Source organism: Streptomyces sp. NPDC048353, from assembly GCF_055587165.1.
Genome location: NZ_JBVJGU010000005.1, coordinates 564,685 through 676,376, shown reverse-complemented (window position 1 = coordinate 676,376; position 111,692 = coordinate 564,685). Strand labels below are relative to the sequence as shown.

Annotated in this window: 112 protein-coding genes (2 of these 112 only partly in view); 59 read left to right on the top strand and 53 right to left on the bottom strand. The window is 71.9% G+C overall.

Annotated features, from left to right (window positions below; genetic code table 11):
* Positions 1 to 683, top strand: partial view of a threonine aldolase family protein gene (locus ACZ6RC_RS21765; protein WP_469585626.1) — the 3' portion only. It extends 457 nt beyond the left edge of the window; 683 of the gene's 1,140 nt are visible here — the last part of the coding sequence; its start codon lies beyond the left edge, outside the window; it ends in the stop codon at positions 681 to 683.
* A gap of 71 nt (positions 684 to 754) precedes the next feature.
* Here the strand turns inward: ACZ6RC_RS21765 and ACZ6RC_RS21760 are convergent, their stop codons facing one another.
* Entirely contained in the window at positions 755 to 1,429 is a 675-nt protein-coding gene (locus ACZ6RC_RS21760; RefSeq protein WP_391140402.1) for a response regulator, read from the bottom strand.
* Positions 1,430 to 1,509: 80 nt separating this feature from the next.
* Complete coding sequence (locus ACZ6RC_RS21755; RefSeq protein ID WP_453618451.1) at positions 1,510 to 2,712, bottom strand: sensor histidine kinase; 1,203 nt, start codon at positions 2,710 to 2,712, stop codon at positions 1,510 to 1,512.
* 97 nt (positions 2,713 to 2,809) lie between these two features.
* On the opposite strand from ACZ6RC_RS21755, the gene ACZ6RC_RS21750 reads away from it, so the two are divergent.
* Complete coding sequence (locus ACZ6RC_RS21750; protein ID WP_469585622.1) at positions 2,810 to 3,982, top strand: SAM-dependent methyltransferase; 1,173 nt, start codon at positions 2,810 to 2,812, stop codon at positions 3,980 to 3,982.
* Positions 3,979 to 5,121: an NADH-quinone oxidoreductase subunit D gene (locus tag ACZ6RC_RS21745; RefSeq protein WP_391140399.1), complete on the top strand. Its 1,143-nt coding sequence runs from the start codon at positions 3,979 to 3,981 to the stop codon at positions 5,119 to 5,121. The genes ACZ6RC_RS21750 and ACZ6RC_RS21745 overlap by 4 nt, the downstream gene beginning before the upstream one ends.
* A 52-nt stretch (positions 5,122 to 5,173) precedes the next feature.
* Here ACZ6RC_RS21745 and ACZ6RC_RS21740 read toward each other — a convergent pair whose 3' ends face one another.
* From ACZ6RC_RS21740 to ACZ6RC_RS21720, 5 genes are all read right to left on the bottom strand, one after another.
* Complete coding sequence (locus tag ACZ6RC_RS21740; RefSeq protein WP_469585618.1) at positions 5,174 to 5,674, bottom strand: GNAT family N-acetyltransferase; 501 nt, start codon at positions 5,672 to 5,674, stop codon at positions 5,174 to 5,176.
* A 50-nt stretch (positions 5,675 to 5,724) separates the two neighbouring features.
* Complete coding sequence (locus tag ACZ6RC_RS21735) at positions 5,725 to 6,747, bottom strand: hypothetical protein (protein ID WP_469585615.1); 1,023 nt, start codon at positions 6,745 to 6,747, stop codon at positions 5,725 to 5,727.
* Between the two features lie 130 nt (positions 6,748 to 6,877).
* Positions 6,878 to 7,867, bottom strand: coding sequence for an ABC transporter substrate-binding protein (locus ACZ6RC_RS21730; RefSeq protein WP_391140396.1), 990 nt, complete (start codon positions 7,865 to 7,867; stop codon positions 6,878 to 6,880).
* Positions 7,868 to 7,887: 20 nt separating this feature from the next.
* Positions 7,888 to 8,547, bottom strand: coding sequence for an ABC transporter permease (locus ACZ6RC_RS21725; RefSeq protein WP_469585611.1), 660 nt, complete (start codon positions 8,545 to 8,547; stop codon positions 7,888 to 7,890).
* Position 8,548: 1 nt separating this feature from the next.
* Positions 8,549 to 9,235, bottom strand: coding sequence for an ABC transporter permease (locus ACZ6RC_RS21720; RefSeq protein WP_469585607.1), 687 nt, complete (start codon positions 9,233 to 9,235; stop codon positions 8,549 to 8,551).
* 144 nt (positions 9,236 to 9,379) lie between these two features.
* Between ACZ6RC_RS21720 and ACZ6RC_RS21715 the strand changes: the two genes are divergently transcribed.
* Positions 9,380 to 10,489, top strand: coding sequence for an ABC transporter ATP-binding protein (locus tag ACZ6RC_RS21715; protein WP_469585605.1), 1,110 nt, complete (start codon positions 9,380 to 9,382; stop codon positions 10,487 to 10,489).
* 121 nt (positions 10,490 to 10,610) lie between these two features.
* Here the strand turns inward: ACZ6RC_RS21715 and ACZ6RC_RS21710 are convergent, their stop codons facing one another.
* Positions 10,611 to 11,723 carry an alpha/beta hydrolase gene (locus tag ACZ6RC_RS21710; protein ID WP_469585603.1) on the bottom strand — a complete coding sequence of 371 codons (1,113 nt, stop codon included), beginning with the start codon at positions 11,721 to 11,723 and terminating at the stop codon, positions 10,611 to 10,613.
* A gap of 166 nt (positions 11,724 to 11,889) precedes the next feature.
* On the opposite strand from ACZ6RC_RS21710, the gene ACZ6RC_RS21705 reads away from it, so the two are divergent.
* The 6 genes from ACZ6RC_RS21705 to ACZ6RC_RS21680 all read left to right on the top strand — a co-directional run bounded on the left by ACZ6RC_RS21705 (position 11,890) and on the right by ACZ6RC_RS21680 (position 16,805).
* On the top strand, positions 11,890 to 13,731 hold the full coding sequence (locus tag ACZ6RC_RS21705) for a phosphatidylglycerol lysyltransferase domain-containing protein (protein ID WP_469585599.1): 1,842 nt from the start codon (positions 11,890 to 11,892) through the stop codon (positions 13,729 to 13,731).
* 60 nt (positions 13,732 to 13,791) lie between these two features.
* Positions 13,792 to 14,652 (top strand): dihydropteroate synthase, encoded by an 861-nt coding sequence (folP, locus tag ACZ6RC_RS21700; protein WP_391140390.1) that lies wholly within the window; start codon positions 13,792 to 13,794, stop codon positions 14,650 to 14,652.
* Entirely contained in the window at positions 14,649 to 15,107 is a 459-nt protein-coding gene (locus ACZ6RC_RS21695; protein WP_469585595.1) for a nuclear transport factor 2 family protein, read from the top strand. Before folP ends, ACZ6RC_RS21695 begins: the two co-directional genes overlap by 4 nt.
* 201 nt (positions 15,108 to 15,308) lie before the next feature.
* On the top strand, positions 15,309 to 15,668 hold the full coding sequence (folB, locus tag ACZ6RC_RS21690; RefSeq protein ID WP_365712680.1) for a dihydroneopterin aldolase: 360 nt from the start codon (positions 15,309 to 15,311) through the stop codon (positions 15,666 to 15,668).
* Positions 15,665 to 16,264: a 2-amino-4-hydroxy-6-hydroxymethyldihydropteridine diphosphokinase gene (folK, locus tag ACZ6RC_RS21685; RefSeq protein ID WP_391140388.1), complete on the top strand. Its 600-nt coding sequence runs from the start codon at positions 15,665 to 15,667 to the stop codon at positions 16,262 to 16,264. The genes folB and folK overlap by 4 nt, the downstream gene beginning before the upstream one ends.
* 58 nt (positions 16,265 to 16,322) lie before the next feature.
* A complete protein-coding gene (locus ACZ6RC_RS21680; RefSeq protein ID WP_469585590.1) occupies positions 16,323 to 16,805 on the top strand; it encodes a DUF3180 domain-containing protein in 483 nt (160 codons plus the stop codon).
* Between the two features lie 57 nt (positions 16,806 to 16,862).
* On the opposite strand, the gene folE is transcribed toward ACZ6RC_RS21680, so the two are convergent.
* The 6 genes from folE to dacB all read right to left on the bottom strand — a co-directional run bounded on the left by folE (position 16,863) and on the right by dacB (position 24,297).
* The gene (folE, locus tag ACZ6RC_RS21675) at positions 16,863 to 17,468 is read right to left on the bottom strand and encodes a GTP cyclohydrolase I FolE (protein WP_391140386.1); all 606 of its coding nucleotides are present in this window, start codon (positions 17,466 to 17,468) and stop codon (positions 16,863 to 16,865) included.
* A gap of 99 nt (positions 17,469 to 17,567) precedes the next feature.
* Positions 17,568 to 19,601: an ATP-dependent zinc metalloprotease FtsH gene (ftsH, locus tag ACZ6RC_RS21670; protein WP_391140385.1), complete on the bottom strand. Its 2,034-nt coding sequence runs from the start codon at positions 19,599 to 19,601 to the stop codon at positions 17,568 to 17,570.
* Positions 19,602 to 19,750: 149 nt separating this feature from the next.
* Positions 19,751 to 20,290 carry a hypoxanthine phosphoribosyltransferase gene (gene hpt, locus ACZ6RC_RS21665; RefSeq protein ID WP_362015860.1) on the bottom strand — a complete coding sequence of 180 codons (540 nt, stop codon included), beginning with the start codon at positions 20,288 to 20,290 and terminating at the stop codon, positions 19,751 to 19,753.
* A 41-nt stretch (positions 20,291 to 20,331) separates the two neighbouring features.
* The gene (tilS, locus tag ACZ6RC_RS21660; protein ID WP_469585586.1) at positions 20,332 to 21,396 is read right to left on the bottom strand and encodes a tRNA lysidine(34) synthetase TilS; all 1,065 of its coding nucleotides are present in this window, start codon (positions 21,394 to 21,396) and stop codon (positions 20,332 to 20,334) included.
* Positions 21,397 to 21,592: 196 nt separating this feature from the next.
* Positions 21,593 to 22,723 carry a zinc-dependent metalloprotease gene (locus ACZ6RC_RS21655; protein ID WP_391140383.1) on the bottom strand — a complete coding sequence of 377 codons (1,131 nt, stop codon included), beginning with the start codon at positions 22,721 to 22,723 and terminating at the stop codon, positions 21,593 to 21,595.
* A 74-nt stretch (positions 22,724 to 22,797) separates the two neighbouring features.
* Positions 22,798 to 24,297 carry a D-alanyl-D-alanine carboxypeptidase/D-alanyl-D-alanine endopeptidase gene (gene dacB, locus ACZ6RC_RS21650; RefSeq protein ID WP_469585581.1) on the bottom strand — a complete coding sequence of 500 codons (1,500 nt, stop codon included), beginning with the start codon at positions 24,295 to 24,297 and terminating at the stop codon, positions 22,798 to 22,800.
* Between the two features lie 102 nt (positions 24,298 to 24,399).
* Between dacB and ACZ6RC_RS21645 the strand changes: the two genes are divergently transcribed.
* Both ACZ6RC_RS21645 and ACZ6RC_RS21640 read left to right on the top strand, forming a co-directional pair.
* Entirely contained in the window at positions 24,400 to 24,894 is a 495-nt protein-coding gene (locus ACZ6RC_RS21645) for an inorganic diphosphatase (protein ID WP_003968257.1), read from the top strand.
* Positions 24,895 to 25,016: 122 nt separating this feature from the next.
* Complete coding sequence (locus ACZ6RC_RS21640) at positions 25,017 to 26,663, top strand: threonine/serine exporter family protein (RefSeq protein WP_391140467.1); 1,647 nt, start codon at positions 25,017 to 25,019, stop codon at positions 26,661 to 26,663.
* Positions 26,664 to 26,778: 115 nt separating this feature from the next.
* Here ACZ6RC_RS21640 and ACZ6RC_RS21635 read toward each other — a convergent pair whose 3' ends face one another.
* Positions 26,779 to 27,477: a DedA family protein gene (locus ACZ6RC_RS21635; protein WP_391140382.1), complete on the bottom strand. Its 699-nt coding sequence runs from the start codon at positions 27,475 to 27,477 to the stop codon at positions 26,779 to 26,781.
* Positions 27,478 to 27,694: 217 nt separating this feature from the next.
* Between ACZ6RC_RS21635 and ACZ6RC_RS21630 the strand changes: the two genes are divergently transcribed.
* From ACZ6RC_RS21630 to ACZ6RC_RS21620, 3 genes are all read left to right on the top strand, one after another.
* A complete protein-coding gene (locus ACZ6RC_RS21630) occupies positions 27,695 to 28,063 on the top strand; it encodes a YbjQ family protein (protein ID WP_391140381.1) in 369 nt (122 codons plus the stop codon).
* 152 nt (positions 28,064 to 28,215) lie between these two features.
* Entirely contained in the window at positions 28,216 to 29,508 is a 1,293-nt protein-coding gene (locus ACZ6RC_RS21625; protein WP_453618427.1) for an ion channel protein, read from the top strand.
* A gap of 25 nt (positions 29,509 to 29,533) precedes the next feature.
* Positions 29,534 to 30,946 (top strand): glutamate decarboxylase, encoded by a 1,413-nt coding sequence (locus ACZ6RC_RS21620; RefSeq protein WP_469585577.1) that lies wholly within the window; start codon positions 29,534 to 29,536, stop codon positions 30,944 to 30,946.
* 82 nt (positions 30,947 to 31,028) lie between these two features.
* Here ACZ6RC_RS21620 and ACZ6RC_RS21615 read toward each other — a convergent pair whose 3' ends face one another.
* The 6 genes from ACZ6RC_RS21615 to ACZ6RC_RS21590 form a co-directional block, all read right to left on the bottom strand.
* Complete coding sequence (locus ACZ6RC_RS21615) at positions 31,029 to 31,793, bottom strand: ABC transporter permease (protein ID WP_469585575.1); 765 nt, start codon at positions 31,791 to 31,793, stop codon at positions 31,029 to 31,031.
* Positions 31,790 to 32,749, bottom strand: a complete 960-nt coding sequence (locus ACZ6RC_RS21610; RefSeq protein WP_469585572.1) for an ATP-binding cassette domain-containing protein — start codon at positions 32,747 to 32,749, stop codon at positions 31,790 to 31,792. Before ACZ6RC_RS21610 ends, ACZ6RC_RS21615 begins: the two co-directional genes overlap by 4 nt.
* Positions 32,750 to 32,875: 126 nt before the next feature.
* Positions 32,876 to 33,514 (bottom strand): PadR family transcriptional regulator, encoded by a 639-nt coding sequence (locus ACZ6RC_RS21605; RefSeq protein ID WP_469585564.1) that lies wholly within the window; start codon positions 33,512 to 33,514, stop codon positions 32,876 to 32,878.
* 87 nt (positions 33,515 to 33,601) lie between these two features.
* Positions 33,602 to 34,141 (bottom strand): DinB family protein, encoded by a 540-nt coding sequence (locus tag ACZ6RC_RS21600; protein ID WP_469585561.1) that lies wholly within the window; start codon positions 34,139 to 34,141, stop codon positions 33,602 to 33,604.
* Positions 34,142 to 34,316: 175 nt separating this feature from the next.
* Positions 34,317 to 35,774 carry an aldehyde dehydrogenase family protein gene (locus ACZ6RC_RS21595; protein WP_391140374.1) on the bottom strand — a complete coding sequence of 486 codons (1,458 nt, stop codon included), beginning with the start codon at positions 35,772 to 35,774 and terminating at the stop codon, positions 34,317 to 34,319.
* A 76-nt stretch (positions 35,775 to 35,850) separates the two neighbouring features.
* Positions 35,851 to 36,723, bottom strand: coding sequence for a helix-turn-helix domain-containing protein (locus ACZ6RC_RS21590; RefSeq protein ID WP_391140373.1), 873 nt, complete (start codon positions 36,721 to 36,723; stop codon positions 35,851 to 35,853).
* 323 nt (positions 36,724 to 37,046) lie between these two features.
* Between ACZ6RC_RS21590 and ACZ6RC_RS21585 the strand changes: the two genes are divergently transcribed.
* The gene (locus ACZ6RC_RS21585; RefSeq protein ID WP_469585555.1) at positions 37,047 to 37,544 is read left to right on the top strand and encodes an ATP-binding protein; all 498 of its coding nucleotides are present in this window, start codon (positions 37,047 to 37,049) and stop codon (positions 37,542 to 37,544) included.
* Positions 37,545 to 37,670: 126 nt separating this feature from the next.
* On the opposite strand, the gene ACZ6RC_RS21580 is transcribed toward ACZ6RC_RS21585, so the two are convergent.
* From ACZ6RC_RS21580 to ACZ6RC_RS21550, 7 genes are all read right to left on the bottom strand, one after another.
* Positions 37,671 to 37,883 (bottom strand): DUF397 domain-containing protein, encoded by a 213-nt coding sequence (locus ACZ6RC_RS21580; RefSeq protein ID WP_352018518.1) that lies wholly within the window; start codon positions 37,881 to 37,883, stop codon positions 37,671 to 37,673.
* Between the two features lie 253 nt (positions 37,884 to 38,136).
* A complete protein-coding gene (locus ACZ6RC_RS21575) occupies positions 38,137 to 38,919 on the bottom strand; it encodes a hypothetical protein (protein WP_469585552.1) in 783 nt (260 codons plus the stop codon).
* Positions 38,916 to 39,497 (bottom strand): SigE family RNA polymerase sigma factor, encoded by a 582-nt coding sequence (locus ACZ6RC_RS21570; RefSeq protein ID WP_391140369.1) that lies wholly within the window; start codon positions 39,495 to 39,497, stop codon positions 38,916 to 38,918. The genes ACZ6RC_RS21575 and ACZ6RC_RS21570 overlap by 4 nt, the downstream gene beginning before the upstream one ends.
* 164 nt (positions 39,498 to 39,661) lie before the next feature.
* The gene (locus tag ACZ6RC_RS21565) at positions 39,662 to 40,228 is read right to left on the bottom strand and encodes a hypothetical protein (RefSeq protein WP_469585549.1); all 567 of its coding nucleotides are present in this window, start codon (positions 40,226 to 40,228) and stop codon (positions 39,662 to 39,664) included.
* A gap of 150 nt (positions 40,229 to 40,378) precedes the next feature.
* The gene (locus tag ACZ6RC_RS21560; RefSeq protein ID WP_469585546.1) at positions 40,379 to 42,448 is read right to left on the bottom strand and encodes an FUSC family protein; all 2,070 of its coding nucleotides are present in this window, start codon (positions 42,446 to 42,448) and stop codon (positions 40,379 to 40,381) included.
* 289 nt (positions 42,449 to 42,737) lie between these two features.
* Entirely contained in the window at positions 42,738 to 43,892 is a 1,155-nt protein-coding gene (locus ACZ6RC_RS21555; RefSeq protein WP_469585542.1) for a DUF2786 domain-containing protein, read from the bottom strand.
* A gap of 490 nt (positions 43,893 to 44,382) precedes the next feature.
* A complete protein-coding gene (locus tag ACZ6RC_RS21550) occupies positions 44,383 to 45,300 on the bottom strand; it encodes an NADP-dependent oxidoreductase (RefSeq protein WP_391140365.1) in 918 nt (305 codons plus the stop codon).
* 141 nt (positions 45,301 to 45,441) lie between these two features.
* Here ACZ6RC_RS21550 and ACZ6RC_RS21545 point away from each other — a divergent pair, with 141 nt between their 5' ends.
* Together ACZ6RC_RS21545 and ACZ6RC_RS21540 are read left to right on the top strand one after the other, a co-directional pair.
* Entirely contained in the window at positions 45,442 to 46,686 is a 1,245-nt protein-coding gene (locus ACZ6RC_RS21545) for a LuxR C-terminal-related transcriptional regulator (RefSeq protein WP_469585540.1), read from the top strand.
* 181 nt (positions 46,687 to 46,867) lie between these two features.
* Complete coding sequence (locus ACZ6RC_RS21540) at positions 46,868 to 48,577, top strand: bifunctional 3'-5' exonuclease/DNA polymerase (protein ID WP_469585533.1); 1,710 nt, start codon at positions 46,868 to 46,870, stop codon at positions 48,575 to 48,577.
* 256 nt (positions 48,578 to 48,833) lie between these two features.
* Here ACZ6RC_RS21540 and ACZ6RC_RS21535 read toward each other — a convergent pair whose 3' ends face one another.
* Entirely contained in the window at positions 48,834 to 50,246 is a 1,413-nt protein-coding gene (locus ACZ6RC_RS21535) for a hypothetical protein (RefSeq protein ID WP_469585530.1), read from the bottom strand.
* 81 nt (positions 50,247 to 50,327) lie between these two features.
* Positions 50,328 to 50,837, bottom strand: a complete 510-nt coding sequence (locus tag ACZ6RC_RS21530; RefSeq protein WP_453618405.1) for a SigE family RNA polymerase sigma factor — start codon at positions 50,835 to 50,837, stop codon at positions 50,328 to 50,330.
* A gap of 143 nt (positions 50,838 to 50,980) precedes the next feature.
* Between ACZ6RC_RS21530 and ACZ6RC_RS21525 the strand changes: the two genes are divergently transcribed.
* A complete protein-coding gene (locus ACZ6RC_RS21525; protein ID WP_391140360.1) occupies positions 50,981 to 51,358 on the top strand; it encodes a DUF6479 family protein in 378 nt (125 codons plus the stop codon).
* A gap of 172 nt (positions 51,359 to 51,530) precedes the next feature.
* Here ACZ6RC_RS21525 and ACZ6RC_RS21520 read toward each other — a convergent pair whose 3' ends face one another.
* The 19 genes from ACZ6RC_RS21520 to ACZ6RC_RS21430 all read right to left on the bottom strand — a co-directional run bounded on the left by ACZ6RC_RS21520 (position 51,531) and on the right by ACZ6RC_RS21430 (position 77,788).
* Positions 51,531 to 51,737 (bottom strand): hypothetical protein, encoded by a 207-nt coding sequence (locus ACZ6RC_RS21520; protein WP_469585526.1) that lies wholly within the window; start codon positions 51,735 to 51,737, stop codon positions 51,531 to 51,533.
* The gene (locus ACZ6RC_RS21515; protein WP_469585523.1) at positions 51,737 to 53,041 is read right to left on the bottom strand and encodes a cation:proton antiporter; all 1,305 of its coding nucleotides are present in this window, start codon (positions 53,039 to 53,041) and stop codon (positions 51,737 to 51,739) included. Before ACZ6RC_RS21515 ends, ACZ6RC_RS21520 begins: the two co-directional genes overlap by 1 nt.
* Before the next feature lie 169 nt (positions 53,042 to 53,210).
* On the bottom strand, positions 53,211 to 54,233 hold the full coding sequence (gntD, locus tag ACZ6RC_RS21510) for a guanitoxin biosynthesis L-enduracididine beta-hydroxylase GntD (protein WP_391140357.1): 1,023 nt from the start codon (positions 54,231 to 54,233) through the stop codon (positions 53,211 to 53,213).
* A 69-nt stretch (positions 54,234 to 54,302) separates the two neighbouring features.
* A complete protein-coding gene (locus ACZ6RC_RS21505; protein WP_391140356.1) occupies positions 54,303 to 54,482 on the bottom strand; it encodes a hypothetical protein in 180 nt (59 codons plus the stop codon).
* A gap of 211 nt (positions 54,483 to 54,693) precedes the next feature.
* Positions 54,694 to 55,920: a ribosome small subunit-dependent GTPase A gene (rsgA, locus tag ACZ6RC_RS21500; RefSeq protein ID WP_469585519.1), complete on the bottom strand. Its 1,227-nt coding sequence runs from the start codon at positions 55,918 to 55,920 to the stop codon at positions 54,694 to 54,696.
* Positions 55,917 to 56,642, bottom strand: a complete 726-nt coding sequence (locus ACZ6RC_RS21495) for a 4'-phosphopantetheinyl transferase family protein (protein WP_391140354.1) — start codon at positions 56,640 to 56,642, stop codon at positions 55,917 to 55,919. Before ACZ6RC_RS21495 ends, rsgA begins: the two co-directional genes overlap by 4 nt.
* An 8-nt stretch (positions 56,643 to 56,650) precedes the next feature.
* Complete coding sequence (locus ACZ6RC_RS21490) at positions 56,651 to 57,379, bottom strand: YqcI/YcgG family protein (protein ID WP_469585515.1); 729 nt, start codon at positions 57,377 to 57,379, stop codon at positions 56,651 to 56,653.
* Positions 57,380 to 57,386: 7 nt separating this feature from the next.
* Positions 57,387 to 58,727: an MFS transporter gene (locus ACZ6RC_RS21485; protein WP_469585512.1), complete on the bottom strand. Its 1,341-nt coding sequence runs from the start codon at positions 58,725 to 58,727 to the stop codon at positions 57,387 to 57,389.
* On the bottom strand, positions 58,724 to 67,168 hold the full coding sequence (locus ACZ6RC_RS21480) for an amino acid adenylation domain-containing protein (protein WP_469585510.1): 8,445 nt from the start codon (positions 67,166 to 67,168) through the stop codon (positions 58,724 to 58,726). The genes ACZ6RC_RS21485 and ACZ6RC_RS21480 overlap by 4 nt, the downstream gene beginning before the upstream one ends.
* Positions 67,165 to 67,389, bottom strand: a complete 225-nt coding sequence (locus ACZ6RC_RS21475) for an MbtH family protein (RefSeq protein WP_391140350.1) — start codon at positions 67,387 to 67,389, stop codon at positions 67,165 to 67,167. The genes ACZ6RC_RS21480 and ACZ6RC_RS21475 overlap by 4 nt, the downstream gene beginning before the upstream one ends.
* A gap of 6 nt (positions 67,390 to 67,395) precedes the next feature.
* Positions 67,396 to 68,475 (bottom strand): thioesterase domain-containing protein, encoded by a 1,080-nt coding sequence (locus tag ACZ6RC_RS21470; RefSeq protein ID WP_469585507.1) that lies wholly within the window; start codon positions 68,473 to 68,475, stop codon positions 67,396 to 67,398.
* A gap of 107 nt (positions 68,476 to 68,582) precedes the next feature.
* Positions 68,583 to 69,383, bottom strand: a complete 801-nt coding sequence (locus ACZ6RC_RS21465; protein WP_469585504.1) for an SDR family oxidoreductase — start codon at positions 69,381 to 69,383, stop codon at positions 68,583 to 68,585.
* A 50-nt stretch (positions 69,384 to 69,433) separates the two neighbouring features.
* On the bottom strand, positions 69,434 to 70,606 hold the full coding sequence (locus ACZ6RC_RS21460) for an alpha/beta fold hydrolase (protein WP_469585501.1): 1,173 nt from the start codon (positions 70,604 to 70,606) through the stop codon (positions 69,434 to 69,436).
* 1 nt (position 70,607) lies between these two features.
* Positions 70,608 to 71,549, bottom strand: coding sequence for a chlorinating enzyme (locus ACZ6RC_RS21455; protein ID WP_391140346.1), 942 nt, complete (start codon positions 71,547 to 71,549; stop codon positions 70,608 to 70,610).
* Positions 71,550 to 71,560: 11 nt separating this feature from the next.
* On the bottom strand, positions 71,561 to 73,450 hold the full coding sequence (locus ACZ6RC_RS21450; RefSeq protein ID WP_469585497.1) for an amino acid adenylation domain-containing protein: 1,890 nt from the start codon (positions 73,448 to 73,450) through the stop codon (positions 71,561 to 71,563).
* 240 nt (positions 73,451 to 73,690) lie between these two features.
* The gene (locus ACZ6RC_RS21445) at positions 73,691 to 74,020 is read right to left on the bottom strand and encodes a Rossmann-fold NAD(P)-binding domain-containing protein (RefSeq protein ID WP_391140344.1); all 330 of its coding nucleotides are present in this window, start codon (positions 74,018 to 74,020) and stop codon (positions 73,691 to 73,693) included.
* Between the two features lie 314 nt (positions 74,021 to 74,334).
* Entirely contained in the window at positions 74,335 to 75,372 is a 1,038-nt protein-coding gene (locus ACZ6RC_RS21440; protein WP_391140343.1) for a helix-turn-helix transcriptional regulator, read from the bottom strand.
* A gap of 376 nt (positions 75,373 to 75,748) precedes the next feature.
* Positions 75,749 to 76,456 carry a pyridoxamine 5'-phosphate oxidase family protein gene (locus ACZ6RC_RS21435; protein WP_469585491.1) on the bottom strand — a complete coding sequence of 236 codons (708 nt, stop codon included), beginning with the start codon at positions 76,454 to 76,456 and terminating at the stop codon, positions 75,749 to 75,751.
* 852 nt (positions 76,457 to 77,308) lie between these two features.
* Positions 77,309 to 77,788 (bottom strand): hypothetical protein, encoded by a 480-nt coding sequence (locus ACZ6RC_RS21430; protein ID WP_469585488.1) that lies wholly within the window; start codon positions 77,786 to 77,788, stop codon positions 77,309 to 77,311.
* 211 nt (positions 77,789 to 77,999) lie between these two features.
* Here ACZ6RC_RS21430 and ACZ6RC_RS21425 point away from each other — a divergent pair, with 211 nt between their 5' ends.
* From ACZ6RC_RS21425 to ACZ6RC_RS21370, 12 genes are all read left to right on the top strand, one after another.
* Positions 78,000 to 78,287 carry a hypothetical protein gene (locus ACZ6RC_RS21425; protein WP_393889027.1) on the top strand — a complete coding sequence of 96 codons (288 nt, stop codon included), beginning with the start codon at positions 78,000 to 78,002 and terminating at the stop codon, positions 78,285 to 78,287.
* Positions 78,288 to 78,443: 156 nt separating this feature from the next.
* Positions 78,444 to 79,220 carry a hypothetical protein gene (locus ACZ6RC_RS21420; RefSeq protein WP_469585484.1) on the top strand — a complete coding sequence of 259 codons (777 nt, stop codon included), beginning with the start codon at positions 78,444 to 78,446 and terminating at the stop codon, positions 79,218 to 79,220.
* Positions 79,217 to 80,035: a zinc finger domain-containing protein gene (locus tag ACZ6RC_RS21415; RefSeq protein WP_469585481.1), complete on the top strand. Its 819-nt coding sequence runs from the start codon at positions 79,217 to 79,219 to the stop codon at positions 80,033 to 80,035. Before ACZ6RC_RS21420 ends, ACZ6RC_RS21415 begins: the two co-directional genes overlap by 4 nt.
* Positions 80,032 to 80,322 carry a hypothetical protein gene (locus ACZ6RC_RS21410; protein ID WP_469585477.1) on the top strand — a complete coding sequence of 97 codons (291 nt, stop codon included), beginning with the start codon at positions 80,032 to 80,034 and terminating at the stop codon, positions 80,320 to 80,322. The genes ACZ6RC_RS21415 and ACZ6RC_RS21410 overlap by 4 nt, the downstream gene beginning before the upstream one ends.
* Positions 80,319 to 80,510 carry a hypothetical protein gene (locus ACZ6RC_RS21405; RefSeq protein WP_469585474.1) on the top strand — a complete coding sequence of 64 codons (192 nt, stop codon included), beginning with the start codon at positions 80,319 to 80,321 and terminating at the stop codon, positions 80,508 to 80,510. The genes ACZ6RC_RS21410 and ACZ6RC_RS21405 overlap by 4 nt, the downstream gene beginning before the upstream one ends.
* Positions 80,507 to 80,851 carry a hypothetical protein gene (locus ACZ6RC_RS21400; RefSeq protein ID WP_469585471.1) on the top strand — a complete coding sequence of 115 codons (345 nt, stop codon included), beginning with the start codon at positions 80,507 to 80,509 and terminating at the stop codon, positions 80,849 to 80,851. The genes ACZ6RC_RS21405 and ACZ6RC_RS21400 overlap by 4 nt, the downstream gene beginning before the upstream one ends.
* 14 nt (positions 80,852 to 80,865) lie before the next feature.
* Positions 80,866 to 81,627, top strand: coding sequence for a hypothetical protein (locus ACZ6RC_RS21395; protein ID WP_469585468.1), 762 nt, complete (start codon positions 80,866 to 80,868; stop codon positions 81,625 to 81,627).
* Entirely contained in the window at positions 81,611 to 81,781 is a 171-nt protein-coding gene (locus ACZ6RC_RS21390; RefSeq protein ID WP_469585465.1) for a hypothetical protein, read from the top strand. Before ACZ6RC_RS21395 ends, ACZ6RC_RS21390 begins: the two co-directional genes overlap by 17 nt.
* A gap of 154 nt (positions 81,782 to 81,935) precedes the next feature.
* Entirely contained in the window at positions 81,936 to 82,379 is a 444-nt protein-coding gene (locus ACZ6RC_RS21385; RefSeq protein ID WP_393889033.1) for a helix-turn-helix domain-containing protein, read from the top strand.
* On the top strand, positions 82,376 to 83,611 hold the full coding sequence (locus ACZ6RC_RS21380) for a PBSX family phage terminase large subunit (protein ID WP_469585461.1): 1,236 nt from the start codon (positions 82,376 to 82,378) through the stop codon (positions 83,609 to 83,611). The genes ACZ6RC_RS21385 and ACZ6RC_RS21380 overlap by 4 nt, the downstream gene beginning before the upstream one ends.
* A gap of 67 nt (positions 83,612 to 83,678) precedes the next feature.
* A complete protein-coding gene (locus ACZ6RC_RS21375; protein ID WP_393889035.1) occupies positions 83,679 to 84,107 on the top strand; it encodes an HNH endonuclease signature motif containing protein in 429 nt (142 codons plus the stop codon).
* Positions 84,094 to 85,575 carry a phage portal protein gene (locus ACZ6RC_RS21370; RefSeq protein ID WP_469585457.1) on the top strand — a complete coding sequence of 494 codons (1,482 nt, stop codon included), beginning with the start codon at positions 84,094 to 84,096 and terminating at the stop codon, positions 85,573 to 85,575. The genes ACZ6RC_RS21375 and ACZ6RC_RS21370 overlap by 14 nt, the downstream gene beginning before the upstream one ends.
* 93 nt (positions 85,576 to 85,668) lie before the next feature.
* Here the strand turns inward: ACZ6RC_RS21370 and ACZ6RC_RS21365 are convergent, their stop codons facing one another.
* Together ACZ6RC_RS21365 and ACZ6RC_RS21360 are read right to left on the bottom strand one after the other, a co-directional pair.
* Complete coding sequence (locus ACZ6RC_RS21365; RefSeq protein WP_393889037.1) at positions 85,669 to 86,085, bottom strand: hypothetical protein; 417 nt, start codon at positions 86,083 to 86,085, stop codon at positions 85,669 to 85,671.
* Between the two features lie 64 nt (positions 86,086 to 86,149).
* A complete protein-coding gene (locus ACZ6RC_RS21360; protein ID WP_469585453.1) occupies positions 86,150 to 87,172 on the bottom strand; it encodes an SRA domain-containing endonuclease in 1,023 nt (340 codons plus the stop codon).
* Positions 87,173 to 87,229: 57 nt separating this feature from the next.
* Here ACZ6RC_RS21360 and ACZ6RC_RS21355 point away from each other — a divergent pair, with 57 nt between their 5' ends.
* From ACZ6RC_RS21355 to ACZ6RC_RS21260, 20 genes are all read left to right on the top strand, one after another.
* Positions 87,230 to 89,512 carry a phage minor capsid protein gene (locus tag ACZ6RC_RS21355; protein ID WP_469585450.1) on the top strand — a complete coding sequence of 761 codons (2,283 nt, stop codon included), beginning with the start codon at positions 87,230 to 87,232 and terminating at the stop codon, positions 89,510 to 89,512.
* 12 nt (positions 89,513 to 89,524) lie between these two features.
* A complete protein-coding gene (locus ACZ6RC_RS21350) occupies positions 89,525 to 89,680 on the top strand; it encodes a hypothetical protein (protein ID WP_380850386.1) in 156 nt (51 codons plus the stop codon).
* A gap of 75 nt (positions 89,681 to 89,755) precedes the next feature.
* Positions 89,756 to 90,457, top strand: coding sequence for a hypothetical protein (locus ACZ6RC_RS21345; protein ID WP_469585447.1), 702 nt, complete (start codon positions 89,756 to 89,758; stop codon positions 90,455 to 90,457).
* A gap of 18 nt (positions 90,458 to 90,475) precedes the next feature.
* Positions 90,476 to 91,486 (top strand): major capsid protein, encoded by a 1,011-nt coding sequence (locus ACZ6RC_RS21340; RefSeq protein ID WP_423647293.1) that lies wholly within the window; start codon positions 90,476 to 90,478, stop codon positions 91,484 to 91,486.
* 14 nt (positions 91,487 to 91,500) lie between these two features.
* Positions 91,501 to 91,749: a hypothetical protein gene (locus ACZ6RC_RS21335; protein WP_469585442.1), complete on the top strand. Its 249-nt coding sequence runs from the start codon at positions 91,501 to 91,503 to the stop codon at positions 91,747 to 91,749.
* 4 nt (positions 91,750 to 91,753) lie between these two features.
* On the top strand, positions 91,754 to 92,152 hold the full coding sequence (locus tag ACZ6RC_RS21330; protein ID WP_469585440.1) for a hypothetical protein: 399 nt from the start codon (positions 91,754 to 91,756) through the stop codon (positions 92,150 to 92,152).
* On the top strand, positions 92,149 to 92,466 hold the full coding sequence (locus ACZ6RC_RS21325; protein ID WP_469585435.1) for a hypothetical protein: 318 nt from the start codon (positions 92,149 to 92,151) through the stop codon (positions 92,464 to 92,466). The genes ACZ6RC_RS21330 and ACZ6RC_RS21325 overlap by 4 nt, the downstream gene beginning before the upstream one ends.
* Positions 92,463 to 92,816, top strand: a complete 354-nt coding sequence (locus tag ACZ6RC_RS21320) for a hypothetical protein (RefSeq protein WP_446590496.1) — start codon at positions 92,463 to 92,465, stop codon at positions 92,814 to 92,816. Before ACZ6RC_RS21325 ends, ACZ6RC_RS21320 begins: the two co-directional genes overlap by 4 nt.
* Positions 92,813 to 93,244: a minor capsid protein gene (locus ACZ6RC_RS21315; RefSeq protein WP_446590498.1), complete on the top strand. Its 432-nt coding sequence runs from the start codon at positions 92,813 to 92,815 to the stop codon at positions 93,242 to 93,244. The genes ACZ6RC_RS21320 and ACZ6RC_RS21315 overlap by 4 nt, the downstream gene beginning before the upstream one ends.
* A 9-nt stretch (positions 93,245 to 93,253) precedes the next feature.
* Positions 93,254 to 93,796, top strand: coding sequence for a phage tail tube protein (locus tag ACZ6RC_RS21310; RefSeq protein WP_469585431.1), 543 nt, complete (start codon positions 93,254 to 93,256; stop codon positions 93,794 to 93,796).
* Positions 93,796 to 94,284, top strand: coding sequence for a DUF7426 family protein (locus ACZ6RC_RS21305; protein WP_469585427.1), 489 nt, complete (start codon positions 93,796 to 93,798; stop codon positions 94,282 to 94,284). Before ACZ6RC_RS21310 ends, ACZ6RC_RS21305 begins: the two co-directional genes overlap by 1 nt.
* Positions 94,285 to 94,517: 233 nt before the next feature.
* Entirely contained in the window at positions 94,518 to 96,929 is a 2,412-nt protein-coding gene (locus ACZ6RC_RS21300; RefSeq protein ID WP_469585769.1) for a phage tail tape measure protein, read from the top strand.
* Between the two features lie 3 nt (positions 96,930 to 96,932).
* Entirely contained in the window at positions 96,933 to 97,841 is a 909-nt protein-coding gene (locus ACZ6RC_RS21295) for a phage distal tail protein (RefSeq protein ID WP_469585424.1), read from the top strand.
* Between the two features lie 13 nt (positions 97,842 to 97,854).
* The gene (locus ACZ6RC_RS21290) at positions 97,855 to 98,838 is read left to right on the top strand and encodes a hypothetical protein (protein ID WP_469585421.1); all 984 of its coding nucleotides are present in this window, start codon (positions 97,855 to 97,857) and stop codon (positions 98,836 to 98,838) included.
* An 11-nt stretch (positions 98,839 to 98,849) separates the two neighbouring features.
* The gene (locus ACZ6RC_RS21285) at positions 98,850 to 99,956 is read left to right on the top strand and encodes a hypothetical protein (RefSeq protein WP_469585419.1); all 1,107 of its coding nucleotides are present in this window, start codon (positions 98,850 to 98,852) and stop codon (positions 99,954 to 99,956) included.
* Positions 99,956 to 100,954: a chaperone modulator CbpM gene (locus ACZ6RC_RS21280; protein WP_393889053.1), complete on the top strand. Its 999-nt coding sequence runs from the start codon at positions 99,956 to 99,958 to the stop codon at positions 100,952 to 100,954. Before ACZ6RC_RS21285 ends, ACZ6RC_RS21280 begins: the two co-directional genes overlap by 1 nt.
* 37 nt (positions 100,955 to 100,991) lie before the next feature.
* Positions 100,992 to 102,764: a hypothetical protein gene (locus ACZ6RC_RS21275; protein WP_469585414.1), complete on the top strand. Its 1,773-nt coding sequence runs from the start codon at positions 100,992 to 100,994 to the stop codon at positions 102,762 to 102,764.
* Between the two features lie 73 nt (positions 102,765 to 102,837).
* Positions 102,838 to 103,632 carry a peptidoglycan-binding protein gene (locus ACZ6RC_RS21270; protein WP_469585412.1) on the top strand — a complete coding sequence of 265 codons (795 nt, stop codon included), beginning with the start codon at positions 102,838 to 102,840 and terminating at the stop codon, positions 103,630 to 103,632.
* A 70-nt stretch (positions 103,633 to 103,702) separates the two neighbouring features.
* Positions 103,703 to 103,966, top strand: coding sequence for a hypothetical protein (locus ACZ6RC_RS21265; protein WP_469585407.1), 264 nt, complete (start codon positions 103,703 to 103,705; stop codon positions 103,964 to 103,966).
* Positions 103,963 to 104,217, top strand: a complete 255-nt coding sequence (locus ACZ6RC_RS21260) for a hypothetical protein (protein ID WP_453835142.1) — start codon at positions 103,963 to 103,965, stop codon at positions 104,215 to 104,217. The genes ACZ6RC_RS21265 and ACZ6RC_RS21260 overlap by 4 nt, the downstream gene beginning before the upstream one ends.
* Positions 104,218 to 104,713: 496 nt before the next feature.
* Here ACZ6RC_RS21260 and ACZ6RC_RS21255 read toward each other — a convergent pair whose 3' ends face one another.
* Entirely contained in the window at positions 104,714 to 105,172 is a 459-nt protein-coding gene (locus ACZ6RC_RS21255) for an ATP-binding protein (protein WP_469585404.1), read from the bottom strand.
* 241 nt (positions 105,173 to 105,413) lie between these two features.
* On the opposite strand from ACZ6RC_RS21255, the gene ACZ6RC_RS21250 reads away from it, so the two are divergent.
* The 7 genes from ACZ6RC_RS21250 to ACZ6RC_RS21220 all read left to right on the top strand — a co-directional run bounded on the left by ACZ6RC_RS21250 (position 105,414) and on the right by ACZ6RC_RS21220 (position 110,626).
* Positions 105,414 to 106,271: a helix-turn-helix domain-containing protein gene (locus ACZ6RC_RS21250; RefSeq protein ID WP_469585401.1), complete on the top strand. Its 858-nt coding sequence runs from the start codon at positions 105,414 to 105,416 to the stop codon at positions 106,269 to 106,271.
* Positions 106,272 to 106,281: 10 nt separating this feature from the next.
* Positions 106,282 to 106,488: a DUF397 domain-containing protein gene (locus ACZ6RC_RS21245; protein ID WP_469585398.1), complete on the top strand. Its 207-nt coding sequence runs from the start codon at positions 106,282 to 106,284 to the stop codon at positions 106,486 to 106,488.
* A gap of 276 nt (positions 106,489 to 106,764) precedes the next feature.
* Entirely contained in the window at positions 106,765 to 107,241 is a 477-nt protein-coding gene (locus tag ACZ6RC_RS21240; protein ID WP_469585395.1) for a hypothetical protein, read from the top strand.
* Positions 107,238 to 108,077 (top strand): DNA glycosylase family protein, encoded by an 840-nt coding sequence (locus ACZ6RC_RS21235; protein WP_469585392.1) that lies wholly within the window; start codon positions 107,238 to 107,240, stop codon positions 108,075 to 108,077. Before ACZ6RC_RS21240 ends, ACZ6RC_RS21235 begins: the two co-directional genes overlap by 4 nt.
* Positions 108,037 to 109,533: a B12-binding domain-containing radical SAM protein gene (locus ACZ6RC_RS21230; RefSeq protein ID WP_469585390.1), complete on the top strand. Its 1,497-nt coding sequence runs from the start codon at positions 108,037 to 108,039 to the stop codon at positions 109,531 to 109,533. Before ACZ6RC_RS21235 ends, ACZ6RC_RS21230 begins: the two co-directional genes overlap by 41 nt.
* Positions 109,530 to 110,186 (top strand): dTMP kinase, encoded by a 657-nt coding sequence (gene tmk, locus ACZ6RC_RS21225; RefSeq protein WP_469585386.1) that lies wholly within the window; start codon positions 109,530 to 109,532, stop codon positions 110,184 to 110,186. The genes ACZ6RC_RS21230 and tmk overlap by 4 nt, the downstream gene beginning before the upstream one ends.
* A complete protein-coding gene (locus ACZ6RC_RS21220) occupies positions 110,183 to 110,626 on the top strand; it encodes an NUDIX hydrolase (protein WP_469585383.1) in 444 nt (147 codons plus the stop codon). Before tmk ends, ACZ6RC_RS21220 begins: the two co-directional genes overlap by 4 nt.
* A gap of 72 nt (positions 110,627 to 110,698) precedes the next feature.
* Here ACZ6RC_RS21220 and ACZ6RC_RS21215 read toward each other — a convergent pair whose 3' ends face one another.
* Positions 110,699 to 110,938 (bottom strand): integrase, encoded by a 240-nt coding sequence (locus tag ACZ6RC_RS21215; RefSeq protein ID WP_469585380.1) that lies wholly within the window; start codon positions 110,936 to 110,938, stop codon positions 110,699 to 110,701.
* A 116-nt stretch (positions 110,939 to 111,054) separates the two neighbouring features.
* Here ACZ6RC_RS21215 and ACZ6RC_RS21210 point away from each other — a divergent pair, with 116 nt between their 5' ends.
* Positions 111,055 to 111,692: the 5' portion of a helix-turn-helix domain-containing protein gene (locus ACZ6RC_RS21210; RefSeq protein ID WP_469585377.1), read on the top strand. Its footprint extends 73 nt past the window's final position; only the first 638 of its 711 coding nucleotides appear in the window; its start codon is at positions 111,055 to 111,057; its stop codon lies off the right edge, out of view.

The following is a 111,692-nucleotide window of genomic DNA, read 5'->3' as shown; positions in this document are numbered from 1 at the left end:
AGCTGCCGCTGCGGGACGCGGGGTTCGTGCTGCCGACCTGGGACGAGCTCGTGGACGTGGTGGAGGCGGCCCGCGAGCGGGACGCAGTGGTGCACGTCGACGGCGCGCGCCTGTGGGAGTGCGCCCCTCACTTCGGGCGCGAGCTGCCGGAGATCGCCGGCCTCGCCGACAGCGTGTACGTGTCCTTCTACAAGTCCCTCGGCGGGATCTCGGGGGCCGCGCTGGCCGGCCCGGAGGAGGTGATGGACGAGGCCCGGGTCTGGCGCCACCGCTACGGCGGGCTGCCCTTCCAGCAGTTCCCGGCGGCGGTGGCCGCGCTGCGCGGGCTCGCCCTTGAGTTGCCGCGGCTGCCGTCGTACGTGGCCCACGCGCGCGTGGTGGCGGACGGCCTGCGGGCCGGCCTCACGGAGGCGGGGGTCCCCTGGTTCCGGGTGCACCCCGGGACCCCGCACACCCACCAGTTCCAGGTGTGGCTCCCGTACGCCCCGGAGGCTCTGACGGCGGCGTCCCTGGCCCTGACGGAGGAGACGGGCACGGTGCTCTTCCGCCGCTGGTCCCCACCGGGCCCGGGCGGCCCGCCGGGCGTGGCGGTGACCGAGGTGACGGTCGGCGAGCCGGGCCTCGCCTGGACGGAGCGGGACGTCCGGGAGGCGGTGGCCGCCTTCCTGGCCCACCTGGCCTAGGGGGTGTCCGGAAAGTAGCGCTGTCTGCCGACGCCGAAGGGGCCGTCGGACCGCAGCGGCACGGCCGGTCCTCAGCCCGCCCCGCCGCCCGCCCGGACCAGGCCCGTCTCGTACGCGAGGACGACGACCTGCACCCGGTCGCGCAGCTCCAGCTTGGTCAGGATGCGGCCGACGTGCGTCTTGACCGTCGCCTCGGAGAGCACGAGCCGCGCGGCGATCTCGCCGTTCGACAGGCCCTGCGCCACCAGCAGCATCACCTCGCGCTCCCGGTCGGTGAGCCGGTCGATCTGCTTGTGCTGCGGCTCCTTCCCCGACGACGGCAGCATCGGGGAGAAGCGGTCCAGGAGCCGGCGCGTGGTCGACGGGGCCACCACCGCGTCCCCGCTGTGCACCGAGCGGATCGCGCCCAGCAGTTCGGCCGGCGGCACGTCCTTCAGCATGAAGCCGCTCGCGCCCGCCTTCAGCCCGGAGAAGGCGTACTCGTCGAGGTCGAACGTGGTAAGGATCAGCACCCGGGGCGCGCCGGGCTGCGCGCAGATCCGGCGGGTCGCCTCGACCCCGTCCAGCTTCGGCATGCGCACGTCCATCAGCACCACGTCCACGGCCGTGGACCGCAGCACCTCCAGCGCCTCCACGCCGTCGCCCGCCTCGGCCACGACCTCCATGTCCGGCTGGGCGGCGAGCACCATGCGGAAGCCGGTGCGCAGCAGCACCTGGTCGTCGACGAGCATCACGCGGATGGACATGTGTTTCCTCAGGTCCTCTAGGGGGTGGCGGACGGGCTCATGGTCGGCGGGGCGGCGGGCGGGCCCGGGGCGCGGGCCGGTCAGTGCGCGGGTTTCAGCGGGAGCAGGGCGCTGATGCGGAAGCCGCCCCCGGGGCGCGGTCCCGCGTCCAGGGTGCCGCCCACCATGCCGACCCGCTCCCGCATGCCGATCAGGCCGTGGCCCCGCCCGTCGGCGCCGCCGTCCTCGTACATCTCCGTGGTCGCGCCCCGCCCGTCATCCTCGACGAGCAGGCCGAGGCCGTCGTCGAAGTAGACCAGCCGGACGCTGGCCCCGGCGTCGGGACCGCCGTGCTTGCGGGTGTTGGTGAGGGCTTCCTGGACGATCCGGTACGCGGTCAGCTCGACGCCGCTCGGCAGCGGGCGGGGCGTGCCCTCGACCCGGAAGTCGACGGTCAGTCCGGCCCTGCGGACCTGGTCCACCAGGTCCTCGATCTGCTCGACGTCGGGCTGGGGTACGTACTCCCCCGCCTCCTGGTGCTCGCCGGTGCGCAGGATGCCGAGGAGGCGGCGCATCTCGGCGAGCGCCTGGCGGCCGGTGGAGGAGATGGTCTCCAGCGCCTGCTTGGCGGTGTCGGGGGAGGCGTCCAGGACGTAGGCGGCGCCGTCGGCCTGCACCACCATCACCGAGACGTTGTGGGCGACGACGTCGTGCAGCTCGCGGGCGATCCGGGCGCGTTCGGCGGCGACGGCGACCTTGGCCTGCGCCTCGCGCTCCTGTTCCAGGCGGGTGGCGCGCTCCTCCAGCTGCGCGAAGTAGGCGCGGCGGGTGCGCAGGGAGTCGCCGAGGACCCAGGCGAGGGCGAACGGCACGGTCATCATCACCGTGAAGAAGACGACGGCGATCGCGGAGTCCGGGGCGTCCGACGGCCACCTGAGCATGGAGAGCGTGGCCGCGCTCAGACCGCCGGCCAGGGCCAGGCGGGAGGCCCAGCGCGGGCCGTCATGGGCGGCGACGGTGTAGATGATCAGCAGGGTCGCGAAGTCCGCGAAGAACGGCATCACGTCGAACGCGAGCTGGGCCACCGACACCGTGAACGCGAGGAGCAGCATCTTCGTGGGCTCGCGGCGGCGCAGCGCGACGACGACGCCGAACAGCAGGGCGACGACGCCGTACGCGACGGGATGGTCGACCGCCGGATAGGTCGACCCGACCCACAGCAGCGAGAACCCGAGGAGGACGAACGCCCAGAAGGTGTCGACGCCCGTCGGGTGTCTGCGGATGAAGTCGTAGAGGCGCTGCACGTGACCCAGCGTAGGGAAGGCGGATAGGTGCAGGGGTCAACCGTGGGGTCGATCCTTGACGCGAGGCCCGTACTCCCCAAGGTGGAGACTGGAGCCCGTGACGGATGAGACGTGTCAATGGCAGGGGTGGCGGGGCTGGCGGGAGGCCACCGAGGGGGCGCTGTACGGGCCGGGCGGCTTCTATCTGCGCCCCGAGGGCCCGGCCGGGCACTTCCGTACCTCGGTGCACGCCTCCCGGCTTTTCGCCGGCGCGGTCGCCGCTCTGCTGACGCGGACGGCGCGTGCTCTCGGCACGGACGAGATCGCGCTGGTGGACGTGGGCGCGGGGCGCGGGGAGCTGTTGACGGGGGTGTTGGCGGCCGTCGCTCCGACGGGGCTCTCGGTCCGCGCGTACGGGGTGGAGCGCGCCGCCCGGCCGGAGGGGCTCGACCCGCGGATCGTGTGGACGGACCGGGTGCCGCAGGGGGTGCGCGGGCTGCTCTTCGCCAACGAATGGCTCGACAACGTGCCCGTGGACCTCGCCCAGGCGGACGAGTCGGGCGCGGCCCGGTACGTCGAGGTGCGGGCCGACGGTACGGAACGCCTCGGCGGGGCGGTGGAGGGCCCGGACGCGCGGTGGCTGGAGCGGTGGTGGCCGCTGCGCGAGCCGGGCGGGCGGGCGGAGATCGGGCGGACGCGGGACGAGGCGTGGGCGGGGGCGGTGGGCGCCCTGGAGGCCGGTCTCGCGGTCGCGGTGGACTACGCGCATCTACGGGAGGCCCGGCCGCCCTTCGGGACGCTGACCGGCTTCCGGGCGGGGCGCGAGGTGGAGCCCGTGCCGGACGGCTCGTGCGACCTGACCGCGCACGTGGCGATGGACGCGGTGGCCGCGGCGGGCGAACGGGCCCTCGCGGCGCGGGGCGGCGGCCCCGGCGGCGGGGAGGCGGGCGGGGGCGGCGGGGGCGCCGGGCAGGGGGCCAGCTCCGGGTCGGGGGAGGTCGTCGGCGCGGGCGGTCTCGCGCGGTCCGGGGAGGTCGTCGGCGCGGGCGGTCTCGCGCGGTCCGGGGAGCCGGTCACGCAGCGGGAGGCCCTGCACCGGCTCGGGGTGCGGGCCGACCGGCCGCCGCTGGCGCTGGCGTCCACCGACCCGGCCGGGTACGTCCGGGCGCTCGCCTCGGCGGGCGAGGCGGCGGAGCTGACCGCGCGCGGCGGGCTCGGCGACTTCCTGTGGCTGATCCACGAGGTGCGGCCTCCCGAGGCCGGGAGCGGGGCAGGGATACTGTCCCCATGACGGAGACGACGGTCGGAATCGGCGGGGCGGCGGAGAGCACCGACATGGTGCTGAACATCGGGCCGCAGCACCCCTCGACCCACGGTGTGCTCCGTCTCCGGCTGGTCCTGGACGGCGAGGTCATCCGGCACGCCGAGCCGGTCATCGGGTACATGCACCGCGGCGCCGAGAAGCTCTTCGAGGCGCGCGACTACCGCCAGATCATCATGCTCGCCAACCGCCACGACTGGCTCTCCGCCTTCTCCAACGAACTCGGCGTCGTCATGGCCGTGGAGCGGATGCTCGGCATGGAGGTCCCGCAGCGCGCCGTCTGGCTGCGGACCCTGCTCGCCGAGCTGAACCGGGTGCTCAACCACCTGATGTTCCTCGGCTCGTACCCGCTCGAACTGGGCGGGATCACGCCGGTGTTCTACGCCTTCCGGGAGCGCGAGGAGCTCCAGGCGGTGATGGAGGAGGTCTCCGGCGGCCGGATGCACTACATGTTCAACCGGGTCGGCGGCCTGAAGGAGGACCTTCCGGCCGGCTGGCAGGACCGGGCCCGGGCCGCCGTCGCCGACGTACGGTCGCGGATGGACGTGTACGACAAGCTGGTCCTCGGCAACGAGATCTTCCGGGGCCGTACGCGGAACGTCGGCGTCCTGACCCCCGAGGCCGCCCACGCGTACGGGGTGAGCGGGCCCATCGCCCGCGCTTCCGGCGTCGACTTCGACCTGCGCCGCGACGAACCGTACCTGGCCTACGGCGAGCTGGCGGACACGCTGAAGGTCGTCACCCGCGAGGAGGGCGACTGCCTGGCCCGGTTCGAGTGCCTCCTGGACCAGACGCACAACTCCCTGGACCTCGCCGACGCCTGTCTCGACCGGCTCGCCGACCTCCCGCCGGGGCCCGTCAACCAGCGGCTGCCGAAGGTCCTCAAGGCCCCCGAGGGCCACACGTACGCGTGGACCGAGAACCCGCTCGGCATCAACGGCTACTACCTCGTGTCCAAGGGCGAGAAGACGCCGTACCGGCTCAAGCTCCGCTCGGCGTCGTTCAACAACATCCAGGCGCTGACCGAGCTGCTGCCCGGCACCCTCGTCGCCGACATGGTCGCGATCCTGGGCTCGCTGTTCTTCGTCGTCGGCGACATCGACAAGTAGCCGGGCGGGGCGCCGACGCGAGGGGAAGGCGGCGCGCCCGGGGCGGTCCCCGTCAGGGGTGGCGCATCACGACGAAGTCCCTCGGGTCCTTCTCCGGACGCCGTCGTTCCGCCACGCTCCAGCCCCAGCGTTCGTAACGGCCGCGCAGCTCGGGGACGTCGAGCGTCATCAGCAGGCGGGGCGCGGGGGCGGTGGCCAGGAGCGCGTCGTGCAGGGCCCGGCCGAGACCGCGGCCCTGGTGGGCGGGGGCGACGACGAGTTCGGCGAGTTCGAAGGCCTCCTCGGCGCCGGAGAGGGCGTCGTCCGGCCAGCCGGCCGCGAACCCGGCCAGGGCGCCGTCCGGTGCGAAGGCCGCGACGCAGCGGAATCCGGGCTGTCCGTCCGCCCGGGTGGTCAGCCGCCGTACGGTCCGCAGCGCCCCGCGCGGCGAGTCGTGCCACGGCGGTCCGCAGAAGGCCTGCGCGCACAGGGCGATCAGCTCGTCCCGCAGCGCGGCCGTCTCCTCGCCCGACAGCGCGACGACCGGCCCCGGCTCCTGCGTCCGGCCGGCCACGGCCCCGTCGGCCGCCGGCGCGTGGGGCCCGGTCGGGGGCCCCGGCGCGGTCACGAGTTGACGGCGCCGCGCAGCTCCGCCACGTCGAGCTGCTCGGTCTCGTCGTGCGCGGTGAGGTCGATGACCTGGCCGATCGCCCGCCGCTCGGGGGCGTGCCGCGCCACGGTGGCCAGGACCTCCTCGCCCACCACGTCCGCGAGGTCCGTGTCCTGCACCGCCTCGATCGCGTCCTCCGCCTTCGTACCGAAGAAGTCGAAGCCGCCTTCGGGGCGCGGGACGGGGCGGCGGGCGGCGTACGGCACGATCGCGGCGGCGATCGGGACGGCGCGGACGGCCGGGGCGGCGGAGGCGGTCGGGGCTGCGGAGGCGGTCGGGGCTGCGGAGGCGGTCGACGGGTGAGCGTGCTGCTCGGTCCCGGCGGCCGCCGCGTGCTTCCCCTGCGGCTCCTCCGTCTCCCGGGCGCGCTCGGCGAGGTCGCGGCTGCGGGCGGCCGCGACGGTCCGGCGGGCCTGCTGGGCCGCCGCGTTGCGCGTGAGGTCGCGCAGCGCCGTCGCGGCCTGGCGGTAGGCCTCCGGCGTCGGCGTGGATCCGGCCGCCGTAAGGGCCTTCGCGGGCGAGCCGGCCTCCAGGGCGAGCTGCCTGCGGCCCTCCAGCGCGCTGGCCCGCTCGGTCTCGGCGGTCGCGTACCGGCGCAGCAGCTCGGCGTGCTCCCCGCGCAGTCCGGCGAGCTCGACCCGCTTGGCGCGGAGCTTCGCGTCGAGCTTGGCGCGCAGCTCGCGGGACTCCTCGATGTCGGATTCGAGCTCGGCTATCCGCTCCTCGGTCTTCCACTGGTCCGCGGCCCGCGCCCGGGTCAGCTCGGCGACCTGGCGGCCGGCGCTCCGGTCCCAACTGCGCATGAGGACGGCGCCGGTCACGGCGGTCGCGGCCGCCGCCGCGACGAGGACGCGCAGCACCACGGGATCCGCCAGCAACCAGGCGCCCGCGGCACAGACGACCGACGCTCCGGCGACCGCGGAGGGCGGCAGGAGCTTGTGCAGGGGAGGGGAATGGCGGTGGCGTCCACGTGGCATGGCCTGAAATTTACCGTGTGTAAGCGCTCTATGGGGGGTCGGCCCCGCAATCTCTTGGCCACTTCTCGCCATCGCCACCACCCCTCCCCGGCGCCCCCGTGGCGCCGGGCCGACTCCCCTTACCCGAGGCTTACTTCTTGACCAGCCCCTTCGACTCCAGATAGGCCTTCGCCACGTCCTCCGGCTTCGCCCGCTCGGCGTCCACCTTGCGGTTCAGTTCGGCGAGATCGGCCGTCGTCAGGACCTTTGTGATCTTGTCGAGCGCCGCGGCTATCTCGGGCGATCCGGCGTCCTTGGCATTGACCACCGGCAGCACATTGTCGGCGTTCTGCAGCTTCTTGTCGTCGGTCAGGAAGACCAGGCCGAAGCTGTCGACCGTGGCGTCCGTGGTGGTGGTCAGGACCAGCTGGTCCACCCCGTCCTTCACCGCCTGCTTGGACTGCGGGGTGCCGACGCCCTTGGGGTCGACGCCGGTGACGTCGATCCCGTACGTCTTCTTCAGGCCGGGGGCGCAGAACGGCCGTACGGTGCATTCGTCACCGGCCGCGATCTTCACCTTCAGCTTGGCGCGACCGAGATCGGAAAGACTGGTGAGCTTGTTCTTCTCGGCGAATTCCTTCGACACCGCGAAGGCGTTCTGGTCGACGGCCTCGCCGAACGCGAGCACCTTCAGTCCGCGCGGCTCGGCGAGCTTCTTCAGCGCCTCCACCGTCGCCGCCGCGTCACCGGAGGCGACCGGCTTCTCCTCGGGCGCCTTGGGCCCGTTCGCCTTCGCGTTGAGGAATTCGGCGATCGTCGCGGCGTATTCCGGGACGATGTCGATCTCGCCCTTCTCCAGCGAGGGTTCGTACAGCTCGCGGTTCTTCACGGTGGTGACGGACGCGGAGTATCCGGCGTCCGCCAGCACCTGGGCATAGAGCTCGGCGAGCACCTTGGACTCGGTGAACGCGGCGGCACCGACGACCAGGGAGCCCTTCGCCGATCCGGAGGAACCGCTTCCGCCGCCTGCCTTCTCCTTCTCCAGGCTGTCGCCGCCGCACGCGGCGAGCCCGGCGGTCAGCGCCGCCACGCCCAGCACCGCACCCGCGATACGCGAGGTCCTGCTCACGAGATCACCCATCCCAGTCGTTCTCCGTCGTCTCACGCGCGCCGGCCCAGCAGCCGGTCCGCTCCCACCAGCACGGCCTCCACGAGGAGGGCGAGCGCAGCGACGAGCAGGGCGCCCGCCACCACCTGCGGGGTGTTGTACGTGTTGAACCCGGCGGTGATGATCCGGCCGAGGCCCCCCTGGCCGACCATCGCCGCGATGGTCGCGGTGGCCACCACCTGCACGGCGGCGGACCGCAGCCCCGTCATGACGAGCGGCCGGGCGAGGGGCAGTTCCACCTTCGCGAAGAGCTGGCCGCCGGACATCCCCATCCCCCGCGCGGCCTCCACCACCGCCCGGTCCACCTCCCGCATACCCACATACGCGTTGGTCAGCAGCGGCGGTATCGCGAACAGCACCAGGGCGATCACGGTCGGGACGTAACCGGCGGTCCGCAGCGGCGACACCATGAACAGGGCGAGGACGGCGAAGACCGGGACCGCCCGTCCCACATTGGAGACGTTGACCGCGAGCGCGCCGCCCCGGCCGAGGTGCCCCAGCCACAGGCCGAGCGGCAGCGCGATCGCGCACGCAATAAGCAGCGCGAGCCCGCTCACGTACACGTGCTCGGAGAGCCGGTGCCCTATCCCGCCGTCCCCCGCCCAGTTCGCGCCGGTGGCGAGCCAGGCCCAAGCGTCCGTCACGACCCCCACCTCACTCCCCTCCCGGCGCGGTCCGTTTGCGCGTCCACGGCGTGAGCAGCCGCTGGATCCCCAGGAGCAGCAGATCCGCGACGACCGCGAGCAGGACGCAGAGGACCGAGGCCGCGAGCACCTGCGCCTTGAAGAAGGTCGGCAGCGCGTCCTCGATGAGATTGCCGAGCCCGCCCCGGCCGACGATCGACCCGACCGTCGTCAACGCGATCGTGGACACCGTCGCCATGCGTATCCCCGCCATCAAGGCGGGCAACGACAGCGGCAGTTCGACTTCCCACAGCATCCTGCCCGGGCCGTACCCCATGCCCCGCGCGGCCTCCCGGGCCTCGGCCGGCACCGCCGCCAGACCCGCCAGGATGTTCCGCACCAGGATCGTCAGCGAATACAGCACCAGCCCGGTCACCACCAGCGCGGAGGACAGGCCGAGCAACGGCAGCAGCAGCGAGAACAGGGCCAGCGACGGAATGGTGTAGAGCAGGGTCGTCAGCCCCAGGACCGGCCCGGCGAACCGCGGCCGCGCCCGGACGAGCAGGGCGAGCGGGAAGGCGACGGCGACCCCGATCAGCACGGCCACAGCCGTCATGCCGACGTGCTGGAGCGTCGCTTCCGTCAACTCCTGGGACCGGGTGCGCAGATACTCGCCGCAGATCCAGTCATTCGTCACCAGACAGTTCGACGTGCTCATATCCCTCCCCCTCGACCCTCCGCTTGCCCGAACGTACGTATGGATCGACCCTAGCCTCCGCCACCGACAATCGCCGAGGACCGCCACGTTCCGGCAACACGCCCTTCACACGCGGCCGGCCGCGAGGGGTCAGAATGGGGAACCATGATCCGGTTCGAGCACGTGACCAAGCGCTACGCCGACGGCACCACCGCCGTCGAGAACCTCTCCTTCGAGGTCGCCGAGGGTGAACTGGTCACGCTCGTCGGCCCGTCCGGCTGCGGCAAGACCACGACGATGAAGATGGTGAACCGGCTCATCGAGCCGACGGAGGGGCGCATACTCCTCGACGGCACGGACATAGCCACCGTCGACCCCGTCGGGCTGCGCCGCCGCATCGGCTACGTCATCCAGCAGGTCGGCCTCTTCCCGCACCGGACGGTCCTCGACAACACCGCGACCGTCCCCCACCTCCTCGGCGCCCCCCGCGCCCGGGCCCGCGCCCGGGCCGCCGAACTCCTCGACCTCGTCGGCCTCGACCCGAAGACGTACGGCGACCGCTACCCCGAGCAGCTCTCCGGCGGCCAGCGCCAACGCGTCGGCGTGGCCCGCGCGCTGGCGGCCGACCCGCCCGTCCTCCTCATGGACGAACCCTTCGGCGCGGTCGACCCGGTGGTCCGCGAGCACCTGCAAAGCGAGTTCCTGCGCCTGCAGTCGCAGGTCCGCAAGACGGTGCTGCTGGTCACCCACGACCTGGAGGAGGCCGTCCGCCTCGGCGACCGGATCGCCGTCTACGGCCACGGCACGATCGAGCAGTTCGACACCCCGGCCACGGTGCTCGGCGCCCCCGCCACCCCGTACGTCGCCGACTTCGTCGGCGCGGACCGCGGCCTCAAGCGGCTCTCCGTCACCCCCGTCGAGGAGAGCCGGCTGGAACACCCGCCGGTCCTGGGCCGCCCGGGCGACGGCTTCGACGCTCCCTGGGCGGTCGTCGTCGACGCCGACGGACGCCTGGACGGCTGGGTTCCGTCCCCCGGCTCCCCCGCGCGCCCCGCCCCGCGCGCGGTCCCGCTCGGGGCATCCCTCCGGGAGGCACTGGCCGCGCTCCTCCAGGACGACACCGGCTGGCTCCCCGTCACCGACCCGGCCCACGGCGACCGGTACGCGGGCGTCCTGACCCCGGCCGCGATCCACCGCGCCCTGCGCGGCGCCACTCCGGAACCGGAGCCGACGATGAAGCCGGAAGCGGACCGCACCGCGACTCCGACTCCATGACGCGCCCCCGGGCCGACCCGGAGACCGGCGCGGAAGCGGCCCCTGGGACGGACCCGGAGGCCGGTCCCGAAGCGCCTCCTGGGAAGGTCCCGGTTCCCGGCCCGGGATGCTTCCCCGGGGTTCAGCTCGCGCTGAGCCGCCCGCTCATCCACGCCAGGCCCGGCGGGATCTCCCTGTTCCAGGTGTTGAAGTTGTGCCCGCCGCTGTCCAGCGTGATCGAGGAGACCCGCGCCGGGGCCTTCACCTTCTTGACGAAGTCGAGGGTCCCCTTCAGGTTCCCCTCGCCCTGCCGGGAGGTCGTCACCAGGAACGACGACTTCCCGCGCGGTGTGTGGTCCAGGCTCCACAGCAGGTCGGCCCGCTTGCGCGCCTTGTCGTCGCCGTGGAAGAGGTCGCCGGTCGTCACGTCCTCGGCCGCCTTGTAGTACGCCGAGAAGCCCGCGCCCGCCGCGAACCGGTCCGGATGGTGCAGAGCGATCTTCAGCGCGCAATAGCCCCCGGTCGAGTTCCCCATGAAGCCCCAGTTCCGCGCCTCGGTCCCCACCCGGTACGTCTCCGAGACCGCCTTCGGCAGATCCTCGGCGAAGAAGGTCTCCGTCTTCGGCCCGCCGGGGATGTCCACGCACTCGGTGTCCCGCGGCGGCGCCACCGTCGGCCGCAGCATCACCAGGATCATCGGCCGCATCTTCCCCGCCTTGACCTGCTGGAACGCCGTCTTCGGGTACTTCAGGCCCTTGATCAGGTTCTCCGCCGTACCGGGGTAGCCGGTGAGCACCACCGAGGCCGGGAAGGTGCTCTTCGCGTACGCCGGCTGGAAGTACTCCGGCGGCAGATAGACGTACGCCGGGGAGTCGATCCGCGACTTCTCGCCCGCGATCACGATCTTCTGGATCTGCCCGCCCACCGAGGGACGCCCGCCGCCGGGCACGTCCACCGCCTGCGTGCCCACCACCTTGATGTCCTTGGAACCGGCCGAGTGGTCCACGACGACCCCGAGGTCCTGCTCCTGCCCGAAGAGGTCCGCCCAGGAGCCGTAGAACAGGAAGGACTTGTTCGCCGCCAGCCCGACCGAGGCGAAGAGCGCGAGCTGCGTCGCGAGCAGCAGCCCGACCCGCCCCAGCACGGCCCGCCAGCCCCCACGGGCCAGCCGGGGCCACAGCCAGACCGTGGCGGCGAACAGCACCACAGCCAGCGCGACGGCGAGCGCCAGAACATTGTTGCCGGTGAGACCCATGAGTCGATCGAGCTTTCTTCCGTGAGAATTTCCCGTGCGCGAATGAACCCGCTCCCCCGCGGAGCCGTCCTAGAGGGCGCAAAACCTCCGGCTCGGCCCGCTTCTGACCACCGCGCGGCCGCTGGACCAAAAAATCTTTCGCGGATCACGGGAAGCACGGGAAGCGATGTCTGTCACGGTAGATGGGGACAAATCACGATCGGTTCCGGATCGGGTACGCCGGATTATGCGCGGACCTCGACCGGAGAAGGTCCCCTCGCTCGTCGGCACGGCCTGCACGCTCATCGGCCTGATCGACATCGCCGCGGGCGTCTTCCCCCGATTCCGCACCAGCCGCATGCACGCCGTGGCCGAAGTCCTGCCCGGCACGCTCGGACCGCTCTCCGCCGCGCTCTCCCTCAGCGCCGGCGTCCTGCTCCTGCTGCTCGCCCACGGCCTCAAGCGCCACAAGCGCCGCGCCTGGCGAGCCGCCGTCGTCCTCCTGCCGCTCGGCGCCCTCGCCCAGTTCGTCTGGCGCCACTCCCTCGTCGGCGCCCTGCTCTCCCTCGGCCTGCTCGCCCTCCTGCTGCGCCACCGCGGCGAGTTCGCCGCCCTGCCCGACCCGCGCAGCCGCTGGAAGGCCCTCGCCAACTTCGTCCTCATGGGCGCCGGCTCGCTCGCCCTCGGCCTCGTCATCGTCAGCGCCCACCCCCGGCGCGTCGTCGGCAGCCCCAGCCTCACCGACCGCCTCGAACACGTCCTGTACGGACTCTTCGGCTTCGAAGGCCCCGTCGCCTACACCGGCGACGTCGACTGGACCGTCGGCTACTCCCTCGGCGCGCTCGGCATGCTCACCGCCCTCACCACCATCTACCTCGCCTTCCGCCCCGAGCACCCCGCCGCCCGGCTCACCGAGGACGACGAGACCAGGCTCCGCGCCCTGCTCGACAAGCACGGCGCCCGCGACTCCCTCGGCCACTTCGCCCTCCGCCGCGACAAGGGCGTCGTCTTCTCCCCCAGCGGCAAGGCCGCCGTCTGCTACCGCGTCGTCTCCGGCGTCATGCTCGCCAGCGGCGACCCCATCGGCGACGTCGAGGCCTGGCCCGGCGCCATCGAACGCTTCATGGACGAAGCCAAGGCCCACTCCTGGACCCCCGCCGTCATGGGCTGCTCCGAGACCGGCGGCCACGTCTGGACCCGCGAAACCGGCCTCGACGCCCTCGAACTCGGCGACGAGGCGGTGGTGGACGTCGCGGATTTCTCCCTCTCCGGACGCGCCATGCGCAATGTGCGGCAGATGGTGAAGCGCATCGAACGCAACGGCTACACCACCAAAGTCCGGCGCGTCCGTGACCTCTCCGACGGCGAACTCGAACGCGTCCGCCGCGCCGCCGCCGACTGGCGCGGCACCACCACCGAACGCGGCTTCTCCATGGCCCTCGGCCGCATCGGCGACCCCGGCGACGGCGACGCCGTCATAGCCACCGCCCACAAGAACGACGACGACGGCACCCCCTGCCCCTACGGCGACCTGAAGGCGATCATCCACTTCGTCCCCTGGGGCACGGACGGCATGTCCCTCGAACTCATGCGCCGCGACCGCTCCGCCGACCCCGGCATGAACGAGCTGCTCATCGTCGCCGCCCTCCAGGAATCCCCCCGCCTCGGCATCGCCCGGGTCTCCCTCAACTTCGCCATGTTCCGCGCGGCCCTCGCCCGCGGCGAGAAGATCGGCGCCGGCCCCGTCCTGCGCCTCTGGCGCGGACTCCTCGTCTTCCTCTCCCGCTGGTTCCAAATCGAATCGCTCTACAAGTTCAACGCCAAGTTCCAGCCCCGCTGGGAACCCCGCTTCGTCGTCTACCGCAAGAGCCGCGACCTCCCCCGCATCGGCTTCGCCGCCATGCAGGCCGAAGGCTTCGTCGACCTCGGCCTCCCCCGCCCCTTCGCCCGCCGCCGCACCCCCGCCACACCCCGCCCCTGCGCCCACATCATCGCCCCGCAGACCGACCACGAGGTCCGCGCCGCCTGATCGGCCCCCGGCGCGATCCGACGGGGTACCCCCCGACGAGACACCCCCTAGGCTGGTCGTATGAGTACGTTGAGCGGACGGGGCACGGCCCGGGGCCTGCCGGAGTGGGATCGCTGCGCGGTCATGGGGGTCGTCAACGTGACACCCGACTCTTTCTCCGACGGCGGCCGCTGGTTCGACACCACGGCCGCCGTCAAACACGGGCTCCACCTCGTCGCCGAAGGCGCCGACCTCGTCGACGTCGGCGGCGAGTCCACCCGGCCCGGCGCCAGCCGCGTCGACGAGGACGAGGAACTGCGCCGCGTCGTCCCCGTCGTCCGCGGCCTCGCCTCCGAGGGCGTCACCGTCTCCGTCGACACCATGCGCGCCTCCGTCGCCCACGCCGCCGTCGCCGCGGGCGCCGCCCTCGTCAACGACGTCAGCGGCGGACTCGCCGACCCCCGGATGGTCCCCACCGTCGCCGACGCCGACGTCCCCTTCGTCGTCATGCACTGGCGCGGCTTCAGCCAGGACATGAACCGCCTCGCCGTCTACGAGGACGTGGTCACCGAGGTCGTCACCGAACTGCGCCGGCGCATGGAAGCCGTCGTCGACGGCGGCATCGACCCCGAACGGATCGTCATCGACCCCGGCCTCGGCTTCGCCAAGCACGCCCCGCACGACCTCGCCCTCGTCGCCCACCTCGGCGAACTGCGCGCACTCGGCCGCCCGCTTCTGGTCGCCGCCTCCCGCAAACGCTTCCTCGGCCACGTCCTGGCCCACGAGGGCGCCGCCCCGCCCCCCGCCCGCGAACGCGACGCGGCCACCGCCGCCGTCTCCGCCCTCGCCGCCCACGCGGGCGCCTGGGCCGTCCGCGTCCACGAGGTCCGCGCCACCGCCGACGCCGTGCGGGTCGCCAGAGCCGTCGAGGGAGCCGCGTGACCCCCCGGACCGACACCGAAGCGGTCGAGGCCGCCAACACCGCCTTCTACGAGGCGATGGAGCGCGGCGACTTCGAGGAGGTCTCCTCCCTCTGGCTCGACGACGGAGCCACCCCGATCTCCTGCGTCCACCCCGGCTGGCCGGTCCTCTCCGGCCGCGGGGAGGTCCTCCGGTCGTACGCCCTGATCATGGCGAACACCGAGTACATCCAGTTCTTCCTGACCGACGTCCAGATCTCCCTCGGCGGCGACGTGGCCGTCGTCACCTGCACCGAGAACATCCTCAGCGGCGGACCGGCCGAGGACGGCGCCGAGCTGGGCCCCCTCGTGGGCCAGCTGGTGGTCGCCACCAATGTGTTCCGCCGCACATCAGAGGGCTGGCGGATCTGGTCCCACCACGGCTCCCCGGTCCTCACCGAATCCGACGACGAGGAGGACGAGGAGCCAGGCGCCTGACGGAATCCTGCGCCTTTCGGGTGGCCCCGCGGATTGGAACCCCCTGCCTTGGGTAGGGGCCGCACCCAGCCCCTGCGGCCCGCCCTCCCTGCCCCCGTGGGCACGCGCTGTCGGTGCCCGCAGGTAGATTCGACGATGGACACCCGGCCGTCCGCACCCGGCTGCGTGGCCACAAGAACTACGACAGCAGGAGTGATTCGCGTGGATCGTGTCGCGCTGCGCGGCCTCAAGGCCCGAGGACACCACGGCGTCTTCCCCAAGGAACGCGAGGAAGGCCAGACCTTCATCGTGGACCTCGTCCTCGGCCTGGACACCCGCCCCGCGGCCGCCGACGACGACCTGACGAAGACCGTGCACTACGGCGTCGTCGCGGAGGAAGTCGTCGACGTGGTGCAGGGGGAACCGGTCGACCTCATCGAGACGCTCGCCGAGCGGATCGCCGAGCAGTGCCTCAAGCACACCGGCGTCCAGGAGGTCGAGGTGTGCGTCCACAAGCCGGACGCGCCCATCACGGTCCCCTTCGATGACGTGACCATCACCATCACCCGGAGCCGAGTATGAACGTCACGCACAGCGACCCCACCGTGCAGCCCGTACCGGCCTCCGTCGTCCAGGCGGTCGACGCCGCCGACGTGACGCTCTCCAACCCGAAATGGGCCGTCATCGCCCTCGGCGCCAACCTCGGCAACCGCCTGGAGACCCTCCAGGGCGCCGTCGACGCCCTCGAGGACACCCCCGGCCTCCGGGTCAAGGCCGTCTCCGGCGTCTACGAGACGGAGCCCTGGGGCGTCGAGCCCGGCACCCAGCCCGCGTACCTCAACGCCGTCGCCCTGGTGAAGACCACCCTTCCGCCCTCCTCCCTCCTGGAGCGGGCGCACGCCGTCGAGGAGGCCTTCCACCGCATCCGCGAGGAGCGCTGGGGCGCCCGCACCATCGACGTCGACATCGTGGCCTACGCCGACGTGGTCTCCGACGACCCCGTCCTCACCCTGCCGCACCCCCGCGCCCACGAGCGGGCCTTCGTCCTCGCCCCCTGGCACGACGTGGACCCCGAGGCGCAGCTGCCCGGCCACGGCACGGTCGCCGCGCTGCTCGCGACGGTCGGCCGTGAAGGAGTCGTGCCGCGCGCCGACCTGGAACTCCGTCTGCCCGAGTAGTCGTTAGTCTCGTCAGAGATCGATCCGACCACCCGGACGTAGAGACGAAGGACACCCGGTGAAACAACTGCGGCTCAAGGTGCTCGCCGGACTGTTCGTCGTGGCCGGCATCCTGTCCTGGGGCGGCGCGCGGCTCTGGGACGCGGTGGGCACCCTGCCGAGCGTGCCGCTGGCCGCCCCGATCGTCCTCGCCGCGATCGCCGTCGTCCTGACCGCGACGGCGCTCTCGCTCCGCTCCCGCCTCAAGGCCCAGCGCGAACGGCGCCCCGGCGCGAAGGGCGTCGAGCCGCTGATGGCGGCCCGCGCGGTCGTCTTCGGCCAGGCCAGCGCCCTGGTCGCGGCGCTGGTCTCGGGCATGTACGGCGGTACGGGCGTCTTCCTGCTCGGCTCCCTGGACATCCCGGCCCGCCGCGACCAGGCGATCTACGCCGGCTTCGCGGTCCTCGCGGGCATCGGCGTGATCGCGGCCGCCCTCTTCCTGGAGCGCGTCTGCAAACTCCCGGAGGACGAGGACACCCCGGGCGCCTCCCCGGCGTCCTGACCGCTCCCTGAGGCCCCTGAAGGCGCGGGTGGGGCGGAAGCCGGCGCCAGGAGGAAGCTAGCGGGCCATGATGAGGCTCATCGCCTCGTTCCGGGTCGCGGGGTCGCGCAGCTGACCGCGGACGGCCGACGTGATGGTCTTGGCGCCCGGCTTGCGGATGCCGCGCATCGACATGCACATGTGCTCGCACTCGAAGACGACGATGACGCCGCGGGGCTCCAGCATCTCCATGAGCGAGTCCGCGACCTGTGTCGTCAGCCGCTCCTGGACCTGCGGGCGCCGGGCGAAGACGTCGACCAGGCGGGCCAGCTTCGACAGACCGGTGATCTTGCCGGAGGTCGACGGGATGTAGCCGACGTGCGCCACGCCCCTGAACGGGACGAGGTGGTGTTCACAGGTCGAATACACCTCGATGTCCTTGACCAGCACCATTTCGTCGTGACCGATGTCGAACGTGGTGGTCAGGACGTCCTCGGGCTGCTGGCGCAGACCGGCGAATATCTCCTGGTACGCCCGCGCCACCCGCGCCGGCGTCTCCCGCAGCCCCTCGCGGTCCGGGTCCTCACCGACCGCGATGAGGAGCTCTCGTACGGCGTTCTGGGCGCGCTTCTCGTCGAACTCGCCGATCGTGCCCTCGCCGTCCAGCGTCACCGGGTCGGTCATCTGTGCCTCGTTCCGTAGGGCTGCGATGCGCGGAAATGAGCCGCGCCCCCACAGGCTAAAACCTGTGGGGGCGCGGCTTCCATTCCGGGTGGGCCGAGGTCAGGGCTCCGGGGTCTCCTCCGGGGCGACCTCGATGCCGGGCGTCGGCGTCTTCGCGGTGTCCACCGGGGTCACGCCGTTCGCGCCGTTCGTCAGGGCCAGCTCCTTGGGGGAGAGGACCGGCGGACGGGTCGAGGGCGTGCGCCGCGAGGAGCCGGTCCACGCGGGGCGGGACGGGCGCTTCACGATCGGCTCGAAGATCTCGGCGATCTGCTCCTTGTTCAGCGTCTCCTTCTCCAGGAGGGCCAGAACCAGGTTGTCGAGGACGTCGCGGTTCTCGACCAGGATCTCCCACGCCTCGTTGTGCGCGGTCTCGATGAGCTTCTTGACCTCTTCGTCGACCAGCGCGGCGACCTCTTCGGAGTAGTCGCGCTGGTGCGCCATCTCGCGGCCGAGGAACGGTTCGGTGTTGTCGCCGCCGAACTTGATCGCGCCGAGCCGCTCGGTCATGCCGTACTGCGTGACCATCGCGCGCGCGGTGGCCGTGGCCTTCTCGATGTCGTTCGCCGCGCCCGTGGTCGGGTCGTGGAAGACGAGCTCCTCCGCCGCGCGCCCGCCCAGCATGTACGCCAGCTGGTCGAGCATTTCGTTGCGGGTGGTGGAGTACTTGTCCTCGTCCGGGAGCACCATGGTGTAGCCCAGGGCCCGGCCGCGGGACAGGATGGTGATCTTGTGGACCGGGTCGGAGTTCGGTGAGGCCGCCGCGACCAGGGCGTGTCCGCCCTCGTGGTACGCGGTGATCTTCTTCTCCTTGTCCGACATGATCCGGGTCCGCTTCTGCGGGCCCGCGACCACACGGTCGATCGCCTCGTCCAGCGAGTGGTTGTCGATCAGCTTCTTGTCCGAGCGGGCGGTGAGGAGCGCCGCCTCGTTCAGGACGTTGGAGAGATCGGCACCGGTGAAGCCGGGGGTCCGGCGGGCCACCGCGCCCAGGTCGACGTCCGGGGCGACCGGCTTGCCCTTCTGGTGGACCTTGAGGATCTCCAGACGGCCCTGCATGTCCGGGCGGTCGACGGCGATCTGCCGGTCGAAACGGCCGGGGCGCAGCAGCGCCGGGTCGAGGATGTCGGGCCGGTTCGTGGCGGCGATCAGGATGACGCCGCCCTTCACGTCGAAGCCGTCCATCTCGACGAGGAGCTGGTTGAGGGTCTGCTCGCGCTCGTCGTGGCCGCCGCCGAGGCCGGCGCCGCGGTGTCGGCCGACGGCGTCGATCTCGTCGACGAAGACGATCGCCGGGGCGTTCGCCTTGGCCTGCTCGAAGAGGTCGCGGACCCGGGAGGCGCCGACGCCGACGAACATCTCGACGAAGTCGGAGCCGGAGATCGAGTAGAACGGCACGCCGGCTTCGCCGGCGACGGCGCGCGCGAGGAGCGTCTTGCCGGTTCCGGGCGGGCCGTAGAGCAGCACGCCCTTGGGGATCTTGGCGCCGACGGCCTGGAACTTCGCCGGCTCCTGGAGGAACTCCTTGATCTCGTGGAGTTCCTCGACGGCTTCGTCGGACCCCGCCACGTCGGCGAAGGTCGTCTTCGGGGTGTCCTTGGTGATCAGCTTGGCCTTGGACTTCCCGAAGTTCATGACTCGGGAGCCGCCGCCCTGCATCTGGTTCATCAGGAACAGGAAGACGACGACGATGAGAACGAAGGGGAGCAGCGAGAGCAGCACCGACAGGAAGGGGCTCTGGCGCTCCGGGGAGACGGTGTAGCCCTTGTCCAGGGCGCCGGAGGCGGCCTGGTCCTGGAGGGTGGTGGTCAGGTTGGAGCCCTGGTCACCGATGTAGCTGGCCTGGATCTTGGTGCTGCCGCCGTACTTGTCCTTGTCGGCGCCCTTCTTGAGCTCGACCTTGATGACCTGCTCGTCACCGGTCGTCAGCTTGACCTGATCGGCCTGCTTGTCATTGATCGCCTGGACGACCTTGCTGGTGTCCACCGTCTTGTAGCCCTCGGACGAGCCGACGACCTGCATCAGCACGACCACGGCGAGGACGGCCAGCACGATCCACATGACCGGCCCACGGAAGTATCGCTTCACGTCCATCCATACGGAGCGAGAACGCTCCGTCCCTCCTGCCCGTAGGTAAATGCTGCTATGAGAAAAAGCTGTTCTTCGGACGGTACCCCAGCATTGTCACCCGCGGCCGCCTTCCCTTGCTTCAACGGCGGGAGGGCGGCGCGGGTTCCCCTGCGTCAGCCTCCGTACACGTGCGGCGCGAGGGTGCCGACGAACGGGAGGTTGCGGTACTTCTCGGCGTAGTCGAGGCCGTAGCCGACGACGAACTCGTTGGGGATGTCGAATCCGATCCACTTCACGTCGATCGCGACCTTGGCGGCGTCGGGCTTGCGCAGCAGGGTGCAGACCTCGAGGGAGGCCGGCTCGCGCGAGCCGAGGTTCGAGAGCAGCCAGGACAGCGTGAGCCCGGAGTCGATGATGTCCTCGACGATCAGGACGTGCTTGCCCTTGATGTCGGTGTCGAGGTCCTTGAGGATCCGGACGACGCCGGAGGACTGGGTGCCGGCGCCGTAGGAGGAGACGGCCATCCAGTCCATGGTGACGGGGGTGGACAGCGCGCGCGCCAGGTCCGCCATCACCATCACGGCGCCCTTGAGGACACCGACGAGGAGCAGGTCCTTGCCCGCGTACTCCGCGTCGATCTTCGCGGCCAGCTCGGCCAGCTTCGCGTCGATCTCTTCCTTGGTGATGAGCACCGACTGGAGGTCGGTGCCCATGTCCTTCTCGTTCACCCGGGTCACTTTCGTTGCAGCTTGCGTCAGCCTTGCCGAATGACCAGTCTGCCACCCTGGCGTCGCGCCTCGACGCGGCCGGGCAGATTGATGGCGCCCTGGCCGCGCCAGCCGGTGATCAGCCGGTCGACTTCCTCGATGTGGCGGGCGAAGAGGGAGCCGGCGGGCGCGCCCTCGGCGATGACGGCGCGGCGGAGGATGCGGCGGCGGACGGCGGGGGGCAGCCCGAAGAGCTTGGCGCACTCGAGCCGGCCGGTCTCGTCGCGTACGGAGGCTTCGGCGTCGGCGGCCCAGGAGTCCAGGGCGTCGGCGTCGTCCCGGGAGAGCTGGGCCGTCCGGGCGAGGGCTTCGACGACGCCCTTGCCGAGGGCCTTCTCCAGGGCGGGGAGCCCTTCGTGGCGCAGCCGGGAGCGGGTGTAGGCGGGGTCGGTGTTGTGCGGGTCGTCCCAGACGGCGAGTTCCTGGGCGACGCAGGCCTTGCGGACGGTCTGGCGGTCGAGTTGCAGGAAGGGCCGGCGGTAGCGCCGGGCGGCGCCGGAGACGGCGGCCATGCCGGACAGGGAGCGGATGCCGGAGCCCCGGGCGAGCCCGAGGAGGACGGTCTCCGCCTGGTCGTCGCGGGTGTGGCCGAGGAGGACGGCGTCGGCGCCGTGGCGTTCGGCGGCATCGTCGAGGGCGGCGTAGCGGGCGTCGCGGGCGGCGGCCTCGGGGCCGACGCGGCGTTCGCCGCCGGCGTAGGAGGCGCCGTGCGCTCCGACCATGGAGGCGCTGCCGACGGTGACGGCGACGGCTTCGACGGGGTCGAGTCCGAGCGCGGCCATGCGGCCGGCGACCTCGGTGGCGCGGAGGTCGGAGCCGTCCTGCAGGCCGTGGTCGACGGTGATGCCGCCGGCGCGGACGGCGAGTTTGCGGGACTCGAAGGCGAGCGCGGAGGCGAGCGCCATGGAGTCGGCGCCGCCGGAGCAGGCGACGAGGACCAGGGGGTGCTCGTCGGTGCGTCCGGTGGTGCGGATGCGGTGTTCGGTGAGGACGTCGTGGAGTACGCGGCGGACCGCCAGGCGTATCGCCGCGACCGCAGGATGGGGACCCATGTCCGGTGCCCTTCGTGAAGGAGTGGGGTGCCTCGGTCGGAGTCTTAACGGTCGGAAGAGGGGGTTCGGTCACTCAGAGTGCGTCGATGGTGACAGAACCTGGCCGTTACCCGAGCATTGCACGCCCCACCCCTTGGCTAGGGTCCCTCGGATGGGTGATTGGTGTCGTGTTTGTCCGTCATGCGTCGCACCTGTCTCACGAGTCTGCCTTACGGTGCACCCTCGCCACCCAGTCGGCGGGTGCGGCGATCTCCGCCTTGGTCGGGAGGGTGTTGGGGGAGGTCCAGACGCGGTTGAAGCCGTCCATGCCGACCTCGTCGACGACGGCCCGTACGAAGCGTTCGCCGTCGCGGTACTGGCGGAGCTTGGCGTCGAGGCCGAGGAGCTTGCGCAGGGCGAGGTCGAGGCGGGAGGCGCCGCGGGCGCGGCGTTGCTGGAACTTCTCGCGGATTTCGGCGACCGAGGGCACGACCTGCGGTCCGACGCCGTCCATGACGTAGTCGGCGTGGCCTTCGAGGAGGGACATGACGGCGGTGAGGCGGCCGAGGATCTCGCGCTGTTCGGGGGTCTGGACGAGTTCGACGAGGGAGGGGCCGGGTTCGCCCTCCTCGCCTTCGGGGCGGCCGCCGGCGAGGGCCTGGGCGGCTTCGCGCAGTCGTTCGACGACGGTGGAGGGGTCGACCTCGGTGGCGCCGAGAAATGACTGGATCTCGCCCTGCAGGTGGTCGCGGAGCCAGGGCACGGCGGTGAACTGGGTGCGGTGGGTCTCTTCGTGGAGGCAGACCCAGAGGCGGAAGTCGTGGGGGTCGACGCCGAGTTCGCGTTCGACGTGGACGATGTTGGGGGCGACGAGGAGGAGCCGTCCGCCGCCGTCCTCGCCCGCGGGGAGTTCGCGGGTGGCGGGGGCGAAGGTCTCGTACTGGCCGAGGATGCGGGAGGCGAGGAAGGAGAGGAGCATCCCGAGCTCGACGCCGGTGACCTTGCCGCCGACCGCGCCGAGGACGGCGCCGCCGGGGGTGGAGGAGCGGCGTTCCTTCATCTTGTCGAGGAGCGGGGCGAGCAGTTCGCGGAAGCCGGCGACATTGGCCCTGATCCATCCGGCGCGGTCCACCACGAGGACGGGGGTGTCCCGTGGTTCGTGGCCTTCGGGGATCATCCGGGTGAAGGCCCGTACGTGTTCCTCGGACGCCTTGGCGTGCCGGCGTAGCTCGGCGACGACGTCGCGGGCCTCCTCGCGGCTCACCTCGGGGCCCGGTTTCACCAGGCGGGTCGCGGTCGCCACCGCGAGATTCCAGTCGACCATCTCGGCACCACCGATGCTCGTCATGCGTCAACCGTACGTTCTCGGCGGCTGATCGGGGTGGGTTCGGTACGCGATCGGCGGGACGCCCTCGACACCTCCTACGGGGCGAGGGCGGCGGAGAGGCGGTCGAGGGCGGACTGGGCGTCGGTCGGGGAGGTGGTGCGGCCGGCCAGGAACGCGAAGGCGAGGAGGCGGCCGTCGGCGGTGACGACGGTGCCGGCGAGGGCGTTGATACCGGTCAGGGTGCCGGTCTTGGCGCGGACGAGGCCGGCGCCCGGGGCGGCGGGTCCGGTGCCGAAGCGGCTTTCGAGGGTGCCGCTGAAGCCGCCGACGGGCAGTCCGGTGAGGACGGGGCGCAGGGTGGGGCGGGCGGGGTCGGCCGCGCGGGTGAGGAGGCCGGTGAGGAGGGCGGCGGAGACCCGGTCGGCGCGGGAGAGGCCGCTGCCGTCGGCGAAGTGCGTGCCGGCGACGGGCAGCTTGAGGGCGGCGAGTTCGGCGCGTACGGCCCGGCCGGCGCCGGCGAAGTCGGCGGGCTGTTCGCGGGCGAGGGCGGTCTGGCGGGCGAGCGCCTCGGCGAGGTCGTTGTCGCTGTGGGTCAGGGTCCGCTCGACGAGGTCGGCGAGGGGTGCGGAGCGGGTGACGGCGAGGACGGCGGCCCGAGGGGCGTCGGCGCGTGGCCCGGCGGCGGGCGGGGCGCCCGTCCGGGGGGTCGGCGCCGGAGGGGCCGTGGTGGGGGGAGCCGCCGGGGGGCCCGCGGTCTTGGGGGCGCGGCCGGGGGCGGGGGCGCCGCGGACGGTGATCCCGGCGCGGGTCAGGAGGTCGCCGAAGGCGCGGGCCGCGTCCTTAGCCGGGTCGTCGCCGCGCGGGGCCGGTCCGGTCGTGGAGGCGTCCAGGCGCCCGGCGTGGAGCATGAGGGGGCTGACGGGGGCGAGGTTCTCGTTGCGGCCGATCGGGTGCCGGGCGGGGCCGCGATAGAGGCTCGTGTCGTACGCCAGCCGTACGGAGGTGATCTTCCGGGCCTTGAGCGCGCGGGCGGTGCCGTCGGCCAGGGCCTTCAGGCGGGCGCGGTCGAGGGTGGGGTCGCCGCCGCCGGTCAGGGTGACGGTCCGGGCGTCGGCGGAGGCGACGACGGTGGTGGGGATGCGGTGGTCGGGGCCGAGCGCGGAGAGCGCGGCGACGGTCGTGGCGATCTTGACGGTGGACGCCGGGGTCATCGGGGTGGTGGCGCCCTCGCCGTACAGCTGCCTGCCGGTGGCGGTGTCGACGACCGACGCGGTCCGCAGCGGGCCGAGGCCGGGGTCGGCGAGGAGGGGGACCAGGGTCGCCGCCAGGTCACCCGGACGGGTGGCGACGGGGGCGCCGAGCGCGCGGAGGACTCCGGCCGCGCTGGGGGCGGGAGCCGGGCGCCGCGGGCCCGGGGCGGGGTGCGGCGGCGCGTGATGTGCGCCACCTGTGCCGGAGGTGGCGGCCGCCCGGGTCCGCTCGGCCTTACGCTGACCGTTGTCCCACGGGCCGGCGGCGGCCACCGCTCCGGCGGCCAGCGCCAGACCGAGTACCGCAGAGCACGCCGTGAGCTGCCACGTCCTCGGCTCCGGCATTGCTGACCAGCCCCTTTCGCGATCACACACAGGCGTGAGGGACACTTAATCACTGCGCGTTGCCGCAGGCATTCACATGTGTTGATTCAGGAGGAGCCACCCGTGGAGTTCGACGTCACCATCGAGATCCCGAAGGGGTCGCGGAACAAGTACGAGGTCGACCACGAAACCGGTCGCATCCGCCTGGACCGTCGCCTCTTCACCTCGACCAGCTACCCGGCCGACTACGGCTTCGTCGAGAACACCCTCGGCGAGGACGGTGACCCGCTGGACGCGCTGGTCATCCTGGACGAGCCGACCTTCCCCGGCTGTCTGATCAAGTGCCGTGCCATCGGCATGTTCCGCATGACGGACGAGGCCGGCGGCGACGACAAGCTGCTGTGCGTCCCCGCGTCGGACCCGCGCGTCGAGCACCTCCGCGACATCCACCACGTGTCGGAGTTCGACCGCCTGGAGATCCAGCACTTCTTCGAGGTCTACAAGGACCTGGAGCCGGGCAAGTCGGTCGAGGGCGCCGACTGGGTCGGCCGCGCCGAGGCCGAGGCCGAGATCGAGGCCTCCTACAAGCGCCTGGAGGCGCAGGGCGGCGCCCACTGAGTGGGTTCGCGATCACGTCGTGACGGGCGGTGCACCTTCGGGTGCGCCGCCCGTCGCGCGTCACGTCGTATGCCCATGCTCATACTGGGCACACGGGGCGAATGGGAATGAGGACGAGCAGAGTGGTGGCGCAGCCGGACGGGCCGGAGGACCGCAAGCCGCAGTCGGACGAGGCACGGAGCGCCTTCACGCCGCCGACGGGTTTCGACCAGCCTCCGGTGCCGGAGGAGGAGCATCCCACCTCCGAGTTCGCCCTTCCCGACGGCCTGGCGCCGGAGGCGCCCGCCGAGCACGAGGGCTCGGCGTTCGCCCCGCCCTCCACCTACTCCACGAAGCACTCGCCGCCCGCCTTCACCCCCGCGCACGGCATCCCTCTGGTGCGATTGTCGAAGGACGCGCCCTGGCAGGACCGGATGCGGACGATGCTGCGGCTGCCGGTCGGCGAGCGGCCGATGCCGGAGTCGGCGCGCAAGGAGGACGAGGCCGGGCCTTCGGTGGGCCGTGTGCTCGACCTGACCCTGCGTATCGGGGAGCTGTTGCTCGCGGGCGGCGAGGGCGCGGAGGACGTCGAGGCGGCGATGTTCGCGATCTGCCGCTCGTACGGCCTGGACCGGTGCGAGCCGACCGTCACGTTCACGCTGCTGTCGATCACGTACCAGCCGTCGCTGGTGGACGACCCGATCACGGCGAACCGTACGGTCCGCCGGCGGGGCACGGACTACACCCGGCTGGCGGCGGTCTACCAGCTGCTCGCGGACATCAACGCGGAGGCGCACGAGGTCACGCCGGAGGAGGCGTACCGGCGGCTTGCGGAGATACGGCGTAACCGGCACCCGTACCCCGGCTGGGTGCTGACGGCGGCGGCCGGTGTGCTGGCGGGCGCGGCGTCGCTGCTGCTGGGTGGCGGGTTGACGGTCTTCTTCGTGGCCGCGCTCGGCGCGGTGCTCGGCGACCGGCTGGCGTGGCTGTGCGCCGGGCGCGGGCTGCCGGAGTTCTACCAGTTCCTGGTGGCGGCGATGCCGCCGGCCGCGATGGGGGTGCTGCTGACCCTGTTGCACGCGGATCTGCTGCCGTCGGCGGTGATCACGGGTGGGCTGTTCGCGCTGATCCCGGGGCGGGCGCTGGTCGCGGCGGTCCAGGACGGTCTGACCGGCTTCTACATCACGGCCTCGGCCCGGCTCCTGGAGGTCGGGTACTTCTTCGTGGCGATCGTGGTGGGCGTGCTGTCGGTGCTGTACCTGGCCGTGCAGTTCGACGCGCAGCTGAATCCGGAGGGGGTGCTGGACCCGGTCGAGCGGCCGGTCGTGCAGATCCTGGCGTCGATGGTGCTGTGCGCGACCTTCGCGATCCTCTTGCAGCAGTCGCGGGACACGGTGCTGTTCGCGACGCTGAACGGCGGGGTGGCGTGGGTGATCTACGCCTCGATCGCGGTGACGGCGGACGGGTCGACGGTGATGGCGACGGCGGTGGCGGCGGGCCTGGTGGGTCTGTTCGGGCAGCTGATCGCGCGGTACCACCACACGTCGTCCCTGCCGTACGTGACGGCGGCGATCGGGCCGCTGCTGCCCGGTTCGGCGACCTACTTCGGGGTGCTCGCGATCGCCCAGAACAATCTGGACCAGGGTTTCGCCTCGCTGGCGAAGGCGGCGGCCCTGTCCCTGGCGATCGCGATCGGCGTGAACCTGGGTGGCGAGCTGGCCCGTCTCTTCATGCAGGCCCCGGGTGCGGCGGCGGCCCGCCGCGCGGCGAAGCGGACCCGAGGCTTCTAGGGCGTGCCCTCAAGCGTGTGCCGTTCCGAGCCGCGCACCGGTGGCACGAAGCCCCGGGCCGGCGGACCGGTCCGGGGCTTCGTGGGGGGTGCCGGAGCGTGCGGCGAGAGCCGCCTCAGCGCTTGGCGTGTCGGCCGCGCTCGGTGGGGGTGTCCGGGGTGTCGCCGGAGGCGGCCTCGGCGGCGCGGGCCTTCTTGGACTGGGAGCGGGCGCGGAGGTACTCGATCACGATCGGGACCACGGAGATCGCGACGATCAGGATCAGGATCGCCTCGATGTTCTCGTGCACGAACTCGACCTTGCCGAGGGAGGCGCCGAGCAGCGTCACGCCGGCACCCCACAGGACGCCGCCGATGATGTTGAAGGTGATGAACGAGCGGTAGTTCATCCGGCTCACGCCGGCGATGATCGGCGTGAACGTCCGGACGATCGGCACGAAGCGGGCGAGGATCAGCGACTTCGGCCCGTGCTTCTCGAAGAACTCGTGCGCCTTCTCGACGTTCTCCTGCTTGAAGAGCTTGGAGTCGGGGCGCTTGAAGAGGGCCGGGCCGACCTTGCGGCCGAAGAGATAGCCGACCTGGTCGCCGATGATCGCGGCGGCGACGATCAGCGTGCAGACGAGCCACAGCGGCTGGTCGAGCTTGCCGGTGGTGACCAGCAGGCCGGTGGTGAAGAGCAGCGAGTCACCGGGCAGGAAGAACCCGATGAGCAGGCCGGACTCGGCGAAGACGATGACCAGGACACCGATCAGACCGAAGGTCTGGATCAGATAGTCCGGGTCCAGCCAGCTCGGTCCGAGGGCAAGCGTATTCACGGGTTCCGGGCTCCTGCGGTCGGTGGGGAGAGGGGGGACGGCTGCCCCAAAGTATCAACGCTTTCTTACGACCCCGGGTTCCAAGGGCCCTCTCCCGGCCTTCCCCGGCCCTGCCCCGCCTCCCCGGGGCCCTTCCGGGCGCTTCCGGGATGCGGCTCCGGGCCGCCGGGCCGAGGCTGGTGGGGACGCACCGGTACGGACCAGGAGGTGGATGCGGATGGGCATCGAGGACTACGGCGGCGGCCAGGGGACCCAGTCGGACGTGCTGGTCGTCACGACCAACGACGTCCCCGGCTACGAGATCCGGCAGGTGATCGGCGAGGTCTTCGGGCTGACCGTGCGCTCCCGGCACCTGGGCAGCCAGATCGGCGCGGGCCTGAAGTCGATGATCGGCGGGGAGCTGAAGGGGCTGACGAAGACCCTGGTGGAGACCCGCAACCAGGCCATGGAGCGGCTGGTCGAGCAGGCCAAGGCGCGGGGCGCGAACGCCGTGCTGATGTTCCGCTTCGACGTCTCGGAGGCGGCCGACGTGGGCACGGAGGTCTGCGCGTACGGCACGGCGGCGGTGATCGCCCCCCGCGTCTGACCCGGAAGCGGTCTCGGCGGCGGTGATCGCCCGCGCGTCCGACGGCGGGCATCGGTCGGGGGATGCGAGCGGGTGAGGTCCGGGCCGGGTCATGCGTACGTGCGAGGCCGCCACGCGTGAACGGCGTCCCAAAGTGCGGCTTTTGTCCACCTATGGTGGGGCGCGTGGTCACTGACACACCTTCCGCTGCGCCCGCGCCCCCCACCCCGGTCCACGTCCTGCTCCCCCAGGTCCTGCCCGCCCTCGTGGTCGGTGTGGGGGCCAGCCTGCTCTACGTCGGGGTCAGCGAGGCCGCCGAGCAGTTCCGGGGGGTGCTGTGGGGCACCCTGCCGGACGCGCTCGGCATCGGCGCGTACTCCTCGCTGTGGATGATCGTGACGCTCACCGCGACCGGCGTCGCGGTCGGGCTCGTGGTGTGGAAGGTGTACGGGCACGCCGGTCCGGATCCGGCCTCCATGGGGCTCGGCGGCTCGCCGCTCCCGCCCGGGGTGGTGCCCGGACTGCTGGTGGCGAGCATGCTCGCGCTGGCCGGCGGGGTCAGCCTCGGCCCGGAGAACCCGATCATCGCCTGCAACATCGCGCTGGCCTACTGGCTCGGGCGGAAGGTCGCCCCGGACTCGCCTGCGGCGGCCTGGGTGGCGCTCGCCTCCTCCGCCACCATCGGGGCCCTGTTCGGCACGCCGGTGGCCGCCGCCCTGGTCATCTCCGAGGCGCTGGTCCAGCGCCCGGGGCGGGGCTCGCTGTGGGACCGGCTGTTCGCTCCGCTGACGGCCGCCGGGGCCGGGGCGCTGACCACCACGCTGCTCGACCACCCGACCTTCGAGACGACCCTGCCGCCGGTGACCCACCCGGGGTGGGGCGACCTCCTCGCCGCGCTGGTGATCGCCACCCTCGCGGCGCTCTTCGGCCTCCTCGGCTGCTACGCCTTCCCCCATGTCCACCGCGCCTTCGGCCGGCTGCGCCACCCGATGGTGATGCTGCCGCTGGGGGGCCTCGTCCTCGGGCTGCTCGGCGCCCTCGGCGGGCAGCTCACCCTCTTCAAGGGCCTGGAGGAGGTCAAGCAGCTTACCTCGAACGTCGGCGGCTGGTCCTCCGGCGACCTGGCGAAGATGGCCGCGGTCAAGCTGGTCGCCCTGGTGGTCGCCGCCTCCTGCGGTTTCCGGGGCGGCCGGATCTTCCCCGCCGTCTTCATCGGGGTCGCGTTCGGGCTGATGGCCCAGGCCCTCGTCCCGGAGGTCGCGCCGGCCGTCGCCGTCTCGGCGGGCGTGCTCGGCATCCTGCTCGCGACCACCCGGCAGGGCTGGGTGAGCCTCTTCGTCGCCGCCGTCCTCGCCTCCTCGACCTCGATCATCACCCTGCTCTGTCTCGCCTCCCTGCCCGCCTGGCTGGTCGTCACCGGCCGCCCCCAGCTCGAACTGGAGCCGTCCGGCGCCTCCCTGCGCTGAGACGCCCCGCCCGGAAGGAGTCCCCATGCCGCTGCACAAGGGTCCCCACGACCCCGAGCCCGACCGGCGCCTCGCCCTCAACCCGTTCTTCGGCCCGGCCGACCCCGTCGGCGGGATGACGGAGGCACCGCCGCGCCACCGCCTGCCCGACAGGCCGCTGCCGCCCATGAGCGCCTATCAGCTCGTCCACGACGAGCTGATGCTCGACGGCAACTCACGGCTGAACCTCGCCACGTTCGTCACCACCTGGATGGAACCCCAGGCCCGCGTGCTGATGGCCGAGTGCCGCGACAAGAACATGATCGACAAGGACGAGTACCCGCGCACCGCCGAGCTGGAGCGGCGGTGCGTGGCGATGCTCGCCGACCTCTGGAACGCCCCGGACCCCTCGACCGCCGTCGGATGCTCCACCACCGGCTCCAGCGAGGCGTGCATGCTGGCCGGCATGGCCCTCAAGCGCCGCTGGGCCCAGCGGAACGCCGACCGCTATCCGGCAGGTGCCCGGCCGAACCTGGTGATGGGGGTCAACGTCCAGGTCTGCTGGGAGAAGTTCTGCAACTTCTGGGAGGTCGAGGCCCGGCTCGTGCCCATGGAGGGCGAACGCTTCCACCTGGACCCGCAGGCGGCGGCCGACCTCTGCGACGAGAACACCATCGGCGTGGTCGCCGTGCTCGGTTCGACCTTCGACGGCTCCTACGAGCCCGTCGCCGAGGTCTGCGCCGCCCTCGACGCCCTCCAGGAGCGCACCGGCCTCGACATCCCGGTCCACGTGGACGGCGCCTCCGGCGCGATGGTCGCGCCCTTCGTGGACGAGGACCTGGTCTGGGACTTCCGGCTGCCCCGCGTCTCCTCGATCAACACCTCGGGCCACAAGTACGGGCTGGTCTACCCCGGCGTGGGCTGGGCCCTGTGGCGTTCGCCCGCCGAACTCCCCGAGGAGCTGGTCTTCCGGGTCAACTACCTGGGCGGCGACATGCCTACCTTCGCCCTCAACTTCTCCCGGCCGGGCGCCCAGGTCGTCGCGCAGTACTACACGTTCCTGCGGCTGGGCCGGGAAGGCTACCGGGCGGTCCAGCAGACCGCCCGGGACGTCGCCCGCGGCATCGCCGAACGGATCGACGCCCTGGGCGACTTCCGCCTGATCACCCGCGGCGACGAACTGCCCGTCTTCGCCTTCACCACCGCCCCCGACGTCACGAACTTCGACGTCTTCGACGTCTCGCGGCGGCTGCGCGAACGGGGCTGGCTCGTCCCCGCCTACACCTTCCCGGCCAACCGGGAGGACCTCTCCGTGCTGCGCGTGGTCTGCCGGAACGGCTTCTCGGCCGATCTCGCGGACCTGCTGATCGAGGACCTGGACCAGCTCCTGCCCGAACTGCGCCGCCAGGCGGCCCCCGCGATCCACGACAAGGCGGCCGCCACCGCCTTCCACCACTGACCCGCCCTCCCCCGCCGGACCGCGAGGGGCGCCCCCACGCCGGGGCGCCCCCGCGACCCCGGCACGACCGGCAAGAGACCCCCTAGGCGCTCAGCCGCCGGAACCTCCGTACCGCCAGCGGGAAGAAGACCGCGAGCAGCACCAGCGGCCACACCACCGCCGCCATCACCTGGCCCGGCTCCCCGCCCGGGTTCCCGAAGAGGTCGCGTACCGCCGTCGCGGTGGCGGACATCGGGTTCCACTCGACGGCCGTGCCCAGCCAGCCGGGCATGGACCCGGGCACGGCGAAGGCATTGGAGAGGAAACCGATCGGCCAGACCAGGATCTGCACGGCCTGGACCAGCTCCGCGCGACCCGCGACCAGCGCGAGGAAGATCCCGATCCACAGCATCGCGAAGCGCAGCAGGAGCAGCAGTCCCACCGCTCCGAGGAAGGCACCGACGCCTCCGGTCGCCCGCCAGCCGAGCGCGTGGCCGACGCCGATCATCAGCAGCAGTCCGGCCGCCGACTGGAGCATGTCGGCCGCCGACCGCCCGACCAGGACCGCCCCGTCGGCCATGGGCATGGAGCGGAACCGGTCGATCACGCCCTTGTTCAGGTCCTGGGTGACGGCGGTCATCGTGCCTTCGAGACCGAAGACCATCGTCAGCGTGAGCATGCCGGGCACGAGGAAGTCGACGTACTCCCCCTCGACGCCCCGGCCGCCGCCGACGAGGTAGCCGAACATCAGCAGCATCATGATCGGGAAGACGAGGCCGACCACCACCTGGACCGGCTGCCGGGCCCAGTGGGCCAGCTCGCGCCGGGTCATCGTCCAGCAGTCGCTCATCACGTACGCGGCGCTCATACGGCCATCTCCTTCTCGCCCCGGGCCTGCCCGGGCGCGTCCGTCAGGTGCAGGAAGACCTCGTCGAGCGTCGGCCGCCGCAGGGCGATGTCCTCCGCCTCGATCCCGGCCGCCTCCAGGGCCCGTACGGTCTCGGACAGCGCGCCCATCCGGTCGGCCACCGGGGCGCTGATCCGTCGCAGGTCCGTGTCGACCGCGACCTCGGCGGAAGGCAGCAGCCGGGCCGCCTCGGCGAGCCGGCCCACGTCCCGCAGGACGACGTCGATCCGGTCACCGCCGACCTTCGCCTTCAGCTCGTCGGCGGTCCCGTCGGCGACGACCCGTCCGCGGTCCACGACCGAGATGCGGTCGGCGAGCTGGTCGGCCTCCTCCAGGTACTGCGTGGTCAGCAGGACCGTCGTGCCGCCGCCGACGAGGGACCGGACCGACGCCCACACCTCGCCCCGGCCGCGCGGGTCGAGACCGGTCGTGGGCTCGTCCAGGAAGAGCACGTCCGGTTCGGTGATCAGGGAGGCGGCGAGGTCGAGCCGCCGGCGCATGCCGCCGCTGTACCGCTTCACCGGCTTGCGGCCGGTGTCCGTCAGCCCGAACCGCTCCAGCAGCTCGTCCGCCCGCGCTCCGGCGCGCCGGGCGCCGAGGTGGTGGAGCCGGCCGAACATCTCCAGGTTCTGCCGGCCGCCCAGCTCCTCGTCCACGGCGGCGTGCTGCCCGAGGAGGCCGATCCGGCGGCGCACCTGGTCCGCCTGGGTGCGGACGTCGAAGCCGGCCACCCGCGCCCGCCCCTCGTCGTGCCGGAGCAGGGTCGCCAGCATCCGTACCGTCGTCGTCTTCCCCGCTCCGTTGGGCCCCAGCAGGCCGTGGACCGTGCCCGCGCCGACGGCCAGGTCCAGCCCGTCGAGGGCCCGCTTGTCTCCGTACCGTTTCCGTGCGCCTTCGACGACGATCGCGTCGGTCATCAGTCTCCTCCAGCCGGAACAGCCTAGTAGTCAAATTTGACCACTGCGCCGACGATAAGTGGGTCGATCCGATTAGTCAAACTTGATTAGCTTGGCTTGGCTTCGATCAGCCCTGCCTGGTCGTGATCAGTCGGTGCTTTCCCCGTCGCCCGTCGCGAACGGGTTCTCCTGCCCGTCCGCGAGTACGCCCACGAAGGGCTCACCGCCCTCACCCGCGAAGGAGTACGCCCCCGCCTCGATCCGCTCGATCAGACCGAGCGTCCACTCCTTGCCCGCGTCGGCCGAGTGGACCCAGAGGTGCATGATCTCCCCGATGTGCCCGAGCTGCTCGGGGCCGCCCTCCGGGGTGTAGTACTCGGTGACGGCGGCCCGCCACTCGTCGAGCGCCGCCACCCGCCTGCGCAGCAGCTCCACGACCTCCGCCCGGGGCAGGTCGACGATGAAGCCGATGCCGGCCGACAGCACGTCCATCTTCTGGTCGTAGGTGGTCAGCGCCTCGCGCAGCAGCGCGTAGTACTCCTCCGCCCCCCGGTCGGTGACCTCGTACTCGGTCCGCGGCGGGCCGCCGACGGTGCTCGGGGCGATCTCGTACGCGCGCAACAGGCCCTGCTTGGCCATCTGTTTGAGCGCGTGGTAGATCGAGCCGGGCTTCGCGTTCGACCACTCGTGCGCGCCCCAGAACTCCAGGTCGTTGCGGACCTGATAGCCGTGGGCGCGGCCGTGCTGACGGACCGCGCCGAGGACGAGGAGCCGGATCGCCGACATCCCCACCACCTCCCTAATCAATTTTGACTAGGGTACGGGTCGCCGTCCGCCGGCGCCCGGGAGCCGCCCCCCGTGCCGTGCCCGGCCTCAGGCCCCCTGCTCCTGGGCGATGAGCGTGAACGAGTCCTTGCCGTCGAGGGACTCCCGGATGATGTCGGCGTGCCCGGCGTGCCGCCCCATCTCCTGGACCAGGTGGAGCAGCATCCACCGCACGCTCACCTGCCCGTTCTCCGGGAACCACGGCGCCGTCGGCAGCGGGAAGGTGTCGTCCAGGTCCGGCACCTCGCGGACGAACTCCTCGGTCTCCTTGGCCACCTGCCCCCAGAAGGCCAGCACCTGCGGGATCGTCTCGTCGCCCACCAGCGCGAACCCCTCGTGCCAGGTCTCCTGGGTCCGCCGCTTCTCGTTGAGGCGCCGCTGCGCCAGCCGCAGCCAGTTCAGCTCGACCTCGGCGACGTGCTTGATCAGACCGGACAGGGAGAGCTCGCTGGCGCTGGGGCGGCTCGCCGCCTGCTCCTCGGTGAGCCCGAACGACGCGCGCCGGACGGCGGCGCGCTGCGCCTCGATGAAGTTGAGGAACGCGCCGCGCTCGTCGCCCGGGGTCTCCGCAGGAACAAGAGCAACCATGATGTCCGCCTTTCGCACATGGAACCGCTGGTCCGGTCCGATCCGGTCCGGTGCCGGGAGGGGCGCTCGCCCCCTCCTCCCGACACCCACCAACTTACGGACCCTTGCGGACAGGTACGGTCCGCAATGCCAGGGGAATCGCGTGGCGGGCCGAACCGGGCGGGGCCCTGGGCCCTCAGAAGGGGAACCGGCTCCGGCCGTGCTGGACCGAGATCCACTTCTGGGTGGTGAAGGCGTCGATCATCGAGTCGCCGTTCAGCCGGCCGATGCCCGAGTGCTTCTCGCCGCCGAACGGCACGATCGGCTCGTCGTGCACGGTGCCGTCGTTGATGTGGATCATGCCGGTGTGGATGCGCTTGGCGATCCGCACCCCGCGCTCGACGTCACCGGTGTGGACGGCGCCGCTCAGGCCGTACGGCGTGTCGTTGGCGATGCGTACCGCCTCCTCCTCACCGTCGAAGGGGACGATCAGCGCCACCGGGCCGAAGATCTCCTGGCTCAGCACCGGCGCGTCGGCCGCGAGGCCGGTCAGGACCGAAGGCGAGACGACGTTGCCGTCCGCCGTTCCGTGCAGCAGGGCCGTCGCGCCGCCGGCGACCGTCTGGTCCACGAGCGCGGAGACCGCCTCGGCCTGCTGGGAGTTGATCAGCGGACCGATGTGGGTGGCGGGGTCGGCCGGGTCGCCGACGCGCAGGGTCCGCACCTTCGCGACGAACTTCTCGGTGAACTCCGCCTCCAGCGAGCGGTCCACGAGGATCCGGTTGGCGGCCATGCAGACCTGCCCCTGGTGCACGAAGCGGCTGAAGACGGCCGCGTCGACGGCGTAGTCGACGTCGGCGTCGTCGAGGACGATCAGGGCGCTGTTGCCGCCGAGTTCGAGGACCGCGTGCTTGAAGTTCTGGGCGCAGACGGTGGCGACGTGGCGGCCGACGCGGTCGGAGCCGGTGAAGGAGATGACCTTCGGTATCGGGTGGGTCAGCAGGGCGTCGCCTATCTCGGCGATGTCGGTGACGACGACGTTCAGCAGACCGGCCGGGAGGCCGGCGTCCTCCAGGACCTTGGCGACCAGCGTGCCACCGCAGATCGGCGTGTTCTGGTGCGGCTTGAGGACGACCGCGTTGCCGAGCGCGAGCGCCGGCGCGACCGACTTCAGGGAGAGGAGGAAGGGGAAGTTGAAGGGGGAGATGACACCGACGACGCCGACCGGGAGGCGGTAGACGCGGTTCTCCTTGCCGTCCACCGGCGAGGGAAGGATCCGGCCCTCGGGGCGCAGCGCCAGCTGGATCGCCTCGCGCAGGAACTCCTTGGCGAGGTGGAGCTCGAAGGCCGCCTTCAGCCGCGTCCCGCCCAGCTCCGCGACGATCGTCTCGGAGATCTCCTCCTCGCGCTCCTCGACGAGCCGCAGCGCGCGCTCGAAGACGAGACGGCGGGTGTACGGGTTCGTCTCGGCCCACGCCACCTGGGCGCGCTCGGCGGCGCGGTAGGCGCGGTCGACCTCGGCCGCGGTGGCGACGGTGATCGAGGCGAGCTTCTCCCCGGTGTACGGGTTGAAGTCGATGATGTCCCACGAGCCGCTGCCCGGCTTCCACTCGCCGTCGATGTACTGGTGGGCCAGGTCGGTGAAGTAGGACATGGAACGAGACCCCTTAACCCGCGGTGGCGGCCATAGGTACGTACGCGAACTGATGTGACGTCATCGTACTTACGGATCAGCTGAGTTGCAGGAGGCCCCGAAGAAGATCGCGGGTTTCCGCCGGGTCGGGGCTGTCCTTCTGCAGACGCTCCATCACCCGGGCGTACTGGCCGACCTCCTCGCGCTTGTCGAGGTAGAGGGCGCTGGTGAGCTGCTCCAGGTAGACGATGTCGGAGAGGTCGGACTCGGGGAAGCTCAGCATCGTGAACGAACCGCTCTCGCCCGCGTGCCCGCCGAAGCTGAACGGCATGACCTGGAGCGTGACGCCCGGGTGCTCGGAGATCTCGATGAGATGCCGCAACTGCCCCCGCATCACGGCCCGGTCGCCGTACGGGCGGCGCAGGGCGGCCTCGTCGAGGACGGCGTGGAAGTGCGGGGCGCGCTCGGAGACGAGGATCTTCTGGCGCTCCAGGCGCAGCGCGACCCGGCGCTCGATCTCGGCGTGCGAGGCGCCGGGCATGCCGCGGCTGACGACGGCGTGTGCGTACGCCTCCGTCTGCAACAGGCCGTGCACGAACTGCACTTCGTAGATCCTGATCAGCGAGGCGGCGCCTTCGAGGCCGATGTAGGTCTGGAACCAGCCGGGCAGGACGTCGCCGAAGCTGTGCCACCACCCGGCCACGTTGGCCTCACGGGCAAGGCCGAGGAGCGAACCGCGCTCCGAGTCGTCGCTGACGCCGTAGAGGGTGAGCAGATCCTCGACGTCCCTGGCCTTGAAGCTCACCCTTCCCAACTCCATACGGCTGATCTTGGATTCGGACGCGCGGATCGAGTAGCCGGCCGCCTCGCGGGTGATGCCGCGCGATTCGCGCAGTCGCCTCAGCTGCGAGCCGAGGAGGATGCGTCGTACCACGCTTCCGCTCGCCCCGCTCGATTCGCCTGCGGTCACGGCTCCAGCCTTCCGTTCGGGGGTCTCGGGCCCCGGATTCTGCCACTAAACACTTCGGCCCGTACACACTCGATTACGGAAAGGGGCCACGTCCAGGGCGTGTTGAGGAACGGCCCGAAATGATTCGGCAGGAGATTTACGCAGAATCCGGCATGTGAGGGACAGGTCCGGCGCGTGCACGTGCATCTGCCCTTGCATCCCGTGGTCGCTTTCGGAACCATGGACCCCGCGCAGCCGCGTGTACCACCTCGTGTCGTCGCACCACCAGCACCACGCCGTCGCACCACAGCCGCGTTTCGCCGCGATCTCCGGGAGTGCCTCGCATGGGGACGAATGGATCGACCATGCTCGAGCCGTTACGGCAGGGGCTTCCGCCGATCGACCCCGCGGCCGTCTCCTCCTCGGCCTCCTGCACGCTGCCACCCCGCTACGAAGCGGTGCGCGGCGCACGGACCTTCACCCGGACCACGCTCTCCCAGTGGGACCTCGCGGAGCGCTTCGACGACGTCTCCCTGGTCGTCTCCGAGCTCGTCACCAACGCCCTGCGCCACGCCCTGCCGGCGGACGCGCCCCAGGGCGAGGGCGCGAACCCGCCGGTGCGGCTGCACCTGATGCGCTGGGCCTCGCGGCTGGTGTGCGCGGTGCGCGACCCCAGCGAGAAGAGCCCCGAGGCGCGCGGAAGCGACGACGACTGCACCGCGGAATCGGGCCGGGGGCTCTTCCTGGTCGACTCGTGCAGCGACGGCTGGGGATGGCACCCGCTGGCGGGGACGCTCCAGGGCAAGGTGGTGTGGGCGCTGTTCCGGCTGGGACCGGAGTAGACCGTCAGGCCGTCAGGCCGCGAGGGCGGTCCAGGACGGAGCGAGGGCGTCAGGCCACGGGGGCGGTCGGGACAGAGCGAGGGCCCCGGCCGACGCCGAGGCCCTCTTCCGAGTCGTGCGGGCGGTTCACACCAGGTGGTCGAACTCGCCGTCCTTGACTCCCAGCAGCAGCGCCTCGATCTCGGCGGGCGTGTAGACGAGCGCGGGCCCGTCGGGGTGACGGGAATTGCGCACCGCCACCTCACCGCCGGGCAGCTTGGCGAACTCCACGCAGGAGCCCTGGGAGTTGCTGTGCCGGCTCTTCTGCCACACGACACCGCGCAGCTCCGTGGCCGCCATGCCGTTGTACGCATGATGCGCATGATGCACTGGTAGCTCCCGAGTTGCTTGGTGCACGTGTCAACTTCCTCGGATCATAGCTGTGTTCATATGCCACTGCATGAGCAGATGCACGTGCACGCGGGGTGCTGTGTCGACTACGCGACTCTGGGTGCCGAGGCTCTACCGGCGAGTACGCCCAGGGTGCCACGCCGGCGCTACCGGTGACAGCGGGCATGGCACCGCGACCCCGGCGCGATCGGCACGACACGTCTCAGGAAGCGGGCGGGCCGGACAGGGGCGGCAGGCGGGTGAGGAGGCGGCCTTCGCGGTCGTAGAGGGACACCCCCGGATCGTCCGCCGACGACGGGGCGTGCGCGTACCAGACGCCCCATCCCGGACGGTCGGAGAGTTCGAGCAGCTTCGCCACGGTCCGGCGGCCGTCGGCTCCGCGCAGCTCGACGCGGCCCGCTTCGGCGGTGCCGTGGTAGATCCCCGAGTGGAAGACTCCGTTCGCGTCGCCCTCCGACTGGTGGCTCACCCCCGGCTGGGAAAGGTCGATGTTTCCGTCGACGACGCTACGGAAGTTCTCGAAACCGTCTTCCCCCGCCCAGTGCTTGCCCTCGCGCGTCAGCCACACCGTCCAGCCCTTCCCGGCGTCGATCCGCTCACCGGGCCGCACGACGTCCACGGGCGAGGAGGTGGGCGGGGGAACGGTGACCGGCCGGGTGGCGCTCGCGGTCGGGGAGGCGGGCGGGCCGGCGGGCGGCGGCGCGGCCGGCCGGTCGATCCGGCCGACGGCCACCGCCGTGACCGTCACGACGCCGAGCATCGAGAGCGCCGCCAGGACCGCCGTCCGGCGACGACGGCGCGACCGCCCCTCGCGCCGGACGGCCGCCAGCGGCACCGGGCTCGGGGTGATGTCGTGCGCGGCCCGCATGAACGCCTCCCGGAGCAGGCCGCCGACATCGGCGTCGTCGCCGGGTACGGGGTCCGGGGCGGGGCCGGGGGTGCGACCGGATGCGGGGTCGGGGGTGGGGCCGGATGCGGGGGTCATCGTCGTGCTCCGGAGGCGGCGGGGAACTGCGGGACGGGGACGGCGTCGAGGAGAGGATGGGCGCGCAGCGCCGCGAGCCCGCGCCGGGCATGGGTCTTGACCGTGCCGATCGAGCAGTGGAGCACGTTCGCGATCTCCTGCTCGCTCAGGTCCTCCCAGTAGCGGAGCACCATCACGGCACGCTGCCGCGCGGGGAGGTCGGCCAGGGCCGCCAGGACCGCGGTGCGCTGTTCGACCGCCTCGGCGTGGCCCGCGTGCGCGTGCCGGACCGAGTCCGGTAACACCGGTGTCAGCAGGTGCGCCACCCGTCGACGGCGCAGGCGGCTGAGGTTGTTGTTGATCAGGGCGCGGCGGACGTAGAAGTCGATCTCGGCGCGCGGGACCCGCCGCCACCGGCAGTAGACCTTCGCCAGCGTCGTCTGCACCAGGTCCTCGGCCTCGTGGAAGTCGCCGGTCAGCAGCTGGGCCGTACGCACCAGGCGGGGCCAGGCGGCGACGGCGAACGCGGCGAAGCCGTCGTCCTCGACGTCCGGCTCGTACGACGCGGCGGACTCGTACGACACGAAGGAAGACCTCACGATCGGTCGGTATCGGTAAGGGGGGTCGGTTTCGGAGTCGGTATCGGAATCGGTGGGGGTGCGGGGATGGGGGCAGGACCCGCCCCGTGACGGGCCCTGCCTGCCGGTCTGTCGTCCCGTCGGCCCGGTCGGGCGGTCGGTCGGGTCGGGCCGGTCGGGTCCGGTCAGAAGTCCCAGGCGGGCAGGTCGGCCAGGAGCCGGCCCCCGCGGTCGTACAGCGCGACGGCCGGGCTGCCGTCGGCCGGTGCCGTGTGCGCGTACCAGACGCCCCACCCCGGGCGGCCCGGGAGCGAGAGCAGCGTCGCCACGGTCTTCCGCCCGTCGGCGTCGGTGAGTTGCACGCGGCCCGCCCGGTGGGTGCCGTAGAAGATCCCCGAGTGGAAGACTCCGTTCGCGTCGCCCTCCGACTGGTGGCTCACCCCCGGCCGGGAAAGGTCGATGTTTCCGTCGACCACGCTACGGAAGTTCTCGAAACCGTCTTCCCCCGCCCAGTGCTTGCCCTCACGCGTCAGCCACACCGTCCAGCCCCTCCCGGCGTCCACCCGCTCACCGGGCCGCACGACGTCGATCGGTGACGCGGACGGGACGACGGCTCGGGGGGCGGTCACGGGAGCGGGTGCCGGCGCGGGGGCGCTCGGGGCGCTCGGGGCGCTCGGGGTGGCGACGGCCGTGGGGGCGGACGTGAGGAACGCCGCCGCGACCACGGCCGCGGACAGCAGGTGCTTCTTCATCCGGTTGCTCCTGGGGTGGGTGGGGTGCGCTTCCACTCCTCTCAACCCCTTGCCGGCCGGGACCGGATGACATGGACGGCGAAAAAGGTCGGCAGCGGGCCTCAGGGCTTCCCGGCTCAGGGCTGCACGGGCCTCAGGGCTTCACGGGCCTCAGGGCTTCACGGGCCGGTGCGGGGAGGGTGCCAGCGCGGTGGTGATCTCGTCCAGGGCCTCCAGGAGCAGCTCGGCCCCCTTGTGGAGGAGGAAGTGGTCCGGCGGGGCCGCCTGCCAGGCCGCGACCGTCTCGCGCAGCTCCTCCCACCCCGGTTCCCCGCGTTCCCGTACCTCCTTCGCGCCCCGTTCCGTCGCCCTGCGCAGCGCCTCGGCGAGCGTCGCGGCGGCGGGGACGGGCGGGGCGCCGCGCTCCGGAAGGTGGGCCTCCATCAGCATTGCGACCCGTCCGAACTGCGCCAGGGCGTGCCCGGCCTCGTCCGCCGCCGCGTGGGAGAGCCCGCGGTGGCGCACCGGTTCGTGCGCGGCCCGCGCCACCGCCTCCTGCCAGGCGATCCTGGCGGTCCGGGTCTCCAGGAGCGCCTCGCGGACGTCCGGTGAGGCGGCGCCCCCCGGGTCGGCGTAGCGGGCGACGACGGTGGCGGCGTACCGCCCGTCCGCGACCAGCCAGTCGGCGAGCCGGTGGCGCAGCCGCGGCGTCTCCCAGGCCGGGTAGACGGCGTACGCGAGCATCGCGAGGACACCGCCCAGCAAGGTGAGGACCACCCGCTCGGGGACGGTCTGCGTCCACTCCGAGCCGCCGACGCCGAGCAGGAAGACGACGTACGCCGAGACGCAGACCTGGCTGACGGCGTACCCCGTGCGCATCAGCAGGTACATCCCGAAGGCGCAGAGGACGGCGAGCGCGGCGGAGGCGTACATGCCGGGGTGGGCGGCCTGGAGGATGCCGGTGGCGAGGGCGACGCCGACGAGGGTGCCGCCGAAGCGGGCGACGGAACGGGCGTACGTCTGTGTGAACTCCGGGCGCATGACCATCACGGAGGCCATCGGGGCCCAGTAGCCGTGGCCCAGGGGGAGGGCGGAGCCGATGACGTAGCCGACGGCGGTGACCGCCGAGACGCGGACGGCGTGGCGCAGGATCGGCGACTCGTGGCGGAGTTCGCGGCGCATCCGGGCCAGGGCGACCGGCGTCAGGCGGAGGAGGGTGGGCCGCGAGCGGGCGTCGGCGGCCGTCTCCGTGCGCGGTTCGGCGGTCTCCACCACGTCGTCGAGGAGCGCGGCGAGCCGGACGGCGGCCCGGCGGGAGGGCCCGGTGAGGATCGCGCCGGTGTCGGGGGTGCGGAGCGCGGCGAGCGCGGCGGGCGGGAGGTCGACCGGCTCGCCGCGGCGGATCGCGTGGGCGGCGGCGTCGAGCACCGCACCGGCGGCGGCGAGCAGTTCACGGACCCGGTCGCGCTGGGGGCCCTCGGCCGGTACGCCGACGGCCGGGTCGGCGAGGGAGGCGAGCACGGGGCGGATGCGCTCGGCGATCCCGCGGGCGCCGTGCAGCTCGGCGGGGCGGCGGCGGGCCTGGCGGGTGCTGACGGCGGCGGCGTTGCGGGCCGTCATGAGCGGTACGGGGTCGAAGGAGGCGATCGGGTCCTGGCGCAGGCGGCGGGCGTAGTCCGCCTCGGCGGCGAGCGCGTCGGCGAGGGCGTCGCGCTGGGCGCCCCAGCGGCGGATGGGCAGGAGGACGACGAGCGCGGCCTGGACGAGGCCGCCCACGGCGATCATGGCGGCGTGCCCCGCCGCTCCGGCGACGGAGGTGGGAAGGGTGACGGTGACCAGCATGATCGCGACGTTGGAGGAGGCGATGATGCCGACGGTGGGGCCGGCGGCCCAGGCGAGCCCGGAGAGGAACGTCCACAGGACGAGGAGGGCGAGGAAGGGGGCGGGGTGGGTGCCGGCGTTGGTGACGTAGCCGAGGAAGGTGGAGACGGCGAGGCTGGCGCCGGAGGCGAGGGCGAGGGTGGGGCGGGGGCGCCAGGAGCGCTGGAAGGTGGCGATGGCGGCCTGGAAGGCGCCGAAGGCGGAGGAGACGGCGACGCCGGGCCCGAAGAGGGCGAGCGCGACGCCGACGACGAGCGCGAGCCCGAGTGCCCCGCGCGCGGCGACGAGCGGATCGAGCCGCCGCCGCTCGACGGCGAACCCGGAACGGGCGGTCTCCTTCAGGGCGCGGAGCCAGCTCATGCGGCCGAGCGTATCGGCGCAAGGGGAGGAAACCGGGCGTTTCGGGCGGAGCGTGAGTGGTGGGCGGTGGGGCGCCGTGGGTGGGCGAGGGGGGCGGGGCATACGGGTTCGGACGTACGGGTCCCGGTGTCCGGGTCCGGACGTACGAGCCGGTCCGGAGTTCCCGACGCACGGCCCCGGCGTACGGGCCGCGGCGTCCGGATCACGGTCCGGGTCCGCACGTACGAGCCGGTCCGGAGTTCCCGGTGTCCGGGCCCCGGCGTACGGATCCCGGCGTACAGGTGCGGCGTCAGGGCGGGCCGGGGACCGCGCGGCGGGACGGGTCGAGGCCGGCCCGGTCGGCCGCCGTGGTGCCGTGCGCCCAGCCCGCCTCGTCCCACATCGCCCGCACCCGCGTCGCCCGCGTCTCCGGGAACAGCTCGTCCGTCCGCGACGCGACCGCCACCTCCCGCGACGCCAGCACCGGCAGCAGCGTCGGCGCCTCCGCCGCCACCCGGCGCGAGGTGCTCGCCAGCCGCGCCCCCAGCCGGTTCGCGTACGCCAGCAGGAACGACTGCCGGAAGGACTTCGTCCGCTTACGGCCGCCCGCCCGCTGCTCCGCTTCCGCCCGCGTCATCGCGGACGTGCCCTGCACCAGCAGGGACGTGTAGAGCAGCTCCACCGGCTCCAGATCCGCCTCGAAGCCGACCACCGTCGAGAAGCCGTACGCCTCGTTCCACACGGCCCGGCAGCGGTTCGCCGTCGCCACCGCGTCCAGCAGGATCGCCTTCGCCTGTTCGTACGGCGCGTCCACTCCGATCCGTACCGCCCCCGGCGTCTCCCCGGCCGCCGCCCCCGCGGCCCCCAGCGCCGCCTCGTCCAGGCTGTGCCGGGCCATCAGCTCCTGCGCCTTGGCCGTCAGCGCCTCCGCCTCCTCCGGGTACCCGGTCGCCTCCGCCTTGGCCAGCAGCGCCCGGATCCGGGTCAGCATGCGCGGCTCACCCGCCACCGGGGGCGGGATCAGCGCGTCGCCCGGCATGGGGCCCACCGGGTCGAGCGACGGAAGCCGGACCAGCAGGCGGTACAGCTCCAGGACCGCCGTCGCGTACGAGAAGCGGTCCGCCCGCCAGGTCCGCGCGTCCAGGTCGGCGAGCTGCGCCGACCACCGTGCCGGCAGCCGCTCGTAGCGGCCCGTCTCCGCCACGATCAGCCCGCTCAGCAGCCGGACGTGCGCCTCGTCGAGGTCCCGGCGGGCCAGCCGTACGAGATCCGCCGGCTGCCAGCCGCGCTCCCAGGCCCGGCGTACGAACTCCTCGCCGCGCCGGACCAGTTCCGCGTCCGTCCCGGGGTCGGCCGCGAGCAGCGACGCCGCCGTGTCCAGCGCCCTGTCGTCGTCGCCGTACAGCGCCTTCAGCGCCTCCGTCACGGTCGCCGTCGCGTCCGCTTTCGCCTTCGCCGTACCCACGATCGCTTCGCGTCCCCTTCTCGCGTGCCCGCCCGATCACCGCACGGTGGCCGGGCGGCCGGTCGACCGGCCGCTCGATCAGATGGGTCACGCCGTGGCCGGTCCCGGTCGGCGCGTACCCCGCCCGCGGAGGGACCGTCGGACGCACCGTCCGTGTCACCAGAATGATCCTCGCCGCACACGATCGCGAAATCCGACCGCGAAGGCAGGGGGAGCACGCTGCCCGGCATTCGTTGTCCACAGCCTGTGGATACCGAACGGCTGCGCGAACCGAGGAACGAGCGCCCTCGGCGCTGCCCCTCGCGTGGCGCCGCACGCGCAGAGCGGCGAAGGTGGTGAAACGGGACGGTGACCGGGGTCGGAGCCGGGTCACCGTCCCGTGCCGAGGCCGAGGACACGGCACGGCCGTGGGCTTGCCGGGGACGAGGACACGGCACGCCCGTGGGCTTCTGACGGTCGGCCGCCCGCCCCGAGGGCGTGGCCCGGCTCCCTACGGCACCAGCACCAGCTTCCCCCTCACATGTCCCGATTCGCTCAGCTCCTGCGCCCGCGCCGCCTCCTTCAGGGGGAGGGTCTGGGCCAGGCGGACCGAGAGGCGGCCCTCCGTCGCAAGGCGGGCGTGGCGGGTCAGCCAGGTGCGGACCTGCTCGGGCGGGGCGGTGACGCCCGAGAAAACGATCCCGTGCTCCTCCGCGTCCTGCGCCGCGATCGTGACGATCCGTCCCGTCTCCCCGCCCATGAGCTCGACCGAGAGCGACAGCGTGTCGTGGCCCGCCGCGTCGAACACCGCGTCGACGCCGTGCGGGGCCGCCGCCCTGATCCGGTCCGCCAGGCCCTCCCCGTACGCCACCGGCAGCGCGCCCAGTTCGCGCAGATAGGCATGGTTGGACTCCGAGGCCGTACCGACGACCGTCGCTCCGGCCGCGACCGCGAGCTGGACGGCGACCGAGCCGACCACGCCCGCCGCGCCGTGCAGAAGGAGCGTTTCGCCCGCCTGTACGCCGAGGAGGTCGAGGACACGCGCCGCCGTCTCGCCGGCCACCGGCAGGCTCGCGGCCTGCTCCCAGGTCAGCCCGGCCGGCTTGGGGAGGAAGAGCGAGGCGAGGGCGTACTGCGCGTAGGCGCCGGTCGTCGTCCAGCCGAACACCTCGTCGCCGACGGCGACCCCGTCCACGCCCTCCCCGAGCGCGTCCACGGTCCCGGCGAACTCCAGGCCGGGCACGGCCGGGAAGGCGGTCGGGTAGAAGGCCTCGACCCAGCCGTAACGCCGTTTGTAGTCCACGGGGTTGACGCCGATCGCCGCCACCTTCACCCGCACCTCCCCGGTGCCCGGCTCCGGTACCGCCACCCCCGTCGCGTGCCGCAGCACTTCCGGCCCGCCGAACTCCTCGTACACGATCGCGTCCATCTCGTCCTCCTCCGTCTCGGCCCGCTCGGTGACGGATCAAGCGTGCGATCCCGAAGGGGGCCACTCCGCCCTCCCAACGGCCAGTCCCACCTGGCCGGAAGACCAGCCACGCGCGCGCCCCCCGGCCCTAGGCTGAAGCCCATGGACGCGACCACGCTGACGACCGCGTACGAGATCCTCCGGCAGCCGCTCGGCGAGATCCTGCCCCGGCTGTCGGTCGCCCTCGCGCCCCTCATCCCGCACCGGGGCGCGGCCGAACTCTCCACGCACTGCGCCCACTCGCCGTTCAAGTCCGTCGGCGGGACGGACCTGCCGGTCGCCGCCGAACTCACCCCGCTGCTCGACTCCGGTGTCCCCGGCGCCCCCTGGCAGGGCCGGTCGGCGGTCGGCGGCGCCGTACGCGAGGTCGTCGCCGTCACCAGCGACGCGACCGCGCGCCGGTCGGTCCTCGTGCTCGTACGGGAGGAGGGGTCCGCGCCCGTCGCCGAGGCCGCTCTGGCCGTCGCGCAGGCCCTGTGGGACCTGGTGACGAGCCACTTCGACCGGTTCGCGGTGGAGGCGCTGCCGGGGGCGCTCGCCCGTTCGCGGGCGGCGGCCGACACGCGCGCGCGGGTGATCGCCGAACTGTCGACGGCGCACGCCGCCGCCTTCTCGGGGGTCCTCGGCGTGCTGCGCAGCCGGGCCCTTGACGATGCGACCGCCCGGGCGACCGCGACCGATCTGGCGGTCTCCGCGCTGGTCGACATGCGGGCGGAGATCAAGCGGGACCGGCTGATCGCCGAGGAGCCGGCCCGTGAGGCGTTCGCCCGGCTCGCCGACGATCTGCGGCCGATGCTGCGACACAGCGCGGTACGGCTGGAACTGGGCCCTCCGGACTCGGACCGTTCCCTCGCGGCGGACGTGGCGCACAGCGCGCGGGCGATCGTCCGCGCGCTGCTGCTGGTGATCCTGGAGCAGGACTCCGTGCGCCGGGTCCACGTCGGCTGGCGGCTGACCGAGCACGAGCTGCGGGCGGCGGTGCGGGACGACGGGTCCGGCGGGCTGGACGCGTGCGACCTGGGGGCGGGCAGCATCACCGACCGTCTGGAGGTGCTGGGCGGTCACCTGGACATGGAGGCGGTACCGGGCTGGGGCACGACGCTCACCGCCGTGATCCCGCTCAAGAGCCCGGACGCGCCGGCCGGGGCGGCGGACCCGCTCACCGCGCTCGGGGAGCGTGAGCTGGAGGTCCTCACCCGGCTCGCGCTCGGCCACCGCAACCGGCAGATCGCGCAGGAGCTCCACATCAGCGAGTCGACGGTGAAGTTCCATGTCGCCAACATCCTGACGAAGCTGGGCGTGGCCTCGCGGGGCGAGGCGGCCGCCCTCTTCCACAAGGCGGCCTGACCACCCGAGCCGGCACCGGAGGGGCCTCGCCCATTGGGTCCCGCTCCCATCTCGCCCATGGGTCCCGCGCCCACTTCGCCCATGGACTCCGCGCCCGCCCGACGCGCTCGTGCCGCCCCGCCCCGCCGGTGGCCGCGCGCGTCGCGGGTCACTGTCAGTGGCGGGTGCCAGACTCGCACCCATGAGCGAGAGGTGGGCGCTGGCCGGCGAGGCGGAGGGTGGCGGGGCGCGGCTCGTCCCCCTCGGCCCCGACGGGCTGCCCGCGGGGCCGGTCCGGTGCGAGCCGGATCTGGTCGAGGCCGTGCGCTCCCGGCCCGAGGTCGCCCGCTGGGTGTGGCGGTCGACCGCCGAGGTGTATCCGCGCCTGCTCGCCGCGGGGGTGCGGGTCGAGCGGTGCTATGACATCGAGGACGCCGAGCAGCTCCTCCTCGGGCACGAGGGACGCCTCGGGGAGCCCCGTTCGGCCGCGGCCGCCCTCGCACGGCTGCGGAACGCGCCCGTGCCGCCCGACCCGCCGCAGCGGGCCGCCGAGCCCGGCTCGCAGGACTCCCTCTTCGAACCGGCGCCGACGGCCGAGGTCCCCTTCGCGGGCCTGCTGGAGGTGTACGCCGAGCAGCAGCGGCGCCATGACCGGGCCGGGCATCCGGGCCGGATGCGGCTGCTGACGGCGGCCGAGTCGGCCGGCATGCTCGTGGCCGCCGAGATGCACCGGGCCGGGCTGCCGTGGCGGGCGGACGTGCACCGGGAGGTGCTGCACGGGCTGCTCGGCGAGCGGTACGCCGGCGGCGGGGAGCCCCGCCGCCTCGCCGAGCTGGCCGACGAGGTGTCGGCCGCCTTCGGCCGCCGTGTCCGGCCCGATCTGCCCGCCGATGTGGTGCGGGCCTTCGCGCAGGCCGGGATCCGGGTGAAGTCCACCCGGCGGTGGGAGCTGGCGGAGCTGGACCATCCGGCGGTGGAGCCGCTGATCGCCTACAAGAAGCTGTACCGGATCTGGACCGCGCACGGCTGGTCGTGGCTCCAGGACTGGGTGCGGGACGGCCGGTTCCGTCCGGAGTACGTCCCCGGGGGCACGGTCAGCGGGCGCTGGACCACCAACGGCGGCGGGGCGCTGCAGATCCCCAAGGTGATACGGCAGGCGGTCGTCGCGGACGCGGGTTGGCGGCTCGTCGTGGCCGACGCCGACCAGATGGAGCCCCGGGTGCTGGCGGCGATCTCCCGCGATCCGGGCCTGATGGAGGTCGCCGGGCACCCCGACGACCTGTACACCCGGCTGTCGGACCGCGCCTTCTCCGGCGACCGCAACCACGCCAAGCTGGCGCTGCTGGGGGCGATCTACGGCCAGACCAGCGGGGACGGCCTGAAGAACCTGGCCGCGCTGCGGCGCCGGTTCCCCCGGGCGGTGGCGTATGTCGACGAGGCGGCGAAGGCGGGTGAGGAGGGCCGGCTCGTGCGGACCTGGCTCGGCCGGACGAGCCCGCGCGCGGTCGGCGCGGGCGACGCGGAGGAGGCGGGCCTGCCGCAGGAGGGCGGCCTCCCTCAGGAAGGAGGCGACTCCCCGGGCGCGCAGGGCGAGTTCACGCCGGGTTACGCCTCGGGGAACGCACGGGCCCGTGGCCGGTTCACCCGTAACTTCGTGGTGCAGGGCAGCGCCGCCGACTGGGCGCTGCTGGTGCTCGCGTCGCTGCGCCGGGCGACGGCGGGGATGCGGGCGGAGCTGGTCTTCTTCCAGCACGACGAGGTGATCGTGCACTGCCCGGCCGAGGAGGCGGAGGCGGTCACGGAGGCGATCCGCGCGGCGGGGGACGAGGCGGGCCGGATCGTGTTCGGGGAGACGCCGGTGCGCTTTCCGTTCACGACGGCGACGGTGGAGCGGTACTCGGACGCGAAGTAGGGCGGGAGGGGGCGGAAGGGGTGCACGGGGCGGAAGCGGCCCGCGGGCGGAGGAGGCACGGCCGGTCCGCGGCCGGTGGGCCGGCCCCCTGGACGGGGACCGGCCCACCGGGTCGGCACAACGGGTCCCGCCTGGCGCGCGGGCGCCGGGTGGTGCGGACGGGGGCCGGGTGGTGCGGACAGGCGCCGGCTGCGGACGCGTGCCGGCTCACGGACGGGCGCCGGCTTGCGGACAGGTTCCGGTTCGCGGACGGGGGCTAGCCGGCCGACGGGTGCTCCCACTTCGGGCTGAGCGCGATCGTCTTCAGCTGGTCCATCGTCAGCGCCGGCTCGGCGCGGGTGGTGGCCTCGTGCTGCGCGCCCGTGTTGAACGCGGAGACCACGACCCGGAAGCCGCCCTGGGTGATGGTGTCGGCCGTCCACCAGACGACGCCGGCGCCGCCCTTCTCGCCGGGCTGCTGCGTCAGCTTCACCCGGCGGCCGTCGGGGAGGGTGGTGACGTCGCCGCTGCCGAAGAGTTCGTGGGCGACGTCGTTCATGCCGGGCTGGACGTTGATCTGGACGAGGCTCCTGCCCTTGCCGTCGTCGACGACGACATGGCCGAACCCGGTGTCGCCGCCCTTGTCGACCACCTTGAGGCCCTTGGGCAGCAGGCCGGCCAGGGTCGCCTGGATGGCCTCCTCGTCCAGTTCGACCGGCGCGGGCGGCGCGTCGGAACCGCCCGGGGGCTCCTCGATCTCCGGAAGCTGCTCGATCAGCGGCAGCCACGCGGAGGTCGTGACCAGCGCCTTCAGCTGTGCGGCGTCGAACGGCGGGGTGTCCCGGCTGACCGGGGAGTCCTTCTGCGTGGCCGCGTTCCACTCGGAGACGTCGATCAGGGCGCCGTCCCGGGTGACCAGGACCGCCCGCCAGTTCTTGGTCTCCACCCGCTTGTCCGGGTACTCGTACCCCTGGAAGACCATGAGCCGGGAGCCGCCGGGCAGCGCTTCGCTGACGCAGGCGTCGTACGGCACGTACGCCTTGTCCGGGCACTCCACCTGGTCGGCGCCGTCGTCGGCGCTCTTCCCGACGCGGTTGAGGCTCAGCGTGAAGCCCGCCTTGCCCCGGCCGTCGTCGTAGACGCCGGTGACGGACTGGCCCGTCCCGTCCAGGCCGTCGAAGGTCCAGGTGCCGGCCGGCGTGTTCGCCTTCACCACGGCGGCGATGTCCTTGACCGGGATGCGGGCCTCCCCCGGCTTCCCGGCGGGGTGGGTGGCCTCGTCGGAGGCGCTCCGGCCGGTGGCCTTCGCGGTCGGTGTGGACGACCCGGCCACGGCCGTCCGCTCCGGCGTTCCGAGCAGATCGCCGCCGTAGAGGCCGCCGACCCCGACCAGGGCGAAGGCCATCACGCTGCCGGCCACCACGGCCGTGCGGCGGCGGGTCACCCGGCGGCGGCCGCGGGTGAGGCCCCCGGTGGCCAGCTCGTGGCGGTCGTCGGCGGCGAAGCCGTCACCCGTTCGGCGCAGGGCCTCACCGAGCCGCTCCTCGAAGCCGTCCACCCGGTCCCCGGCGCCGCGGTGCTCCCCGGGGTCCCCGGAGGGCCCGGGCCCCCCGTGCCGCCCCGCGGCTCCGTGCCGGTCGGGGTCCCCGTACGGTCCGCGTTCTCCGTGTCCGTCGTCGTTCAGAGGCATGCCGAATCACCGTCTCCGGTTCGATGGGTGAAATGTCGCAAGGTCAGAAGTCGAAAGGTCAGAAGTCGAGAGGGCGCGCGGTCACCGGGAGGCGAAGGCGGCGATGCTGCCGCCGAGGCTTGCGCGCAGCTTGCCCAGCGCCCGCACCGACCGGGTGCGGACGGCGGCCGAGCTCATCTGCAGGGCGGCGGCGGTCTCCTCGATGCTGCGGTCCTCCCAGTACCGCAGCACCACCACCGCCCGGTCCTTCGCGGTCAGCGAGGCCAGCGCGTCGAGCAGGGCGATCCGCAGGGCGGGATCGTCCGCGCCTTCGCGCGCCCGGTCGGGCAGCTCCCCGAACGGACGCTCGGTGGCGGAGCGCCGCCGCTGGTGGCCGAGGAACGTCCGGACGAGCACGGTCTGGGCGTACCCGGCCGGGTTGCCGACCCGCCCCATCCGCCCCCACCTCGCGTACAGCCGGCCCAGCGTCTCCTGCACCAGGTCCTCGGCGAGATGGGTGTCGCCGCTGGTCATGAGGCACGCGGACCGGAAGAGGTGCCCCGATCGGGCGGACGCGAATTCCAGGAACTCGTCCGCGCGTGACGTCTGCATGCCCTCCCCCTCCCCGTCCTCGTCGCTCCACCTCTTTGATGCGGCGGCCCCCGGGGAATGTTTCAGGTGTCGGGGAAAAAGGTTCGGGCGCTGGAATGTCTGAGCGGACCGAACGGGGGTATTCGGCGCATATGAACGCTTTCGTGATGCATTCGGCAGAGGCGACGATGGCCGCCGGGGTCTGGAACCGGGGCTTGGGCCAGCTTCTGGGCGGCCTCATCGTGGTCGCCGTGCTCATCGGCGCCTTCATCCTCGGCAAGCGGATCCGCGACCGCGAGCCCCGTCCCCCGAAGCCCGAGGAGCACCCGCACCGGCCGGCCGACTCCGGGCTGCCGGGCGAGACCTCGGAGTACCGCACGTCCACCGAGATGCCCCACACGGACGGGGAGCACCGGCTCATGCCGTACCAGCTGAAGAACTCGGGCGAGACGTCCGAGGAGCCGCCCACGGAGGAGAAGCGCAAGTGGGGCGGCATCTCGAGCGGCGGCTTCGGCAGCGGCGGCCCCGGCCACGGCGACTGACACCCACCCGCCCCCCTGCCACGGACTGAAGCAGCCGCCCTGGCCGTCGACCCGGCACGGCGCGCACCCGCGCCTTCGCCTTCCGGTCGGTGACGCGCCGAGCGCCGGGCGATCCGAGGAGACTCGGGTCGCCCGGCGCTCGATCACGCGTCCGGCCGGCTGGGTCGTGTGCTCAGACCGCCGCTCGGGCGGTACGGGTGACCCAGCGGGCGAGCACCGTCTGGGCGTCCTCCGCCGCCAGGTCGTCGAGGAAGGCGAGCACCCGGGCGTCACCGCGTATGACCGACACGATCCGGCAGGCGCGGGTGATGACGACCGTGCCGTTGGCGCGGTGTTCGTAGCCGAAGAGGCGGCTCCGGGCGGCGGGCGCGGGCGGCATCACTGGACTCCGATCGTTTGCTTGCGGCTGTCATGGGGCGTCGGGTCGGCCTCGACCGGCGGTGGTGCCGCGTCGCCGACGCCGAGCAGACGCAGCAGGGGGCCGGCCATGGCGGTCGTCGCCAGGGCCATGAGCACCATCATGGTGAACAGCTCCGGGCCGATCAGGCCGAGTTCCCGTCCGACTCCGAGGATCACGAGTTCGGTGAGGCCCCGGGTGTTCATGAGCGTGCCGAACGCCCCCGCGTCGCGCCAGCTCATCCCCGACAGTCGGGCCGGGATGGCCGCGCCGGCGTACTTCCCGATCACCGCCGCCGCCAGGACGAGCAGCAGGGCGAGGAGCCCGGAGGCGCCGAGGCCGCCGATGTCGACGGAGAGCCCGGTGATGACGAAGAAGACCGGGAGCAGCAAGGAGGAGGTCTTCTCCAGCGGGGTGGCGAGCTGCTGGTGCAGACGCGGCTCGCTGGACCGAGGCATGACAAGGCCGAAGGCGAAGGCGCCGAAGATGGCGTGGATGCCGATCCAGGACGTGGCGTAGGAGGAGAGGAACACTCCGGCGACGATCAGGACGAGCCGTACGCCGGTCTCCTGGCGGCCGGGGGTGGCGGCACGCAGGGCGCGGTGCAGCAGGGGGCGTACGACGAGGACCATCACGGCGGCGTAGAGGGCGGTCAGGGCGAGGACGGCGAAGAAGTCGCCGGTGCCGCCGGAGCCCGCCAGGGCCACCACGAGGACGAGGACGCACCAGGCGACCACGTCGCCGGCGGCCGCGCAGGCCATCGCCATGGCGCCGACGCGGGTGTGGCCCAGTTCGCGGTCCCGGATGATGCGGGCGAGGACGGGGAACGCGGTGATGGAGAACGCGGTCGCCATGTAGAGGACGAAGATGTCGGCGTCGACGCCGTCGGGGGCGGTCGAGCCGTACAGCAGCGCCGCCGCTCCGGCGCCGACGACGAACGGTACGGCCATGGCCATGACCGCGGTGGAGCCGACGGATCTGGTCCGGCCGCGCAGTCGGCCGAGATCCAGCTCCCAGCCGGCCAGGAACATGAAGAGGGCGAGGCCCACCTGGGCGAGCGCCGAGAGCGCGGGCCGCGCTTCGGGCGGGAAGATCAGCGCGGGCAGATCGCCTGGTAGGAGCCCGAGCAGGCTCGGGCCGAGCATCAGTCCGGCGGCGATCTCCGCGACCACCGGTGGCTGGTGCAGCCGTCGGCCGAGTGCGACCATCAGGGCGCCCACGACCAGGACGATGGCGACGTCCGCCAGGACGATCGCCTCCAGCGGCACACTTGTCGACGCTGCCATCGCGCCTCACCTCCTCTTGCCTCGACATCGGGTCGTACGGGTTCGTGCCGCCTCGGCCGAGCCGTCTCATCGGAGCCGTCTCCGCAGAACCGCCTCGCCGGAGCAGCCTCGTCGGAGCAGCGTCGGGTGACCGAGCGGTCGCGTGGGAGCCGTCTCGTGGGTGGCGGGGTCAGATCAGGACGCGGCCGGCGGCGGTGTCCCGGGTCTCGCGCGACTTGCGCAGGTCACGGGTGATGATCGCCTTCTGCAGCCAGCGGTCCGTGCCGTCGTACCGTGCGGTGAAGGCCTTACGGCCGTGCACGGCGAGGTAGTTGTCGACGACGAGCAGGGTGCCGGCCTCGACCACGACGTCACGGGTCGCGGCCTCCAGCTCCCGCACCAGCTCCTTGAGGGCTTCCTCGGCGGCGGCGTCACCGTCCACGCACCGCATGAAGAACGGGTCGATCCGCAGGTACGGCGAGTCCGGAGCACCGAAGAGGACGGCCACGGGCTCCGGCGTCTCGCGCATGGCGCGCATGCGCAACAGGCCGGGGTGGTCCGGCTGCTGGGCGGCCAGCTGGCGCAGGTGCTCGTCGTCGGGAAGGATGTAGAACCGCGGCTCGGAAAGGATCTTGCGGGTGTCCTCACCGAGGGTCACATCGCGCACGGAGGCCACGGTGGTCGGAACCCGGTCGTGGTTTCGAATTCCGAACAGGGCCAGATAATCGCAGCGATACGGATGGAAGCCGTCCTCGGTGTGCCATTCGAGGAGCACGTCGCTGCCGTGGCCACTCTGTTCGTTCTCCTCACCGGCGATCGGCAGCACATTCTGGATCATTCTTCCGGATTGCAGAGTCGGCCAGCTGAACACTTCCCCGAGGCATGTGCCGATCAAGGAGAGGAAGATTTCCTCGCGCCGGGTACGGACCGATCGGGCGGCTTCCGCCCAGTTCCGCGGGGTGGGGCCGACGGCCGTGTCGTCGACGGTGAATCCTTTGATCTTGAATGCGGCGGCCGGATCCTCACGGCGGAAATCGGCCACGAACCTCCGCAGGCCGGCGGGGATCCTCGCCGCGAGTTCCCACGCCTGGTCGTGGAAGAGCGGATCGCCCGGGTCGCGGTCCCCCGCCCTCAGGTCGGCGATCAGCGCGTCCAGCTGGGCGACTTCGTCGGCGGACAAGTCGTAGTGGAGTACGCCCTGGTCAATGGTCACGGAATTCGCCCTCTCTGGCGTGGGTGATGGCGGGGCGGGCGGGGCGGGGCCCCTGCTGCCCGGGGGAGGTCAGTCCCAGCCCCAGCTGTCGCCGTCGTCGTTCGGACCGGTCGCGGCGGTGGTGGGGCCGCTCTGCGTCGCGGAGGCCACCGGGTGGAGGTCCGCAGCCTGCGCGGTGCTGGTTCCCAGGACCGTCGTCGTGACGGCCGCAGCGCAGGAGATCAGGTAGACGAATGCCTTGCGTCGCATTTTCTCGTCCGATTCCGTCGAAGTGGCGGGAGGAAATTCCCCTCCCCCGGACGGCCGATGAGCCCGCCATTTTTGTGGCTCTCATTCACCGGCTGCCGCTGATAAATTTGCCAGGGTCCGAACGGGCGTCACAAGAAGTTGCGGTGGCACCAAGGTGCAGTGGCTGCAAGTGGCCAGGGAGGGTCCCGCGGGGGTGGTGGCGGGACCACCGTCAGAACGCCTTGCGGTGTTTCCCGCCACGCTTGCGCTCGTACATCTCGCGTCCGGCGGCCTCCCGGCGCCGCCATTCCCTGCTCAGTTCGGCGCGCAGCCGGGCATCGGTCCGCGAGGCGATCCAGGCGCTCTCGCGCAGCAGTTTGCGGTAGCTCTCGAACCGGCGGTGGGAGAGCGTGCCGGTCTCGACCGCGGCGAGGACGGCGCAGTCCGGCTCCGCGTGGTGTTCGCAGTCGTGGAAGCGGCAGTGGACGGCCAGCTCCTCGATCTCGGCGAAGACCTGCGAGAGCCCGTCGTTCGCCTCCCACAGGCCGACACCGCGCAGCCCCGGGGTGTCGATCAGCACCCCGCCCCGGGGCAGGAGCAGCAGTTCACGGGCGGTGGTGGTGTGCCGGCCCTTGCCGTCGCTGCCGCGGACCGGGCCCGAGGCCTGCTCCTCCTCCCCCAACAGGGCGTTGACGAGCGTGGACTTGCCCACGCCCGACTGGCCGAGGAGGGCGGAGGTGCGGCCCGTCAACTCGCCGGCGAGGGCGTCGAGTCCGGCGCCGCTGACCGAGCTGACGGGGAACACCGAGGCGCCCGGACCCGCCTCCTCGACGTCGGCGACGAGATGGGTGATGTCGGGGACCAGGTCGGTCTTGGTCAGGGCGACCACCGGCTGGGCCCCGCTGGACCAGGCCAGGGAGAGGAAGCGCTCCAGGCGGCCCAGGTCCAGCTCGACGGCGAGCGAGACCGCGATGACGGCGAGGTCGATGTTGGCGGCGAGGGTCTGGCCCTCGGAGCGCGCGGAGGACGTCGAGCGGGTGAAGCGGGTACGGCGGGGCAGCACGGCTCCGACGACGGGTGCGGCCGGCGGCGCCGGGTCGACGGCCACCCAGTCGCCCGTACACACGCCGGCGGCGGGGTCGGTCTCGGCTCGTAACGTACGGAGCGGGGCTCGGGGTCCGGAACCGGAACCGGAAGCGGAAGCGGAAGCGGAAGCGGAGCCAGAACCGGAGCCGGAGTCGGACGCGGAAGCGGACCCGAATGCGGCAGCGTCAGAGGCGGTGCCGACGGCCGGGGCCGGGCCGCTGTCCGTGGCCGCCACGACCACCTCGCAGCGGCCCCGGTCGACGCGCACCACACGGCCGGGCACCAGGCCCGCCTCCGCGTACGGGGCGAACGCGGCCGCCCAGTCGGTGTCCCACCCGTAGGCGGTGAGTGATGAATCGGCTGCACTGGTCACGGAGTTCCCCTCGATCGGGCCAGGTCGGGGTCATTGTCGGCACCACGGACCCCGGCCCGGGAGCGGCACACCGTCGTGGCGGTGAGCAGCAGTCCGTCCCTGACCAGAAAGCGCCCCTCGAAGCCGCGCAGCCGGACGCCGTCGACCAGCGGCCCGTCCACGAGCAGCCGGGCCGTGAACGTCTCCGTACGCGGCTGGAAGGCGACCGTGGCCTCCAAAAAGTCCAGCCAGCGGCCGGTGAGCGGCGACCACGCTTTGTAGACGCTCTCCTTGGCGCTGAACAGCGCGCGGTCCCAGTGGACATCGGGTCGCAGCGCCGCCAGGTCGGCCAGGTGGGCGCGTTCCTCGGCGTCCGTCACCATGTGGAGGACGCCGGTGCGGTCGAGGGCCTGGTGCGGTTCGGCGTCGAAGCCCAGCGCCACGACCTCCGTCACGTGCGCCACCGCGGCGGCCCGGTAGCCGGCGCAGTGCGTGATGCCGCCGACGATCCCGCCGGGCCAGACGGGGGCCCGGGAGGCGTCGTACGGGATGGCCACGCGCGGCTCGCCGAGGCGGCCCAGGGCCTGACGGGCGCACGCCCGCGCCGTGGTGAACTCCCGTCGCCGCGCGGGCACGGCGTGCGGCAGCAGGTGCTCCTCCCCGGGGAAGGGGACGGGCGGGCCCACGGGATCGCCGAACGCCTCCGCGGTCGCGACCGGTCGGGGCAGCAGCTCCTCGAGCATCCGCCCGCCTACCCGGCCTTCTCGAACGCGGCGGCCCCGGAGACCGCCCCCGCCTCCGGAACCTGCCCCGCCCCGTCCGCACGAGGGCAGCCGTGCGTCCGACGGACGGCGTCCGCCTCGGGGAGGTCGTCCGGCTCGGCGTCCCACCAGGCGATGGCCTGGTCGGGCGGATCGATCGGCATGACCGACTTGAACATGTCGTTCTCGACGTTGGCGAGACGGGCGTCGTACGGCCTGCCGACCGCCGTGAACGCCCGGTGGATGCGTTCGCGCCGCTTGTCGATCGCGGTCGCGTGGCGCTCGAAGGTGGAGGCCGGCTGGAGCAGGAAGTACGTGTGCGGGCTGCCGTGGTTGTAGCGCGGCGAGTGCTCGGGATAGCAGGGGGCGAAGGAGACGACGAAGAAGCGCTCGCCCTCGATCATCGCGTACCAGGTCTCGTCGGGGTGCGGGGAGTCCTGGATGTAGACGCTCGGGTACATCGCGCAGAGCGCCTCGAAGAACCGCCGGGTGAGCCGGGTCAGCGACTCGAGGGTGGCGCCGAGCGCGGGGTCCTCGAAGGTGAGGACCATGCCGTCGCGCTCCTCAGTCCGCGCGGTGCGGAAGAAGTCGGCGAGGGCGGTGCGGTGGCCGCGCAGTTCGGTCTCCACGTCGGCGGAGGTCACGGTGAGCGGCGGGCCCATCTGCGACGGCTTGGCGAACGGGCACAGGGTGGTCTGGACGATCCGGTCGAAGCTCATGGTCACCTCACGGGTTCACTTTCTGGGCGTCGGAACCGACGACGGGGGCGGACTGCGGGACGGCGGCCCGGCAGCCGAGGACGTAGAACCACCAGCCGGCGATCACCAGGGCGATGAGCGCGGCGAACATCGCGGTCGGCGAGGCGTGGACGAGGAGGAAGCCGCAGATGATCGGGCCGATGGCGACGCCGATGTGGACGAGGTTCTGGGCGCCGAAGTAGCTGCCGCGCAGATTGCTCGGGGCGATGGCGTCGATGAACATGTACTCGGCCGGCACGACGATCACTTCACCGATGGTGAAGACGACGATCGCGGCGACGATGATCCAGACCTCGGTCGACAGCGCCATGCCGATCAGGCCGAGGACGAACGCCCCGGTGCCCCAGGTCAGCCAGCGCAGCAGCGTCTTCTCCTTGAGCCTGCTGCCGATGACGTACTGGGTGGAGATGACGACGATCGCGTTGGCGGCCGAGATGTAGGCGACGAGCTGGTAGGCGGTGTCGCGGGACTCGACGAGGACCAGGTACTGCGACATGTACGTCAGCAGGGGGCCGTAGACGACGATGCTGAGGATGCCGCCCAGGGTGAAGAGCCCGAGCCGGCGGTCGGCCCGCATGACCCGCAGGACCTCGCGGAAGTTCATCGACTCCTCGTCGGAGGAGGCGGACGAGGTCGAGGACTCGGAAGCAGAGACGGAAGCGGAAGCGGAACCGGGATCCGCAGCAGAGGCGGAGGCGGGAGCGGAGACCGCGGCGGGCATCGCGCTTCCCGCCGTGAACAGCCTGCGGTAGATCACCAGGGGCAGCAGGGCCGCGAAGATCACGCCTGCGGCGAGCAGGAACGGGCCTCCGGTGCCGGCCTGCACGGTCCACACGCCGAGGAAGGGACCGACCGCGGCGCCGATGTTCTGCAGGGAGTAGCGCAGCGAGAAGACCTTCGCCCGGTTCTCCGAGGGCAGCAGGTCGGCGAGGAGCGCGTTGGCGGTGACGCTCATCGAGGAGGAGGCGGTGTTGGCGACGAGCAGGATGCCGATGACCACGAGCGGGGAGCCGACCATCGGCAGGGCGGCGTAGAGCACGGTCAGCACGATGTCCAGGACGATCATGAAGTGGACCTTCACGAACCGGTCGGCGAGATAGCCGCCGTAGACGCTCACCATCGTGCCCACGAGCAGGCACACGCCGAGGACATAGCCGATGGTGGCGCCGTTCATGTCCAGCGAGTCGTGCAGATAGATCGGCAGGTAGGCCAGGATGCCGAAGAAGCTGACCGAGCGCGCCATCGCGCAGAGCAGCAGGATCCTGACGGCGACGGGCAGTTCACGGACCAGGGCCAGCAGGTTCTTCATGCCGAACCCTCCGCCGCGATCGCTTCGATGATGTCGATGAGGGATTCCTTGATGGTGTCGATCCGTCGCCGGTCGAACAGGTCGGGGTGGTGGCCGAAGAGGATCTCCAGCCGCTCTCCGGGGATGACGGTGATGCCGAGCGGATAGTGGGAGACGCCCTTGGCGCCTTGGGTCCGCTCGCGCACGCGCGGCCCGTCGGCACCGGCGGACGGGTCCGCCTGGTCAGGGTAGTTCTGGAAGACGTAGTACGAGTCGAACAGTTCGCCCGCGCCGACCAGCCGCTGGATCTCGGTCAGACCGAGATGGCGGTGCGGGAAGACGTCGAGCTGGGCGGACTGGACGCGGCCGAGCGTCGCGCTCAGCGGCTCGCCCGGCTCCGAACGGACGCGGAGTGGAACGGTGTTGATGAGGAGGCCGACCACCGACTCGATGCCGTCGATCTCGGCGGGCCGCTCCGAGACGGTGGTGCCGAAGACCACGTCCGTGCGGCCGGTGAGCCGGCCGAGCTGGAGCCCCCAGGCGGCCTGGAGCGCGGTGTTGAGGGTGAGGCCGAGGCGGGCGCAGGCCCGCTCCAGGTCCCGGGTCAGCTCGGCGGGCAGGACGGCGCTGGTGGTGCGCGGCAGGACGTGGGGGGCGAGGCCCGGGCGGCCGACGCGCGTCGGCTGTTCGATCCCGGCGAGGTACTCCCCCCAGGCGTCGAGGGCGCCCTGCCGGTCCTGGCGGGCCAGCCAGGCGAGGTAGTCGCGGAAGGGGACGACCGGCGGCAGGTCGGCGGCGCGGCCCGCGTACAGGTCGAACAGGTCCTGCCAGACGACGGCCATGGACCAGCCGTCGAGGAGGATGTGGTGGTCCGCGACGAGGAGCTGGTGGCGGGTGCCGGAGAAGCGCAGCAGCGAGAAGCGGAGCATGGGGCCGGCCGCCAGGTCGAAGCGGAGCGCCGCGTCCTCGGCGACGATCCGGTCGGCCGCCGCGGTCCGCTCCTCGGGGTCGAGTCCGGTGAGGTCGTGGAAGCGCCACGGCACCTCGACGGAGTCGGGCACCACCTGCACGGGCGTCTCCAGGCCGCGTACGGCGAAGCTCGCCCGCAGGTTGGCGTGGCGGGCCAGGAGTCCCTGCGCGGCCTGCCGCAGCCGGTCGGCGTCGACGGGCCCTTCCAGGTCGAAGAGGGTCTGTCCCTGATAGGGGTCGTCGTCCTTCTCCGGATCGGCGGCGCCGGCGTGCAGCAGCAGGCCCTGCTGGAGCGGGGCGAGCGGCAGAACGTCCTGAAGGCCGGGGTAGGTCCGCTCGAGGGCGGTGAGGGTGGACTGCTTGAGGGACAGGAGCGTCACGTCGGAGGGGGTGAGGCCGCTGAGTTCGGGGTGGTCGGTGAGCCCGGCGAGGCCGGTGAGCAGCTGGGTCCACCGGTCGGCGAGCGCGGCGACGTCCTCCTCCGTGAAGAGCGCCGGGTCCCACCGCCAGACGGTCTCGGCCCCGCCGTCGTTCCGCGTCCGTACGTCGAGCAGGAGGGGGTACGGGGCCGGTGCGGCGTCCATGTCGAAGCGGAAGCAGACCTGCGAGGGCGCGAAGGCGTCCAACTGGACCTGGTCCCGGGCCTGGGCCTGGGCTTGGTCCCGGGCCTGGTCCTGCCGCAGATCGGCGTAGCCGCGTCCGCCGGCCGGGAGCGACCGGACCTGTTCCTTGACCCGCTTCAAGGCGCGGGCGAGCCCGCGCGGATCCGCCAGGCTCCGGTCGAGGTTCGCCAGGCCGGGGGTGAGCCGGACGGGAACCGGGTCCGGGACCTCGGGGGTCGCGAGGTCGATCCGGAGCGCGGACGTGGCCGCCGGGACGCGTCGGCCGCGCCACTCGATCAGCGCGGGGGCGAGCGCGGCGAGCGCGAGGGAGGCCGGGTCGGCGTGGAACATCCGCGGCAGGGTGGTCAGCAGCGCTTCCGCGAGGTCCGCGGGGAGCACGCGGCTCGTCTCGGCCCGCGCACCGCTCGGCGCGCCGTACGCCGGGTCGGGGGTCTCCAGCGTCTTGAGCCAGTACGGCAGAGCGTCTGCCGTCTCCGCCGCCCCTGCTCCGGCCGTGCCCGCCGGGGCGGTCTGCTCGGCGGCGCGGGCGACGAGCGCCTCGACGGTCTGGTACTGGAAGACGTCCCGGGGCGTGATCACGAACCCCTCGGCGCGGGCCCGGCTGACCAGTTGGATGGAGCGGATGGAGTCGCCGCCGAGGTCGAAGAACTGGTCGTCGACGCCGACGCTCTCCAGGCCGAGGACGTCGGCGAAGAGCCGGGCGAGGGCGATCTCGCGTGCGGTGCGCGGCGGGCGGACGGCCCGCGAGGTGAAGTCCGGGGCCGGGAGGCGCCGGGTGTCGAGCTTGCCGTTCGGGGTGAGCGGCAGCGTGTCGAGGGGGACGACGGCGGCCGGCACCATGTGCTCGGGGAGCGTCCTGGCGGCGTGGCGCCGAACCTCCACGGCGAGCGTGCGGCCGTGGTCCTCGGCCCGCGGGTCGTTGCCGTGGTCGTACAGCGACCGGCCGTCGGCCGCCTTGTGGACGAAGAGGTCCGTCAGCAGCGGCCGGACGGCCTCCGGAGCGAGGAGGACGGCGTCGAAGCGGTCGCCTTCCGAGGCGTCGGTCCAGGTCAGCCGGGCGGTGTAGCCGAGCTCCGCGGCCAGCGCGTGCACGGCTTCCGGATCGATTCCGGGGCGTTCGCGGGTGTCGAGGCCGAGATCCCGCACGCGGGCGGCCTGTTCCGTACGGAGCAGGTGGGCGGCCTCGACCTCCGCGGCGACCCGGTGGTTGGGGATGCCGGTGACCCGGAGCACGTCCGGCCGCGTCCGCGCGATCCGCTCCCGTACCGCGTCGAGGCCCGCGTGGTCCGGCCGGTCGCTGCCGGGCCCGGTGCCGCCGGGGCTCGGGACCTTCCCGTCCTGCCAGATCATCTCTTCCGCGTCGCGTACGGAGACGAGGTCCGCGCCCCGCTTGTGCAGGACGACCTCGTAGCGGAAGTCGGTCAGTTCGTTGCGGTGGTGGCCGCGCTTGAGCTGGATGTCGACGCCCGCGACCTCCGTGATCTCCTCGGCGATCCGGCTGAAGAACGCCGGGTCGAGGAGGAGTTCGCTCTCCAGTCGTTCGGTGTGCGCGACCAGGTCCCGGGCCGCCGCGACCGGTTCGTCCGCGTGGGCACCGCCGTGCAGCGCGGTCGCGGTGAGGAAGGGGTGGAGCAGCCGCAGGTGCCGGATGTCGCCGAGGAAGATCCGGCCGCCCGGCTCCAGGAGCTCCATGGCCTGGCGGAGGACGTCGAGCAGATAGGCGACGCTCGGGAAGTACTGGGCGACGGAGTTGATGACGATGGTGTCGAAGCGCCGGCCGGCCAGGTCGCCGATCTCGTGGGCGGCGAGGCTGCGGAGGAGGACCCGGTCGCGCAGCTCCTCCGACTCCTCCACCCGGGCGCCGAGCGTCTGGATGAGGGAGGGCGAGAAGTCGACGCCGGCGTACGTGTCGACGTGCGGGGCGACCTGCCACAGGATGAGGCCGGAGCCGACGCCGACCTCCAGCACGTGCCGGGGCTCCAGATCGAGGATCCGGGCGACGGTGGCGGCCTGCCACTCGCGCATGTCCGGCAGCGGGATCGGCTGGTTGTCGTAGCTGCTGTTCCAGCCGGTGAAGTCCTGCTCGACGCCCAGGTCCTCCTGCTCGCTGTAGCCCTGTTCGTGGATCTCCTGCCACTTGTCGACGTGCGCGATGTCGTCGGCGAGACCGGCGCGGTCGGCGGTGCCGGGGGCCTTGGGCACGACGTAGCCGATGAGCTGTTGGTGGCCGGGGGTGTCCTCGCGGACGACGACGGCCGACTGGGCGACGCGCTCGTGGGTGTCGAGGACGGCCTCGATCTCGCCCAGTTCGATGCGCATGCCGCGGATCTTGACCTGGTCGTCGGCGCGGCCGACGAAGTCCACGACGCCTTCCCCCGAGGGGAGGGTGCGCCACTTCGCCAGGTCGCCGGTGCGGTACATCCGGGAGCCGGGCCGGCCGTAGGGGCAGGCGACGAACCGTTCGGCGGTCAGGCCGGGGCGGTTGAGGTAGCCGCGGGCCAGGCCGTGGCCCGCGAGGTACAGCTCGCCGGTGACGCCCGGGGGGACCGGCCGCAGCCAGGCGTCCAGGACGTACACCCGGGTGTTGGGCAGCGGACGGCCGACGGGCACGGAGTCGGCCTCGAACTCCGGGCCCGCGCTGCCGCACTCCCAGTACAGCGCGTCGACGGTCGCCTCGGTCGGACCGTACGCGTTGATCATCGTGCGGCCGCGCGACCAGGTCGCGGCGAGGCCCGGCGGGCAGGCCTCGCCGGCCACCATCAGGTGCTCCACGTCCGTGAGGGCGTCCTCGGCCATCGAGCCGAGGATCGTCGGCGAGAAGGTGATGTGGGTGGGGCGGTAGCGGGCGGTCAGGGCGCGCTGCCGGTCGGGCGAGAGCAGCTCCTCGGGAGAGGTCAGGATGACGGCCGATCCGGCGAGGAGGGTGCAGCACATCTCGCAGAAGGTCGGATCGAAGTTGATCGAGGAGAACTGCAGGAAGCGGGAGTAGGCGTCGAGCCGGAACCGTTCGATGTAGCCGCGGGCGAGGTTGGGGATGCCGCGGTGGGTGACGGCGACGCCCTTGGGCCGGCCCGTCGAGCCCGAGGTGTAGATGACGTACGCCAGGTCCTGCGGGCGCAGCGGGGCGCGGCGCTCGGCGTCGGTGGGGGCGTGGCCGGGCAGGGCGGCCAGCTCGGCGCGGTCGTCCGGGTCGGCGAGGTCGAGCCGGATGACGTCCCGCGCCTCCGGGGGCAGTTTGGCGAGCAGGTCGCCGGTGGTGAGGAGGGCCTTGGGGCGGGTGTCCTCGACCATGAACGCGAGCCGGTCGGAAGGGTAGTCCGGGTCGAGCGGGAGGTAGACGCCGCCGGCCTTGAGGATGCCGAGCAGGCAGCCGAGCAGTTCGGGCGAGCGGCGCAGGGAGAGTCCGACGACGTCGTCGCGGCCGACTCCGTGGTCGATCAGCCAGTGGGCGACCTGGTTGGCCTGCCGGTCGAGGGCGGCGTAGCTCAGCTCGGTGTCCTCGTGGACGAGGGCGAGCGCGTCGGGGGTGCGGGCGACCTGGGCCTCGAAGAGGGCGGGGAAGGTCGCGTCGGGCAGGTCGAGCGCGGTGGCGTTCCAGGTGTCGAGGACGGTGGTGCGCTCGGCGTCGTCGAGGAGGTCGATGTTCTCCAGACGGCGGGCGGGGTCGGCGACGACGGTGTCGAGGACGCGCAGGAGCTGCCGGGCGAACCGTTCGACGGTCTCCCGGTCGAAGAGGTCGGTGGCGTACTCGATCTCGCCGCGCAGTCCGCCGGGGCGTCCGTCGGGGCCGAAGCGCTCGGTCAGCTCGATGGTCAGGTCGAACTTGGAGGTGTGGGTGGGCACGGTCTCGTGGACGGCGGTGAGGCCGTCGAGCCGCCATGCGGGCTCGATGTTGTTCTGCAGCACCAGCATCACCTGGAACAGCGGGTGGTGGCTGGTGGTGCGGGCGGGGTTGAGGACTTCGACGAGGTACTCGAAGGGCAGGTCCTGGTGCTCGTACGCGCCGAGGTTCGACGCGCCGACGCGGGCGAGGAGTTCGGTGAAGGCGGGGTTGCCCGAGGTGTCGGTGCGCAGGACGAGGGTGTTCACGAAGAAGCCGACGAGGTCGTCGAGCGCGCTGTCGGCGCGACCGGCGAGCGGGGAGCCGAGCGGGATGTCGGTGCCGGCGCCGAGCTTGGTCAGCAGGGTCGCGGCGGCGGCCTGGAGCACCATGAAGAGGCTGGCGCGTTCGCGTCGGGCGAGCGCCTGGAGCCGTTCGGTGAGCTCGGCGGGCACGTCGAAGGGGACGACATCGCCGCGGAAGGTGGCGAGCGCCGGGCGCGGCCGGTCGGTGGGGAGGTCGAGGAGTTCGGGGGCGCCCGCGAGCCGTTCCCGCCAGTAGGCGAGCTGCCGGGACATCGTCGAGTCGGGGTCGTCCGCGGAGCCGAGCAGCTCGCGCTGCCACAGGGTGTAGTCGACGTACTGCACGCCGAGCGGCGGACGGTCCGGGGCCACATGGGCGCGGTGCGCGGTGTAGGCGTCGCAGAGGTCCCGCACCAGCGGGGCGAGGGACCAGCCGTCGCTCGCGATGTGGTGGATGCACAGCAGCAGGACGTGGTCCTGGGGTCCGGTGCGGAACAGGTCGACCCGGACCGGGATCTCGGCGGCCAGGTCGAAGAGGTGTCCGGCGGCCCGGTCGACGGCGGCGCGCAGGCCGGACACGGGGACGTCGTGGACGGTGACGTCGACCCGCGCCTCCTCGGCGGGGACGACGATCTGCTCGGCGCCCTGCTCGCCTTCCGCGAAGTACGTCCGCAGGCTCTCGTGCCGTACGAGCAGGTGGTCGACGGCCGCGCGCAGCGCCTCGAGGTCCGGCTCGCCGGTGAGGCGGACGGCGATGGGCAGGTTGTAGGTGGTGCTCGGCCCCTCCAGGCGGTGCAGGAACCACAGCCGCTGCTGGGCGTACGAGACCGGGACGCGCGCTCCGCGCTCGCGGACGCGGGGCGCCGGGCGGGCGGGAGCGCCGCCGTCGAGGCGCAGGGCCAGCGCGGCGGGGGTGCGGTCCTCGAAGACGGTGCGCAGCGGGAGTTCGACGGCGAGGGCCGAGCGGACCCGGGCGACGAGGCGGGTGGCGAGCAGCGAGTTGCCGCCGAGGTCGAAGAAGCTGTCGTCGGCGCCGACCCGGTCGACGCGCAGCACCTCCCGGAAGAGGTCGACGAGGGCCCGCTCACGGTCGGTGGCGGGTGCGCGGTACGGGGTGGAGTGCGCGAACTCCAGGGCGGGCAGGGCCTTGCGGTCCACCTTGCCGGCCGGGGTGAGCGGGAAGCGGTCCAGGACGGCGATGCCGGCGGGGACCATGTGCGCGGGCAGCCAGGCGCGGAGCGCTTCGCGCAGGGCGACCGGGTCGGGGGTGCGACCGGGGGCGGCGTGGCCGGGGGCGGGGACGACATAGCCGGCGAGGTGGCGGTTGCCGGAGGACCGGCTTCCGCGGTCGGCGGCCTCCGGGGCGGTGCCGGGGGCGTCGTCGCGGACGACGACGCGGGCCTGGGCGACCTCGGGCAGGCGGCGCAGCGCCTCCTCGATCTCGCCGAGCTCGATGCGGTAGCCGTGGATCTTGACCTGCTCGTCCACGCGGCCGAGGAAGTCCAGGGCTCCGTCGGCGCGGCGGCGTACGACGTCACCGGTGCGGTACATGCGGGCGCCGGGGCCGCCGAAGGGGCAGGCCACGAACCGTTCGGCGGTGAGCGCGGGCCGGCCGTGGTAGCCGCGGGCCAGACCGTCCCCGGAGAGGTACAGCTCGCCGGGCTCGCCGGGCGCCACGGGTGCCAGGCGCTCGTCGAGGACATGGACGCCGGTGTTCCACATCGGGGTGCCGATGGTGACCGGCTCGCCGGCGCGCACGGGGGCGACCAGGGACCAGATGGTCGTCTCGGTGGGGCCGTAGAGGTTCCACACCTCGGCGTGGCCGTCGGCGGACAGGAAGTCGGCCAGGTCGCGGGGGAGCGCCTCGCCGCCGCAGAGCAGCCGGGTCCCGGCAGGCACCTCGACCGGTGTCCAGCCGGCCTCCCGCAGCAGCTGCCACAGGGCGGGCGTGCCCTGCACCAGGGTCGGCCGGGCCTCGGCGAGGCGGCGGCGCAGGGCGGCCCCGTCGACGGTGGTCTCGCGCGGGACGAGGTGGAGCGTGGCGCCGTTGACCAGCGGGAGGTAGAGCTCGAGCCCGGCGATGTCGAAGGAGATCGGGGTGGTGGACAGGACCACGTCGCCGGAGTGCACGCCGTGGTGCGCGGACATGAAGGCGAGGAAGTTGCCCAGCGAGCGGTGGGTGACGACCACACCCTTGGGCCGGCCCGTCGAGCCGGAGGTGTAGATGGTGTACGCGCCCTGCTCCGGGCCCGTGAAGCGGCCCGTCGGGTTGCCGCGGGCGCCGGTGCTGCCGGGGCCCCCGGCCTTCGGGGCGGCCAGGTCGGCGGCCGGGACGAGGACAGCGGTGGAGGGGGCGACGGGGCCCAGGCCCGGTGCGACCTCGGGGGTCGTGACCAGCGCGCGCGGGCGGGCGTCGGCCGTCATGTAGGCGAGGCGTTCGCTCGGGTATCCGGGGTCCAGCGGGAGGTACATCGCACCGGCCTTGAGCGTGCCGAGCAGGGCGGCGACGAGGTCCGGCGAGGAGGGCAGGGCGACGGCGACGGTGTCCTCGGGGCCGATGCCCCGGTCGATCAGCCAGTGCGCGACGCGGTTCGCCCGCTCGTTCAGCTCCCCGTACGTGAGGGCGGGCCCGTCGCCGCGCACGGCGACCGCGGACGGCTCCAGGGCCGCCCGCTCCTCGAACCGGGCGACGAGCCCGGAGGTCCAGGCGGCGCCGGGCCCGACGGCGCTCTCCAGCCGCGCGGTCATGACCGGCCGTCCCTTCCGGTGGAGCCCGCCGGTGCGAGGGCGGTCCAGTGCTCCTCGACGTAACCGAGGCAGGCGGCCCGGACGTCGGGGCCGAAGGCGGTGTCCCATCCCTCGGGGACGGCCACGAAGTCGGGCCAGAGCGAGTGCTCGCCGGCCTCGTTGGTCAGGACGCGGTAGACGCCCGACTCGTCCTCGAAGGGGTTGCTGCTTGACTGGTCCATGTCGCCTTATCCCTCGCCCACGAAGTCGTCGATGCGTGCGGCGATGTGCGCCGCGTCCGTCACGCAGAGCCGCACCCCGTGCTCGTCGGAGTCCATGACCTCGGTCGTCAGCTCGCCCGTGATCACGGAACGCCAGTGCGGCAGCGTCTCGTTGTCCTTCGCCAGGAGCATCAGCGCGTCGACGTCCAGCGGCTCGGGGTGGTGGGTCTCCAGCGCGCGGGCGGTGGTGCGGAACGCCTTGTGGAGGCGCTCGGCGAACTGGGTGGCCTGACCCGCGTCGGCGGCCTCGGCGCCGAAGAGCACGGTGGTGATCTCCCGGTAGACGCCCTCGCGGGTGGCGTCGGCCGGCGTGAGCGGCGGGTGCGCGGTGTGCGGGTCGACGACCCGCAGCACGTCGTCGCGGAACTCGACGAGCCGGGCGGCGTCGTCCTCCGGGTCCCCGGCGTCGCCCGACCCGTCGAGATAGCCGTCGACGATCACCAGCTTGCGCAGGCCGAGTCCGCGCTCCTCGGCGATCCGGGCGATCTCGTAGCTGATGACCCCGCCGGCGCAGGCCCCGACCAGATGGAAGTCGTCCTCGCCGAACTCGTCCTCGATGAGGTCCGCGTACAGCTCGGCGATCTCCCGCATGTCGTCGGGGACGTCCACCGCGCTGATGTGCGGGGACTGCAGGCCGTAGCAGCCGCGGTCCGCGCCCAGGAGCCGGACGAGCCGGGCGTAGCCGTCGACGAGGCCGAGCCCGGGGTGGATGAACAGCAGGGGCGTACGGGAACCCTGGTTGCTCATGCGGATGACGGACCGTTCGGTGTTGGCGGCCTGGAGCTGCGCTTTGTTGGCGCTCAGGGCGCTGATGGTCCGGTACCGCAGGAGGTCGCCCATGTTGAGGGACCAGCCGAGGCGCTGGTTGATCTGCTCGATGGTGACCAGGGCGAGCAGGGAGTCGCCCCCGGTGGTGAAGAAGTCGTCGTCGAGACCGACCGACGGCCGGTCGAGGGTGGTCTTCCAGATCTCGACGAGGGCCTGCTCCACCAGGCTCTGCCCCGGCGTGACCTCGCTCTCCTCGGGCGCTATCTGCCGAGCACTCACAGCGGAACTCTCTTTCTGATCGGATCGGAAGGTCGTCGGAAGGTCGGTCCGGCCGGGCGGGTGGGCCCACAAAAACGGGCCGGGCACGGGCGTCGGGGCCGAGGGGGCTACATCCATCCGCCCGTGAAGTGGAGGACGTCGCCGGTGAGGAAGTCGGCGGAGCCGCTGCCGAGGAAGACGACCAGGTCGCCGATCTCCTCGGCCGTGCCGAGCCGGCCGGCGGGCAGCAGGTCGCGGAGCCGCTCCCGGCCCTCGTCGGTCTCCCACAGCTCGGGCGGGTAGTAGGTCTCGCTCTCCAGGAAGTTCGGCGCGACGGCGTGCACGGTGACGCCGTGCGGGGCGAGTTCGCGGGCCGCCGCCCGCGCGTACGCAGAGGCGCCGGCCCGCAGCGAGCTGTACGTCGAGAAACCGGCCTCGGGCCGCAGCGGGGCGGCGGAGGTCATCAGCACGATGTGTCCGCTCCCCCGGCGCTTCATGTGCGCGGCGGCCTTGGCGAGGACCGCCGCCGGGGTGACGAGCAGCGCCTCCGCCGCCCGCCGCAGCTCCGCCGGGTCGGCCTGCTCGACGGGGAGGTAGCGGGCCGGGTGGACGTCGTTGCTGACGACCAGGTCGAGCCGCCCGTACTGCTTGACGGCCTGGCCGACCGCGCCGGTCGCGGTCTTGGCCGAGGACGCCACCGCGCCGTCGCGGCCGTCCTCGAACGAGGCCCGGGCGGCCTCGTCGAGGAAGGACTCGTCGTGGCAGAGGACGGTGTAGCCGGCCTTGCGCAGGGCCTCCACGGAGCCGGGGCCGGCGTAGCGCGTCGCGTGGGTGACCACGGCGACACGCCCCGCCGCACCGGCGGCGGAACCGTCGGCCGCTCCCTCCGCGGCGGGCATGCCCGCCGACCCGCCGGGGACCGATCCCACGGCCCCGCTCCCGGCCTCGCCCGTCGACCCGCCCGGAGTCGCCTCCGTGCTCACGCGCCGCCGCCGATGAACTCCCGGATCATGGCGTAGATCTCCTGGTCCGGGATCAGGATGTCGTGGTGGCTGCCGGAGTCGCGCTCCGAGACCCGGGCCCCCGCCACCAACCCGTGGAAGTGGTGCGCCGTCTCCGGGTGGGTCATCCGGTCGGTGCGGCTGGTCGCGATGAGGACCCGCTGCCCGATCCGGCGCGCGGCCTCGTTCGCGTCGTACGCCATGAGCGCGTTGTTCAGCCGGGCGTACCGGTGGAACAGCTCCACGTCCCCGTACGGATAGAGGATGTACGGCGCCAGCCGGGTCGGCACCCCGAAGAGCATGTTCGGGTCGAGGAACAGGTCGAGCACCTCCCGGGCCCGGCGGGTGCCGGAGGCCGCCCCGGAGAGCAGCCCCTGGAACTGCTTCTGGAAGGGGGTGCGCATGACCCCCTCGCCGAAGTTCAGATCGGGGTGGAGGACGGTCAGGGTCTCCACCCGCTCCCCGAACTCGGCGGCCGCGGCGAGCGCCACGGGGGCGCCGCCACAGATCCCGATCAGCTGGGCCCGCCGCAGGCCGTACTCCCCGAGCAGCGCCCCGACGAGGGCGACCTCCTCGGCGAAGTCGCCGGCCGGGGTGTCCAGGGACTCCCAGTCGCCGAAGAGGTACGGATTCTCGTACGTCACGACCTGGCGTTCCTCGGACAGCTCGTCCAGCCAGGGGCGGAACAGGGCGGCCGGGACGCCGCACGGCAGGACGAGGACGACGGCCTCGCCGTCCGGGGAGGGCGCCCCCGCGGAGAACGAGTCGAAGGGGGGCAGCCCTTCGGCCCGGATCCGGCGGCGCCCGGGGAGGGAGGCGAGCCCGGCCAGGCCCGCCGTCCCGCCGGACGGTTCCCCCGAGCGGCCGGCGACCGGCTGCCGGCCCCCCGGCTCCAGGTCGAGGAAGTTGCTGAGCGCCACTTCCAGGCTGGAGGGCTTGTCCGGGGCCGGCCAGACGAACCGGGGCACCGTCAGCCCGTACGAGGCACCGATGCCGGCCAGGACGTCGTTGCAGCGCTCGACGTCCTCCGGGCCGAAGGCGTCGGCGTCCCGGCCGTTCGCGGGGAACACCCGCAGCGTCTCGCGGGCCGATCCCAAGAGGGGCTGGCACAGTTCCAGCGCCTCGACCACGCTCAGGGTCGTCGTGGTCATCTCAGAACTTTTTCCCGCGCGTGGTCTCGGTGACCATGCGGTTGGACGGGTTGTTGTTGTCGCCGTTGACCAGGACGCTGCCGTAGCGCTCCAGGCTGATCCGGCCGCCGTACTCCTCGATGTGGTCGCTGCCCGGGTAGACCGAGACCGAGGAGGGGACGTAACGGCTGGCGAAGCCCATCCGCATCTCGTTGGTCAGGCCCTCGTGCGGGTGCGAGGCGTGCATCAGCGTCGACCAGAAGATGATGAACTGGCCCGGCTCCATGACCTGCGAGACGGCCGCGTCCTCGTCCGGCTTCCAGTCCGGGTCGACCTGGAGCTCGCGGTAGTCGTAGCCGAAGAAGCCCCGGCGGGTGCCCTCCTTGTCGACGCCGTTGATCGAGTTCGGGTCGTAGTGCATCCGCTTGGTCTCGTCGTAGTTCATCTGCTGGTGGGTGCCGGGGATGAACTGCAGGCAGCCGTTCTCGACCTTGGCGTCGGTGAAGGCGGACCAGACGGTGATCGTGCCGCCGAACTCGGCGTTGTCCGGCCAGAGGATCTGCGGGGTGCCCGAGGCGTTGGCGAAGGTGTCCGCCTGGTGCCAGTCGGTGCCTTCGTCGCCGGGGTGCTTGGGGAAGAACTCGGTGCGCCAGCAGATGACGTCCGGGCCGAGGATGGAGGCGACCCGGTCGACGATCTCGCGCTTGCCGACGTGGGCGGCGAGGAAGTCGTTGTCGAGGTGGCGGTCGTAGTTGGAGATGTTGGTGGCACCGGACAGCTCGTCGTCGGGGTAGACGGCGTGGCTGCGGTCGAGCATCTGCAGCCGGGTCTTGCGCCAGATCTCCCGCATCTCGTCGGGCTGGTAGAGCGTGAACGGGCCGATGAACCCCTGCCGGTGGAAGGTGGCGAGCTCCTCGTCGGAGAGGGCGAACGACTGCTGGGCCTTCTGGGCGTGCGTGGTCATGTGCTGCGCTCCTAGCGGGAGGTGAGGGCGAGCTGGTTGCGGACGGCGGTGGCGAGGGCGGCGATGTTCGCGCCTTCGGCGAGCGTGCCGACGTTCAGACCGGTCCTGAACCGGTCGTTGACGACGCTGAGCATGTGGATCAGGGAGAACGACGTGCCGCCGAGGTCGAAGAACTCGTCGGTGTCCTTGATGCCGTCGGTGCCGAGGACCTCCGCCCAGATCGCGCGCAGGGTCTCCTCGACGGATCCCTCCGCGCTCTCGCCTTCGGAGGCCGCGTCGGCGGCCAGGGCCCCGGCGCCCGCCTGGGAGGTCTCGGCGAGCTTGAGCTCCAGCCGCTTGCGCAGACCGTCCTCGTCGAGCTTGCCGTTCACCGTGACCGGCAGCTCGTCGAGGGGGAGGTAGGCGGAGGGCGCCATGTAGCGCGGGAGCGCGTCGGCGACGGCGTCCTTCAGCTCGGCGACGAGCCGCTCCGGGGCGGTGGCGGCGTCGGTCACGGGGTACGCGACCAGGCGCGGGTCGCCCTCGCCGAAGTCGGCGGCGAGGACGACGGCGTCCCGTACGTCGGGGTGGCGGGTGAGGACGGCCTCGATCTCGCCGGGCTCGACGCGGTAGCCCCGGACCTTCAGCTGGCGGTCGGCGCGCCCCGCGTAGGCGAAGGTGCCGGGGGCGGTCTGGACGCCCCGGTCGCCGGAGTCGTACCAGCGCCGGGTGGTGCCGTCGGAGTCGGTGCGCTCGACGAACCGCCGCGCGGTCAGCTCGGGGTGGTTCAGATAGCCGCGGGCGACTCCGGCGCCGGCGATGTGCAGGACGCCCTCCTCGCCGAGCGGCAGGGAGCGCCCCTGCTCGTCGAGGACGTCGATCCGCAGGTCGGCGAGCGGTTCGCCGATGAGGCTGCGCCCTTCGCCTGCCCCCGCGAGGTCGGCGGCGGAGATCCGCTTCCAGGTGACGTGCACGGTGGTCTCGGTGATGCCGTACATGTTGATCAGCGCGGGCGCGTCGAGGCCGTGGCGCTCGGTCCACGGGGTCAGGGCGCGGTAGTCCAGCTTCTCGCCGCCGAAGACGACGTACCGCAGGGAGAGCGGGTCGCCGGCCTGGGCGTTGGTGTCCGCGCGGATGAGGTTGCGGAACGCCGACGGCGTCTGGTTGAGCACCGTCACCCGCTCGCGGCGCAGCAGCGTGTGGAAGGCCTGCGGGTCGCGGGCGGTGTCGTGGTCGACGACGACGAGGCGGCCGCCGTGCAGCAGCGCGCCCCAGATCTCCCAGACGGAGAAGTCGAAGGCGGCGGAGTGGAAGGCGGTCCACACGTCGGTCTCGTCGAAGCCGAAGACCGGCGCGGTGGCGGTGAAGAGCCGGACCGCGTTGCGGTGCTCGATCATGACGCCCTTGGGCTCGCCGGTGGAGCCCGAGGTGAAGATGACGTACGCGAGACTCGACGCGTCCGCTCCCTGGTGGTCCTCCGGGGCCCGGTCGCCCTCGGGGCCGGTGGCGGCGGGGGCGTCCACGAGGACGGTCCGCTGCCCCTCCACCAGACCGGCCGTGGCACCGCTCGCGACGACCACACCGGCGTCACAGGCGGCGAGGACGAAGTCGCGGCGCTCGGCGGGGTAGGCCGGGTCGACCGGGACGTAGCCCGCCCCGGACTTGAGGATGCCGAGGAGTCCGACGACGAGGTCGGTGCCGCGCTCCACGCAGAGCCCGACCCTCCGGTCCCGCCCGGCGCCGGCCGCCCGCAGCTCACGGGCCAACCGCTCGGCCCGTACGTCGAGTTCGCGGTAGGTCAGTCGCGTACGGCCGTCGGTGACGGCCACGGATTCCGGGAACCGCGCGGCGATCCGCTCGAAGTTCTCGTGCAGGGTGAGCGAATCATCGAGCGATTCGCTGGAAATCGCACCAGGATTCATAGACGTGGAGCCTTTCCCAGTCGTGGAGCAGGACGATTCGGATGTCACGGCATTCTCGGAACGCGGAGAACGGTGTCGGGATTCGCGGCTCGGGCCTTTTCGGCCCGTGGTGACGCGGGGACTGTCGGCGGCGCCTTGGTGAATGTGCGGCAGCGGCGCCTACTCGAATGTGTCAGCCGCCCGGGGGCCCTTCAAGGGAATCTCCTGGCACCAAGGTGCAGTGGCTGCAAGTGGCCAGCGTCAGGGCACGCGGTCGTCGACGACGCACACGATCCCGTGGCAGAGGCCGAGGTCCTGCCCCTCCCGGGGCACCCTCAGCTCGACCCGCACCCGCTCGGACGGGGGCCGCAGCAGGAACTGGACGGCCGCCAGGACCCCCGTGCCCGCCTCGGGCGCGGAGGCGGCGGAGACGAAGACGACGGACCGCCGGTCGGGCTCCGCGGGCCGGGGCAGATAGACGTGTTCCACCTGACAGCTGGAGACCTGGCGGACCACTCTGGCGAGATCGTCGGGATCTATCCGCGCCGACCCGAATTCGCCGGGCGGGACCTCGAGATGGATGGCGTACATGGCGAAGAGAATCCCAGCCGTTCCGCGAGGTACATCCCTACGCTCCGGGCAGCTTGGTGCCATGGCAGCAAAGGGCCGCCCGGCATCGATGACAAAGCGACAGAGGCATGTGCCGGAAATACGGCCGGAAAGGTCCCGGGGACGGGCGGGGATTCATGTCACGGGACGCGGGTCGCGGATTGCCGATCGCCGGTCGCCGCTTACGGATCCGAGCCGGGGATCGCGGATCGCGGGTCGCCGCTCGCGGATCCGGGCCGGGGGTCGCGGATCACGGATCGCCGGTTGAGTCGGGGGACTTGGGGGGGGGGAGGCGGTCAGAGCCAGCCGGCGCGTTCCGCCAGGACGCCGGCCTCGAAGCGGCTGCGCGCGCCGAGGCGGGTGGAGATGGCGGACATCATCCGGCGCGCGGTCCGCAGCGAGAGGCCCAGCTTCCGGGCGGCCACCTCGTCGGTGAGGCCCTTCTGCAGCAGTCGCAGCAGCTCGATCTCCTGCTCGGAGGGCGCGTCGGCGGCGGGCCGGGGCCGCCCGTGCAGCGGTATGGCCCGCTCCCAGACCAGCTCGAAGAGCGCGAGGAGGGCGGTCACGACTCCCGGGGCGCGCAGGATCACCGCCCCGGCGCGGGTGTCGTCCGGGCTGACGGGCAGCAGCGCGACCGACCGGTCGGCGATCAGCATGCGCAGCGGCAGGGAGGGCATGGTGCGGATCTCGCCGCCCAACTCGGAGAGCCAGCGGGCGTATTCGGTGGTGGCCCGGTCGTTGCGGACGCTGTCCAGATAGATGGTCCGGAGCTTCACCCCGGCGGACAGGCTCTGCTCGTCGAGCGGACGGCTGGCCTCCAGGGCTTCGGGGCTCTGCGCGCCGCCGGGCATGAAGGCGAGGATCTCGGTGTCGGCGTGCCGGGCGAGTTCGGAGAGCCGGGCCCGGACCTCGTTGACGCCTTCGAGCTGTTCGAGGCCGGCGTTTCCGTGGCGGGCGCGCTGGGAGGCGTAGATCGCGGTGAGTTCCGCGGTGGCCGCCCGGATCGACGCCAACTCCAGTTGCTGGGTGCGGATTTCTGTTTCCCGGCGGTGAATGTATGCGGCAAGTCCTACTTCGGGACTAATCGGGGCGACATCCGTGGCGTCCTTTGTCGGATAGAGCATCGACAGTTCCGCCAGTTTGTCCAGGCTTACCCGGACGGCCACTTCCTCGACGGACAGCTCCTTGGCGATCTCCGCGACGCCCCAGCGTGGTTCGCTGATCACCAGGCGGTAGACGTCGACGCAGATCTCGTCCTGGCCGATCAGCGCCGCGAGCGACGAGACGTCCGCGTCCGCGCGGGTGCCGCGGCCCGGGTCGGCGAATCCCCCCATGTGACCCATCCTCACTCAACGGATCGATAGTCGGTCAATCCTCTGATCGCCCCCGACCATTCGGCCCCGGATGGCCGTTTCCGGTAGGGAGATCGGGTGCCCTTTTGGGTGTTCGACGTTACAGGACGGGAGCAGAAAAGGGGACCACGCACAATGGGGCTGTGGACAACCGGCCCTGGGAAACACGGGTCGAAAGGCGAAGGCCGAACAGACCGGTCGGGATGGCCGTACCGCTCCGGAACTGCGCGGCTTCCCGGATCGCCGGGCCGCCGCACCGGCCGGCCGCGGCGGCCCGCCGTGGCGGGCGGGGCGCCGCTTCGACTCCGACTCCGTCAGGTCGCGGGGCGTGAACGCCGTCCAGGTACCTGGACGCGCGTCAGACCGCAGGGCCTCCACCCAGGACCCGCCCCGTCCGCTTCACCACATGGGCGGGCGGCTCGATGTCGGCGGGGAGGACGGGGTCGGCGACCGGCGCCCCGAGCGTGGTGACCACGGGCACGACCCCGGCCCAGAGGCCCAGTTCCGCGTCCGGGCTGTCGCCGTCGTCCGGGGGACCGCCGGCGATCTTCACGGAGGCCTCGTCGAGGTCGAGCGCGACGAGCGCGGTGGCGGCCAGTTCCTTGCGGCTGGGCTGCCGGGCGTACTCCCACTGCCCGGGCGTGCACTGCTCGGTCAGCGCCCGCAGTCCGCGCAGCTTCTCGTCCGGGTCGGTGACCGTGCGCGGCACGCCGTAGACCATCGCGCACCGGTAGTTCACGCCGTGCTCGAAGACGGAACGGGCGAGCACGAGCCCGTCCACATGCGTCACCGTGACGCAGACCGCCGTCCCGGGCGCCTGCACCAGGCTCCGGCTCGCGACCGACCCGTGCAGATAGAGCCGCTCCCCGTCCCGGCCGTAGACGGTCGGCACGACCATCGGGGTGCCGTCGACGGTGACCCCGAGATGACAGAGGAACCCGGCGTCGAGCACGGCCTCCAGATCGTCGCGCCGATGGCTGCCCTTGTGCCGCATCCGCCGCAGCCTGGTCCGCTCGGTCACCTCGAGCGCACCCGACGCGGACACCTGCTCCTCAGCGGCCTCCATGGCCTCCCCCTCACTCGCCGTCTTCCAAGATCCCGACCCGAGCTTTCTACGTCCTCCACCCGGCCCCCCGCCACCCCCGCCCGCCTGCCGGACGGATGGGCACGCACGGGGCACGCAGGGCCCGAACGGGACGCCACGAGGGTTGCCGCGCATCGCCGTCGGTGGATCAGGGCATGAAAAAGCCCCAGGTCACGGCGAGTGAGTCCTGGGGCTGATCCGAGCCGCCTTCGGGATTCGAACCCGAGACCTACGCATTACGAGCTCAAGATCGTTCGTGATCGTGGGTTCCAGTCGGTACCGGCGAATGTCAGAACATGCAGGTCAGAGCCCCTGACACGCAGTTTGAGTATCAGCCGGTGCCGACTGGTCCAAAGCAGTCCGGCCACACGGTGGCCACACGACGACCTCACATGAACAGGGCGATCGCCTGCTCCGAAGGGATTCGCAGAGGCTTGGCCGCGGCGCCCGATGTGAGGCCACAAGCACGGCGAAGGGGCCGCACGTCGCACCGTGCGGCCCCTTTGGTCGTCTCTAGCCCTGCTGCGCCTTGCCGGGGTCGCTCTTAGGCCGCGGCTCGCTAGCTCGGTCCCTGCTGCCCTCGGTGGGGGGAAGGGCGTTCAGGACGAGCTCAAGGGCGATCGCGCCGGTATCAGTGATGTGCCGGTCGTCGATCAGGATGTGTCGATCTACTTCGTCAGCAGCGCCGGCGGCCGGCGCTTTGTCGTCGAGTCGGGTACGGCGGACGCGGTACAAGATGCCCCCCCTTGTGGCATGGCGGAGCCCTTCACTCGAACATATGCCCGAGGCAAGAGCTCAACCAACATACCCGCACAAACACCGCAGGTCACGCGCTTACGGCGCAGAGTCACCGACGTCTGCGGACACGACTCGGATGTTCCCGAGCCCCAGAGTTTTTAGCTTCTCTTTAAGCAGCGGAAGATCATCAGCCGTAGTGCCAGACTCGTAAGCCACGACAACGGTTGTAGTCGAGTTACTCGCCCGTAGCAGGTCGCCGACCTGTAGGCCGGTCCACTCCTCCGCCGCGGCACGCTGCACCTCGGCGAGCGGACGCCCGACGGCCGCAGCAACTGCGCCGATGAGCCACCGCTCACGCTTGTATCCGTCACCCTTGGCGATCTTGGGCAGTTGGTTGTGCGGGATGCGCTTACCAGTCTCAGGGTCAACGGCGCGCGCGGAGACGCTCCGTAGAGGCTCCCCCGCGATCGCCGCCGCCACTAGGGCCGCAAAGGGACCGCCGGCGCTTGAGTCGGGGGCACGCCCGGCCGCCCCATCGGCCGTCGGCTCACCTATCGGGGTGTCGTTCTCCGACACGGTTTCTCATCTCCGTTCTTGTCGCAGAACGCGAACAGTCTCATCTAACCAGTGATCTTGCCCGGTTGCACACCTCGGAACTGCGTTGACGTTGGGTTTCTGCCACGTCTACGTTGTTCTTGTTCGTGAACACGAACGGACCTTAGCGCCGTTTCGGACATGCAAACAAGCATGTCTGTTCGCGTTCGGTGACAGATCAGAGGGGGATCTAGTGACAGTCAAGTTCATCGCCGGCCCGCCGCCGGCACGGCAGAAGAACGTCAAGCACGCGCTGATCGTCGAGCAGCTCAAGGCGCACCCGAACCAGTGGGCCGAGATCCAGCAGAAGGAAACGAGCGCCCGAGCATCCTCGGCGGCGCAGGCGATCCGGTCCGCGCAGCTCGCGTCTTACGCGCCGGCTGGCTCGTTTCAGGCGATCGCCCGGACCGTGGTCGAGAACAACGTGCCCCGCTTCGTAGTCCTCGCCCGGTACGTCGGCCGCCCCAATCGCGCGGCGTGATCTGTGAGCACTGGGACGGCGCCGCCGGCGACTACTGCCGCGCGATCGGTACCCGCCGCTACATCGTCGGCAACCGCTGCCCCGCACACACGCCCGCCGCACTCGCCGGCCGGCCCGAACCTCCGGGCTCGCCGATCCCCGTAAGGAGACGAACCGTTGAGCCTCGCCGCGACGGATTGGGTCTGGTCCCAATCCGACAGCCGAGGCGCCGCTCGTCTGGTGCTGCTCGCGATCGCTGATCGGGCCGACGCCGACGGCGTCGCCTACGCCGGTACCGCCTCGCTCATCCGCCGCACCCGCGCCGCTCGCTCTACCGTCCGCGACGCCGTCGATGCCCTGCTCGCCTCGGGTGAGCTCGCCGTCGTCGAGGGCAAGCTCGGTCCCGGCGGAGAAACGGTCTACCGCCTCCCCCTGCTCGACGCGAGGGGGGCCGGAGATCGGCCCGGGCCGGATTCCGACCCGGGCCGGACAGCGGCCCCCGGGGGACCGGTGAGCGGCCCCAGGGAGGGCCGGACATCGGCCCCGGGGGGACCGACTACCGGCCCCCAGAACAAAAGAAGCTCTCTACAAGACGAACAGCAGCAGCCGCGCGCGACGAACACCGCGGCTGCGCTGGTTCCCGAACTGCGTCCGCTCGACGCCGCTCTCGTCGCCGCCTCGATCGCCGTCCGGTGGTCGCTCGGCCTCGGCGAGCAGCGCGACGTCTACCGGCTCGTACAGGCGCACGGCGTCGAGGCCCTTGTCGACCTCGCCGCCCGCCGCACCACCCCGGGCGAGGCACCGAAGAGTGCCCGCTACTGGCTCAAGGTCTGGAGCGACCTCGACCGGCCGGCACCGAACACGCCGCCTCGGGCGCCCGCCTCGACCGCGACCTACGCCGACAACCTCGCCGCCGGCCTCGCCCTGCTCACCCAAAAGGAGAGCCGCCCATGACGCCCGAACAGATCGCCGCCCTGCTCGCGTTCGCCGGAACGCTCGACAGCCGAGTGCGACGCGCCCTCGCCGACCCTCAGCAGTCCGCCCGCACCATCTCGGAGTGGACCGCCGCCGTCGCCGACGTGCCCGCGACCATGCCCGAAACCGGATGGGACGCCGCCCGCGCCACCCGCCGCTACTACGAGCAGCAGGGCGGGAACAAGAGCTCGCAGTTCCGGGCCATCGAGCCGCACGACCTGCTCGCCGCATGGGGACCGCACCGCGCCGAGCTCATGAACAGGCACACCGACCCCGTGCCGACCGCCGACCCGGACAACCCGCAGGCATGGCGCGAGGAACTGCTCGGCACCCGGGCCGCCGTCGCCCGCGGCCATGCCGCGCCGGCGCAGTACCGGGCCGAGATCAACGCAGCAGGGCAGAAACGTCTCGCCGCGCTCATGTCCGGAGTCGGGACCGGCCCGCGCCGGTACATGCCCGCTCATGTCGCGGCCGAGCTGCGGCAGTTCCGACCGGCCCGCGCGCACCGCGAGCAGCTCGTCGCCGAGGGTCTACCCGACCCGCTCAGTGTCCGGTGCCCGCACTGCCTCGCCGCCGTCCACGAGCCGTGCCGATCGAGCTTCCGCAACCGCGGGAAGGGCCGGCGACCGCTCACCGGTGTTCACCCCTCGCGCGTCGAGGCACTGATCGCCGAGCTCGGCAACGGAGAGGCCGACGCCGAGCAGGTGCGCCTCGCCCGGATCATGTGCCAGCCGCCGGCCCCGCGCCGCGACGGCCGCGCCCGCCACACCAGCGGCGGGGGCGAGGCCCGATGATTCCGCTCGCCGCCCGCGCCGCGATCGCCGCCCATCTGACCGACGAGCTCGACATGCCCCCGCACCGCGCGACCGTGTTCGTCGCCTCGCTCGCCGACCGCCTCGCCCTCGACGGATGGCACATGACTGCCGAGTTCGGCCGCGTGCTGGACGCCGGTGGTCACCTGCACCCCGAACACCACCGCGCGCGACCGGTCGCGCCTCGCGCGCGGGAGACCCGCGGCGCTCGGCGCGCCCTCGATCGACTGCTGCGCCGTGCCCGAACGAACGGAGAGACAACCCCATGAGCGCCGCCCTGCTCACCCTCGCCGTGACGCTCGCGCTCGCCCTCGGCGCCACCCTCGCGTACGCGGTCCGGATCGACGACCGCCTCGACCGCGAGCTGCGCCGCCTCGGCCGCCGGCCGTGCCCGACCGCCTGCACCACCTGCTCGACGACGCCGCGCCGAGCCGAGAACGGAGAGACGACCCCATGACCCAGATCACCAGTACCCGCACCCGGTCTCGCCGCGGCCGGAGCGACGCCCGCGAGGCCGTGCGCGACGAGCGGCGCGCAGCGATCCGAGTCCTGCTCGCCCGCGCCGACCGAGGGGTGCTCGGCCCCGAGGACACGGCGCGGCTGCGGCAGCTCGTCGAGGCCGAGATCGCCGACTGCGACAACTTCCGCCGCTCGGCCGGCGGGCAGCAGGCCGCGGCGCTGCGGCTGACACACCGAGTCGCCGCCGCCGAGCAGGCCATCGTCGAGGCCGAGGCAGAGCGCGACGAGTACGCCGCCAAGGTCGAGGCGCTGCGCGCATCCAACAAGGGGGGACAGTGAGTTACGCACAGGCTGTGCACGAAACTGTGCGCGCGCTGCGGACGATCCGCGGCCGGTGGGCCGAGCTGCTGCTCGCGATCGAGGAGCCGCCGGCCGATCACTGGCCACCGCGGCAGCTCGCACACACCATGCGGGAGGACGACGAGCAGCTCGTCGTCGAGGACCGGGCCCCGCTCGTGCTGCGCGAGCACCCCGCCCCGCTCAACCTCGGCGCCCTCGACGCCGGCCGAGGCGTCGAGCAGCTCGTGTTCGACCTCGCCGACACCCTCGCCGCCGCCGTACAGCGAACCGAGCAGGGCGACCCCCGGGCGTGGCTGTGCTCCGACCCGAGCGCACCCGACAGTCGGCGCGCCGCCGGATCGCGGGTGCATGGGCTGCACTGGGCGTGCGTGTGGATCGAGGGGCGCGTGCAGGATGAGGACACCGCCCCCGAGCGCGAGCTCGACGGCGCCCTCGCCGCGCCGCCGTTCGAGGTGCTGCCGTTGCACCTGCTGCACGAAGCGCGGCGTACTGCGCGGATCGCCGAGGCCCGGGTGCTGCGCGCCCTCGGCCTCGACCAGCGCGAGACCCCGCTGCCCGAGCCGTGCCCGTGGTGCGAGGGCGAGCTCACCCTGCACAGTGCCCCCGACGGGCCGCCGGCCGTGACCTGCTCGGGCGGGCGCGCCTGCTCGGCCCCCGTGCCGCTCGACAACAGGGAGCGGGCGCGGGTGTGGGAGTGGGACGACCTCCCCGAACTGATCGCCGCGCTCGGGGTCGACATTGCAGCCGCGGCGTGATGTGACGCTCGACGAGCAGCTCGTCGACGAGCCCGCGGCCGGCGAGGGGCGCGGCACGTGGCGTAGCGGGTGGCTCGTCGTCGAGGCGCCGCCGAGCGTCGAGGCCCTGCTCGACCTCGGCGACGACGTCGAGCAGGGCGCCCTCTTTGAGTGATCGGAGTACGTACCGATAGAGGGTTGCGCCGTTATCTATTCGTGACCTAGAGTCGGGAGCGCCTCCGGCGTGCCCGGAAACCTGATCTCGACGCCCCGCCACCATCCCCCCGGTGGCGGGGCGTTCGCATGTCCCCCGGTCGGGAGGTGATCCCGTGGCCGACCCGATCACGGACGCCGACCGAGCAGCAGTCCGCCGCCTGCACGCCGAGGGAAAGTCCCGTAACCAGATCGCTCGCGAGCTCGGCCGCGGCGCCGCCACGGTCTCGAAGATTGCCGCCGAGCTCGGCCTCGCGTTCTCTGGCGGGGCGCGGGTCGCCGCCGCTACCGATGCCCGTAAGGCCGATGCCTCGGCCCGGCGCGAGCAGCTCGCCGACGATGCCCTCGACGGCGCCCTCGCTCAGGTCGAGCGGGTCGGCGCCGCCGACTCGGCGCGCGACGCCCGCGACTACGCCACCGCCGCCCGGGCCTTGACCGAGGTACACGCCAAGGTCGCCGAGCTCGCACGCTCCAACAAGTCGACGAGCGCCGGCGGGATGCTCGACCGCCTCGCCGACGCCCTGCTCGGGCCCGTGGGAGACGACGCCGACGGGGGGTGATTCCCTCGACGGGCCACCTGTCCGACAAGCAACTGCGCTCGATCCGCGAGGCGACCGCCCGTATCAACTTGTGGCACGGGTCGGTGCGCTCCGGCAAAACGATCTCGTCGCTGCTGCGCTTCCTGCTCGCCGTCCGGCGGGCGCCCGCCTCGGGACTCATCCTGATCGTGGGCCGTTCGCTCGCCACGATCGAGCGGAACGTGATCGAGCCGCTGCAAGACCCCGAGTTGTTCTCGGACACCGCGGCCGAGGTCCACCACACCCGAGGCGCGACAACCGCCGTGATCCTCGGCAGGGTCGTGCACCTGATCGGCGCGAGTGACTCCCGATCCGAGGGTCGGCTGCGAGGTCTGACCGCATCGGTCGCGTACGCGGATGAGGTCACGCTGCTGCCGGAAGCCTTTTTCACGCAGCTACTCGCCCGCCTGTCGGTCGCCGGCGCAATCCTGATCGGCACCACGAACCCGGACGGGCCGCGGCACTGGCTCAAAGCGAAGTACCTCGACCGGCAGCACGAGCTCGACCTCGCTTCCTGGCACTTCAAGCTCGCCGACAATCCGGCCCTGTCGCCCGCCTACGTCAAGGCCCTGTCCGCCGAGTACACCGGCCTATGGCGGCGCCGGATGATCCTCGGCGAGTGGGTTGTCGCCGAGGGCGCGATCTACGACATGTACGACGAGCAGCAGCACGTCGTCGACGAGCTGCCCGAGATGCGCCGCTACTGGGTCGGCATCGACTACGGCACGAGCAACCCGTTCTCGGCGATCCTGCTCGGCCTTGGCGACGACGGCCGGCTGTACGCGGTGAGCGAGTGGAGACACGACGCCCGCGCCGCGCACCGGCAGATGACCGACGCGCAGTACAGCCGCGCCGTCCGCGAGTGGATCGCCGAGCAGGAGGTGCGGCCCGAGTGGACGTTCGTCGACCCGAGCGCAGCGTCGTTCTCCACGCAGTTGTGGGCCGACGGGTATCCGAACGTCGCCCGCGCCAATAACGCAGTGCTCGACGGCATCCGCAGCGTGGCAAACGCGCTCGACGCCGGCGCGCTGCTCATCCACCGATCGTGCGAGGGGCTGCTCGCCGAGGTCTCCACGTACGTGTGGGACGACGCCGCCGCGGCCCGCGGTGAAGACCGCCCCGTGAAGCAGGACGACCACTCGCTCGACGCGCTGCGGTACGCGGTGCACTCCACCGTGCACGAGTGGCGCGGCCTGCTGACGACCGCCGCCTGATCGCCCCCAACTCCCCTGCCCGGGCGCAGCACTGCGCCCGGGCCCGAGCACGCGAGGGGGTGATCGCGTGCGTGAGCTGACCGACCGGTTCCTCGACAAGATCGCCCCCGGCCCCCTCGGGTGCTGGGACTGGACCGCACACGTCAAGCCCAACGGATACGGACAGTTCAAGATCGCCGGCCGGCCGCAGTACGCGCATCGCGTCGCGTACGAGCTCACCCGCGGGCGCATCCCCCGCGGTCTCGTGATCGACCACCTGTGCCGCCGGCGGCACTGCGTGAACCCCGACCACCTCGAAGTGGTGAGCCACCGGACCAACATCCGGCGCGGGATCTCCCCCGCCGCGCGTCGCGCGCGTCAGACCCATTGCACCCGCGGGCACCGGTTCAACCGAGCGAACACCTATCTCGCGCCGAACGGCACCCGGCACTGCCGGCCGTGCGCAGCGTGGCGAGCTCGGGCTCGTCGGCAGGGGGTGAGCTGTGTCGCTTCCTGACAACGGCGCCCCGTGGCCGCCGCCCGCCCTCGCACGGCACTATGCCGAGCTGCGGGTCGATGACGCTTGGTACTCCGGTGACCGCGACAAGCTCGCGAGCGTCTACCGCAACCAGCCGCAGCGCCGCGACGGTCGGCGCCGGCTGTGGGGGCGCGACCGGGCCGAGCAGCCCGGGGTGCCCGATCCGCGGCTGCACATTCCCCTGCCCGGTGACATCGCCACCGCGAGCGCCGATCTGTTGTTCGCCGAGCCGCCCGTGCTCACGGTCGCCGACACCTCGACGCAGGACCGACTCGACGAGCTCGCCGAGTCGGACGGCATCGCGAACACCCTGCTCGAAGCGGCCGAGGTCGCCGCCGCGCTCGGCGGTGTGTATCTGCGCGTCACGTGGGATCGCTCGCTCGCCGGCCGGCCGCTGCTCACCACCGTGCACCCCGACGCCGCCGTGCCCGAATGGCGCTGGGGGCAGCTCGTCGCCGTCACGTTCTGGCGCGAGCTCACCTCGGACTCGGTCACCGTGTGGCGCCACCTTGAACGGCACTCCCCGGGCCGGATCGAGCACGGGCTCTACCAGGGATCGCAGGATGCGCTCGGCGTACGGGTGCCGCTCACCGAGCACCCCGACGTCGCCGCGCTCGCCGACTCGCTCGGCCCCGAGGGCGACGCGATCGAGACCGGTATCGACCTGCTGACCGCCGCCTACTGCCCGAACATCCGCCCCCACCGCAAGCACCGCGGCTCACCGTTCGGGCGCAGCGACTACGCCGCCCCGCTGTACGACCTGTTCGACAGCCTCGATACGACATGGACGAGTTGGATTCGCGATCTGCGGCTCGCCCGCGCGCGGCTGCTCGTGCCCGACGGATATCTGCGTGACCACGGACCCGGGCGCGGCGCGAGCTTTGACGACGACCGGGAAATCTGGACGCTGCTTAACGTCCCACCGACCGAGCAGGGCGGCGCCGGCATCACCCTGTCGCAGTTCGCGATCAGGGTCGACGAGCACGAGCGCACCTCGGCCGCGATCACCCGACAAGCCGTGATGAGCGCCGGCTACTCCGCCGCGACGTTCGGGCTCGGCGACCAGGGCGCCGCCGTTACCGCGACCGAGGTCAAGGCACGCGAGCGAAAGAGCATGATCACTCGGGGCAAGAAAGTGAGGTACTGGGCCCCGCCGGTCGCCGACATGCTGCACGTTCTGCTGCTGCTCGACCGACAGTTCTTCACACCGCGGATCGTGCCCGAGCGGCCCCGCGTCGTATTCGGCGACGCGATCACCGAGGACACGTCCTCGCTCGCACAGACGCTTTCGCTACTCCAGCAGGCACAAGCGGTCTCGACCGAGACCAAGGTGCGAATGCTGCACCCCGAGTGGGACGAGACAGACGTGCAGGCCGAGGTCGCTCGCATCAACATCGAGTCGGGCGCAGAAGTGCCCGACCCGATGCAGAGCGGACAGCTCGTCTAGGACTTGTCCGGGCGATCACGTAACCCATCAAGCACCGCCTTTATAAGTCCGATCCGGGGCGGTCATGCCGTTCCGCCGGTGGGGCGGGTGGTCTCAGGCGGAGGCGATGCCGGCGAGGGCGCTCTGGAGCCGGCGGACTGCGTCCTCGGCTTCCGCGTACTGCTGAGGGGTCGGTGCGACGGCGCCGAAGGTGTGGCGGTCTCCGGCAGGCAGGGCGCGCCAGTGCAGGACGGGCGTGAGAGCGGTGGCGGCTGCGCCGAGGAACCAGGCTGTATGCCCGTGGACGTGGGCAAGAGCGATGGCCACAGCGGCGAGCGCTTCCCGCAGGTGTTCCAGGCGCTCGATCACGGGCAGCGCCTCCTGGACCTGGGGACCGCCGACGGCGGCGTGCAGGTCGGCGGCGGCCTTCGCGACGACCGTGCGATGGCCGGGTGTCAGGACCCACACCTGATCACGGATAAGCCCTTCGGCTTCTGCCACCAGGTCCTCGATCAGCGTCCTCATGTCCATGTCCGACACCCTATGTTCCCAGCGGAAGGCGCAGACCCGTGGCGCATGATTGGCCGGGCAGGTCCTAGCTGGTAACCGGCCACCCGACGAACTTGTCGCCGTCCTCATAGATCAGGGTCATTCCGCCGGCGTCGACCAGATCACACAGATCGTGGTTGGGGCACTCCGGCAACAAGACGACGAGGTGATCAGGCTTGGGGGTGATGTGCCGGCGGTAGTCGATGAGCTGCCCTATGGCCATGCGGATGGCGTTCCGACTGATGTTGCCCTTGATCTCGTACAGAGCATTGTCGGTCGAGTCGAACAGATCGGTGAAGAAGGTTGAGTTCAACCCCTCTACGCGGATCTTGATCCGCTCGACGCTGTGCCCCTGCTCGGTCAGGAAGGCGAGGAACCGGTCGCTCAACGCCGCTTCCCGTCGCTTGACCTCGACCGCCTCGGTCGGCTTTCGCGTGATCTTCTTCCCGCTGTTGGCCTCGGGCTTGATCGTCTGGCTCGTCGTCGCCTCGGCAGGCTTGAGCTCGAAGGACACGAGCGCCGGATCGCTGATCGGCGTCGCCGGCACGTTAGTGGTGACCGTCTCCGAGGCGACGGGCACGAAGTCCTCGGGGGCCTGCTCCACTCCGGCAACGGGCCGCAGGCGGAACACGTAAACCCATCGCATCTTCTGCGCCGAGTCGAGCACCTGCCGCATTACAAAGGGCTCGTCCGCATCGAGGATGAACTCACCGACGTAGCGGTGCGTCCGTGCCCCGGTCGTGCCGCCGCCGACGTACCCAACCGCGATGAAGAGGCGCAGCGCGCGACCGTCTTCCACGTGGTGCAGGACGGAGCCGTTGTTGCCGCTCAGCGTCTGGTCGCCGAGCGTCCCCTGCCCCGTGTACTCGAAGATCGGCCCTGACTTGTCTTCCTCGACAAGCCAACCGTCCTGATAGCCAAAGGCTTTGGCGCTCTCGTGATCGCTGAACAACAGGATGTTGTCGGTCGTGCGTGACGGGATGATTCCGCCTTGCGGTCCGCCACCGAAGATCGCTTTCAGCTCCGCACGCGTCCTGACGTCGCCGGGCTTGATCTGCACAGAGGTCATGCCGCGACCGTACCGGCGACCACTGACAATCCGTGCCGGACCGTGGTGGGGGGTGCCATGCCCATTCACCCCGCCATGGCCGAGGACCTCTCGGCCGGCGTCCGCGATCTCTACGCGGACGCCGAGCAGCGCCTGCTCGGCATCGTCGCGCGGCAGCTCGCCGAGGGATTCGACGCCCCCGGGTGGGCCGTGGCCAAGCTCGCCGCGATTCAGCCCCTACGGCGAGCAGCGCAGGGTGTCGTCGATGCCCTCGCGACCGCTCTCGACCTTGAAGTGTTCTCGGCCGTGACCGAGGCGTACGACGTCGGGGCGCGCGCTGGCCTCGCCGAGCTCGGCGCCCTCTCGGATGCCGACGCCCGCCGGATCGCCGACAGCACTCCGAACGCCCGGGCCGTTGACCGCCTCGCCGCCGAAACGATCGAGCTCGTCACCGAGACGCACCGCGGGATTCTCCGCGGCGTCGAGGACGGATACCGGCAAGTGATCAGCGAAGTGTCGGCGACGCCGCTCGTCGGCATCGACACCCGCCGGCAGGCCACGCAGCGTGCCCTCGAACGGTTCGCCGACCGGGGCTTGCGGACGTTCGTCGACAAGGGCGGGCGCGCGTGGCAGATGACGAGCTATGCCGAGATGGCAGTACGGACCGCCGTCGGGCGGGCCGCGGTCGAGGCGCACGGCGACAAGCTGCGCGCCGCCGGCGTCTCGCTCGTGATCGTCTCGAACGCCCCCCACAACTGCGATCTTTGCGACCCGTTCGAGGGCAAGGTGCTTGCGCTCGACGGACCGGGCGGCGCCCGGACGATCGAGGTCGAGCACGCCACGATCGACGACCGCACCGTGCGGGTGCACGTCGCCGGATCTCTCGACGACGCCCGCCGCTCGGGGCTGCAACACCCCAACTGCCGGCACAGCACGAGCGCCTATCTTCCCGGTGTCACCCGGGCGCCGGTCGAGCACTCCGAGGACCCCGCCGGCTATGAAGCAACGCAACGGCAGAGGGCGATCGAGCGCGCCATCAGGAAGTGGAAGAACCGCAGCGCCACCGCCACAACGCCCGAGGCCAAGAAAGCGGCCGAGGCGCGGGTGCGGCAGTGGCAGGGCCGGATGCGTGATCACCTCGCACAGCATCCCGAGCTCATCCGCCGCCGCGAGCGCGAGCAGCCCGGAGCGAGCAACCTCCCGCCGGATGGCGGCACCGCGGGCCGCCCTGGTACGCCGAGCGGCCCGGGGTCGGACCCGTTCGAGGCCGCGCGGGTCCGCGCCGGCGACGAGCGCACCCTGCCCGAGATGACCGACGAGCAGCTCGGCGCCGCGCTGCGGCCCGGGGTGCTCGACGAGCGCGACCGCGACCGGATCACCGCCGAGGCCGACCGCCGCGACGAGCAGGCGCTGCTCGACCGCATCCGCCCCGGCGGGCGCATGGTCGACAGCCTCGCCGAGTTCAGCGACGACGAGCTCGCCCGCGTCGCACTGCACCTCGACGACGACGGTCTGCTGCGCGTCATGGCCGAGGCCGACCGCCGCGACGTCGACGCCGCCATGCCCGGAGTGCGGGCCGACCTGCTCGGGATGTCCGAGCAGGCGCTCGCCACCCGGGCGCGGCACGTGCCCGAGGACCGGCCGGCGATCGGCGCCGAGATCCACCGGCGCCGCCTGCTCGACTCCCTGTTTCCGGGCGGGCGCCTCGCCGGCGACCTCTCCGAGCTCGGCGACGAGCTGCTCGTGTGGGGAATCCGCTACGCCTCACCGGCGGACGCCGAGCGGATCGCCGGCGAGATCGACCGCCGGCACCCGCCCGCCCCGCCGCCGCCCGCGGCCGGCGCGACGGTCGCCGACACCCTCGCCGCTCGCGACGCCCTCGACGACGCCATGCATCCGATCCGCCTCGACGATCCGCCGCCCGCGGACCCCGACGAGTGGGGGCCGTACGGCGCCGACGTCGAGCGCGGCCCCGACGGCACCGAGCACATGTCCTCAACCGAACGATGGGTGTACGAGCGCGAGCTCGAAGCCCGTTCGGCGCGCGGGGCGTACAGCCGCGCCGAGATACGCGAGATGTACGACGAACACATCTATGTGCAGTGGCTCGCCGCCGAGGACTACACCCGCGGGAACCTGCTCAACCGCAAGGCCAGGGCCGCGGGGCATGACCCGCGCAGCCTGTTCTCAGGGCCGGCCCACGTTGCCTACGCCCGAGCGAGCGAGGACCTGATCCGGTTTTGGGAAGACGTCTCGCCCCGGATCACCCTCGCCGAGTTCTCCGAGCAGGTGACCGGCGTCCGCACCGGCGCCGGCGAGACCGCCCGCCAGTCCGCACACGGCCAGTGGCTCAAGCAGTGAGGGGGTGATCTGTTGGGGTTCCGCGAGCAGGCGCTGCGTGCCCGCCGCGAGGGGCTCGCCGCCGCGCGCGCCGGCCGGCCGCCGACCGACGCGCCCCGCTACACCGACCCGCGGCTGACTGCCGCATGGGTCCGTGGCTACGTCGCCGCCGAGCAGGCCGAGCAGTAGTCACCACCGACACCGGGCCGCTTTCGGGCGGCCCTTTTCCATGCCCGCACCACGCCCTCGGAGGGCCGAGCCACCATGCCCGAGCACATCCTCGACGACTCCCTGCCGATCCACCCGCGCACCGGCGAGCGCGCCCTCGGCCGCCGCCGCGACGGCCGCGCTATCTGGCCGATCAAGGGCGGCTCGGGCGAGGGCGGCGACCCCGCCACTCCGCCCACCCCGCCGGCCGGCGACCCCAACCCCGCACCGGCCCCGAGCACTCCACCGGCCGGCGACCCCGCCGCCGAGCAGCAGCTCGCCGACGCCACGACCCGCGCCGAGCAGGCCGCGGCCGAGCGCGACGAGCTGCGCGCCGCACTGGACGCCGTGACCCGCGCGCTCAACCCCAATGATCCCGAGTCCGAGAAGGACCCCGCCGCGCTCGCCGCCGCCGTCGCCGAGCGCGACCGGCTGCTCGCCGAGAACGGGGCCGCGCTCCGGTCGGCGCGCGTCGAGCTCGCCGTCGCCCGCGTCGCCGCCGATCAGGGCGCCCGCGGCGACCGGCTGCTCAACTCCCGCAGCTTCCTTACTTCGGTCGCCGACCTCGACCCCGCCGACGCCGGTTTCGACGCCGCGCTCACGACCGCGATCAAAGCCGCGGTCGAGGCCGACCCCGACCTCTACCGCGCCACCCCGACCGGGCCGCCGCGCGGGGGCGGCGAGTTCAACGGCCCGCCCGCCGGCGACCGGCGCGCGACCTCCCTGCACGACGCCGTCGCCGCCCGCCTCGGCGGCTGAACCATCTAGGAGAAACCTTTGCCCACCTCTCTTGCCGAGGCCCGGAACAACGCGGCCGATGACCTCGACGTGAACGTGATCGACGAGTTCCGTAAGAGCTCGGACATCCTCGACCGGATGACGTTCGACAACGTCGTTTCCCCGACCGGCGGCGACACCCTCACCTACGGGTACCGCCGGCTGATCACGCAGCGCGCGGCCGACTTCCGCGCGCTGAACACCGAGTACACCCCCGCCGAGGTCTCGACGCAGCGCTACACCGTCGATCTCGTACCGCTCGGCGGGTCCTTCCAGATCGACCGCGTGATCGCCCGTATCGGGCCGGCCGCCTCGGGCGCCGTCACGCTGAACATGCAGCAGCTCATCAAGGCATCGCGAGCTCGGTTCGCCGACGCCGTGATCAACGGCGACAAGGCCACCGACGCGAAGGGGTTCGACGGTCTGTCGAAGATCCTCACCGGGTCGAGCACCGAGTACCTGCCGCTGAACAACGGCGTCGCGACCGGGTTCGTCGACTGGACCGGGATCACCGACAAGGGCGCCGCGCTCGCCGCGCAGCGCCACGTCGACGACTGGCTCGCCACCATGGATGACGCACCGGATGTGATCTACGGCAACCGCAAGACCCTGAGCCTGTTCAAGACCATCGCGGCGTGGACCGACCAGCTCGACAAGACGACCGACGCGTTCGGCCGCCCGGTCACCGCGTACAACGGAATCCCCTTGGTGGACCTCAAGAGCAAGGCCGGCTCGAACACGGACGTGATCTCGCTCGTCACCCGTGACCCGGACGGCGCCGGCGCCGGCGGGAACGTGACCGGCCTCGGCGATCTCTACGCCGTCCGGTACGGACTCGACGCTTTCCACGGCGCCTCGGTCGGGGGCGGCTCGCCGCTCGTGAACACCTGGCTCCCCGAGTTCGACCGGGCCGGCGCCGTCAAGGTCGGCGAAGTCGAGATGGGCCCGGTCGCTCCGGTCCTCAAAGCCACCCGCGCCGCCGCCGTGTTCCGCAACATCAAGAGCGCGTGAGGGGGGGGCACCACATGACCATCATGTGCATTACCGCCCCCGTCGAGGACTTCACCGGCGAGGGGCCCGGCGGCGTCCCGTTCGTCAACGGCACCGCGACCACCAGCGACCGGGCAGTGATCGGCTACTGCCAAGGGGCCGGCTACGCCGTCGAGCCCCTCGACCATGACCCCCCGGGCGACGAGCCCACCACCGAACCGGACGGCCCGCCAGACGACAAGTCGGCGGGCCGTTCTGCTGCCCGCGGCAAGCCGAGGGGGTGACCGTGTGGCGCGACAGCCCTACGCCACCCCCGAGGCCCTCGCCGCATGGCTCGGCACACCGGCCCCGCCGGACGCCGAGCGGCTGATCGCCCGGGCCGGCGAGGACATCGACTCGGCGCTACTCACCGCGATCTATCCCGTCGATGACGACGGCGACCCGCTCGACTCGACGATCGCCGCCGCGCTCGCCTCGGCGACGTGCGCGCAGGTCGAATACTGGCTCGCCGCCGGCGACGACGGCACCGGGGCCGCGGGCAAGTGGGACTCGGTCTCGATAGGGCCCGTGTCCCTGTCCGGCCGCGCCGCCTCGACCGCGGGCGCGTCCGGCGTCGAGCTCGCCCCGCGCGCCGCCCGGGCGCTGCGCCGCGCCGGCCTCGAACCGGGGCGGGTGATCCCGTGGTGACGCGCGTCCCTCCGTCCCTGCTCCGTCACCGGATCGGCGTCGAGCCGTACCTCGGCGACGGCGCGTACGGCCCGACGTACGGGCCGCTCGTCGAGCACCCCGCGCTCGTCGGCGAGGCAGTGCGCATGGTGCGCGCCCCCGACGGCCGCGAGGTCACCAGCAGCGCGCAGATCATCGCCGGCCCGGGCCTCGCCTGTCCGCCCGGATCGCGCGTCACCCTGCCCGGCGGCCGGATTACCACGGCGATCACGACCGCCTCGCACACCGCCCCGGGCCTACCGGTCCCCGCGTCCACGGAGGTGATGTGCGAATGAGCCCGCAGCGCGCCCGACTCCGTTGGAACGGCGACGCCGTTACCGACGCGATCCGCGACGCCGCCGCCCGCGGTGTGTTGCTCGGCGCCGAGCACGTCCTCGGCGCGAGCAGGCAGCGGGTGCCGATCGCCGAGGGCACCCTCGAACGCTCGGGGGCGACCTCGGTCGACGAGCAGCAGCTCGTCGCCGCGGTGTCCTACGACACTCCGTACGCGGCCCGCGTCCATGAGGACATGACCGCCCGGCACTCCCCCGGGCGCAGCGCGAAGTACCTCGAAAGCGTGCTGCCCGAGACCGCGGGCGAGGTACAGGCGCTGATCGCTGCGCAGATCCGGCGCGCGCTGCGATGACCTACACCGTCGATCTGCTCGACGGTCTCGCCCGCCTGCTGCACGAGCAGGGTGTCGGCATCTACCGCACCGACGGCCCGTACGCCGCCGGCGAGACCGCGATCACCGTCGCCGCCCTTCCTCCCGCACCCGACCGCGTCATCTGCCTGTCTGCCTACCCGGTCACCGACTCGTCGGTACTCACCGACACCACCACCGGGATTCAGGTACGCACCCGCGCCGGCGCCGACCCGCGCGAGGTCGACGCCCTCGACGACCAGGTGCACGAGCTGCTGCACGCGTCCGGACCACACCGGTTCGGCGCCGTGCCCGTGCAGCTCGTCTTTCGCGTCTCGGCCGCCCCGATCGGCGCCGACTCGGCCGGCCGCTGGGAGCGGTCCGCCAACTACTACGCCCGCGCCCACCGCGCGCACCCCAACCTCGAATAGGAGGCGCCATTGAGCACCCCGACGCCCCCGGCCGAGACCGTAACCGCGCTCGCCCGCCGGTACCGCCTCGAACTGGATATGAGCACGACGCCCGGTACCCCGGCGTGGGCATTGGTCCCCGGGGTCACCGAGTTCACGCCGAAGATCGAACCGACTCAGCAGGAGGTGACCACCTACGACGCCGAGGGGTGGAGCGAGCAGGCCGTGACCATGCTCGCGTGGTCGATCGAGACCACGCTCGCGCACCGTGCGCACCCGACGACCGGAGTGTTCAACGCCGCGCAGGAAGCACTCAGGAAGGCGTCGCGATCGTTCGGCGCGAAGAGCTACGTACGGGTTCGCTACTACGACCGCAACGGGGCCCCGGACGCGCAGGAAGGCACGGCCCTGGTGACGTGGGAGCCCGACGGAGGCGGCCCGGATGAGGTCGACACGATCAAGGTGACGCTTACCGGTTCCGGCCCCCTCACCGAAATCGCGAACCCTGTCGCCGGCGGGGGCACGTTCGCCGCCGCCGAGGCCAAGACGCTCAAGACCGGGGGTGATGCGTAGTGGCGTTCGAGGCTCTCGACGAGCTGCTCGACGAGCGGCTCGAACTGCCGGTCGCCGGCCGCCTCTACACCGTGCCCGCCCCGTCTGCCGAGATTGGTCTGCGCACGCAGGCGCTGATCAACGCCGCCGCGGTCGCCGCGGACGGCGGACGGGCCGACGAGCAGGTGCTCGGCGACGCCGCCGAGCGCGACCTCTATCGCGAGGTACTCGGGACCGCGCACGATCAGATGATCGCCGACGGCGTGAAGTGGCCGGCGCTCAAGCACTGCGCGATCACCGCCATGGTGTGGATCGCGCAGGACAAGCAGGCCGCGGAACGGTACTGGAACGCGGCCGGCGACCCTTCTCGACTGGCCCCGAACCGGGCAGCTCGCCGGAACCGATTGGGTGCGGCGAGCTCGACCCCGAGTCGGGGCTCTACGAGTGGTACGAGTACCCGCCCGGCACCCGCCCGAGGAAAGGGCAAGAAGGGCCGCAAGCCTCACTGACGTGGGCCGCAATCCTCGCCGAGTGGCCGCTCGTCGAGGCCGATCTGCACGAGGTCTACGGCATCGACCTAGGCACCCCGGGCCTGCTGAGGGCCCGTTCGTGGCGTTGGCTGCGCGTGCGCATCCTCGCCCTGCTCTCTGCTGAGTCCCGCCTCGCGCGGGTCCTCACACCTCCGCCTGATTCCTCCCCGACGGGAGGCGCGACCCCCCGGAGGTGAGGCCCCTTGGCGCTGATGGTGGGAGAGCTCGCCGCCACTGTCTCGATCGACGACTCGGGCGCCGCCGCCGGCATGGACCGTGCCCGCGCCGCGGTGCAGTCCGGTGGCGACCGGATCGCCGCCGAGGCCGAGCGCGCCGGCGACGCTGCCGGCGACGCGCTCGGCGACGGTCTCGCCGAGGGCGCGGCCGACGGCGCCGACAAGGCGAGCTCGGGCATGGGGACCGCGCTCAAGGGGTTCGCCGCCGCAGCGATCGGTGCCGCGATCGGCGGCGCCCTCATGTCCGGGATCGGGCAGGCCCTCGAACAGTCCAAGATCCCGGGCCAGTTGCAGGCACAGCTCGGCGCGACCGGCCCGGTCGCCGCGCAGTACGGAAAGGTCGCCGGCGATCTCTACGCGGGGGCGATCGTCGACTCGGTCGCCGACGGCGCCGAGATTGTCAAGGGCATCGCCCGAAACGGATTGCTTCCGCCCGAGGCGACGCAGGGGCAGGTCAAGCAGCTTGCGACGCAAGTCGCCTCGGCCGCCTCGGTCATGGGCGAGGACGTGAGCAAGGTCTCTCGTGCCGTCGGCACGATGATGAAAACCGGGCTCGCCGACTCTGCGCAGCAGGCGCTCGACGTGCTCGTGCGCGGCTCGCAGAACGGCGTCGACGTCGCCGAGGACCTGCTCGACACGTTCGCCGAATATCCGACTGAGTTCCGGCAGCTCGGCCTCGACGCTCAGACGTCCATGGGCCTTTTGCAGCAGGGGCTCAAGGGTGGCGCGCGCGACGCCGATACGGTCGCCGACAGCCTGAAAGAGTTCACTCTGCAAGCGCAGGGAATGGGCGAGGCTACGGCGACCGCTTATGAAGACCTCGGCTTTTCCGCCGAGAAGATGCAAAAGGTATTTCAGAAGGGCGGACCGGAAGCAGCAAAGGCGCTCGATCAAGTTCTCGACAAGCTGCGTGGGGTTAAGGACCCTGCCAAGCAGAGCGAGATCGCTCTCGGCCTCTTTGGCACTAAGGCCGAGGACATGCAGAAAGCGATCTATTCGCTCGACCCTTCCAACGCAGTTAAGGCGCTCGGCGACGTCAAGGGCGCCACCGACGCCGCTGGAAATGCGCTGCACGACAATGCGGCAACCAAGCTCGAAGCATTCAAGCGAGGCATAGAGCAGAAGGTCGTGAACGTCCTCGGAACCTACTTGGTTCCGGCGCTCTCGACCGCGGCCGACTGGCTCGGCGCCGGCGGGTTGGGCGGCGCGTTTCAGGCGTCCGTCGGGTGGATCTCCGAGCATTCGACGGCGCTCTCGATCGCGGCCGGCGTGATCACTGTCCTGATGCTGCCGACGCTCGTCGCGCTTGGCATCACCGCGTGGACGACGACAACCGCGGTCGTCACCGGATGGGCCACACAGACCGCCGCCGGCGTAACCGCTGCAGCCCGGTTTGTGCTGCTCAACGCCACGATGTTGGCCGGTTGGGTCGCACAGGGTGCGGGTGCTGCGGCTGCTGCTCTGCGCGTAGTCGGCGCATGGGTGCTCATGGGTACGCAGTCCCTGATTCAGGGCGCCCGGATGGCCGCGGCGTGGCTGCTCGCCATGGGCCCGATCGCGCTCGTGATCGCCGCCGTGGTCGGCATCGTCGCGTTGGTCGTTGCCAACTGGGACACGATCGTCAACGCCACGCGCGCGGCGTGGGATTGGGTGTGGGGCAAGCTCAAGTGGATCGGAGAAACGATCCTCCAATTCTTCCTGAATTGGACCTTGGTCGGTCTCATAATTAAGCACTGGGACTCGATCAAGGCTGGCACCCTCCGCATTTGGACCGCCACCGTCGAGTGGGTGCGAGGCATCCCGGGCCGCATCGTCGACTTCTTCCTGAACTGGACTTTGGTCGGCCTGATCATCAAGCATTGGGATTCGATCAAGTCGGGAACCGTGCAAAAGGCCGGCGAAATGCTTTCGTGGGTGCGCGGACTGCCGGGCATGATCGCCGGCTACTTCGGCAATTTTGGCTCGATGCTGTACGACAAGGGCCGTGATCTGATCATGGGTCTTTGGAACGGCATCAAGGGCATGGGAAGTTGGCTCAGGTCAACCCTGATGTCTTGGGCCAAGAATTTGATTCCGGGACCGATCGCTAAAGCCCTCGGAATTCATTCACCGTCGCGTCTTATGCGCGACAAGATCGGCAAGTTCATTCCTGCGGGCATCGTCGAGGGCATCAAGGCCGGCGCGCCCGCGGTCGACCGCACCATGCGCCGGCTCGTCACCGTTCCCGCCGCCCCGCAGTTCGCCGCCGCCGGCGCGGCCCCCGCCAACGGGGGCGGCCCGGGCGGGGGTTGGGGGCCGGCTGTCCACATTGAGAACTGGCACGCCGGCTCGGCGTCCGCGGACGAGACCGCGGTCGCGCTTGCTTGGCACGCCAAGGGGAGGGGGTGACCAGTGGCCCCGGGTGATCTGGTCGCCCTCCCCGGACACGTCCAGTTCGGCGACGAGCTGCTGCTCGGCCCCCGTACCGCCTACGGGTGGCAGTCCCTCACCGGGTGGGAGGACTCCCCCGGCTACGACTCGGGGACGGTCGCCCGGGCCGACGCGCACGGCGCCTACCCGGGCCGGCTGCTCGCCGAGGCCCGGACGATCACCCTCGACGGCGTCGTGATCCGTACCGACCCCGGCCGGATGGGCGCCGCAGTGCGTGCCCTGTCCGCGGCGACCGCGCTCCGCGAGGACGAGCAGGCGCTCGTGATTCAGCTCGACGACTCCCCGCCCCTGCTGTCGTGGGCGCGGTGCATCCGCCGCGCCGTGCCCGTGGGCACGGGCGGATACGCGATCGGCGTCGTCACCGGGGCCGCGCTCCAATTCGAGGCCACCGACCCGCGCCGGTACAGCGTGATCGAGCAGCAGGTCGAGACCGCGCTGCCTGCCCCCGAGGCCGGCCTCGACTGGCAGGTGACCCCGGGGCCGGAACGGCTGCTCTACCCACTCGCGTTCGGCAGCCCGGGCAGTACGGGATCACTGCGCGCCGTCAACGAAGGGGACGCCCCCGCGCATCCCACCATCACGATCCGCGGGCCGGTCTCCCTTCCGTCCGTGACCAACGTGGGCACGGGCGAGGTGATCGAGTACGACATCGACCTCGCCGCCGACGACGAGCTGCTCGTCGACACCCGCGACGGCACGGTGACGCTCAACCGCACCGCCTCGCGCCTCTACACCGCGACGGCCCGCAGCGCCCCCGAGCAGGCTTTCGCCCTCTCCCCGGGCGCGACCTCGCTCGTCTTCCGCGCGGCCCCCGGCTCGACCGACCCCCGCGCCTCGGCATCTCTCCGATGGCGCTCCGCCTACTGGTAAGGAGGACCCCGACTTGACCGTACGTGCCGGATGGCTGCTCCCTGCCGGGCAGACCCGCGAGGACACCCGCCTAGCACCGCTGGGCACCATGGCACCGGAGTCCGCGATGACGTCCCGCGACGGCGTGATCGCCGGCGGAACCGCGCTCAACGCGACCGGGGCCGGCGCCATGCAGGTACAGATCGGCGTCGGTCGCGCCCTGGTGCAAGGCACCGAGGCGCAAGGCGCCTACCCGGTCGCCGTGACTGCCCCCGAGACACTCACGATCGGCGACGGACACGCGCAGTACGGGCGCATCGACGCCGTAGTGCTCCGGGTGTACGACGAGCTGTACGACAACGGCACACAGACCCTCGCCCGCCTCGAAATCGTCCGGGGCGCCGAGATCGCGACGCCGACCCCGCCCACGCTTCCGCCGGCCGCACTGCGGCTGTGGGAGATCACCGTTCCGGCCGGCACGTCGGCGGGCACGGGTGGGATCACGTGGGGCTCGGCGCTCGCCGACCGCCGCCGATACACCGCGGCGTACGGTGGGATCATCCCCCGCGGGTGGGGACTGTCGTTCGCCGGCGCCTACCCGGGCCAGTACCGCGACAACGGGACTGGCCTCGATCGGTGGGATGGCGCGGCATGGCAGACCCTCGACCCCGTGATCGGCTGGACCGCGCCCGCCCTCGCCGCTGGATACACCAACGGGGGTAACTCGCAAGGCACGCTGCGGTATCGGCGGATCATGCTCGGCGGCGTCCCTCACCTGCAATGGCGGGGCGGCGTCTCATGGGCGACCAACGCGGCGCCACCGGCGAGTGGTCAGCCGCTTGCCGCGCCGCTTCCCGCCGCCGCTCGGCCGGCGCTGCACACCTCGGCCTCGATCGCGGCCGGCGGCGTACCGATCAAGGTGGACTGCCAGACAAACGGACACCTCAAGTTCATCGGTAACCCGAGCCTCACCACGTGGGCCGCTCTGTCCGGGTTGATCTACCCGCTCGACGCGTAAGGGGGCTGACTTTGGCCACCCCCGCCTATCGGGTGCTGCTCTGCGATCTGCGCAGCGATCAGGTGCTCGACGTCCTGCCGATCACCGACGTGTCGCTCGACGACTACATAGGCAAGATCGGCACCGCCTCGGCGACGATCCCGCTTCCGAACCGCGGGGTCGCCGCCCGCGCCCGTGCCGCCGTCGAGCCCGGGCGCACGGCGATGTGGATTGAGCGCGGCCCCGAAATCTGGTGGGGCGGCGTCCTATGGACTGCCAACCTCACCAGCAACGACCGAGGGTTTCTCGGGCTACAGGTTCAGGCCGGCGGGTGGGCAAGCTACCTCGACCACCGGGCCGTATTTCACACCCAGGAGGCAACCGGCGTCGATCAGTTCGACATCGTGCGTGGACTGATCGACTACTCGGCGAGCCTTGCCGGCGGCGACATCGGTATCGAGTACGACGCCGAGCAGCTCTCGGGTACGCGACGCGACCGCACGTACAGGCGTTACGACCTACCGCGCATCCGGGAGTTGATCGACCAACTCGGCTCGGTCGAGGGTGGATTCGAGTGGAGGATCGCGAGCTACCGCGACCCCGGTAGCGGCCGGCGGATCAAGAAACTGCAACTCGGCTCCCCGGTGATCCGCACTGGCGCGAGCGAGGTCGTCCTCGATCATCCGGGCCCGATCATGTCCTACGGGTGGCCCGTTGATGCCACGGTGCGGGCGAACGTCTGGCAGTCCCGCGGCGCGTCCGACAACAAGAACCAGACCAAAGAGAGTCTGCCGATCATGTCCGAGCTGCTCGTCGACGACGAGCAGCTCATCGGCGGGTGGCCGCGGCTGGACGGAACCTCGGATTACTCCACCGTCACCGAGCAGGCCACCCTCGACGCGCACGCGCGCGCCGACCACTCCGCCGCGCTCCACCCGCAAACGATTCCCGAGGTAACCGTCGCCCTCGGCCGCACCCCTCTGTCGCCGGCGCTCCTCGGCGCCACGGTTCGCGTGCGCATCCGTGACCTGTGGTGGGCCGAGGGACTCGATCACCGGTACCGCGTGGTGGGTCTTGCGATCTCTCCGCCGGTCCGGGGCCGCCCCGAGACCGCGAAACTCAGCTTGGAGGCCACCTAGTGGCAGCGATTCCCCTTGACCTACTCGACCGCATACGAGCGCTTGAGCGCGAGGTGCGCACTCTCGCCGGCCGCGCTCAAATCCGGCCCGCGCTGAACGAAATCACGTCCGGGCTCGTCAAGATTGCCGAGGGTGGCAGCTTGGAAGTGTGGTCGCCGACCGGAACCGGCCTGTTCCGGGTCGGGAGTTTCGGGCCGTTCTTCAACCACCCCGACAAGACCGCACAGCAGGGGTTCGTGATGAACCGCGAGGACGGAACCCTTGCGCTCTCCATCCTCGCGTGGCCGAGCGCCGAGCTCGGCGGCGCCGGGACTCAGTCCATCAGCCTGTGGGACCGCGAGGGGAACATCGTCCTTTCCGACGACACCACGAGCGGGCGGTTCCTTGGCGCCCCCGCCCTGCCCCTGCCCTTTCAGCGGCTCGCCGTCGACAACGTGATCACGAGCAGCTCGTTCCTGAACGTCTGGTTCGCCACCGTGCAGGCACACAACCCCGTCGCCTCGATTCAGCTTGAGTTCGGCGCCGGCGGGGGCAGTACCTGCGAGGTGGTCGTGCAGTACCGGACCGGCGGCGAATCCGGCTGGTCGAACATGGCCACCCTCAGCGTGACCGCGCCCCCGCAAGACGTCGCGTGGAAGACCGAATGGGTCACCTTCCCGCTCCACCGCGCGCGCTTCGAGCAGCTCGTGTTCATCCGCGTGCAGGTCCGCCAGAAGTCCGGCACGAGCGGCGTGATCTGCAACCTGCTCGGCGCCTTCACCCGCCGCAGCTACTCCAACGACGACATCCCCGACCCGCCGCCCAAGACCGCCGCCGCCCGCGCGATGGCGGCGCCCGACGGCGCCGAGCAGAGCGCACCGGCCCCGGGCGAGGGCGCCGCGTACCCCTACCAGCCACCGCCGCCACCGGCCGGCCCCCTCATTCCCGAGGCCGACCCCGCGCAGACCGAGGCCGATACCCCGAGCCCCGAGCCGGGGCTGCGAACCATCGACGACTAAGGAGGGTCCGCCCCTGCTTCCCCCGTCCATTCCCACCGTGACCGTACGGGCGAGGTTCCTCGCTCCCAACGGCACCCCGTTGTCGGGCGCGCTCGTCTTTCGCGCACCGGCGACGCTCACATTCCCCGCGGCCGACGTCATCCTCGGCGGGCCGGTATCCGTACAGCTCGACGCACAGGGCGCGATCGAGGTCGCGCTGCCCGCCACCGATGCCCCCGACATGGAACCGTCGGGGTGGGCGTACATCGTGACCGAGCAGCTCTCGGGAATCCCCGTGGGACGCTCGTACAACATCCTGTTGCCCCGGGCGCAGCCCGAGGTCGACCTCGCCGACATCGCCCCCACCGACCCGAGCAAGCCGAACTATGTAGGCGTACCGGGCCCGCAAGGTGAGCGGGGCGAGACCGGTCCCCCGGGATCGCGGATCTACAGCGGCACCGCCGCCCCGGTCGCCGGTTTCGGCGTCGACGGCGACCTCTACGTGCGGTACGAGACGACGACGTTCCTCGGCGTCACCTCGACGACCGTTTCGACGTGGCAGCGGACCGCCGGCGCGTGGGCGCAGATCGGCGGCGACGTCCGCGGCGCGGCGTGGTACCTGAACAACACGACCACGCCGAGCACCTCGACGCGCCCGGGCGACTTGCTGCTGCGCACCGATACCGGCGACGTCTGGCAGCGGACCGCTAGCGGCTGGGGGACGGCGGTCGGCAACCTGAAAGGTCCGAAGGGTGACCGGGGCGACGTCGGTCCGACCGGCCCGGGCGGCGTCGTCCAGTCCGTCAACGGCAAGAGCGCCGCCTCGATCACCCTCACCGCCGGCGACGTCGGCGCCCTCGCCGCCAGCGCGGCCGGCGCTCCGAACGGCGTCGCCACTCTCGGCGCCGACGGAAAGGTGCCCGCCGCGCAGCTCCCGACGAGCTCGGGCGGCGGAGCGGTCGCATCGGTCAACGGAAAGACCGGCACGGTCGTCCTCACCGCGGCCGACGTCGGCGCGCTCGATCAGGCCGCCGGCGACGCTCGGTACGTGCAGCCGGCCGGCATCCCCGTGACCTCGGTCGCGGGCAAGACCGGGGCGGTCGCGCTCGTCGCCGCAGACGTCGGCGCCGAGGCCGCCGGTACCGCTGTCCTGCTCACCGGCGCGCAGACTGTCGCCGGCGCCAAGACGTTCAGCAGCGTGCCGTCGAGCTCGGCCGCGCCGACCGCCGACAACCACCTCGCGCGGAAGTCGTACGTTGACGCCCTCGGCGGGGGCGAATGGCGCGCGTCCGACCTCGGTCTGCTGACGTGGGCGTTCGATCCTGCCCTCGGGCACTCCGCCCCGCTCTACCCGGGATCGGGACCGATCCGAGTCACCGCGGTATACCTGCGGTCGGCGGCGTCCGTGACCCGGATCGTCTGGCACTTCGGCGGGTACGCCGGCGGTCTCACCACGGGATCGTGGGCCGCGCTCTACAACTCGGCCGGAACGCGCGTCGCGCAGACCGCGGACCTGTCGACCGCGGGCGCCGAGCCCGCCGAGGTCCACAACGCCGGCGGGGCGACAGTCTCAAGCCCACTGACCGCCGCCTACTCCGCCGCGGCCGGCCTGTACTACGTCGCGTGGCGATTCCAGTACAACACCAGCACCGGCGACGGCCCGATGATGCTCGTCGCCGAGAGCTCGTTCAGCGCGCCGCCCAACGTGTTCGGGCTGAACAACGTCCGCCGCTTCGGGTCCTACGCGACCGGCGCCGCGACGGCCCCCGCCTCGATCACTCTCGGCTCGATGGAGAACGGCAGTAACCGTTTCTGGACGGGGCTCGCGTAGATCCTCGCCCCGCTCATACCGACGCCCCGCGCCCATGTGGCCCGGGGCTTTTTCTATGCCCGGAGGACCCCCTTTGCAGTTCATCACCCGCGCCCAGTGGGGCGCCCGCCCGTCCCGACACGCGCTCACCTACATAGGCAGCACCCGAGGCGTGAAGATCCACTATGAGGGCACATACGTGCCCGAGTCCCTCGGGGGGCCGGACGCGCACGGGCAGTGCGCCGCTCGCGTCCGCTCGATTCAGGCGAGCCACCTCGCCAACAGGGAAGAGGACTACTCCGACATCGCGTACAACGCGCTCGTCTGCCCGCACGGCGCAGTGTTCGAGGGCCGCGGCGCGCACCGCAAGACCGGTGCGAACGGCACGGCCGCGCTGAACGTCGGGCACTACTCGGTGTGTGCGCTGCTCGGTAGCTCGGGATTGACCGAGCCGACCGACGCGCAGCTCGCCGGCCTCCGCGACGCGATCGAGTGGCTGCGCGAGGACGGCGACGCCGGCGACGAGATCCGCGGACACCGTGACGGGTACGCGACTGCGTGCCCCGGCGGCCCGCTGTACGCATGGGTGCAGCGCGGCGCCCCGCGCCCCGGCGGGGGCGGCACCGGCACGCCGGCGCAGCAGTACGAGCCGTTCCCGGGCGCCGACTGGTTCAAGCGCAACCCGCGGTCCCCGATCATCACCGCCATGGGTCGCCGACTCGTCGCCGAAGGCTGCTCGGCCTACCGCGAGGGCCCCGGCCCGCAGTGGACCGAGTCCGACCGACAGAGCTACGCCCGGTGGCAGCGCCGCCTCGGCTACCGCGGCGACGACGCCGACGGGTGGCCCGGCCGTAAGAGCTGGGACGCGCTCAAGGTCCCCAACGTCTGATCACACCTCCCTCGCCCCGTCCGTAACGACCGCGGGCGGGGCGCCCCATCTTTCAAGAGAGGAACCGCTCATGACTGACGCATCCCGCCGTACCCTCCGCACCGTCGTGCAGACCGGGCTCGCGCTCGCCGTCCTGCTGCCCGCGATCGTCGACGCGTCCGGGATTCCTGCCACCCTGCCGTGGGTTGCCGCTGCGCTCGCCGTCGCCGGCGGTACCGCGCGGGTCATGGCTCTGCCCGGTGTGCAGGCCCTGCTCCCGTCGTGGCTGCACACCACGCAGCACCGCGACGACGAGCTGCTCGCCCTCGACCACGACCAGGACGGGCGCCGGTGACCGATCCAACTCCGGGCGACGTCGCCCTCGAACTCGAACGGCTGCGCGGCGTCGTCGAGGCAGGGTTCGCCCGCCTCGACGGCTCGCTCGCCCTGCTCGTGCAGCGATCCGACCAGACCGACGCCCGCCTCGCCGATCATGAGAGCAGGCTCGACGCTCTCGAAAAGAACCGTTGGCCGCTCCCGAGCGTCCTCGCTCTGGTCGCCGTGTTCGGCCTCGCTCTCACGCTCTGGCAGCTCGCCAACCGCTGAACGCAACGCGCCCCCGCCACCCGGTGTGAATCCGGGTGGCGGGGGCCTTTTTGTCGTTGAAGCACAACGGAGAGGGCTCCCACCGAGCCGCCGGGCGGAGCCCTCTCCTAGGGACGTCATGTCACCGTGCGAATGACCTATCCGGCCACGGGCACGGGATGCTGCACGTCCCTCCCTCCGCCATCCGCCCCCGCGTGGGAGACGTAGAAAGGGCGGATCGGGGGTTCTGGTGGCCGCTTGGCATGGCGCCCGCGCGTCTGCGCTTGTGTGTCCGCTTCCGGAGCGGGCCGAGCCCTCCCGCGAGGGGCCTCGATCAGCACCCGCACCGGTCGGTTGTAGCAGTAGCAGGTGTACTTGATCCCGGGGCGGTCCGGTGGGGGCGAGACCGCGCGGCGGGGGCTCGGCATCGACCAGTAGATCGCCGCAAGAGCGATCAGCGCGAGACCGACTGCAAGACCTGTGACCGCGATAAGGGCCCAATCGGCAGGTGCGAGGTTCACGCCGCCACCCCCTCAGCCTCGGCCAGTCGGAACCACACGGCCTTTCTCGCCTGCCTACCGCCATAGCCCATCGGCTCAGGGGCGGGCTTACGCGTCACACCCCAAGCGTTCGCGAACGCGTCGATGAGCAGCATCCCTCGGCCGTGCTCGCCGTCGGGACTCCACTCGTCAAGCTCCGGCAGGGGGTGCGGGCGGTTGTCGTAGACCAGTACGAGCACCCACTGCTCGGCGACCCGGGCCTCGACGATGATCTGCGGCGTGCTCGTGTGTACGTGCACGTTCGTGACCACTTCCGACGCGCAGACGCGTGCAGCGTCGGCGAGCTTCGGGTGTCCGGTGTCGCGGAGGAGAGTAACCAGCCAGTCACGCGCGACACGGGGCGTGTTCGGCAGGTTCGGCCCGAGAAACACGTACGTCTCGGGTGGTGCGGGAGGTGCTAAGGCTGCGATCTTCATTCGTCGTCTCCCAACGCTGTCTGAGCTCGCGCTCGCCATGCGTGGCATTGGCCGTCCCCGGGGCACGCCAACGGCGTGCGCTACGGCTGCACTTCGGACTTACTGGCGCGGCGCGGTGCTGCCCAGACTGTAGGGGGCATACATGCCCCGGGGCAAGGGTGCCCCCCTCTCTTAGTGACAGGAGGTGGACCCATGGCACGGTTACGCGGCAGACTCGGGTCAACGACAGGGGAAGGGACCAATGCCACCGAGGGACAACCCGACCGCACGGCAACAGCGCCTCGGCACCGAGCTGCGGAAGCTGCGCGACCGAGCAGGCAAGACGGCGCGCGAGGCCGCCGGCCTTCTGTCGACTGACCAAGCAAAGGTGAGCCACATCGAGGCGGGCCGAATCGGTGTGAGCGAGGAGCGCATTCGACGGCTCGCGACGTTTTACCAGTGCGACAATGAACCCTTGATCGACGCTCTGTGTGCGATAGCGCGTGAGCACCGGGGGCAACATTGGTTCGAGAAATTTCGAGGCACGCTCGACCCCGCATGGCTGAACATTGCCGAGCTCGAACACCATGCCGTGGCTATGCGATCGATGCAGAGCATCACGTTTCCCGGGCCGTTTCAGACGGAGAACTACGCCCGCGCCCTATTCTCTGGCGTCACGCCCAAGCTGCCCGAGGATGAGGTCGAGGCTCGTGTCGAGCATCGTTTGAAACGGTTCTCGATCTTCCAGCGGGAGGCCGGTGCTCCGCAGTACACAGCGATCATCCATGAGGCTGCACTGCGTATGCGCTTCGGCGGTCGCAAGGTGGTTCGCGAGCAGCTCGAATATCTCATCGAGGTCTCAAAGCTGCCGACGGTGCACATTCGAGTCATCCCGTTTACAAGCGAGGATTTCATCGAGGTCACGCAGCCGGTTTTGTATGCGAGCGGCCCCGTTCCTGAATTGGACACCGTTCAGATCGACAGTGCTTTCGGCGGACGCTTCTTGGATGCCGAGGCAGAGTTGAAGAAATATCGGACCCTGCTCGACATCGCCGAGCACGCTTCACTCGATCCGGAAGGGTCGAGAGGGCTAATCCACCACATCGCAAGGGAACTGTGAGAAACAGGTAATGAGCGCATCACCCATCAAGTGGCAGAAGTCGTCTTTCTCCGGGGGCGGCGGCGAGAACTGCGTCGAGCTCGGGATCGACAAGGACGGCGCGATCAAGATGCGCGAGAGTGACGATCCGAGCGTCGAGGTCACCACGACCCGCGAGAAGCTGGCCGCCTTCATCGCCGGCGTCAAGGCGGGCGAGTTCGACCACCTGCTCAGCTAGCACTCGCCGTCGCGTAGCAACCGTGCCCCCCGGCCCCTTGGGTCGGGGGGCACGCGCATATGCCAATCCGGCCCCGGCGGCATGTATGCCCCGGTGCACACTTGCCCACCCCACCACGTAGCAGTACGGTCACTCTGCGCCGCACCGACGGGTCGATCTCGGCAGGACCGTGCCCGGAAGTGCGGAAATCTCCCTATTAGCAAGCCTGTTGGGGAGAACCCCCGAGGGTTGCCCCCTGCTGGCACGCTTGCACGGCGTTGCCGACAGGGGGCAACTATGTCACTCGATCCGGAGGGTAAGACCGTGGGCGCGTCAGCCGGTGTGATCACCGTCAACGGGGCAAGGTTGCCCACCTTCACCAAGCCGGCCGAGGCATCTGTCGCGCATGGGTTTCTGTTCGAGGTGCTGCGGTACGGCTCGCAGACCGCACACCGGGCCGCACCGGTCGCGGCCCCGCGAGTGCTGCCTACCTCCCGTGACGCGATACGCCTGCTTCGCGTACAGGTCCGCACGGCGCACGTGTTCGGCATGAACCCGCACGAGATCGAGCGAACGGTCGAGTGGGCCGAAAGCGGATGGCGGCACGCCCTCGCTCTGCTCAACTCCGGTAGGCACTGCGGCCTCACCGTGGTACTGGGGACCGGGGCGGTCGCCGAGTGGCAAGTGACTCCCGTGCGCTATCTCGAATTACGCACGCACGCCACGTACGTACCACCCCACATCCGCACCTCACGACCGGAATTGAGCTCATGAGTACGAAGATCATCACCGAACACCCCGGATGGCACACGACGGCCGACGGCGATCGGGCCCGTCTCGTCGAGCACGGCGGGACCGTGTGGCTCGCCCTGTGGAACAACGCGAACGCGCACCTCGCCCTCTGGCCCATCGAGGGGGACGGCGCCGCCGAGCAGCCGACCCCCGCCTACACCTCGCCGATCGAGCTGCCAGCGCCGAGGGAAGCGGGGCCGTTGCTAGCCGAGTTGGTCAGCCTGGGAACGGTCGCCCGCCTCAACAACCCCTCGTTGTGGGACTCGATCACGACGGCGATCCTCCGCCAGGTCGTAAGTGCGAAGCAGGCCCTGCGGAAGCACCGGGCGTTCTACGGCGCGTACGGGCGGACGATCGTCACGATGGCCGGCGACTTTCCGCTCGTACCGTCCCCCGAGACGGTGCTGGGCCTCTCCGACGACGGGTTCGCCGCCGTCGGGACCAAGTTCAACCGCACGGCCCTGCGTGCCGCCGCCGAGGCGTACCTCGACCGGGGCGAGCACTGGGCAACGCTCGACCCCGAGAGCCTGATCAAAGAGCTCGTCGGGGTGCCCCGTATCGGCCCGTGGACGGCGGGCGCAGCCGCGGCCGACTTCACCGGCGATTTCTCGATCTACCCGCACGGCGATCTCGCCGTGCGCACGTGGGCCCGGAAGGCGGCCCCCGGTCTCGAATTCCCCGCCAAAGAACCGGAGTTCGAGGCCATGTGGCGCCGGTGGGCGCCCGTTCGCCCTCAACTGCACGCCCTGACCCTGTTCACTCTCACGTGGGGGAGCAATGACCTTAACGGCCGCCGAGGACACCCGAGCGACCTCTGACCTGATCGCCGGCACCGACCCGAACCGGGAGCTCGACGCCCTGTTCGTGAACGCGCCGCTCCGCGACTACGCCCTGCGTCCCCGGACCAACGACTACACGCTGCCCGTGCTGGGGATGGCCTACATCGCCACGTACGCGCAGCAGGGCGGTTTCAACGTCGGTGTACTGGACGCCGAGGCGCACGGGCTCGGCGTCGAGGCGACGGCCCGTCTGATCAACGGCATTCGGCCTCGGTGGGTGGGGATGAACCTGCTCGCCCCCACGTACGAGATGTCGGCCCGGATCGCCGCCGGGCTCGACCCCGACATCGCGCTCATGGTCGGTGGGCACCACGCCCGCGCGATGCCCGATCGCATCCTCGACGACCCTCGCATGACCAACCTGCGCGCCCTGGTGATCGGCGAGGGCGAGCCCCGGGTCGCCGCGCTCCTGGCCGACGAGCGACGGCGTGCCGAACTGCCCGGGGTCATGTGGCGCGACCGGCTGCTCGGCACGCACGCCGCCGGCATCGCGCGCGACAAGGCGGCCCACTGGTTGAGTCCGGACATCGACACCCTGCCGCTCGTGAACCGCGAGTTCCTGCCGCAAGACCCGTACGTTGCCGACGACGGCCGGATCGAGGCGAACATCGTCGGCTCGCGCGGGTGTCCGTACGACTGCGGATTCTGCGGCGCAGCCGTCTCGGCGAACCCCGACGTCAAGATCCGTCCCCGGTCACCCGAGGGCATCGTCGACGAGCTCGACCACCTGTACGAGACCTACGGGACGACCGCGTACCGATTCGTCGACGACCTGTTCCTCGGCGCGAAACGCGTGATCGTCCCGCAGATGGAGGCGTTCACCCGGCACCGGATCGGTGACCGGTACGTGTGGGACGCCACGGGGCGGATCAACGTGTTCGATCGGCTCGACGACGACATGCTCGACACCCTCAAGGCGAACGGGCTGCGCGAGGTCGCCCTCGGGATCGAGTCGGGGAGCGACCGGGTCCTCGCGGGCATGGACAAGCGCATCACGGCGGAGATGACCGAGCAGGTCGCCGAGCGCCTGCTCGCGCGCGGCATCGGTGTGAAGGGGTATTTCATCCTCGGGTATCCCGGGGAGGAGCAGGAAGACCTCGACGCCACCGTGCGCCACATCCACAACCTGTGGAGCGCCGCCGACCGGTACGGCGCCGGCAAGTTCCGGGCGAGTGTGTTCGAGTTCCGGCCCTACCCCGGAACGCCGATCTGGACGAAGCTGACCGCCGAGGGGCACAACCCCGACGCCCTGCTCGCGTACTCCGACGTCGACCTCACCGCCGACGGTGCCGACGAGTCCATGCGCGCCCGCGACGAGTTCAATTTCTCGGTCGGCGTCCAGTTCGGCACGGTCCCGCTCCCCAAGCTGCGTGCCACGCTCGCCATGCTCACGCGCGAGCAGCACGACCGGAACCTCTTGGGGGCCGCCGCGTGACCAAGTACGCGGGGATGTTCGTCACCATCGACGGGCCGAGCGGCGTCGGGAAGTCCACCACGGTCGCCGAACTCCGACGTCTGCTCGCCGACCGGGGCGACAGCGTCCACACCACGACGGAACCCTCGACGAGCGAGCTCGGCGACTTCACCCGCGCCAACGCCAACTACATTCACGGCCGCGCCCTCGCCTGTCTCGTCGCCGCGAACCGGTACGAGCACATCGACGTCGAGCTCGTCCCCATGCTCAAGGCCGGCGACACCGTCCTCTGCGACCGCTACCTCGCGTCGAGTCTCGTCCTCCAACAGCTCGACGGCGTCCCAGAGCCGTTCGTGCTCGCACTGAACCGGCACATCCTGCTGCCCGACCTGGCCGTGATCCTCACGGCCGACCCGGCGACCATCGCCGCCCGGCTCGCCGAGCGCGGGAAGCGCCACCGGTTCCACGACGACCCAACCGGCCCCCGCCGAGAGGTCGAGCTCTACCGCGAGGCGGCGCAGACCTTGATGACCCTCGGCGTCGAGGCACTCGTGCTCGACTCGACCGACGCCACCCCTACGGATGTAGCGAAGCGAATCGCCGACGCCCTGCCCCCGTCCGGGGGTAGCGTCGAGAACCCCAGCAAGCACGACGACCCCACGGTGAACTCATGAACGCAGCACTCGCGACCCCCGTGATCGACACGCACGTGATCCTGCGCGACGGCGACAAGGTGCTGTTGTCGCAGCGCGGGGGCCCGTACGGCTACGGCCGGTGGCACGCCCCGTCGGGCAAGCTCGACGCCGGCGAGCCTCTCACGGTGGGCGCCGCGCGCGAACTGCGCGAAGAGACCGGCGTCGAGGTCGACCCCGAGCACCTGCGGCTCGTGCACGTCGTGCACCACAAGCAGGATGCCGAGACCGAACGAATCGGCCTGTTCTTCCTGGCCACCTTGTGGCAGGGCGAGCCGGTCAACCGCGAGCCCGAGAAGTGCCTCGACCTGCGGTGGTGGTCGGTGCACGAGCTGCCCGAGGACATCATCGAGTACCCCGCCGCCGGGCTGCTCGGCTACCTCAAGGGCGGCGAGCAGCTCACCGAGCACGGTTGGTCGTAACCCTCCACCAACCCGTACGTCTCCGCCCGTCGGCGCCGCTCACCCGAGGCCCGGCGGGCGGAGTCGTTTTGACTACGCTCCGCCGTCCGCCGGTGCTTCCGCCTCGACCCCGAGGTGCCGGTGCAGGTCGTAGCGCGACACCTTGTAGGCGCGCCCGTGGCGCAGAACGCGCACGGGGTACCGGCCCGTCCGGGCGAGGTGGTAGCCGGTCGTCCGTCCAAGGTGGAGCGCGCGGTTCGCGGTTTCCAGCGGGACGGCGACCGGAAGCGTCATCAGCTCGCGGTGTGTCATCCCCTGCTCTGTGGTGCTCATCCTGTGCCCCCTGTGACATCGGTGTGCACGTCGGCCCATTGATGCCGAGTAGTGCCTAGATCAGCAACGTACGATCAAGGCTGGCGCTTTGCAACCAACAAAGCTAGCTTTGCGATATGCACAGTTACCGGTCAGCGGGCGACGTCATCGCCGCACAGATCCGCCGGCACCGCGAGCGCCTCGGCATGAGCCGGGACGACCTCGCCGCCGAGTGCGCCCGCCTCGGGCGTCCTGACCTCACGTACGCCGTGATTGTCAGCATCGAGACCGGCCGGTCCGGCGGTGAGGGCAGGAAACGCCGCCCGGTGTCTGCCGACGAGCTGCTCGTGTTCGGACTCGCCCTCGCCACGCCCCCGTTGCTCCTGCTGCTCCCCCTCGGGAGTGAGGCAGCAGTGCCCACCGTTCCGACCGCCGACCCGCGCGACCCGTACACGGTGTGGCAGTGGATGACCGGCGAGGCGACACCGACGCTCGACGGCCCCATCGACGGGCGGTACGTCGTCGACTCCCGGCAGATCGCCGGAACAGGGCAAGCGTGGGCCGCAGCGTGGGCCACAGCGGCCTATCCCGCGTCTCTGTACCCCGAGTTCGAGCGGCGGCTCACGGCCGTCCACAGGGCGTATCTGCGCACGGAGACCAACCAAGCGAAGGGAGGTGATGCCGAGGCAGAGACCGACTATCTGCACCGTCTCGAAGAACTCGCACGCCACATCGACGACATGGTGCGCGCGGGGCTCAAGGTCCCCGCCCTACG

What these genes read in the sequence shown, in the direction of transcription:
- ACZ6RC_RS21760 (WP_391140402.1), bottom strand. Translation starts at nt 1,429, where the DNA reads ATGTCCATCCGCGTGATGCTCGTCGACGACCAGGTGCTGCTGCGCACC.
- ACZ6RC_RS21745 (WP_391140399.1), top strand. Translation starts at nt 3,979, where the DNA reads ATGACGGAGACGACGGTCGGAATCGGCGGGGCGGCGGAGAGCACCGAC.
- ACZ6RC_RS21735 (WP_469585615.1), bottom strand. Translation starts at nt 6,747, where the DNA reads ATGCCACGTGGACGCCACCGCCATTCCCCTCCCCTGCACAAGCTCCTG.
- ACZ6RC_RS21730 (WP_391140396.1), bottom strand. Translation starts at nt 7,867, where the DNA reads ATGGGTGATCTCGTGAGCAGGACCTCGCGTATCGCGGGTGCGGTGCTG.
- ACZ6RC_RS21720 (WP_469585607.1), bottom strand. Translation starts at nt 9,235, where the DNA reads ATGAGCACGTCGAACTGTCTGGTGACGAATGACTGGATCTGCGGCGAG.
- ACZ6RC_RS21715 (WP_469585605.1), top strand. Translation starts at nt 9,380, where the DNA reads ATGATCCGGTTCGAGCACGTGACCAAGCGCTACGCCGACGGCACCACC.
- ACZ6RC_RS21710 (WP_469585603.1), bottom strand. Translation starts at nt 11,723, where the DNA reads ATGGGTCTCACCGGCAACAATGTTCTGGCGCTCGCCGTCGCGCTGGCT.
- ACZ6RC_RS21705 (WP_469585599.1), top strand. Translation starts at nt 11,890, where the DNA reads ATGTCTGTCACGGTAGATGGGGACAAATCACGATCGGTTCCGGATCGG.
- folP (WP_391140390.1), top strand. Translation starts at nt 13,792, where the DNA reads ATGAGTACGTTGAGCGGACGGGGCACGGCCCGGGGCCTGCCGGAGTGG.
- folK (WP_391140388.1), top strand. Translation starts at nt 15,665, where the DNA reads ATGAACGTCACGCACAGCGACCCCACCGTGCAGCCCGTACCGGCCTCC.
- folE (WP_391140386.1), bottom strand. Translation starts at nt 17,468, where the DNA reads ATGACCGACCCGGTGACGCTGGACGGCGAGGGCACGATCGGCGAGTTC.
- ftsH (WP_391140385.1), bottom strand. Translation starts at nt 19,601, where the DNA reads ATGGACGTGAAGCGATACTTCCGTGGGCCGGTCATGTGGATCGTGCTG.
- hpt (WP_362015860.1), bottom strand. Translation starts at nt 20,290, where the DNA reads ATGGGCACCGACCTCCAGTCGGTGCTCATCACCAAGGAAGAGATCGAC.
- tilS (WP_469585586.1), bottom strand. Translation starts at nt 21,396, where the DNA reads ATGGGTCCCCATCCTGCGGTCGCGGCGATACGCCTGGCGGTCCGCCGC.
- ACZ6RC_RS21655 (WP_391140383.1), bottom strand. Translation starts at nt 22,723, where the DNA reads ATGACGAGCATCGGTGGTGCCGAGATGGTCGACTGGAATCTCGCGGTG.
- dacB (WP_469585581.1), bottom strand. Translation starts at nt 24,297, where the DNA reads ATGCCGGAGCCGAGGACGTGGCAGCTCACGGCGTGCTCTGCGGTACTC.
- ACZ6RC_RS21630 (WP_391140381.1), top strand. Translation starts at nt 27,695, where the DNA reads ATGGGCATCGAGGACTACGGCGGCGGCCAGGGGACCCAGTCGGACGTG.
- ACZ6RC_RS21625 (WP_453618427.1), top strand. Translation starts at nt 28,216, where the DNA reads ATGGTGGGGCGCGTGGTCACTGACACACCTTCCGCTGCGCCCGCGCCC.
- ACZ6RC_RS21620 (WP_469585577.1), top strand. Translation starts at nt 29,534, where the DNA reads ATGCCGCTGCACAAGGGTCCCCACGACCCCGAGCCCGACCGGCGCCTC.
- ACZ6RC_RS21615 (WP_469585575.1), bottom strand. Translation starts at nt 31,793, where the DNA reads ATGAGCGCCGCGTACGTGATGAGCGACTGCTGGACGATGACCCGGCGC.
- ACZ6RC_RS21610 (WP_469585572.1), bottom strand. Translation starts at nt 32,749, where the DNA reads ATGACCGACGCGATCGTCGTCGAAGGCGCACGGAAACGGTACGGAGAC.
- ACZ6RC_RS21605 (WP_469585564.1), bottom strand. Translation starts at nt 33,514, where the DNA reads ATGTCGGCGATCCGGCTCCTCGTCCTCGGCGCGGTCCGTCAGCACGGC.
- ACZ6RC_RS21600 (WP_469585561.1), bottom strand. Translation starts at nt 34,141, where the DNA reads ATGGTTGCTCTTGTTCCTGCGGAGACCCCGGGCGACGAGCGCGGCGCG.
- ACZ6RC_RS21595 (WP_391140374.1), bottom strand. Translation starts at nt 35,774, where the DNA reads ATGTCCTACTTCACCGACCTGGCCCACCAGTACATCGACGGCGAGTGG.
- ACZ6RC_RS21585 (WP_469585555.1), top strand. Translation starts at nt 37,047, where the DNA reads ATGGGGACGAATGGATCGACCATGCTCGAGCCGTTACGGCAGGGGCTT.
- ACZ6RC_RS21580 (WP_352018518.1), bottom strand. Translation starts at nt 37,883, where the DNA reads ATGGCGGCCACGGAGCTGCGCGGTGTCGTGTGGCAGAAGAGCCGGCAC.
- ACZ6RC_RS21575 (WP_469585552.1), bottom strand. Translation starts at nt 38,919, where the DNA reads ATGACCCCCGCATCCGGCCCCACCCCCGACCCCGCATCCGGTCGCACC.
- ACZ6RC_RS21565 (WP_469585549.1), bottom strand. Translation starts at nt 40,228, where the DNA reads ATGAAGAAGCACCTGCTGTCCGCGGCCGTGGTCGCGGCGGCGTTCCTC.
- ACZ6RC_RS21560 (WP_469585546.1), bottom strand. Translation starts at nt 42,448, where the DNA reads ATGAGCTGGCTCCGCGCCCTGAAGGAGACCGCCCGTTCCGGGTTCGCC.
- ACZ6RC_RS21550 (WP_391140365.1), bottom strand. Translation starts at nt 45,300, where the DNA reads ATGGACGCGATCGTGTACGAGGAGTTCGGCGGGCCGGAAGTGCTGCGG.
- ACZ6RC_RS21545 (WP_469585540.1), top strand. Translation starts at nt 45,442, where the DNA reads ATGGACGCGACCACGCTGACGACCGCGTACGAGATCCTCCGGCAGCCG.
- ACZ6RC_RS21540 (WP_469585533.1), top strand. Translation starts at nt 46,868, where the DNA reads ATGAGCGAGAGGTGGGCGCTGGCCGGCGAGGCGGAGGGTGGCGGGGCG.
- ACZ6RC_RS21535 (WP_469585530.1), bottom strand. Translation starts at nt 50,246, where the DNA reads ATGCCTCTGAACGACGACGGACACGGAGAACGCGGACCGTACGGGGAC.
- ACZ6RC_RS21530 (WP_453618405.1), bottom strand. Translation starts at nt 50,837, where the DNA reads ATGCAGACGTCACGCGCGGACGAGTTCCTGGAATTCGCGTCCGCCCGA.
- ACZ6RC_RS21520 (WP_469585526.1), bottom strand. Translation starts at nt 51,737, where the DNA reads ATGCCGCCCGCGCCCGCCGCCCGGAGCCGCCTCTTCGGCTACGAACAC.
- ACZ6RC_RS21515 (WP_469585523.1), bottom strand. Translation starts at nt 53,041, where the DNA reads ATGGCAGCGTCGACAAGTGTGCCGCTGGAGGCGATCGTCCTGGCGGAC.
- ACZ6RC_RS21505 (WP_391140356.1), bottom strand. Translation starts at nt 54,482, where the DNA reads ATGCGACGCAAGGCATTCGTCTACCTGATCTCCTGCGCTGCGGCCGTC.
- ACZ6RC_RS21495 (WP_391140354.1), bottom strand. Translation starts at nt 56,642, where the DNA reads ATGCTCGAGGAGCTGCTGCCCCGACCGGTCGCGACCGCGGAGGCGTTC.
- ACZ6RC_RS21490 (WP_469585515.1), bottom strand. Translation starts at nt 57,379, where the DNA reads ATGAGCTTCGACCGGATCGTCCAGACCACCCTGTGCCCGTTCGCCAAG.
- ACZ6RC_RS21485 (WP_469585512.1), bottom strand. Translation starts at nt 58,727, where the DNA reads ATGAAGAACCTGCTGGCCCTGGTCCGTGAACTGCCCGTCGCCGTCAGG.
- ACZ6RC_RS21480 (WP_469585510.1), bottom strand. Translation starts at nt 67,168, where the DNA reads ATGACCGCGCGGCTGGAGAGCGCCGTCGGGCCCGGCGCCGCCTGGACC.
- ACZ6RC_RS21475 (WP_391140350.1), bottom strand. Translation starts at nt 67,389, where the DNA reads ATGGACCAGTCAAGCAGCAACCCCTTCGAGGACGAGTCGGGCGTCTAC.
- ACZ6RC_RS21460 (WP_469585501.1), bottom strand. Translation starts at nt 70,606, where the DNA reads ATGACCACGACGACCCTGAGCGTGGTCGAGGCGCTGGAACTGTGCCAG.
- ACZ6RC_RS21455 (WP_391140346.1), bottom strand. Translation starts at nt 71,549, where the DNA reads ATGACCACGCACGCCCAGAAGGCCCAGCAGTCGTTCGCCCTCTCCGAC.
- ACZ6RC_RS21450 (WP_469585497.1), bottom strand. Translation starts at nt 73,450, where the DNA reads ATGAATCCTGGTGCGATTTCCAGCGAATCGCTCGATGATTCGCTCACC.
- ACZ6RC_RS21445 (WP_391140344.1), bottom strand. Translation starts at nt 74,020, where the DNA reads ATGTACGCCATCCATCTCGAGGTCCCGCCCGGCGAATTCGGGTCGGCG.
- ACZ6RC_RS21440 (WP_391140343.1), bottom strand. Translation starts at nt 75,372, where the DNA reads ATGGGGGGATTCGCCGACCCGGGCCGCGGCACCCGCGCGGACGCGGAC.
- ACZ6RC_RS21435 (WP_469585491.1), bottom strand. Translation starts at nt 76,456, where the DNA reads ATGGAGGCCGCTGAGGAGCAGGTGTCCGCGTCGGGTGCGCTCGAGGTG.
- ACZ6RC_RS21415 (WP_469585481.1), top strand. Translation starts at nt 79,217, where the DNA reads ATGACGCCCGAACAGATCGCCGCCCTGCTCGCGTTCGCCGGAACGCTC.
- ACZ6RC_RS21410 (WP_469585477.1), top strand. Translation starts at nt 80,032, where the DNA reads ATGATTCCGCTCGCCGCCCGCGCCGCGATCGCCGCCCATCTGACCGAC.
- ACZ6RC_RS21405 (WP_469585474.1), top strand. Translation starts at nt 80,319, where the DNA reads ATGAGCGCCGCCCTGCTCACCCTCGCCGTGACGCTCGCGCTCGCCCTC.
- ACZ6RC_RS21400 (WP_469585471.1), top strand. Translation starts at nt 80,507, where the DNA reads ATGACCCAGATCACCAGTACCCGCACCCGGTCTCGCCGCGGCCGGAGC.
- ACZ6RC_RS21365 (WP_393889037.1), bottom strand. Translation starts at nt 86,085, where the DNA reads ATGGACATGAGGACGCTGATCGAGGACCTGGTGGCAGAAGCCGAAGGG.
- ACZ6RC_RS21360 (WP_469585453.1), bottom strand. Translation starts at nt 87,172, where the DNA reads ATGACCTCTGTGCAGATCAAGCCCGGCGACGTCAGGACGCGTGCGGAG.
- ACZ6RC_RS21355 (WP_469585450.1), top strand. Translation starts at nt 87,230, where the DNA reads ATGCCCATTCACCCCGCCATGGCCGAGGACCTCTCGGCCGGCGTCCGC.
- ACZ6RC_RS21345 (WP_469585447.1), top strand. Translation starts at nt 89,756, where the DNA reads ATGCCCGAGCACATCCTCGACGACTCCCTGCCGATCCACCCGCGCACC.
- ACZ6RC_RS21335 (WP_469585442.1), top strand. Translation starts at nt 91,501, where the DNA reads ATGACCATCATGTGCATTACCGCCCCCGTCGAGGACTTCACCGGCGAG.
- ACZ6RC_RS21320 (WP_446590496.1), top strand. Translation starts at nt 92,463, where the DNA reads ATGAGCCCGCAGCGCGCCCGACTCCGTTGGAACGGCGACGCCGTTACC.
- ACZ6RC_RS21315 (WP_446590498.1), top strand. Translation starts at nt 92,813, where the DNA reads ATGACCTACACCGTCGATCTGCTCGACGGTCTCGCCCGCCTGCTGCAC.
- ACZ6RC_RS21300 (WP_469585769.1), top strand. Translation starts at nt 94,518, where the DNA reads ATGGTGGGAGAGCTCGCCGCCACTGTCTCGATCGACGACTCGGGCGCC.
- ACZ6RC_RS21265 (WP_469585407.1), top strand. Translation starts at nt 103,703, where the DNA reads ATGACTGACGCATCCCGCCGTACCCTCCGCACCGTCGTGCAGACCGGG.
- ACZ6RC_RS21255 (WP_469585404.1), bottom strand. Translation starts at nt 105,172, where the DNA reads ATGAAGATCGCAGCCTTAGCACCTCCCGCACCACCCGAGACGTACGTG.
- ACZ6RC_RS21250 (WP_469585401.1), top strand. Translation starts at nt 105,414, where the DNA reads ATGCCACCGAGGGACAACCCGACCGCACGGCAACAGCGCCTCGGCACC.
- ACZ6RC_RS21245 (WP_469585398.1), top strand. Translation starts at nt 106,282, where the DNA reads ATGAGCGCATCACCCATCAAGTGGCAGAAGTCGTCTTTCTCCGGGGGC.
- ACZ6RC_RS21240 (WP_469585395.1), top strand. Translation starts at nt 106,765, where the DNA reads ATGTCACTCGATCCGGAGGGTAAGACCGTGGGCGCGTCAGCCGGTGTG.
- ACZ6RC_RS21235 (WP_469585392.1), top strand. Translation starts at nt 107,238, where the DNA reads ATGAGTACGAAGATCATCACCGAACACCCCGGATGGCACACGACGGCC.
- ACZ6RC_RS21230 (WP_469585390.1), top strand. Translation starts at nt 108,037, where the DNA reads ATGACCTTAACGGCCGCCGAGGACACCCGAGCGACCTCTGACCTGATC.
- ACZ6RC_RS21220 (WP_469585383.1), top strand. Translation starts at nt 110,183, where the DNA reads ATGAACGCAGCACTCGCGACCCCCGTGATCGACACGCACGTGATCCTG.
- ACZ6RC_RS21215 (WP_469585380.1), bottom strand. Translation starts at nt 110,938, where the DNA reads ATGAGCACCACAGAGCAGGGGATGACACACCGCGAGCTGATGACGCTT.